Annotated in this window: 93 protein-coding genes, 1 tRNA gene and 1 pseudogene (1 of these 95 running past the window's edge); 53 read left to right on the forward strand and 42 right to left on the reverse strand. The window is 35.4% G+C overall.

What is annotated here, in order from left to right:
- Nucleotides 1-254 precede the first annotated feature (254 nt).
- The 19 genes from DLK05_RS00005 (at nucleotide 255) to DLK05_RS00095 (ending at nucleotide 19,419) form a co-directional block, all read left to right on the forward strand.
- A complete protein-coding gene (locus DLK05_RS00005; protein WP_209319621.1) occupies nucleotides 255-623 on the forward strand; it encodes a hypothetical protein in 369 nt (122 codons plus the stop codon).
- Nucleotides 624-671: 48 nt separating this feature from the next.
- The gene (locus tag DLK05_RS00010) at nucleotides 672-1,394 is read left to right on the forward strand and encodes a M48 family metallopeptidase (RefSeq protein WP_127341917.1); all 723 of its coding nucleotides are present in this window, start codon (nucleotides 672-674) and stop codon (nucleotides 1,392-1,394) included.
- Entirely contained in the window at nucleotides 1,395-1,763 is a 369-nt protein-coding gene (locus DLK05_RS00015; protein WP_127341918.1) for a hypothetical protein, read from the forward strand.
- A gap of 1,012 nt (nucleotides 1,764-2,775) precedes the next feature.
- The gene (locus DLK05_RS00020) at nucleotides 2,776-3,207 is read left to right on the forward strand and encodes a helix-turn-helix transcriptional regulator (protein WP_127341919.1); all 432 of its coding nucleotides are present in this window, start codon (nucleotides 2,776-2,778) and stop codon (nucleotides 3,205-3,207) included.
- Nucleotides 3,208-3,266: 59 nt separating this feature from the next.
- Nucleotides 3,267-4,031, forward strand: coding sequence for a dihydroorotate dehydrogenase electron transfer subunit (locus tag DLK05_RS00025; protein ID WP_127341920.1), 765 nt, complete (start codon nucleotides 3,267-3,269; stop codon nucleotides 4,029-4,031).
- Nucleotides 4,025-4,939 carry a dihydroorotate dehydrogenase gene (locus DLK05_RS00030; protein ID WP_127341921.1) on the forward strand — a complete coding sequence of 305 codons (915 nt, stop codon included), beginning with the start codon at nucleotides 4,025-4,027 and terminating at the stop codon, nucleotides 4,937-4,939. The genes DLK05_RS00025 and DLK05_RS00030 overlap by 7 nt, the downstream gene beginning before the upstream one ends.
- Nucleotides 4,940-5,088: 149 nt before the next feature.
- On the forward strand, nucleotides 5,089-6,114 hold the full coding sequence (locus DLK05_RS00035; RefSeq protein ID WP_127341922.1) for a pyridoxal phosphate-dependent aminotransferase: 1,026 nt from the start codon (nucleotides 5,089-5,091) through the stop codon (nucleotides 6,112-6,114).
- Entirely contained in the window at nucleotides 6,096-7,046 is a 951-nt protein-coding gene (cbiB, locus tag DLK05_RS00040) for an adenosylcobinamide-phosphate synthase CbiB (protein ID WP_127341923.1), read from the forward strand. Before DLK05_RS00035 ends, cbiB begins: the two co-directional genes overlap by 19 nt.
- A 91-nt stretch (nucleotides 7,047-7,137) precedes the next feature.
- A complete protein-coding gene (locus DLK05_RS00045) occupies nucleotides 7,138-7,650 on the forward strand; it encodes a bifunctional adenosylcobinamide kinase/adenosylcobinamide-phosphate guanylyltransferase (protein ID WP_127341924.1) in 513 nt (170 codons plus the stop codon).
- A 21-nt stretch (nucleotides 7,651-7,671) separates the two neighbouring features.
- The gene (locus DLK05_RS00050) at nucleotides 7,672-8,832 is read left to right on the forward strand and encodes a biofilm PGA synthesis protein PgaB (protein WP_127341925.1); all 1,161 of its coding nucleotides are present in this window, start codon (nucleotides 7,672-7,674) and stop codon (nucleotides 8,830-8,832) included.
- 2 nt (nucleotides 8,833-8,834) lie between these two features.
- On the forward strand, nucleotides 8,835-9,887 hold the full coding sequence (gene cobT, locus DLK05_RS00055; protein WP_127341926.1) for a nicotinate-nucleotide--dimethylbenzimidazole phosphoribosyltransferase: 1,053 nt from the start codon (nucleotides 8,835-8,837) through the stop codon (nucleotides 9,885-9,887).
- Nucleotides 9,888-9,925: 38 nt separating this feature from the next.
- Nucleotides 9,926-10,975: a nicotinate-nucleotide--dimethylbenzimidazole phosphoribosyltransferase gene (gene cobT / locus DLK05_RS00060; protein WP_127341927.1), complete on the forward strand. Its 1,050-nt coding sequence runs from the start codon at nucleotides 9,926-9,928 to the stop codon at nucleotides 10,973-10,975.
- Nucleotides 10,976-10,995: 20 nt separating this feature from the next.
- On the forward strand, nucleotides 10,996-11,766 hold the full coding sequence (gene cobS / locus DLK05_RS00065) for an adenosylcobinamide-GDP ribazoletransferase (RefSeq protein WP_209319622.1): 771 nt from the start codon (nucleotides 10,996-10,998) through the stop codon (nucleotides 11,764-11,766).
- 33 nt (nucleotides 11,767-11,799) lie between these two features.
- Nucleotides 11,800-12,336 (forward strand): alpha-ribazole phosphatase, encoded by a 537-nt coding sequence (cobC, locus tag DLK05_RS00070; protein ID WP_127341928.1) that lies wholly within the window; start codon nucleotides 11,800-11,802, stop codon nucleotides 12,334-12,336.
- Between the two features lie 90 nt (nucleotides 12,337-12,426).
- Nucleotides 12,427-13,269 (forward strand): glucosaminidase domain-containing protein, encoded by an 843-nt coding sequence (locus DLK05_RS00075; protein WP_127341929.1) that lies wholly within the window; start codon nucleotides 12,427-12,429, stop codon nucleotides 13,267-13,269.
- A 132-nt stretch (nucleotides 13,270-13,401) separates the two neighbouring features.
- A complete protein-coding gene (locus DLK05_RS00080; RefSeq protein WP_127341930.1) occupies nucleotides 13,402-14,136 on the forward strand; it encodes a tetratricopeptide repeat protein in 735 nt (244 codons plus the stop codon).
- Between the two features lie 758 nt (nucleotides 14,137-14,894).
- A complete protein-coding gene (locus DLK05_RS18505) occupies nucleotides 14,895-17,156 on the forward strand; it encodes an NADP-dependent malic enzyme (protein WP_127341931.1) in 2,262 nt (753 codons plus the stop codon).
- Between the two features lie 93 nt (nucleotides 17,157-17,249).
- Nucleotides 17,250-17,855 carry a trimeric intracellular cation channel family protein gene (locus DLK05_RS00090; RefSeq protein WP_127341932.1) on the forward strand — a complete coding sequence of 202 codons (606 nt, stop codon included), beginning with the start codon at nucleotides 17,250-17,252 and terminating at the stop codon, nucleotides 17,853-17,855.
- A 76-nt stretch (nucleotides 17,856-17,931) separates the two neighbouring features.
- Nucleotides 17,932-19,419, forward strand: a complete 1,488-nt coding sequence (locus tag DLK05_RS00095; protein ID WP_127341933.1) for a glycoside hydrolase family 130 protein — start codon at nucleotides 17,932-17,934, stop codon at nucleotides 19,417-19,419.
- Here the strand turns inward: DLK05_RS00095 and DLK05_RS00100 are convergent.
- Genes DLK05_RS00100 through DLK05_RS00110 form a run of 3 tightly spaced genes read right to left on the reverse strand, consistent with a single transcriptional unit; the run spans nucleotide 19,416 to nucleotide 22,021 of the window.
- Nucleotides 19,416-20,573 carry a glycosyltransferase gene (locus DLK05_RS00100; RefSeq protein WP_127341934.1) on the reverse strand — a complete coding sequence of 386 codons (1,158 nt, stop codon included), beginning with the start codon at nucleotides 20,571-20,573 and terminating at the stop codon, nucleotides 19,416-19,418. The two genes, DLK05_RS00095 and DLK05_RS00100, sit on opposite strands and share 4 nt — an antisense overlap.
- A gap of 9 nt (nucleotides 20,574-20,582) precedes the next feature.
- Nucleotides 20,583-21,617 carry a glycoside hydrolase family 130 protein gene (locus tag DLK05_RS00105; RefSeq protein WP_127341935.1) on the reverse strand — a complete coding sequence of 345 codons (1,035 nt, stop codon included), beginning with the start codon at nucleotides 21,615-21,617 and terminating at the stop codon, nucleotides 20,583-20,585.
- 2 nt (nucleotides 21,618-21,619) lie between these two features.
- The gene (locus DLK05_RS00110; RefSeq protein WP_127341936.1) at nucleotides 21,620-22,021 is read right to left on the reverse strand and encodes a hypothetical protein; all 402 of its coding nucleotides are present in this window, start codon (nucleotides 22,019-22,021) and stop codon (nucleotides 21,620-21,622) included.
- Between the two features lie 208 nt (nucleotides 22,022-22,229).
- Between DLK05_RS00110 and DLK05_RS18510 the strand changes: the two genes are divergently transcribed.
- From DLK05_RS18510 to DLK05_RS00120, 3 genes are all read left to right on the forward strand, one after another.
- Nucleotides 22,230-22,604 (forward strand): DUF7670 domain-containing protein, encoded by a 375-nt coding sequence (locus tag DLK05_RS18510; RefSeq protein WP_438830175.1) that lies wholly within the window; start codon nucleotides 22,230-22,232, stop codon nucleotides 22,602-22,604.
- A 96-nt stretch (nucleotides 22,605-22,700) separates the two neighbouring features.
- On the forward strand, nucleotides 22,701-23,870 hold the full coding sequence (locus DLK05_RS00115; protein WP_127341937.1) for an adenylate kinase: 1,170 nt from the start codon (nucleotides 22,701-22,703) through the stop codon (nucleotides 23,868-23,870).
- 277 nt (nucleotides 23,871-24,147) lie between these two features.
- Entirely contained in the window at nucleotides 24,148-25,854 is a 1,707-nt protein-coding gene (locus DLK05_RS00120; RefSeq protein ID WP_127341938.1) for a hybrid sensor histidine kinase/response regulator, read from the forward strand.
- A gap of 109 nt (nucleotides 25,855-25,963) precedes the next feature.
- Here DLK05_RS00120 and DLK05_RS00125 read toward each other — a convergent pair whose 3' ends face one another.
- Both DLK05_RS00125 and gyrA read right to left on the reverse strand, forming a co-directional pair.
- The gene (locus DLK05_RS00125; RefSeq protein ID WP_127341939.1) at nucleotides 25,964-27,133 is read right to left on the reverse strand and encodes a tetratricopeptide repeat protein; all 1,170 of its coding nucleotides are present in this window, start codon (nucleotides 27,131-27,133) and stop codon (nucleotides 25,964-25,966) included.
- Between the two features lie 103 nt (nucleotides 27,134-27,236).
- Entirely contained in the window at nucleotides 27,237-29,729 is a 2,493-nt protein-coding gene (gyrA, locus tag DLK05_RS00130) for a DNA gyrase subunit A (RefSeq protein WP_127341940.1), read from the reverse strand.
- Between the two features lie 287 nt (nucleotides 29,730-30,016).
- Between gyrA and DLK05_RS00135 the strand changes: the two genes are divergently transcribed.
- From DLK05_RS00135 to DLK05_RS00145, 3 genes are all read left to right on the forward strand, one after another.
- Nucleotides 30,017-32,518, forward strand: a complete 2,502-nt coding sequence (locus DLK05_RS00135) for an ATP-dependent Clp protease ATP-binding subunit (protein WP_127341941.1) — start codon at nucleotides 30,017-30,019, stop codon at nucleotides 32,516-32,518.
- Between the two features lie 120 nt (nucleotides 32,519-32,638).
- Entirely contained in the window at nucleotides 32,639-33,154 is a 516-nt protein-coding gene (tpx, locus tag DLK05_RS00140; RefSeq protein WP_127341942.1) for a thiol peroxidase, read from the forward strand.
- A 56-nt stretch (nucleotides 33,155-33,210) separates the two neighbouring features.
- Nucleotides 33,211-33,801, forward strand: coding sequence for a 3'-5' exonuclease (locus tag DLK05_RS00145; protein ID WP_127341943.1), 591 nt, complete (start codon nucleotides 33,211-33,213; stop codon nucleotides 33,799-33,801).
- Between the two features lie 175 nt (nucleotides 33,802-33,976).
- Here DLK05_RS00145 and DLK05_RS00150 read toward each other — a convergent pair whose 3' ends face one another.
- Nucleotides 33,977-34,384 (reverse strand): acyl-CoA thioesterase, encoded by a 408-nt coding sequence (locus DLK05_RS00150; protein WP_127341944.1) that lies wholly within the window; start codon nucleotides 34,382-34,384, stop codon nucleotides 33,977-33,979.
- Nucleotides 34,385-34,519: 135 nt separating this feature from the next.
- Between DLK05_RS00150 and DLK05_RS00155 the strand changes: the two genes are divergently transcribed.
- Complete coding sequence (locus tag DLK05_RS00155; RefSeq protein WP_127341945.1) at nucleotides 34,520-35,218, forward strand: DNA-binding domain-containing protein; 699 nt, start codon at nucleotides 34,520-34,522, stop codon at nucleotides 35,216-35,218.
- Nucleotides 35,219-35,423: 205 nt separating this feature from the next.
- On the opposite strand, the gene carB is transcribed toward DLK05_RS00155, so the two are convergent.
- The 9 genes from carB to DLK05_RS00200 are packed head-to-tail and all read right to left on the reverse strand — an operon-like array spanning nucleotide 35,424 to nucleotide 47,045.
- On the reverse strand, nucleotides 35,424-38,660 hold the full coding sequence (carB, locus tag DLK05_RS00160) for a carbamoyl-phosphate synthase (glutamine-hydrolyzing) large subunit (protein WP_127341946.1): 3,237 nt from the start codon (nucleotides 38,658-38,660) through the stop codon (nucleotides 35,424-35,426).
- A 13-nt stretch (nucleotides 38,661-38,673) separates the two neighbouring features.
- On the reverse strand, nucleotides 38,674-39,771 hold the full coding sequence (gene carA / locus DLK05_RS00165; protein ID WP_127341947.1) for a glutamine-hydrolyzing carbamoyl-phosphate synthase small subunit: 1,098 nt from the start codon (nucleotides 39,769-39,771) through the stop codon (nucleotides 38,674-38,676).
- 47 nt (nucleotides 39,772-39,818) lie between these two features.
- Nucleotides 39,819-41,156: an argininosuccinate lyase gene (gene argH / locus DLK05_RS00170; protein ID WP_127341948.1), complete on the reverse strand. Its 1,338-nt coding sequence runs from the start codon at nucleotides 41,154-41,156 to the stop codon at nucleotides 39,819-39,821.
- 41 nt (nucleotides 41,157-41,197) lie between these two features.
- Complete coding sequence (locus DLK05_RS00175; RefSeq protein WP_127341949.1) at nucleotides 41,198-42,274, reverse strand: M20 family metallo-hydrolase; 1,077 nt, start codon at nucleotides 42,272-42,274, stop codon at nucleotides 41,198-41,200.
- 54 nt (nucleotides 42,275-42,328) lie between these two features.
- Nucleotides 42,329-43,108, reverse strand: a complete 780-nt coding sequence (gene argB / locus DLK05_RS00180; RefSeq protein WP_127341950.1) for an acetylglutamate kinase — start codon at nucleotides 43,106-43,108, stop codon at nucleotides 42,329-42,331.
- A complete protein-coding gene (locus tag DLK05_RS00185; RefSeq protein WP_127341951.1) occupies nucleotides 43,101-44,237 on the reverse strand; it encodes an aspartate aminotransferase family protein in 1,137 nt (378 codons plus the stop codon). Before DLK05_RS00185 ends, argB begins: the two co-directional genes overlap by 8 nt.
- A 10-nt stretch (nucleotides 44,238-44,247) precedes the next feature.
- Nucleotides 44,248-45,213, reverse strand: coding sequence for an N-acetyl-gamma-glutamyl-phosphate reductase (argC, locus tag DLK05_RS00190; protein ID WP_127341952.1), 966 nt, complete (start codon nucleotides 45,211-45,213; stop codon nucleotides 44,248-44,250).
- 1 nt (nucleotide 45,214) lies between these two features.
- A complete protein-coding gene (locus DLK05_RS00195; RefSeq protein WP_127341953.1) occupies nucleotides 45,215-46,414 on the reverse strand; it encodes an argininosuccinate synthase in 1,200 nt (399 codons plus the stop codon).
- A gap of 46 nt (nucleotides 46,415-46,460) precedes the next feature.
- Entirely contained in the window at nucleotides 46,461-47,045 is a 585-nt protein-coding gene (locus DLK05_RS00200) for a GNAT family N-acetyltransferase (RefSeq protein WP_235831933.1), read from the reverse strand.
- 951 nt (nucleotides 47,046-47,996) lie between these two features.
- On the opposite strand from DLK05_RS00200, the gene DLK05_RS00205 reads away from it, so the two are divergent.
- The 3 genes from DLK05_RS00205 to DLK05_RS00215 all read left to right on the forward strand — a co-directional run bounded on the left by DLK05_RS00205 (nucleotide 47,997) and on the right by DLK05_RS00215 (nucleotide 54,712).
- Nucleotides 47,997-48,269 (forward strand): hypothetical protein, encoded by a 273-nt coding sequence (locus DLK05_RS00205; protein WP_127341954.1) that lies wholly within the window; start codon nucleotides 47,997-47,999, stop codon nucleotides 48,267-48,269.
- Between the two features lie 413 nt (nucleotides 48,270-48,682).
- Entirely contained in the window at nucleotides 48,683-53,203 is a 4,521-nt protein-coding gene (gltB, locus tag DLK05_RS00210; protein ID WP_127341955.1) for a glutamate synthase large subunit, read from the forward strand.
- Between the two features lie 87 nt (nucleotides 53,204-53,290).
- A complete protein-coding gene (locus DLK05_RS00215; RefSeq protein ID WP_127341956.1) occupies nucleotides 53,291-54,712 on the forward strand; it encodes a glutamate synthase subunit beta in 1,422 nt (473 codons plus the stop codon).
- Nucleotides 54,713-55,128: 416 nt separating this feature from the next.
- Here the strand turns inward: DLK05_RS00215 and DLK05_RS17385 are convergent, their stop codons facing one another.
- Entirely contained in the window at nucleotides 55,129-55,299 is a 171-nt protein-coding gene (locus DLK05_RS17385) for a hypothetical protein (protein ID WP_209319623.1), read from the reverse strand.
- 217 nt (nucleotides 55,300-55,516) lie between these two features.
- Between DLK05_RS17385 and DLK05_RS00220 the strand changes: the two genes are divergently transcribed.
- Nucleotides 55,517-56,020 (forward strand): DUF6155 family protein, encoded by a 504-nt coding sequence (locus DLK05_RS00220; protein ID WP_127341957.1) that lies wholly within the window; start codon nucleotides 55,517-55,519, stop codon nucleotides 56,018-56,020.
- Here the strand turns inward: DLK05_RS00220 and DLK05_RS00225 are convergent.
- From DLK05_RS00225 to DLK05_RS00240, 4 genes are all read right to left on the reverse strand, one after another.
- Complete coding sequence (locus DLK05_RS00225; protein WP_127341958.1) at nucleotides 56,012-56,956, reverse strand: NAD(P)H-dependent flavin oxidoreductase; 945 nt, start codon at nucleotides 56,954-56,956, stop codon at nucleotides 56,012-56,014. The two genes, DLK05_RS00220 and DLK05_RS00225, sit on opposite strands and share 9 nt — an antisense overlap.
- Before the next feature lie 321 nt (nucleotides 56,957-57,277).
- Nucleotides 57,278-59,149, reverse strand: coding sequence for a glycoside hydrolase family 13 protein (locus DLK05_RS00230; RefSeq protein ID WP_127341959.1), 1,872 nt, complete (start codon nucleotides 59,147-59,149; stop codon nucleotides 57,278-57,280).
- Nucleotides 59,150-59,361: 212 nt separating this feature from the next.
- A tRNA-Leu gene (locus DLK05_RS00235) sits at nucleotides 59,362-59,443 on the reverse strand.
- A 164-nt stretch (nucleotides 59,444-59,607) separates the two neighbouring features.
- Nucleotides 59,608-59,961 carry a hypothetical protein gene (locus tag DLK05_RS00240; protein WP_127341960.1) on the reverse strand — a complete coding sequence of 118 codons (354 nt, stop codon included), beginning with the start codon at nucleotides 59,959-59,961 and terminating at the stop codon, nucleotides 59,608-59,610.
- A gap of 207 nt (nucleotides 59,962-60,168) precedes the next feature.
- On the opposite strand from DLK05_RS00240, the gene mnmE reads away from it, so the two are divergent.
- The 4 genes from mnmE to arsB all read left to right on the forward strand — a co-directional run bounded on the left by mnmE (nucleotide 60,169) and on the right by arsB (nucleotide 64,031).
- Nucleotides 60,169-61,566 (forward strand): tRNA uridine-5-carboxymethylaminomethyl(34) synthesis GTPase MnmE, encoded by a 1,398-nt coding sequence (gene mnmE / locus DLK05_RS00245; RefSeq protein ID WP_127341961.1) that lies wholly within the window; start codon nucleotides 60,169-60,171, stop codon nucleotides 61,564-61,566.
- A gap of 600 nt (nucleotides 61,567-62,166) precedes the next feature.
- A complete protein-coding gene (locus DLK05_RS00250) occupies nucleotides 62,167-62,499 on the forward strand; it encodes an ArsR/SmtB family transcription factor (RefSeq protein ID WP_127341962.1) in 333 nt (110 codons plus the stop codon).
- Nucleotides 62,500-62,528: 29 nt separating this feature from the next.
- Nucleotides 62,529-62,948 carry an arsenate reductase ArsC gene (locus DLK05_RS00255; protein WP_127341963.1) on the forward strand — a complete coding sequence of 140 codons (420 nt, stop codon included), beginning with the start codon at nucleotides 62,529-62,531 and terminating at the stop codon, nucleotides 62,946-62,948.
- A 6-nt stretch (nucleotides 62,949-62,954) separates the two neighbouring features.
- Nucleotides 62,955-64,031, forward strand: coding sequence for an ACR3 family arsenite efflux transporter (gene arsB / locus DLK05_RS00260; RefSeq protein WP_148114095.1), 1,077 nt, complete (start codon nucleotides 62,955-62,957; stop codon nucleotides 64,029-64,031).
- A gap of 75 nt (nucleotides 64,032-64,106) precedes the next feature.
- On the opposite strand, the gene DLK05_RS00265 is transcribed toward arsB, so the two are convergent.
- Nucleotides 64,107-64,412: a hypothetical protein gene (locus DLK05_RS00265; RefSeq protein WP_127341965.1), complete on the reverse strand. Its 306-nt coding sequence runs from the start codon at nucleotides 64,410-64,412 to the stop codon at nucleotides 64,107-64,109.
- A gap of 622 nt (nucleotides 64,413-65,034) precedes the next feature.
- Here DLK05_RS00265 and DLK05_RS00270 point away from each other — a divergent pair.
- From DLK05_RS00270 to DLK05_RS00300, 7 genes are all read left to right on the forward strand, one after another.
- Nucleotides 65,035-67,020 carry a proton-conducting transporter transmembrane domain-containing protein gene (locus DLK05_RS00270; protein ID WP_127341966.1) on the forward strand — a complete coding sequence of 662 codons (1,986 nt, stop codon included), beginning with the start codon at nucleotides 65,035-65,037 and terminating at the stop codon, nucleotides 67,018-67,020.
- Nucleotides 67,020-67,940 carry a respiratory chain complex I subunit 1 family protein gene (locus DLK05_RS00275; protein ID WP_209319624.1) on the forward strand — a complete coding sequence of 307 codons (921 nt, stop codon included), beginning with the start codon at nucleotides 67,020-67,022 and terminating at the stop codon, nucleotides 67,938-67,940. Before DLK05_RS00270 ends, DLK05_RS00275 begins: the two co-directional genes overlap by 1 nt.
- A gap of 6 nt (nucleotides 67,941-67,946) precedes the next feature.
- Nucleotides 67,947-68,576 (forward strand): hypothetical protein, encoded by a 630-nt coding sequence (locus DLK05_RS00280; RefSeq protein WP_127341968.1) that lies wholly within the window; start codon nucleotides 67,947-67,949, stop codon nucleotides 68,574-68,576.
- 3 nt (nucleotides 68,577-68,579) lie between these two features.
- On the forward strand, nucleotides 68,580-70,004 hold the full coding sequence (locus DLK05_RS00285; RefSeq protein WP_127341969.1) for a proton-conducting transporter transmembrane domain-containing protein: 1,425 nt from the start codon (nucleotides 68,580-68,582) through the stop codon (nucleotides 70,002-70,004).
- A gap of 6 nt (nucleotides 70,005-70,010) precedes the next feature.
- Nucleotides 70,011-71,522, forward strand: a complete 1,512-nt coding sequence (locus tag DLK05_RS00290) for a hydrogenase large subunit (protein WP_127341970.1) — start codon at nucleotides 70,011-70,013, stop codon at nucleotides 71,520-71,522.
- Between the two features lie 46 nt (nucleotides 71,523-71,568).
- Nucleotides 71,569-72,318 carry an NADH-quinone oxidoreductase subunit B family protein gene (locus tag DLK05_RS00295; RefSeq protein ID WP_127341971.1) on the forward strand — a complete coding sequence of 250 codons (750 nt, stop codon included), beginning with the start codon at nucleotides 71,569-71,571 and terminating at the stop codon, nucleotides 72,316-72,318.
- A gap of 118 nt (nucleotides 72,319-72,436) precedes the next feature.
- Nucleotides 72,437-73,489: a quinone-dependent dihydroorotate dehydrogenase gene (locus tag DLK05_RS00300; protein ID WP_127341972.1), complete on the forward strand. Its 1,053-nt coding sequence runs from the start codon at nucleotides 72,437-72,439 to the stop codon at nucleotides 73,487-73,489.
- Between the two features lie 81 nt (nucleotides 73,490-73,570).
- Here DLK05_RS00300 and DLK05_RS18515 read toward each other — a convergent pair.
- From DLK05_RS18515 to DLK05_RS00335, 7 genes and pseudogenes are all read right to left on the reverse strand, one after another.
- A pseudogene (locus tag DLK05_RS18515) lies at nucleotides 73,571-74,259 on the reverse strand (IS256 family transposase); the annotation flags it as partial.
- A 33-nt stretch (nucleotides 74,260-74,292) separates the two neighbouring features.
- Nucleotides 74,293-75,591: a 30S ribosomal protein S12 methylthiotransferase RimO gene (gene rimO / locus DLK05_RS00310; RefSeq protein ID WP_127341973.1), complete on the reverse strand. Its 1,299-nt coding sequence runs from the start codon at nucleotides 75,589-75,591 to the stop codon at nucleotides 74,293-74,295.
- A gap of 136 nt (nucleotides 75,592-75,727) precedes the next feature.
- Nucleotides 75,728-76,678: a signal recognition particle-docking protein FtsY gene (ftsY, locus tag DLK05_RS00315; RefSeq protein ID WP_127341974.1), complete on the reverse strand. Its 951-nt coding sequence runs from the start codon at nucleotides 76,676-76,678 to the stop codon at nucleotides 75,728-75,730.
- Between the two features lie 155 nt (nucleotides 76,679-76,833).
- Nucleotides 76,834-76,989 carry a DUF4295 domain-containing protein gene (locus tag DLK05_RS00320; RefSeq protein ID WP_127341975.1) on the reverse strand — a complete coding sequence of 52 codons (156 nt, stop codon included), beginning with the start codon at nucleotides 76,987-76,989 and terminating at the stop codon, nucleotides 76,834-76,836.
- A gap of 7 nt (nucleotides 76,990-76,996) precedes the next feature.
- Complete coding sequence (rpmG, locus tag DLK05_RS00325; protein WP_127341976.1) at nucleotides 76,997-77,179, reverse strand: 50S ribosomal protein L33; 183 nt, start codon at nucleotides 77,177-77,179, stop codon at nucleotides 76,997-76,999.
- 13 nt (nucleotides 77,180-77,192) lie between these two features.
- Nucleotides 77,193-77,435, reverse strand: a complete 243-nt coding sequence (gene rpmB / locus DLK05_RS00330; RefSeq protein WP_127341977.1) for a 50S ribosomal protein L28 — start codon at nucleotides 77,433-77,435, stop codon at nucleotides 77,193-77,195.
- A 289-nt stretch (nucleotides 77,436-77,724) separates the two neighbouring features.
- Nucleotides 77,725-78,606 carry a YitT family protein gene (locus DLK05_RS00335; RefSeq protein ID WP_127341978.1) on the reverse strand — a complete coding sequence of 294 codons (882 nt, stop codon included), beginning with the start codon at nucleotides 78,604-78,606 and terminating at the stop codon, nucleotides 77,725-77,727.
- Nucleotides 78,607-79,232: 626 nt separating this feature from the next.
- On the opposite strand from DLK05_RS00335, the gene DLK05_RS00340 reads away from it, so the two are divergent.
- Nucleotides 79,233-79,964 carry a hypothetical protein gene (locus DLK05_RS00340; protein WP_127341979.1) on the forward strand — a complete coding sequence of 244 codons (732 nt, stop codon included), beginning with the start codon at nucleotides 79,233-79,235 and terminating at the stop codon, nucleotides 79,962-79,964.
- Nucleotides 79,965-80,768: 804 nt separating this feature from the next.
- Here the strand turns inward: DLK05_RS00340 and DLK05_RS00345 are convergent.
- Nucleotides 80,769-82,799 carry a M3 family metallopeptidase gene (locus DLK05_RS00345; RefSeq protein ID WP_127341980.1) on the reverse strand — a complete coding sequence of 677 codons (2,031 nt, stop codon included), beginning with the start codon at nucleotides 82,797-82,799 and terminating at the stop codon, nucleotides 80,769-80,771.
- A gap of 649 nt (nucleotides 82,800-83,448) precedes the next feature.
- Here DLK05_RS00345 and proB point away from each other — a divergent pair.
- The 3 genes from proB (at nucleotide 83,449) to DLK05_RS00360 (ending at nucleotide 88,264) form a co-directional block, all read left to right on the forward strand.
- The gene (proB, locus tag DLK05_RS00350) at nucleotides 83,449-84,519 is read left to right on the forward strand and encodes a glutamate 5-kinase (RefSeq protein ID WP_127341981.1); all 1,071 of its coding nucleotides are present in this window, start codon (nucleotides 83,449-83,451) and stop codon (nucleotides 84,517-84,519) included.
- A gap of 59 nt (nucleotides 84,520-84,578) precedes the next feature.
- Nucleotides 84,579-85,832 (forward strand): glutamate-5-semialdehyde dehydrogenase, encoded by a 1,254-nt coding sequence (locus tag DLK05_RS00355; protein ID WP_127341982.1) that lies wholly within the window; start codon nucleotides 84,579-84,581, stop codon nucleotides 85,830-85,832.
- A 599-nt stretch (nucleotides 85,833-86,431) separates the two neighbouring features.
- The gene (locus tag DLK05_RS00360) at nucleotides 86,432-88,264 is read left to right on the forward strand and encodes a MutS-related protein (RefSeq protein ID WP_127341983.1); all 1,833 of its coding nucleotides are present in this window, start codon (nucleotides 86,432-86,434) and stop codon (nucleotides 88,262-88,264) included.
- Nucleotides 88,265-88,329: 65 nt separating this feature from the next.
- Here DLK05_RS00360 and lgt read toward each other — a convergent pair whose 3' ends face one another.
- From lgt to DLK05_RS00380, 4 genes are all read right to left on the reverse strand, one after another.
- On the reverse strand, nucleotides 88,330-89,130 hold the full coding sequence (lgt, locus tag DLK05_RS00365; RefSeq protein ID WP_127341984.1) for a prolipoprotein diacylglyceryl transferase: 801 nt from the start codon (nucleotides 89,128-89,130) through the stop codon (nucleotides 88,330-88,332).
- Nucleotides 89,131-89,223: 93 nt separating this feature from the next.
- The gene (gene secA, locus DLK05_RS00370) at nucleotides 89,224-92,523 is read right to left on the reverse strand and encodes a preprotein translocase subunit SecA (RefSeq protein ID WP_127341985.1); all 3,300 of its coding nucleotides are present in this window, start codon (nucleotides 92,521-92,523) and stop codon (nucleotides 89,224-89,226) included.
- 192 nt (nucleotides 92,524-92,715) lie between these two features.
- Complete coding sequence (locus tag DLK05_RS00375) at nucleotides 92,716-93,102, reverse strand: hypothetical protein (RefSeq protein ID WP_127341986.1); 387 nt, start codon at nucleotides 93,100-93,102, stop codon at nucleotides 92,716-92,718.
- A gap of 181 nt (nucleotides 93,103-93,283) precedes the next feature.
- The gene (locus DLK05_RS00380) at nucleotides 93,284-93,796 is read right to left on the reverse strand and encodes a ferritin (RefSeq protein ID WP_127341987.1); all 513 of its coding nucleotides are present in this window, start codon (nucleotides 93,794-93,796) and stop codon (nucleotides 93,284-93,286) included.
- A gap of 513 nt (nucleotides 93,797-94,309) precedes the next feature.
- Here DLK05_RS00380 and DLK05_RS17375 point away from each other — a divergent pair.
- A complete protein-coding gene (locus tag DLK05_RS17375) occupies nucleotides 94,310-94,495 on the forward strand; it encodes a hypothetical protein (RefSeq protein WP_148114096.1) in 186 nt (61 codons plus the stop codon).
- Between the two features lie 185 nt (nucleotides 94,496-94,680).
- Here the strand turns inward: DLK05_RS17375 and DLK05_RS00385 are convergent, their stop codons facing one another.
- Nucleotides 94,681-96,465, reverse strand: a complete 1,785-nt coding sequence (locus DLK05_RS00385; protein ID WP_127341988.1) for a hypothetical protein — start codon at nucleotides 96,463-96,465, stop codon at nucleotides 94,681-94,683.
- Between the two features lie 338 nt (nucleotides 96,466-96,803).
- On the opposite strand from DLK05_RS00385, the gene DLK05_RS00390 reads away from it, so the two are divergent.
- Nucleotides 96,804-97,394, forward strand: a complete 591-nt coding sequence (locus DLK05_RS00390) for a hypothetical protein (RefSeq protein ID WP_127341989.1) — start codon at nucleotides 96,804-96,806, stop codon at nucleotides 97,392-97,394.
- A 269-nt stretch (nucleotides 97,395-97,663) separates the two neighbouring features.
- Here the strand turns inward: DLK05_RS00390 and DLK05_RS00395 are convergent, their stop codons facing one another.
- On the reverse strand, nucleotides 97,664-98,404 hold the full coding sequence (locus DLK05_RS00395) for an HU family DNA-binding protein (protein WP_127341990.1): 741 nt from the start codon (nucleotides 98,402-98,404) through the stop codon (nucleotides 97,664-97,666).
- 172 nt (nucleotides 98,405-98,576) lie between these two features.
- On the opposite strand from DLK05_RS00395, the gene DLK05_RS00400 reads away from it, so the two are divergent.
- Nucleotides 98,577-99,566 (forward strand): helix-turn-helix domain-containing protein, encoded by a 990-nt coding sequence (locus DLK05_RS00400; RefSeq protein ID WP_127341991.1) that lies wholly within the window; start codon nucleotides 98,577-98,579, stop codon nucleotides 99,564-99,566.
- A gap of 92 nt (nucleotides 99,567-99,658) precedes the next feature.
- Here DLK05_RS00400 and DLK05_RS00405 read toward each other — a convergent pair whose 3' ends face one another.
- From DLK05_RS00405 to DLK05_RS00415, 3 genes are all read right to left on the reverse strand, one after another.
- Complete coding sequence (locus DLK05_RS00405; RefSeq protein ID WP_127341992.1) at nucleotides 99,659-101,884, reverse strand: NADP-dependent isocitrate dehydrogenase; 2,226 nt, start codon at nucleotides 101,882-101,884, stop codon at nucleotides 99,659-99,661.
- Nucleotides 101,885-102,130: 246 nt separating this feature from the next.
- Entirely contained in the window at nucleotides 102,131-103,900 is a 1,770-nt protein-coding gene (locus DLK05_RS00410) for a DNA polymerase III subunit gamma/tau (RefSeq protein ID WP_127341993.1), read from the reverse strand.
- Nucleotides 103,901-104,104: 204 nt separating this feature from the next.
- Nucleotides 104,105-106,300 carry a RelA/SpoT family protein gene (locus DLK05_RS00415; RefSeq protein ID WP_127341994.1) on the reverse strand — a complete coding sequence of 732 codons (2,196 nt, stop codon included), beginning with the start codon at nucleotides 106,298-106,300 and terminating at the stop codon, nucleotides 104,105-104,107.
- 185 nt (nucleotides 106,301-106,485) lie between these two features.
- On the opposite strand from DLK05_RS00415, the gene DLK05_RS00420 reads away from it, so the two are divergent.
- The 5 genes from DLK05_RS00420 (at nucleotide 106,486) to DLK05_RS00440 (ending at nucleotide 111,086) form a co-directional block, all read left to right on the forward strand.
- A complete protein-coding gene (locus tag DLK05_RS00420) occupies nucleotides 106,486-107,313 on the forward strand; it encodes a uroporphyrinogen-III synthase (protein ID WP_127341995.1) in 828 nt (275 codons plus the stop codon).
- A 10-nt stretch (nucleotides 107,314-107,323) separates the two neighbouring features.
- Nucleotides 107,324-108,616 carry a glutamate-1-semialdehyde 2,1-aminomutase gene (gene hemL, locus DLK05_RS00425; protein ID WP_127341996.1) on the forward strand — a complete coding sequence of 431 codons (1,293 nt, stop codon included), beginning with the start codon at nucleotides 107,324-107,326 and terminating at the stop codon, nucleotides 108,614-108,616.
- Between the two features lie 57 nt (nucleotides 108,617-108,673).
- Nucleotides 108,674-109,615: a pyridoxal-phosphate dependent enzyme gene (locus DLK05_RS00430; RefSeq protein ID WP_209319626.1), complete on the forward strand. Its 942-nt coding sequence runs from the start codon at nucleotides 108,674-108,676 to the stop codon at nucleotides 109,613-109,615.
- Nucleotides 109,616-109,641: 26 nt separating this feature from the next.
- Complete coding sequence (locus tag DLK05_RS00435; RefSeq protein WP_127341997.1) at nucleotides 109,642-110,154, forward strand: HEAT-like fold family protein; 513 nt, start codon at nucleotides 109,642-109,644, stop codon at nucleotides 110,152-110,154.
- 119 nt (nucleotides 110,155-110,273) lie between these two features.
- The gene (locus DLK05_RS00440) at nucleotides 110,274-111,086 is read left to right on the forward strand and encodes a hypothetical protein (RefSeq protein WP_127341998.1); all 813 of its coding nucleotides are present in this window, start codon (nucleotides 110,274-110,276) and stop codon (nucleotides 111,084-111,086) included.
- 421 nt (nucleotides 111,087-111,507) lie between these two features.
- On the opposite strand, the gene hemE is transcribed toward DLK05_RS00440, so the two are convergent.
- The 4 genes from hemE to hemA form a co-directional block, all read right to left on the reverse strand.
- Nucleotides 111,508-112,539 carry a uroporphyrinogen decarboxylase gene (hemE, locus tag DLK05_RS00445; RefSeq protein WP_127341999.1) on the reverse strand — a complete coding sequence of 344 codons (1,032 nt, stop codon included), beginning with the start codon at nucleotides 112,537-112,539 and terminating at the stop codon, nucleotides 111,508-111,510.
- Between the two features lie 96 nt (nucleotides 112,540-112,635).
- Nucleotides 112,636-113,628: a porphobilinogen synthase gene (gene hemB / locus DLK05_RS00450; protein ID WP_127342000.1), complete on the reverse strand. Its 993-nt coding sequence runs from the start codon at nucleotides 113,626-113,628 to the stop codon at nucleotides 112,636-112,638.
- A gap of 167 nt (nucleotides 113,629-113,795) precedes the next feature.
- The gene (gene hemC, locus DLK05_RS00455; protein ID WP_127342001.1) at nucleotides 113,796-114,722 is read right to left on the reverse strand and encodes a hydroxymethylbilane synthase; all 927 of its coding nucleotides are present in this window, start codon (nucleotides 114,720-114,722) and stop codon (nucleotides 113,796-113,798) included.
- Nucleotides 114,723-114,881: 159 nt separating this feature from the next.
- Nucleotides 114,882-115,343, reverse strand: partial view of a glutamyl-tRNA reductase gene (gene hemA / locus DLK05_RS00460; protein ID WP_127342002.1) — the 3' end only. Its footprint extends 792 nt past the window's final position; only the last 462 of its 1,254 coding nucleotides appear in the window; its start codon lies off the right edge, out of view — the gene reads right to left on this strand; its stop codon occupies nucleotides 114,882-114,884.

A 115,343-nucleotide genomic window follows, 5' to 3' on the forward strand; every position in this document is an offset into this window, starting at 1 on the left:
ATGGCTCGATGAACCTTTTGATCAACCAAAACCAAAGCCTATAATTGCAATCCAGGGGGTGCTATTTTAGAATATGACTTAAATACCACTGAAATGTGCGATTCTAGTTTGAGATAATGATAGTGGAAAAACGTTTAGGACAGGATTGATTTATTATCTAAATTTTAGGTGATCAATATAGATGAACTCCGGGAATATTTAGTTCTCTAATCAATTCCAGTTTTTCACATTAAAAATATTACACTTTTGTTGATATGAATATTAATAAGGGTTTAGTACCTTTGCTTCACAATAGCAGTATTAATCTGCTTCAATACGTTTCAAAAATTAAAGATATGGCAAGTATAAAGCGCTTAAAAAAGGATATCGATTACCTTAGTTTTGAAGTAATTTCAGATTGTTACAATTACAACTATTTGCATCCAGGAAAGAACGAAAAGGTTTTGGATATTGTTAGAGATACTATCATAGCCAGAAACCAATTGATTGCACGCGTGAATCATCCTGATGGAAAAGACAATCATAAATTGGTGAAGTCTTATTATAAAGCAATTTTCACGGATCTACTCAAAGGTGTTGATAATTCCTTTGAAAGGCTTAGTAATTTAGTGAAGGAAAAATGATATCGAAAAGATATTTCTAATAGCTTTGCATATCGCAAAGCTTTTTTTATGCCCATTGAAAAAATAATCATACTTGAAGATATAGGTGAAGTGAGCCTAAAAAGGAGTCGAAGATTCAAGCGCTTATCTATACGTATGGCTCCCAATAAGGGAATTTGGATTAATCTTCCTTTTGGAATATCTTATAAGGAAGGGATAGAATTTGCCAATAAGAATAAAGCTTGGATTTTAAAAAACAAAATAAAAAAAGAACAAAAGGAAAATAGTTGCACAGTCTTTTCAATCAATTGTGATTTTAAAACTAAATTTCATAGTTTGAAGTTGATGGCAAGGGAGACAAATTTTTTTTCTACTGAGCTTGATAGTGGCTTTCTGAAGGTTTTTTATCCGGAATCACTAGAAGTAGAAAATGATCAGCTCCAAAACTTTATTCGTAATTCGATAATAGAAACACTACGATGCGAGGCAAATTATTATCTCCCAAATAGAATTACATATTTAGCTAAAAAACATGGATTTTCTTATCATTCACTTAAGGTGAAAAATACCCGAAGCCGATGGGGATCTTGTTCTCATGACAATAAAATCAATTTAAGTTTACATCTAATGCGTTTGTCCGAAGAACTTTCAGATATGGTTATTCTGCATGAGCTTTGCCACACAATTGTGAAGAATCATTCTTCAGATTTTTGGAATTTACTATCCAAACATTGCAATAATTTATCAAGTAAAAGGAAACAATTAAAGGATTACTCCACTCAAATTATTTAAATGAATAAAGAATTATACATTTTAATAGGATTCTGCATATTCGCGTTTTTAATTGGACAACAAATCAAAAATAAATTAGCAATTAAAAAACCAATAAAGCCAAAATCTAAATCAAATAGGAAATCAAAAAAAAGAAGATCACCTATAGAATCCGAAAGAAAACAAAAGATAAAGCGAATTCTTACCTGGTTAATGCTAGGACTTATATTCATATTAGTCCTATTTATGATACCAGCATTAAGTAGAGATTTACTAAGTAATGGGAGTGTAAATAATCGGAATCTTATTCTTAGAATTTTAATAGTAGGTTTCGCGATATATATTCTTGTTACAGGATTTCTAAAAATAAATAGCTCAAAAAAAGATTAATAAGATTAGTTAAAACAAAAATTGTCATACAGAAACCATTTAAGAATAAAACAATCAATTTCTACATCACTAAAAAATAAACTTTAATTCTCTAATATAAAGAGAGTATAGAGCTTTTTTCACATCCTAAAGTATCTTAGAATATGGTATTTATAAATGAAGTAGCCATATGTCATCAATTTCTTCTTCAGAGTTGTTTATAGCCAAGCTTTTATGAAATTTTTGTTTACGGATATAAATTTTTGTAATGATATAGAAAACTACAACTATTTACAATCGGAAACACATTTAAAAAGAGTGTGAATTTTACATCACACAACGTTTTGTACAAATGTAATTAAGTCATACCATATAGCAATTAACAGGAATGTTTACAATCCTCATGTCTATAATTAACCTATATCTTATTTACAAAATCACAATACAGGAGTTGTTTAATAATGTCTTTATTCTAATAACCAGTATATTACATGGATCAATTGAAGTATACCTTATATTATTTGATTACGTATGTAATCAATCCTCGTGAAAACAAAGAGTTCTTGTAAATTTATATAAATTATTGATCTTGTTATCAATAGATTGCATCAATTTGGATGTATTTTACTTTAAGTATATTTTAAGCTATTCCTAATATAAGGTATTCACTTGTAAATTAATTGATTAATTACAAGTGTAATATCAATTCACACCACTCAAATCATTAATATAATGGACTTTAGTGACGGTGTTGTTTAAGGATCTATTTAAGATTCTTCTAGATTAAATACACCCAATTGTAGCAGGATAAGTATACTTGACTTACTTTCAGATAACCTGCTAATTTAATGTTTCCGAAAGTAACCTAAATAAGTAATAAGCTACTATACAAATGTAATCGTTGTAATTTCCTTTTGTAATCCACAAATGTAATTTAACCCTCTGTGCTACTTTTGACTTTTGTGAAACTTTAACTATATTTGTAACAAGGATAGAGTTAACATGTGTAAACCTTAAACATCCAATATAAATAATGAAAAATAGAATAGTCCAACTTTTAAATAGTGAAGGATTAACCTCCTCCAAATTTGCAGATACCATTGGAGTACAACGCTCTAGTATATCACATATATTATCTGGTAGAAATAATCCGAGTACAGATTTTATTCAAAAAGTGATGAAAGCCTTTCCTAAAGTGAATGGAGAATGGCTACTATTAGGAATAGGTAGTATGTATAAGACACAAAATGCAAACTCCTTATTTGAAACAGAGCCAAATGAAAAAGAAATACACCTTGAAACTCCTGTTATTCAACCACCTAAAATTAACAGAGAAAATCAACTGCATTCAGAGAACGTTAAAGAACCAATATTAGAGATGAATTCATTTGTTCCAGGTAAGCAAATTGAAAAAGTTGTTGTGTTTTATACAGATAAAACTTTTAAAGAATACAACCCATCTTAAGCGTTTTTTAAATTATCTTTGCCGCGATTTATTCTTAACAGATTAAACTATTAGGCAATATGAAAAAATTAGTACAGGACTTTGAAGTACTGCACAGAGAAGAACTTAATGATGAGCATTTTACGCTGGAAATCAGGGCTTATGAGCCACTTCCTGAAATTAAACCAGGGCAATTTGTTAATGTTTTGGTTGAAAACTCTACTCAAACATTCTTAAGAAGACCATTATCAATCCACTTTGTTGATTACGAGAAAAATTCCATTAAATTATACATCAAACGAATTGGTGAAGGCACAAAAAAACTGGGTACATTAGTTTCAGGAGATAAACTAAATCTGGTTTTCCCATTAGGAAATCAATATTCAATTCCTAGCAGCTCCAAAACTTTATTGATTGGCGGTGGTTGTGGAGTAGCTCCTCTTTTATATCTGGCAAAACACTTGAAAGAAGCAGGAAATGAGGTTACTACTATTCTTGGAGTTCGTTCTGCCATAGACGCCGTTGAAATGGATGCATATAAAGCATACGGACGTATTTTAGTTACCACAGAAGATGGATCTCTTGGAGATAAAGGATATCCAACACAACATTCGATACTTACAAACGAAAACTTTGACTACACTTTCACTTGCGGGCCTGAGCCAATGATGAAAGCTGTAGCCAGATATGCAAAAGAAAAAAATATCCCGTGTGAAGTTTCTCTGGAAAATACCATGGCATGCGGGTTTGGTGCTTGTTTATGCTGTGTTACACCAACTAAAACCGGAAATAAATGTGTTTGTACTGAAGGACCAGTATTCAATATAAATGATCTGACATGGTAAATTTAGAGGTTAATCTTAAAGGCTTGAGCCTGAAAAATCCAGTAATGACAGCATCGGGTACATTCGGTTATGGCGAAGAGTTTGATGATTTTATTGATATAGACCGATTAGGAGGGATTCTGGTGAAAGGTACAACTCGTCATCATCGGGAAGGTAATCCATATCCCAGAATGGCTGAAACTCCTTCAGGAATGCTTAATGCAGTAGGGCTTCAAAATAAAGGAGTAGAAAACTTTTGTAACGATATATATCCGAGAATTAAACATTATAATACCAATATATTGGTAAATGTTTCAGGATCGACCATAGAAGACTATATTGAAACAGCTTCTATGATTAATGAATTAGATCGTATTCCTGCAATAGAGCTTAATATTTCTTGTCCAAATGTAAAAGAAGGTGGCATGGCATTCGGAACAAGCTGCGTGTCTGCAGCCTCGGTGGTTAAAGCAGTACGTAAAGTTTATAATAAGCATTTAATGGTAAAATTGTCTCCTAATGTTACAGATATATCTGAAATTGCGAAAGCCGTTGAAGCAGAAGGAGCTGATTCTGTTTCCTTAATTAATACTTTGCTGGGAATGGCAATAGATGCAGAAAGCAGAAGACCTTTGTTATCTACTATCACAGGAGGTTTGTCTGGTCCATGTGTGAAACCAGTAGCATTGCGAATGGTTTGGCAAGTGTTTCGTGCTATAAATATTCCTATTATTGGTCTTGGAGGTATTATGAATGCTAAAGATGCTATTGAATTTATTCTTGCCGGAGCAAGTGCAATTCAAATTGGTACAGCTAATTTCATAGATCCACAAGTTACTGTAAAAGTAGTTGAAGGTATTAAGGAGTATATGATTCGCCATAAAGTACAAAATATCAGTGATTTAGTAGGTGCTCTGGAGATTCAGTAATTAGACCACTATAATTAAAGAAATAATTCTTTAATGTGGGTTTCTGTAGTTTACAGATGTAATTACATTTGTGAATTGCACCTATATTTAATATTAAATATAGAATTGGTTCAATCTATTCTACTTCTCATTATTAGCTTATTTTCAGTATGATACATGGTCATGGCGATGATGCTTATCTATTTACATCTGCTATTAAAGCAAATTTCAGTACCAATATTTGGTATGGTGCACCTTTGGTTGGATTAAAACAGCACCTGTTTAATTCTTGGGATTTAATTAAAAGCTATCCGGAAGCATCAGCTGAGAGTTTGCGGTTGGAATTATCCATAGATTTAGAAGTTGATGTAGAACAACTAATTATAACGAATGGAGCTACTGAAGCTTTTTACCTTATAGCACAGTCCTTTAAAGGTTCTAAATCTTGTATAGTAATCCCTACTTTTTCAGAATATGAAGATGCTTGTAAGTTAAATGAACATGAAATTTCTTTCATCAATTGGAATGAATTAGAAGAAATCAAGAAGTTTCCAGATGATTTGTTATGGATTTGTAATCCAAATAATCCGACAGGTTGTATACTGCATAAAACTGCTTTGGTCAATTTGTTGAAAATTAATTCAGATACCACTTTTATTTTGGATGAAGCTTATATTGATTTTACTGATGATATTTCTTCATCAATAGATTTAATCAATGATTATAAAAATTTGATAATTGTAAAATCATTAACCAAGAACTTCTCAATTCCGGGCCTGAGATTAGGATATTTGATTACAAACAAGACCTTAGTACAGAAAATTGAATTCTACAAGGCTCCCTGGACGGTAAATTCCTTTGCAATTGAAGCAGGGAAATACTTACTACATCATAAAAATGAATTATTGCCTTCCATAAAGGATTATAAATCAGAAAAAAAGAAATTTACTGAAAAACTAAGTAGAATTTCAGGATTAAAAATTCACAATTCTAAAACTCCTTATTTTTTGGTTGAACTAGAAAAAAGCAGCGCTTTTGAGCTTAAAAAATTTCTAATTTCAGAATTTGGAATTTTAATTCGGGATGCAAGTAACTTTCGAGGCCTGAATTCCTCCTTCATCAGGATTGCAACACAATCTGCTAAAAAAAATGATTTACTAATAAAGGCATTGCACAAATGGAGCAAATTAAATTAATTATTCTACCACTTGTATTTGGTTACATTTTGGATTTGCTTTTGGGTGATCCACGAAAACTCCCTCATCCTATTGTTGGCTTTGGAAATACTATCGCTTTTTTCGATGAAAAATTAAATAAAGGAAAGCATCAATTATTAAGAGGTGCAATTCTTGCAATTAGCTTAGCTGTATTTACATTCTTCCTTTTTCAAATAACCGTTAATGAATTAAGGGAATTTAATGAGATCGTGTATGTATTATTTGTATCCGTTTTCGTGTTTTACGGATTGGCAAATAAAAGTCTATTGCAAGAAGGATTTGAAGTGTTTCATCAATTAGAATTAAATGGATTAGATGCGGGAAGAAAGCGCCTATCTTGGATTGTAGGAAGGGATACTTCCGGGCTGTCTGAGAATGAAATTCGTTTGGCCGTATTTGAAACATTATCAGAAAATCTTTCAGATGGAGTTATTGCTCCTTTATTCTACTATGCCATTGCAGGGATTCCAGGAATGATGTGCTATAAAATGATTAATACTATGGATTCGATGATTGGTTATAAAAATCCAAGATATATTCTATTTGGTAGAATTGCTGCACGAATGGATGATGTGGCTAATTATATTCCATCGCGACTTACCGCAGTATTAATGGTCCTTGTAAGCTTTAGTTATAGAGCATTGCTTTTTGTATTTAAATTTGGTCGGGCACATAATAGTCCGAATGCTGGTTATCCCGAAGCAGCATTAGCAGGAATCTTAAATTGTAGATTTGGAGGCACTCATAATTATGGTGGTAAAAGTGTATATAAGCCTTACATTGGAGCTGTTGACAGGATAATAGAAAACCGTGAAATCTCCCGAGTTGCCTACATAAATCATGCTGTTTGTTTCCTCTTCATACTTATTATTATTGTTATTTTACTTCTCTTTAATGCTGCTCTTAAATAGGATATAATTATTTTATTGCGCTTCTTTAATTCGTAACTTCATCCCAAATTAATCAGAAAATTTTTTACACTTAGCATTAAAGAAATTCGTAATGATTCATTTAATTACTGGAGGTCAGCGATCTGGAAAAAGTCAATTTGCCGAAAATTTAGTTCTTTCTTTAACAAATCATCCTATTTATTTAGCAACTTCAAGAGTTTGGGATGAAGATCACCTAAGAAGAATTGAAAAACACAAACTACGTAGAGGAAATCAATGGGTCACTATTGAGGAGGAAAAATTTCTTAGTAAGCATAACTATTTAGGTAAGGTTATTTTACTAGATTGTATTACTCTGTGGCTGAACAATTTCTTTTTTGATAATGGAGAGGACGATATTAAATCGCTAAACGAAGCACAAAGTGAATTGGAAAATATTTTCAATCAAGAATGTGATTGGATTGTTGTTACCAATGAATTGGGATTAGGAGGACATCCGGAAAATAAAATAGCTATGCGATTTAATGATTTGCAAGGAACAATTAATCAATGGATTGCCCAGAGGGCAGATATAGTAACCCTTATCATTTCCGGTATTCCTGTCGAGATAAAGAACACCCTTTAACTTTACCATATAATTATCAATATGAAACTCTCAAAAAAATCTATTTTGCTCGTTATTTATCTTGTTTTTCTATTTTCGCCAGCTTGTAAACGAGTAGAACTAAAAGAAAATAGCAGACAAATAAAAGTTGGAGTATTTAATATTAATGGTGACAGTCCCTGGTGTATAACAGATGCAATGGAAGCATTAAAAATAGATCCGAATATTGATTGTGAAATTATCAGAGCAAGTCAAATTATGTCTGATGAAATTCTTCAATTTGATGCAATTGTGTTTCCTGGTGGTAGTGGCAGAGCAGAAACAGAGAGTCTTGGATCATTAGGAATAGAAAGAGTAAAATATTTGGTAAAAGAAAAGGGAATTGCTGTTGTTGGAATTTGTGCGGGAGCTTATATCATGACCAATACACCCGATTATCCATGTTTGAAATTAAATGGATTTGAAGCTATTGATATTGAGCATGATCATAGAGGATATGGTCTTACCAAATTTGCCTTAACAAAAAAAGGAATAGATATTTTTCCAGAGCTAAAAAATCGCACCGTATCGTTTTGTCAATATTATGAAGGTCCAATATTAATCCCTGTAAAGGATGATGCTCCAAAAATAGAATTGGCCAGCATGCTTTCTGATATACACACTGTAGAAGGAAGCCCTGCAAACATGACAGTTAACCGACCTTTTATTGTGACTTCATCTTTTGGCAAGGGAAAAGTTGCATCTTTTGTTGGTCATCCCGAAAGTACTCCTGGAATGAGATGGATGCTACCACGAATGATTAGATGGGCAACCAATCAAAAATTAATTTCTTATTCAAGTGAAATTATTCGTCCTGATTTTTATAAACATGAAATAATTTTTGATCAAAAAGTGGAAAAAATACAATCCACATATTACAAGAATCTTTCAGGGAACACAAAAGAAAAATTAGAAGCCATCGATAAAGTCATAGAATTAGCTTGTTGGTCAGCAAAAAAATGGATTCCAGGCATGCTTAGAGATCAAGATTCTAATGTTAGAAGTAAAGCATCAGAAGCTTTGTTATTGCTGGAAAGGACAGATGCAATTCCTGACCTACAAATTGCTATCCAAAATGAAACTAATGATAAAACAAAACAGCAACTGATTGTTAACTTAAATCATTTGAAAGCATTGCTTGGTGCAAATACAAAATCACAATAAATATGATTCAATTTAATATTACTCCTTTATCAACCGAAAAGGATCAAGACTTGTGGAATAAGATTAATAGTAAAACAAAACCAATTGGTTCGTTAGGAGTCTTAGAAGAAATAGCTTTTAAAATCGGAAAGATTCAACAAAATCTTTCGCCTCAGATACAAAATCCTACCGTGGTTGTTTTTGCTGGAGATCATGGAATTGCAGATGATGGTGTCAGTTTTTATCCGAAATCAGTAAGCTACCAAATGTTATATAATTACATGCAGGGTGGTGCAGCCATAAATGTGTTTTCCCGTCAGCATGGAATAGATTTTAAGGTTGTGGATGCAGGAATTGATCATGACTTTGCCCCTAATCTTAATATCATTAATAAGAAAATTGCATATGGCACAAAAAATTACCGGTTTGAATCTGCCATGACGAAAGAGCAGTATTTAAAGTGTATTTCGTCGGGTGCTGAAGTAGTTGAAGAAATACACAAGAATGGTTGCAATTTTATTGCATTTGGAGAAAAGGGAATTGGAAATACTTCCTCCGCATCTTTGATACTTAGTTTGCTTGGAAATATACCCTTGGAAGAATGTGTTGGTAGAGGAACTGGCTTGGATACTAATGGGGTAAAATCCAAATTTGAATTATTAAATGAAGGATTAAGTAAATATAAAGGAAGTAAAAATCCAATGGATGTTCTAAGTTATTTTGGAGGATTTGAGGTAGTCATGACCGTTGGTGCAATCTTAAAAGCAGCAGAGCTTAAAATGTGTATGTTAATTGATGGATTTATCATTACATCAGCTCTGTTGGCTGCATCTAAAATAAATAGCAAGGTGCTTGAATATTGTCTATTTGGTCATAAATCAAATGAAAAAGCACATGTCAAAATGCTTAAGCAACTTGGAGGAAAACCAATATTAGATATAGGTATGTGCTTAGGTGAAGCAACTGGCGCTATGGTTTGTTATCCTATTATAAAAAGTGCCGTTAGCTTTATCAATGATATGGCATCCTTCGAAAATGCAGGTGTAAGCGAATCTAAAGAGTCGCATACAATTTAAAGCTATTAATCGAATTCACGTTCTTAATTAATAAAATCATGAAATTCAACATAGAAAAACCAAATACAGAATTAAAAGAATCTCTAAGGCATAAAATTGATTTTAAGACAAAGCCAATTGGATCATTAGGAATTTTAGAGGATTTAGCCATTCAGATTGGCTGTATACAAAACAGTTTATCACCGGAATTGAAAAATCCAACAATCATGGTTTTTGCCGCTGATCATGGTATTGCTCTGGATGGTGTTAGCCCTTATCCACAAGAAGTTACTTGGCAAATGGTTGCTAATTTTTTAAATGGTGGAGCAGCAATAAATGTTTTTAGCCGCCAGAATGGTATTGACATTAAAATTATAGATGCTGGTGTAAATCATGATTTCGATAAAAACTCAGGAGTAATCAATGCAAAAATAGATTATGGTACAAAGAGTTATTTAAGTCAGGCAGCAATGAGTCAAGATCAGTTTGAACACGCCTTAAAACAAGGTGCTGACTTAATAGAAAAAATTCACCATAATGGTTGTAATATTATTGGTTTTGGGGAAATGGGAATTGGAAACACTTCTTCTGCTGCAATTTTACTTCACTATTTTACCAATCTTGATTTAAGAGAATGCGTTGGTCGTGGCACAGGCTGGAATGACGAAGGATTGAAAAAGAAATTTGAAATTCTATCTAAAGCAATTTCTAATTACAAAACTGAAAATACGGTGGAAAATATCTTAACTCATTTTGGCGGATTCGAGATAGTAATGATTGTTGGAGCAATGCTTAAAGCCGCTGAATTAAAAATGATTATTCTGGTAGATGGTTTCATCATAAGCTCTGCATTACTAGCTGCATCAAAAATAAATTCTACGGTTCTTGATTACTGCATTTACACACATAAATCTAACGAAAGTGGACACAAACATATGTTAGAATGTTTAAATGCTCGTGCTATTCTAGATTTAGAAATGCGTTTAGGGGAAGGAACCGGAGTGGCTGTAGCCTATCCATTAATCGAATCGGCAGTTAACTTCCTAAACCAAATGGCTAGTTTTGAAGATGCCGGAGTTAGTAATAGCGATAAAGTAACTGCAAGTTAGAATTTGTTTAAACATAGCGTATGATTATTATTAAACGGGAGATAAATATTTTCTTTACTGGATTATCTTTTTTCACCAGAATTCCATTTCCTAAATGGCTTAAATTCAAAAAAGAATATCAGTATGAAGCAATTAAATATTTCCCTTTATCTGGATTTATTATAGGAACATTTGCCGGATTAATTTTTTATTTGGCAAATATATTCCTTCCATTTCAGCTATCAGTTATTCTTAGCATGGGACTTACAGTATTATTTACCGGGGGATTACACGAAGATGGATTTATGGATGTTTGTGATGGATTTGGCGGTGGATGGACACGTGAGCGAATTCTGGAAATCATGAAAGATTCTCTAATTGGGGCTTTTGGGGTAACTGGAATTGTATTTCTTATTCTGACAAAGTACTTTTGTCAATATTCCATTTCTGCAAGCCAACTTCCTTTGATTTTAATTGCTGCTCATACATCTACAAGAATGGTGGCAGCAACACTTGTTAACACACACCAATATGCCCGAGTAGAAAATTCAAAAGCCAAGAATTACACACAGAAATTGAGTGTGGGTAATTTCCTTTTTACAATTATCACAGGAATATTTCCAATCCTATTTTTAGGACACATCAAATTTTTATTGATTTTAATTCCTGTTTATCTTAGCAAAATTTTATTGGGAAGATATTTTAACAAATGGATAGGTGGTTTCACTGGAGATTGTATTGGAGCTACTCAACAAGTTTGTGAAATTGTATTCTATCTTTCCTATATAGTAATCTTAAATCATATATATTAATTGAGATTCGACTCATTTACAAAATTTAGAATAATGGAAATTTATTTAGTAAGACATACTAAAGTTAATGTTGAAAAAGGAATTTGTTATGGACAAAAAGATGTGGAATTAATAGATACCTACCCCGAGGAACTGAAAGTATTAAAAGAGAAATTGACAGATATTGAATTTGATGCCTTTTATACAAGTCCTCTTTCCAGATGTAAAATACTAGCACAAGATTTATATCCTGATCTTGCAATTGAAGATACTCGTTTAATGGAACTCAATTTTGGAGATTGGGAAGGTAAAGCATGGGACGAAATTAAAGATCCATTATTACCAATTTGGATGGAAGATTTTGTAAATAAAAAATGTTCTAATGGAGAATCTTTTGTTATGCTGCACGACCGGGTTTTAAATTTTTGGAAAGAATTAAAATCTAAAGATTTTCAACGAGTAATTATCTTTACGCATGGAGGTGTAATTAGAACAATTCAAGCTATCGCAAATAATATCAAGCTAGAAGATTCTTTTAACGAAACGACACCAGGTTTTGGAGATATTGTAATTCTGAATTCTCAGATATAATTGAATGAAAAATTTAGAATTCTATGATTATTTATATAGTTCCAACAGGTAAAATGTTATTTTAGTAGCCGAAAACGTCAAAAATTTAGCATGCGAAGGAATTTAACTCCTCTTATATTCATTTTGATATTCATTATTGGTTGTAATAATACTACTTATAAAGAAGATCTTATTATTCCTCAATACGCTGAAATTAATACACCTCAGGATGTACATTCTTTTGATGGTAAAACTATCATACCTTATATATATACTAAAGTAATTTCATTACACGAACTTCCTGTCAAAGAAAAAAAAGAGAAGTTTATTAATATGCTCTTGCCTTCCATATTGTATGCGCAACACACTCTTAACCAGAAAATAAAACGAATAGAGCACATTGAAAAATATTTAATAAATAAACCAAAAATATATATTAAGGATAGTGTTTTTTTGAATAATTTATATGTTGCATATAAGTGTTCCGACTCGGAAGAATTAAAAAGGAGGTTAAAGCCACATCCTGCAAGTATCGTTTTAGGACAGGCAGCCTTGGAATCTGGTTGGGGATCTTCACGATTCTTCGAAAAAGCTAATAACATTTTTGGAATTTGGTCATATTACTCAGGAGAAGATAGAATTCAAGCCTTAATTGGACGGGATTCTACTAAAATTTACGTCAGAAAATACGCCAATATAGAAGAATCCGTTAATGACTATTTTATGACTATTGCTACTGTTAATGCCTATGAAAAATTTAGAAAGGAAAGATTGGAGTCAAAGAATCCTTTTCTTTTAGTACCATTGCTTAGCTCTTATTCCGAATTAAGAAGTGTTTATACTCGAAAATTAACTTATCTGATTAAAAGCAATGATCTTACAAAGTTTGACAATTATACTTTAGATGAAAAATACATTAAAATAAAGACTGTAAGTTTAACTGAAAACAAATAGAAAACAGGGTATGGATGATCATTCAAGATTATTTTTTTTCAAATTTTATTTGATAATTGGATGAAATGGCTAATTTTAGGCTTGCTTTTAAATAGGAAACAGATTTAATATTTAATCATAAAATAATAAGATATGAAAAGATTAATTTTAATTTTTGCAGTTTGTTTATGTGTAACCAATGTATTTGCTCAGTCAGCTGCACAATTAAAAAACGAAGGTAATGCTGCTTTAAAAAGCAAAGATTACAAAACAGCTTTGATGAATTTCGAAAAATTTATGTCTGCGGAAGACACATTTGAAGATCCAGCATTAATTTTTAATTCAGGTTATTGTGCTATTAAAATAAAAGATTTTGCAAAAGCTGAGGAGTATTTTGGACAAGCTATTGAGAAAGAATATAAACTCTCTAGTGCATATCGTTTTAAGGCTTTAGCTCAAAAGCATCAGAAAAAATCTGATGATATGATAGCTACTTTAGAAGCTGGAATTAAGGCTTGTCCAACCAAAAACTCTAAAATGATTACCATGCTTTCCAAGCATTATTTACTTGAAGGCCAAAAAGCTCAAAAAGCTGATAAATTTGACACTGCTGAAGGGTTATATAAAAAAGCTGGTGAGTTAAAATCAAAAATGCAAGTTGATGCATTTTTGAGCTTAGGAACTTTATACTATAATAAAGGTGCAAAAATAATGCAAGCTGCTACTCCTGTTGCAAATACTCAACCAGAAAAATATAAAGCAGAATCAGTAAAAGCACAGAGTTTTTTCAAAATGGCCTTAACTGAACTTACTAAAGCTAAAACTATTGCTCCTACACGTAAAGATATTGTTTCTACAATTTCAACCATCAAAGGTTTAGTGAAATAATTTTAGAACAGAAATAAACCAAAAGGGATACTTCAAAAGAAGTATCCCTTTTGATTTATATAGAATTCATCTCAACTTTTAAATTTTGCAAATCTTTTTTTAACCAATTCTGAATTCATGTTGTAAATGCATCCAAAGTGTGATTTGGTATAAAATACAGGAAAATGTGTACTGCAAGCCTGCAAAGTACTCTTTTTTAAAATTTAATGAATTCTGCAAGCTTACAAAGCTTGTGAAAAAATAATTCAGCGAACTCTGCAAGTCTGCAGGGATCACAAGAAAATAATCGAACGAACTTTGCAGGCTTACAAAGTTGGCTCTTCCTAAAAAAAAATGAACTCTACAGACGTGCAAAGTTGACTCGATGGAAAAAAAATGAACTTTGCAGGCTTGCAGAGTTAACTTGACAGAAATTTGGAGGTCTTTGCAAGCTTGCAGAGTTCATTAACCGGAAAATTCGGTGCAAAACGGTTGCCAAATATAAAACCAGGTAACATTTTGTATTATTTTATTACGTCAACATTAAGCAACTTCGATTAGAAAATAGGATGTTGATTTTCATATCTCCTATAATCTGGAATTTTTCCTCTATTTGCATTGATTTTTAATTGATAGTAAGTCAATTAAATAACAATTTCATTACTGATTTTCAGTCATTAAGTACAAATTCCCTTAGCTTTTATTGCCATATTTGCAGCCGACAACAAACAATTAGAATCGTAAAGATTCTGTATAACTAATTTAAACCAAAAGCTGTTATGGCAAAAATCACAAAAAAGGAAGCCTTAAAATACCACGAAGAAGGTCGTCCGGGAAAAATCGAGGTAGTTCCAACAAAACCTTATCGCACACAACGAGATTTAGCTTTAGCATATACTCCTGGAGTTGCTGATCCTTGTCTGGATATTGAGAAAAACAATAGCGATGCTTATCGTTATACTGCAAAAGGGAATTTAGTAGCTGTAATTTCTAATGGAACTGCAGTTCTAGGATTAGGTGATATTGGCCCACTTGCTGGAAAACCTGTAATGGAGGGAAAAGCTTTACTTTTTAAAATATTTTCAGACATTGATGTTTTCGATATTGAAGTTGATGCAACGAATGTTGACAAATTTGTAGAAACTGTAAAAGCGATTGCTCCAACATTTGGAGGAATTAATCTGGAAGATATTAAAGCTCCGGAGTGCTTCGAAATTGAAGAACGTTTAAAACGCGAGTTGGATATTCCAGTAATGCATGATGATCAGCATGGTACAGCTATAATATCTTCAGCAGGATTATTAAATGCCCTTGAAATTGGCGAAAAGAAAATAGAGGATGTAAAAGTTGTAGTAAATGGAGCAGGTGCAGCTGCAATTGCTTGTACAAAGCTATACATCTCGCTTGGAGTAAAACCACAAAATGTAGTAATGTGTGACAGTAGGGGAGTTATAAACGATAAAAGAACAAATTTAAATGAGCAGAAAAAGCAATTTATAACCAATCGTAAAATTAACACATTAGAAGAAGCATTAGTTGATGCTGATGTTTTTCTTGGATTGTCAGTTGGAGGTATCCTTAGTAAGGATATGGTTCGTTCTATGGCAAAAAATCCAGTGGTATTTGCATTGGCCAATCCTGTTTCTGAAATATCATATGAAGACGCAATGGATGCGCGTGAAGATATTATTGTAGCAACAGGCAGATCTGATAAACCAAATCAGATTAATAATGTATTAGGATTTCCCTATATTTTTAGAGGTGCTTTGGATGTTAGAGCTACTGCAATTAATGAAGAAATGAAAATTGCATCGGTGTACGCAATAGCAAACCTCGCTAAAGAGTCCGTTCCAGAATCGGTTCACACCGCCTATAACGAGGCAAATATTGTTTTTGGGCGACATTACATTATTCCAAAGGCTTTGGATCCAAGATTGGTTTCGAATGTAGCGGTTGCTGTTGCAAAAGCTGCTGTAGATTCAGGAGTTGCCCAATCAAAAATTGAAGATTGGGATGCTTATTCCGAAGAACTAAAACAACGCTTAGGTACAGAAAATCAACTTCTAAGAACCATTTTCAATAACGCAAAACGGGAGCCAAAGAGAGTCGTATATGCAGAAGCAAATAACTTTAATGTTCTTAAAGCTGCGCAAATAGCCTTGCATGACGGTATTGCCAAACCTATTTTATTAGGAAATCCGGATAATATCAATAAAATTATTGCTGAAAATGAATTAGATCTTGAAGGTGCTGAAATTATTGATATTCGTTGTAAGGAAGAAAAAGAAAGAAGAATTCATTATGCCAATATCTTGTGCGAAAAAAGAGGTCGAAAAGGCTTAACATGTAAAGAAGCTATCGAAAAGATGTTCGATCGTAATTATTTCGGTGCAATGATGGTTGAAAATGGCGATGCTGATGCTTTTATTTCAGGTTATGCTACCAGATATTTCCAAGCCTTAAATATTGCCAGTAAAGTAATAGGTATGGAGGAAGGAATGAAAACATTGGTCGGCATGAATATCATCATGACTAAAAAAGGACCTTTATTCTTTGCAGATACAACGGTAAATGCGGAACCTACAGCTGAATCCCTTGTGGATACTACTTTAACAACAGCAAGAGTTTTACGGAAATTTAATATTGAACCTGTAATGGCAATGGTTTCCTATTCTAATTTTGGATCTGTAAGAAAAGGTAGTCCACTCAAGGTTCGCGATGCTATTGATAAATTGCATGCTGACCATTCTGAACTGATGGTAGATGGGGAAATGCAAATGAATTTTGCCTTAGATAAAAAATTAAGAGACAGTACTTTTTCTTTTAATAAAATTAAAGGGAAAGATGTAAATGCCTTTATTTTCCCAAGCTTGAGTTCCGGTAATATTGCCTATAAACTAATGAAAGATTTAGGTGGTCATGAAAATATTGGCCCTATTCTTCTTGGTACTGCAAAATCTTTTCACATCGTTCCAATGGGATGCTCTGTGCGCGAAATCATCAATATGACGGCAATAGCTGTTGTAGATGCCCAAGGATAAAACAAAGTGATAATTAAGAAATAGAGGATGGAACATATTAAGTTTCATCCTTTATTTTTTATAAATTTAACGCACTTATTATCACACTAAATTATGACGGTACTATACTTTCTTGATCTGTTAGGAACTTTAGTTTTTACAATAAGTGGCACCTTGGCTGCAACGAATAAACAGTTAGATCTTTTTGGTGCTTATTTTACTGGTTTTATTACTGCCATTGGTGGTGGAACTCTTAGAGACGTTATACTTGGAACAACCCCAGTTGGATGGGTTAGTGACACGAATTATATTTTTGTAATTACCTTGGGAGTAATACTCACCTTTTTATTTAAATCTCTCATAATGGGACTCAGAAAAACATTATTCCTTTTTGATACAATTGGGATTGGAGTATTTACAATAATAGGTATAGAAAAATCATTGTCCTTGCATATCCATCCATTACTTGCAATAATTATGGGACTTTTCTCAGCAGTAATGGGAGGCGTGATTAGAGATACCTTATGCAATGATATTCCTCTAATTTTCAGAAAAGAAATCTATGCAACAGCATGTGTTTTTGGGGGAATATTATTTGTGAGTCTAAATCATATTGGTTTATCTCTTGCAATTAATCAATTCCTAACAATTAGTTGTATTATTATTATTCGAATACTTTGTATTCGTTACAAAATATCACTTCCTGTATTAAAACATTAAAGTCTAGATTATTCTTATTTCTTTTCACTTTTGATTTTTGTATATTTAATTGAATGCATTTTGAAAAATCAGAAATATGAATTCTTTCCGAAAAACAATCAAAATACAAAAACAATTACTTCATTTTACTCCCGATGATTCAAGAGTTGTAACCAGATTTTTCACCCCAGGAAATCCCAAACGAATTGAGAATATATTTGAACGGATATTGCTTTTAACTCAAAAACAAGCCGGTGATATTCTACAAAAAACACTTAAAAGTTTTTCGGGTCGTCATCGAAATATTAAAAGAATTTTTAAAGACAATTTCGATCTAATCATTAAGGAAATAAAATTTGAAAACGATTTCTCTTTAGAGCAAAAGCTGCTTATCGGTTCCTATTTTACGATGGAATATTCTATCGAATCAGCTGCACTTTTTAATCCATCTATTGTTGTACATCCATCACAAGCTGATTCTGATTCCAATAGATTAAAAGTGATATTAAGTTTTAGAGCTGTAGGAGAGGGACATATTTCCTCCATTGTTTTTCGTAGAGGTATCATCAAAAGTAATGGTGTTTTAGCTATACAGAAAAATAGTGCTCTAGTAGAGCGTGTTGATCGTATTCCAGATCCATCCTATCATAAAGACGATTTTATTTTAAAATTGAAGGAATTAAAATCCTATGAAAGTGTTGCCAAAATTTTAGATAATTTATTGGATGATTTTACTTTTGATGAACTTAAAGAAGGAATTCGTCATTTCAGAAAAAAGAAGAAAGGGAAACAAAAAAAAGTAAGTCGCAGCTGTGAGGATGGAATAAAAATTTTAATGTGGTTAGCAAATGCCAATTATGAAATAAAATTCTCTGCTGAATTAGATCTTAGCTCACGAGTTATTTTTCCTATTTCAGAAAATGAGATAAAAGGCTTAGAGGATGCTCGCTTTGTCCTCTTTAAAAATGGGAATGGGAATGGGAGAGATGTATATTATGCTACTTATACTGCTTATAACGGATTTACAGCTTTACCTCAATTAATTGAAACAGTAGATTTTTGTCATTTTAAAGTATCTGTTCTATTAGGAGAAGGATCTAAAGGTAAGGGGATGGCTATTTTCCCAAGAAAAATAAACGGCAAATTTGTAACAATATCAAGAAACGATAATGAGAATCTTTATATCATGTTCTCAGACAATATTAAATATTGGGAGAAACCTATATTACTGAAACCTCCTGGTTTTTACTGGGAATTTTTTCAAATCGGCAACTGTGGTTCTCCAATCGAAACGGAAAAGGGATGGTTACTTTTAATTCATGGTGTTGGACCAGTAAGAACTTATAGTATAAGTGCGATTTTATTGGATATCAAAGATCCAACAAAAGTTATAGGACTCTTAAAAGAACCATTTTTAACTCCGGATGAAAGTGATAGAAATGGATATGTTCCTAATGTTATCTATTCCTGCGGGGCTTTGATCCATCAAGGTAAATTAATTTTGCCTTATGCAATGGCTGACTCAAGATCTGGAATTGCTTCACTTGAGTTAAAGGATATATTTGACAATATGGATTATTATTAGAAAATACGTTCCTTATTAATCTGTTTTGGGTTACAATAATAAAATTCTGCATTTGAAATTGGTGGCTTAATCAATTTATTATAGAGTTTCAAATGCTGTTTCCCAATAACCGTCCAGTTTCTTTGTTTATTGCTAATTTTGATATTCTCTTTCAATTGATTTCTTAAATCATCATCTTGAAATAAATTAGTGATATGTCGTATATAGTCTTCATCCGATTCCGCAATTAAACCTCCTTGAACTTCTAAAACCCAATCTTTAAAACTCTTCAATTGTGAAGTCACAACAGGTAAATGAAATGCAGATGCTTGTGCTAATACACCACTTTGTCCACCTTTAATATAAGGTAAAGCCATTATATCTGCTGCACACAAAATATTATCCAGACTTGATTGGGGAAATTTCCCGAATAGTACTTTTATATGATCTGAATAGTATTGATCCTTAAGCTTTTGATATAACTCAAGTTTGTATGGTGAATGTTCATTAATTCTATTTCTAGCTGCCATCAATAAAACCATATTTTTATTCTTCCTAATAAGCTCTGGCAAAATATTGAATATTCTTTCGAAATTCTTAGTTGATCTGATATAACCTGCTAATAAAAGAACATCTCTGCCTTGTAAACCCAGTAGCTCTTTGGCATTTTCATTTCGGCGAACTTCCCGAACCCCGTGTGGAATCACATGTATTGGATTTGATATTTTATAGTTTTTCAACAAAATATCTTTTTGGAAGGATTCATGTACAATAATTGAAGAACTTAAATCTAGTAGATGCTGAACTATTATTTTTTCTTCAAATTTAAGATCCTCAAAAACAGTATGCATGGTTGTTACCACTGGTGTTTCTGATAAATTACAGCGGATTAAAAATTCTACAATTTGAACTCCTCTTTGATCTCCAAACAAACCAAATTCGTGTTCAATATGCACAATATCCGGAGCCAATCTTTCTACATAAAAGAACAATCTACCTGCAATGTCATTCGCTTTAGGTGAATAAACCTCATAAACATCCTTTCCTTGCGCTCCAAGTTGACTGAATATGAATACTTCTTTACCTGCACGTCTAACAGAATCGCTTAGATATTTAGTATAGGTAGCTAATCCACATTCAATAGGAGGATAAGTTGAAACATATGCAATTCTCATAATTTTATATTAATTCAAATAGTTTAACAAATCAGATATACTTGTTATAGCCAGACAGACAGATTCATCACAAGCACCATAATAAATCCATAATTCTCCATTTTCCCTTTCTATCATACCATTAGTAAATACAACATTGGGGAAAAATCCATTCTTTTCATATTCCAATTGAGGAAGGAATACCGGACAATCTGCTTTTTTGATAATTTTTTTAGGATTATTTAGATCTAGAAGTAATAGTTTAAGGGAGTAAATACTATTATCACCTTTAGCATGATAAAGTACCAACCATCCATACTCTGTTTTAATTGGTGAGGATCCAGCACCTATCTTTTGACTTTCACTAGAAGATCCATCTGGACGCAATAAACAGAAATGATCTCCCCAGTATAGTAAATCTGGAGAGCTTGCCAACCAAATTGATGGTAAACCAAATCCTTTATTATCAGGTCGGTGTAACGCAATATATTTACCGTTGATTCTCTCTGGAAAAAGTGCAACATCTTTATTTAAAGGTGGAAATATAACCCCCATCTTTTTAACATTGACAAAATCGGATGTCTTTGCCAAAACAGTTATATAACCATCACTGGAAACAGCAGTATAATTGATATAATATACATCTCCAAATTTAACAATTCTGGCATCTTCCACACCAAAACATTCACAATCAAGAGTAGGGTAGATAAATGGTGCATCTTCAACCGTGAAATGAATACCATCTTTACTTCGTGCCAGACGCAAATGGCTTATAGTTGATAGGTAATCCTTTCCTTTATAAAGATATCCTCTTGTATCCTTATAAATTAAATCTTTGTCATCCTTTTTAATTCGGATAACATCTGCACCTTTCTCATTGTAAAATGGTATTGTAATATTTTCTTTTTCAGGAAGGCAATTTTCAGCAACTCTCATCAATAATAAAACCTCGCCCTGGTAAGTTGTTACACCAGGGTTAAAAACCCCCAAAACCTTGTACGATAGATTGGAGGGATTCACTTGAGTGGGTAGAATCAATGGATTCTGGATATGTCGCTGTAACATCTTTATGACATTTGTATTAAATTGGCAAAATCAAGGTATTTAGAAGCGTGTTCTCCATAAGAATACACATTCTCATGACTTACTTGATAGGTGCATCTTTCACCATAAATACCAGAGAATAAAATTTGATACTCCTGATCTTCTTCATCATGCATTAATATTCTATAAATATTTTCATGAATCTTCTCATGTCTAAGACTTTTCTTGCAACAGGGACAAAAAAAGCTGATTTGCTCATTTTCCTCCATTTCAAAACTGGAATGTTTTAAAATTTCGTAATCTCCTAAATGGATGCTAAATAATAGTACACCATTTCTACCTTTTTCATTTTTTGCAGCAATTACAATTCGATCTGCAACATTTAAATAACTACGGCAATGAGGACAGATATAATTTGCATTCATGATTTTTCGTTTAAAAGAGTTTCTCTAAAAAATATAAGCTTTTATAAGTAAAAAGTCAATATAAATTATTTAATATTCAGGCACATATTACCTATACAATGCAAGGGAAATAGCGATTATTTTCATTTCGGTTTTTAAATAATTATTAATTCGGTTATATTTGAGAGAAGGCGAGTAATGTTCCTTGTCTCTTAATAGAAAATTTAATTTGAAATTATTAATCACAATACTTCGATGGATAGCAAGATGTTTGGGGATATTTTTATTCCTATTTTTCATTTGGTTTACTCTTGAAATTGGAGCACCCGATATAAATCTAATGAGTAATCAGGAAATAAAGCTTTTTATAGCTAACATGTTAATGCTATTAGGTTTAATTGTAGTTTGGAAATTTGAATTTATTGGCAGCATTGTTCTCATTGGATCCTACATTTTTTTCTCTATAGTTAACTATTCATTTTGGATTGGTCCAATTTTCCCAACGTTCTTATTAATTGGATTACTACACTTTATCTGTTGGCTCTCAAGCACTATTATTCTATGCAGAAAAAGGTATTTTAACTTAGAAATGTTACTTCACTAAAATGGTTCAATCAAAAATTATAAGCCATATATATGCTATAACAATTTTTACTATTTTTGATTTTATTACTACAAAATAAATCTTAATATAATCAACATGTTAAATATTGCATTATTTGGTCCCCCAGGGGCTGGTAAAGGTACTCAGTCTAAAATGCTTGTTGAAAAATATAATTTGGCATATATTTCTACTGGTGATATTCTTAGAACTGAAATTGCAGAAGGGACAGATTTAGGACTTCAAGCAATTGATATAATAAAAAAGGGAGGATTAGTTCCAGATGAAATAATTGTTCAGATAATTGAGGAACGGATACAAACCAATACCGAAGTTAATGGTTTTCTTTTTGATGGATTTCCAAGAACTACTGTACAGGCCTATATACTGGAAGGTCTTTTGCTTAAAATGAATACAAAGCTTGATTGTATGTTGAGCCTTGAGGTGCCTACAGAACAACTTCGCAATAGAATGCTGGAACGTGCTCAAAAGGAAAACCGTCCGGATGATACAAAAGAAGTAATTGAGGTTCGCTTAAAAGAATATGAAACGAAAACAGCACCAGTAGCAAACTTCTATAAGGAAAAAGATATATATCATGGAATTGACGGTCTGGGAGGTATAAACGAAATATTCGACAGGCTGACCTCTGTTGTTGATCTTACATTAGAAAAATCGTGGATTAATATCGTTTTATTAGGACCTCCGGGATCAGGAAAAGGTACGCAAGGTCGTAAATTAGCTGAGAAATTCAATTTAGTTTACATTTCCACGGGTCATTTAATGCGTCAGGAAATAAAAAAAGGAACGGAAATGGGTAAAAGTGCCCAAACTTACATAGAGAAAGGAGATATTGTTCCTGATGAAATAGCCATCAAACTAATTGAACGTCAAATTCATAAGCACTCTGATGCTAATGGATTTATTTTTAAAGGATTTCCAAGAACTATTGTTCAAGCTTATATTCTAGATGGATTATTAAGAAAATTAGAGTCAACAGTTACCGCAACTATTAACTTAAATGTTTCCACTCTTGAATCAATAAAGCGACTAACCGCCAGAGGTAAAACATATAGCCGTAGAGCTTATGATGCTGATACGGATATTATAATTCATCGACTCGAACAGCACGATAAAAGAAGTGCAAAGGTAAATGAATACTATGAGAAGCAATTTAAAATAGATTGGGTAGATGGAGTTGGAGAAGAAGATCAGGTTTTTGAACGATTATGTAATGAAGTAAATGAATCTTTCAAAAAGATTAGATAAAAAGAAAAAAATCCAGTTTAATATTAAACTGGATTTTTTTAGTTACTGTTAAAATAAGCTGCTTGACAAGCCCAATATGACCATTAATCAAAACCAAATATTAATCATCTTTTTATTTCACTAAAATTGTAAGATAATCCTTTACTTGAAGAAATAGATTATTGCTATTAATTCAAATAATAGTATTGGTTATAGAGGATTATTTTAAACCCTCAAGTTATTCTTTTAATACTACTTATAGAGTAACAGTTAATTGTTTATTCCTATTACAATTATTATGGATATAAATAATACGATAAAAGATATTTCGATTTTATATAAATTGTCCCTTTCTATAGGACAATCTTTAGACCTAGATGAAAATTGTAATAATTTTCTAAGAACCTTAATGTCACAAAAAAAAATAGATTTTAGTGGCATGTGGATCCAAAATTCATGTCTTCCTTATTGTGATATTACTACTGGATATAAGCTTGTTTATTCATATCCACAAAAAAATGTTAATGATAAATATATTCCAGAATCTTTATTTCTGGAGAACTGTTTTAATGATTCATCTTCTTTCTCTAAAAAACTAACTAGCGATGTTTCCAAGATAATTAATTTCAGTAAAGAGGATGGAGCTATAACTTTTTACCAACTGGCAGATATCGGGTTTTTAGTACTTTATTCTTCTAAAGATGCGATATGGACTCAAAAAGAGCAAACTCAACTTATTAGTGTAATTAAAAAGTTTGCAATTTCTGTTAAAGCATGTTTATTCAATCAAAAATCAATTGAGGATTTAATCATAATTTCTACAACGAAAAATGAACTAGAGAAGGCAAAAAAAGAGGCAAAACAATCTGATAAGCTAAAAAGTGCATTTCTCTCCAACATTAGTCATGAAATTAGAACACCAATAAATGCTATCGTGGGGTTCTCGAACCTATTGAATGATAAGGATATTAATGAAAAAAAACACGAAGAATTTATAAATCTAATAGGAAAGAACAGTAGAAAATTACTAAAGCAAGTAAATAATTTGATTGATGTTTCTAAGATAGATTCCAATCAAATGCCTATTAATAAAGAATGTTTTTATGTAAATTCTGCAATACACGATCTAGATCTAAAATATAGGAAATTTCAAGATTTGAATGACAATATTACTTTGAAAGCTATAATTCCTGATGGTTGTGAGCAATTAAACATTTCTACTGATAGATCTAAACTCCTGCAAATATTTGAAAATCTACTTGATAATGCCTATAAATTTACCAAATCAGGTTGTGTTGAATTTGGTTATTACTTGGAAAACAGTCAAACTCCTGTTTTTTATATAAAGGATACTGGTGTTGGAATTCCTTCCAGTATGAAAGATGAAGTTTTTAATATTTTCAGACAAGGTCAAAATAGTTCAACAAGAAATTTTGAAGGAACAGGTATTGGATTAGCACTTTGTAAAAGATTCATCGATTTATTGGATGGTGAGATTTGGTTTCATTCAAAAGAAGGAACGGGAAGCAATTTTTATTTTAGATTATCGGGATCTGGGCAGACTAGACTAAAATTTCTTGAGAATTCAAAGCCCACAGAAGTTGAAAATGAATCATATTTAAAAGCTGTAAGTTTAAATTATACCTCTAGAAAAATTCTTATTGCAGAAGATGTAAAGTCGAACTTTAATTACTTAAACGCAATAATTGAGATGACAGATGCAGATGTGATATGGGCTAAAAATGGAAGCGAAGCAATTTCGATTTGCCAAAAAGAAGAACAAATTGATTTAATTCTAATGGATATAAGAATGCCTGAAATTGGTGGTTTAGAGGCAATAAAAAGAATTAAACAAATTAATAAAAATACACCTGTAATTGTGCAAACAGCATTCAGTTTTAATAATGAAAAAGAAGAATGTCTTCTTGCAGGAGCAAATGAATTCATCACAAAGCCAATTGATCCTCAAACTCTAATAAAAATTCTTAAAAAATACTTGGATTAAAATATATAAAATTCTTTAAATTAAATCATTCAAAGTCCTATAATTCATATTAAGTTCAATTGCATATATAAAAATATAGAGAGCTTAGATGCCCTCTATATTTTATTTTTTATTCCATTCCATCCAACTTAGCTTTTATCTCGTTGTATTTCTTCAAATAGGACTCGTTCTCATTTCTCAATTTGAAATAAAGTTCTTTCAATGCAATTAACGCACTTTTTTCATCAGGCTTCATTTCCAATACCTTCTCGAAATAAGGAACAACTTTTTCATATTCAGAATATACACCCTTAATTGCTTCGTTGTACTTCTTTGCATCCATAATTTCATTAACCTCTTTATGGTGATCAATTACAGTATTTAATTTTAGCAATCCTAAATTATATTGTGAAGTAAAATCTTTAGGGTTTAATTCTAGGGCTTTTACATACATTTCTTCAGCTTTTGCAAAGTCCTCTGTTTTCTCATACAAAGTTCCCTTAGCTCTGTAAAAAGAACCATTTGTAGGATCAATCTCAATTGCCTTATCCAAGAATTCTGCTGCTTTCTGTGGCTCGCCACCTAACATATAATAGTTAATCAATTCAACCAACATCCAAGAATCATTAGGATATAGTTCAAATCCTTTATGAAGATATGTTAAAGACTCTTCTGCCTTACCAGAATTTTTCAGAACATTTGCTAAATTAGCATATGATTTCGCTCCACCATAATTGTAATCAATTGATTTCTTGTAATATTTTGCAGCTGCTTCAAGGTTATTTGCCTTTTGAGCTGTCATAGCTGCATTAAAAATAACTGCAGTATCAACAACAGGATTATCTTTAAACATATCCAATCCTTCAATTTCCAATACACGTTCAAAAGCAGCTAATGCACCAGTAAAATCTCCCTCATTATAGCGATTAACTGCTTCATTAGTAAAATCTGGAATCATGTTTGTCATTTGTGCTTTAACAGGCTTTTTCATTTTACCTTTTTGATCTAATTCAAGAGCTTTTAAATATGCCTCATAAGCAACATTAAGAGGATTCTTGGCCAAATCTTTATAGGCGGGAAGTGGACTTTCGAATATACCCTGATAAACTCTCCCTTTTACAAGATATGCTTTTGGGTAAGCCACACATTTCTCATTTTGAATTCCTTTATCAATAGCCTCCTTGGCTTTATCTAACTTACCTGAAGTTAAATAATTTTGTGCCCCAGTTACTTTACTTTTTTGTGCGAATACAGCAGAAACACACAAAAGCATAACTAGAATGAATGATAATTTTTTCATAATCAATGTTTAGTTTTTATAACAATCTCGACAAAAATATATTTTTATTTTTGATTTAGAATAAGATTGATCTTTTTATAATTAATCTAAGTTTATTTACGAACTATACCTCTCCTACTACAGGTGTCTCTGTTTCAGACTCATCTTCATCACCTGATGAGTTTACTTTAGCTACAGCAGCTATAGAATCATTTTTCTTACTAAGATTAATAAGTCGAACTCCCTGTGTAGCACGTCCCATTACTCTTAAATCTGAAACAGCCATACGAATTGTAATTCCTGATCGATTAATAATCATTAAATCATCCGCATTACTTACATTCTTAATAGCAATCAAATCACCTGTTTTCTCTGTTACACTAATGGTTTTCACACCTTTACCACCACGTTTTGTAATTCGATAATCATCAATATTAGAACGCTTCCCAAATCCATTCTCTGAAACAACCAGGATGTCCTCAGATCCATTCTCGACACATATCATGCCAATAACTTCATCATTCTCATCCTTCAAGGTAATTCCTCTTACTCCGGAAGCAGTCCTTCCCATTGGACGAACCTGAGCCTCAGCAAATCGAATTGCTTTACCGGAACGAACCGCTATTAAAATTTCATTATTCCCATTTGTTAATTTAGCCTCTAACAAATGGTCATCTTCACGTATTGTGATTGCATTTACACCATTAATTCTAGGGCGTGAATATGCTTCTAAAGGAGTTTTCTTAATTACACCTTTTTTAGTACAAAGGACAATGTAATTATTATTGATATATTCTTCTTCCTTCAAATTCAATACATTAATATACGCCTTCACTTTATCATCAGGCTCAATATTTAGCAGATTTTGAATTGCCCTACCTTTAGATTGCTTTGTTCCTTCAGGAATTTCGTAAACCTTCAACCAAAAACACTTCCCTTTTTCAGTAAAGAACAACATAGTATTATGCATAGTAGCCATAATCATATGCTCTAAGAAATCTTCCTCTCGGGTTATACTTCCTTTAGAACCTACACCTCCCCTATGTTGAGTTTTAAATTCTGCAAGTGGTGTACGTTTAATGTATCCCATATGAGAAATAGTTATTACCATTTCTTCATCTGCATAAAAATCTTCAGGATTAAATTCTTCGGAAGCATAAACAATTTCAGTTCTTCTTTCATCGCCATATTTTGCTTTCACTTCCAAAAGCTCTTCTTTTATGATATCCATTCTCATAGATTCATTTTGCAGAATAGCATTAAGATGATCAATAAGTTTCATCAATTCATTATATTCCGCATGCAATTTGTCGCGTTCCAGACCGGTAAGTTTCTGTAAACGCATATCTAGAATAGCCTTGGCTTGGATTTCATCCAAATCAAAATTACTCATTAATCCGAGTCTTGCTTCTTCCGGTGTTTTAGAGCCGCGAATCAAAGCAATTACCTGATCAATGTTGTCTAATGCAATAATTAAACCCTTAAGGATATGAGCTTTAGCCTCAGCTTGTCTTAATTCAAATTGAGTTCTTCTAACAACAACATCATGACGATGTTCTATAAAATAGTCTATCAATTCTTTTAAGTTAAGAAGCTTTGGACGCCCCTTCACAAGTGCAATATTATTAACACTAAACGAATTTTGCATTTGTGTGTACTTGAATAGTTTATTCAATACAACATTTGCAATCGCATCTCTTTTCAGGTCGAAAACAATTCTCATACCATTACGATCCGATTCATCGTTCACATTCGAAATGCCATCAATTTTTTTGTCGTTAATCAAATCGGCTGTCTTCATAATCAATTCAGCCTTATTGACCATGTATGGTATCTCTGTTACAATAATTTTTTCACGACCATTGTCAGATGTTTCGATATTTGTTTTTGCACGAACGACAACTCGCCCCTTTCCGGTTTCGAATGCTTCCTTTACCCCTTGGTAACCGTAAATAGTTCCTCCTGTTGGAAAATCCGGAGCCTTTACGATACGAATCAATTCATCTATTTCAACCTCTTTATTATTAATCGAGAGAACAATCGCATCGATAACATCAGATAGATTGTGAGGTGGCATATTCGTTGCCATTCCCACAGCAATTCCGGAAGCTCCATTTACTAAAAGGTTAGGAATCCGTGTTGGCAACACAGTTGGTTCTTTTAATGACTCGTCAAAATTGGGAACCATATCCACTGTATCTTTCTCAAGATCTGACAAAGTTTCCTCAGCAATACGATTCATTCTTGCTTCGGTGTAACGCATTGCAGCAGGACTATCACCATCAACGGACCCAAAATTTCCTTGCCCATCGATCAAAGGATAACGCAACGACCAGCTTTGAGCCATACGAACCATTGTCATGTATACAGAACTATCACCATGTGGATGATACTTTCCTAATACCTCACCAACAATTCTTGCAGATTTTTTGTACGGTTTATTAGCAGTAGTTCCCAATTCTCCCATTCCAAATAAAACTCTTCGGTGAACTGGTTTTAAGCCATCTCTAACATCTGGTAGAGCTCTGGAAACGATTACCGACATTGAATAATCAATATAAGCCGATTTCATTTCCTCTTCTATATTAATGCGTATAATTCTCTCTCCCGTGGTCATTTATATTTAATTTAAAATTCTATACTTTTCTAAGATCTACAAAAGTAACAAAATAAGTAGATTTTGCGTAAGAAATAGTGCTATATTTGAAGGGGAATTAAGATAAATATTAAGGGATTAAGCATTATTGCTTGATTACTAGATTAATTCTGTTTTCTATTGTATTCTTCATCGAAAATTGATTGCCATTTTAAGCTTCAATCTAATTTTTTTTCATTATTTTAATGTTACTTTTAACTATACGAATCATATTATTTCAAATTTGATAAATTTTAAAAACCTACCATATGGATTCAAAATTTTCACCTCGCATAAAGGATGTTCTTTCATACAGCAAAGAAGAAGCTGAAAGGCTTGGGAACACAGCCATTGGAACAGAACACCTCTTTTTAGGGATTCTTCGGGAAGGAGAAGGAATTGCGGTTGACATTCTCATTTCACTGGGAGTTGATCTTTACGATATCCGAAAAAGTATTGAGAAACAACTCAAATCTGATTCAATAAGTGAATTAGATCAAGAAAATATACCACTTCAAAGATCTGCAGAAAGAGTTCTTAAATTAATTTATTTGGAGGCAAAAGCCTTAAAGAATAATACAATTGACACCAGCCATCTTTTGCTCGCAATATTAAAAGATGAAAAAAGTATGGTAACTCAAATTCTAGATGATCAGTCAATTGATTATAATAAAGTGAAACAGAACCTTAAAACCCTATTCCCTAAAGCACAAGCAGACTACCCTTCTGACGAACCAGGTGGTAAAAGTGGAATGTCCGGAGGTGATCCTAAACGATCCGGAGTCAGAGGTAAATCGGAGACTCCGGTTCTTGATAATTTTGGTATTGACATTACGAAATCGGCAGAAGAAGGAACTTTAGACCCTATTGTTGGGCGTGAAACCGAAATTGAAAGACTCGCTCAAATACTTAGCCGTAGAAAGAAAAATAATCCTATACTAATAGGAGAACCAGGAGTTGGTAAATCTGCGATAGCAGAAGGTCTTGCCCTCCGAATTATTCAGAAAAAAGTTTCCAGAGTTTTATTCGGGAAACGAGTTGTTACACTTGATTTGGCTTCTATTGTTGCAGGAACAAAATATCGTGGCCAATTTGAAGAGAGGATGAAAGCTATTTTGAATGAATTATCCAAAACAAGCGATATTATTCTCTTCATTGATGAAATACATACGATTGTTGGTGCTGGTGGTGCTACAGGTTCTCTGGATGCTGCGAATATGTTGAAACCAGCTTTAGCCAGAGGCGAAATTCAATGCATTGGAGCCACTACATTGGACGAATACCGTCAAAATATTGAAAAAGATGGAGCATTGGAACGCAGGTTTCAGAAGGTAATGGTAGAACCTACCTCTCCTGAGGAAACTATTGTTATTCTAAACAATATCAAGGAAAGATACGAAGATCACCATAGTGTTTACTATACCGACGAAGCTATAGAGGCTTGTGTAAAACTTACCTCGAGGTACATTAGCGATAGATATCTTCCAGATAAGGCAATTGATGCTTTGGATGAAGCTGGATCAAGAGTTCATATTTCAAACATTCATGTTCCGGTTATTATTGAGGAATTAGAGAAAAAAATAGAGGAAACTCGTCAAAATAAAATTAAAGCTGTTAAGGCTCAGAAATTTGAATTAGCAGCCAGTTTTCGGGATAAAGAAAAAAACTTCACCGATGATCTTGAAAGAGAAAAAGATAAGTGGGAACAAGAGCTTAATCTTAAAAAAGAAAAAGTTTCAGGAGAAGATATCGCAGAAGTAGTGGCGATGATGACTGGCGTTCCGGTAAAAAGAATTGCACAGGCGGAAGGGTCGCGATTATTACAAATGAATACTGAACTTCAAGGCAGAGTTGTTGGACAAAAAGATGCAATTGCAAAAATCGTTAAAGCCATTCAGAGAAATCGTGCTGGTTTAAAGGATCCGAATAAACCAATCGGAACCTTTATTTTTCTTGGACCTACAGGAGTTGGCAAAACTCAATTAGCAAAAGTCTTATCTGAATATTTATTCGACAGTCATGATGCTCTAATTAGAATTGATATGAGTGAATATATGGAGAAATTTGCTGTTTCCAGATTGGTTGGAGCACCTCCGGGATATGTTGGATACGAAGAAGGCGGACAACTTACCGAGAAAGTTAGAAGAAAACCATATTCCGTTGTTTTATTGGACGAGATTGAAAAAGCTCATCCTGATGTATTTAATATTCTATTACAATTACTGGATGACGGTCAACTTACTGATAGCTTAGGTCGAAGAGTCGATTTTAAGAATTGCATTATTATCATGACCTCTAATATTGGTAGTCGGGAACTGAAAGATTTTGGCAAAGGCATAGGTTTCCAGGCAGGTAGTTCTGAATCTAACGATTATACTAGTAGCATAATTCAAAAAGCCCTTAAAAAAGCTTTCGCTCCTGAGTTTTTGAATAGAATAGACGATTTGGTAATGTTTAACTCTCTCACTCAAAAGGATATTCATAAAATAATTGATATCGAACTTGATGGTTTATACAAAAGAGTAAATGACTTAGGCTATAAAATTAAAATATCTTCAGCAGCCAAAGATTTTATTGCCGAAAAAGGTTACGATGTTCAATTTGGAGCCAGGCCACTTAAACGAGCTATTCAAAAATATCTGGAAGATGAAATGGCTGAAGTAATAATTAAAGCCAGCATATCCGAAGGAGATACTATTTCAGTTGGACTGGATAAATCAAAGATGAAAATCACGACAAAGATTTTGAAACATCACAAAGAATTAGAATAAATTTAAAGCCGAAGTTTTCTTCGGCTTTTTTTTTGCTAATACGCTTCGATTTATATTATTTTTATTTAGAATAAATAGAAAACAATTTTTATCTTTGATCATAACACAAAATATATAATTATGAATAAAAACAATAGCAAAGTAACTTTTGCAGGAAATGCAATGACTTTAGTAGGTACAGAAATTGAAATTGGTAGAACTGCAGAAAATTTTACTGCACTAGATCAAGGCCTAACTCCTATTCAACTTTCTGATTTTAATGGTAAAGTAAAGATTCTTTCAGTGTTTCCATCTATTGATACTGGTGTCTGTTCAGCACAAACTCACCGATTTAATAAAGAGGCTGCTTCTCTTAATGAAAACATCCAAATAATAACACTTTCTAATGATCTTCCATTTGCATTGGGACGTTTTTGTGGAGCGGAAGGTATTGATAATCTAATTACACTTTCAGACCATAAAGAATTAGATTTCGGTTTAAAATACGGATTCGTTGTTGAAGAACTTCGCCTTCTTGCCAGAGGTGTTGTAGTACTTGATAAAAACAATACCGTTCAACACATTGAATATGTACCTGAAATGACAAATGAGCCAAACTACGAGGCTGCTTTAAAAGTTGCCAAAAGCTTGGTATAAACCAGAATAAAATAAAAAAATAAAGCTCCTTTGGGAGCTTTTTTAAATTTCGAAATATGTATTTATTTTTTGACACAGAAACAACCGGACTACCTAAAAGATGGAATGCTCCAATTACTGATTTGAATAACTGGCCTAGAATGGTACAACTTGCCTGGTTGCTCTACGACAACAAAAATCAGGAGATTAAGCGAACAAACAGAATCATTATTCCTGAGGGATATATGATTCCTCAGGAAGCCTCTAATATTCATGGAATATCAACAAACAGAGCTATAAATGAAGGAATTGATTTGACTGAAGCCTTAGAGGAATTTGCATGTGTTTTAAATGAGTCCAGCTTTTTGATTGCTCACAATATTAGTTTTGATGAAATGATAGTGGGTGCAGAATTTTTACGAAAGAACATTACAAATCGACTAAGAGAGATACCAAAAATCTGTACCATGAAGACGACAAGCTCAATATGTAAGATTCCTGGAAGAAGTGGCTACAAATGGCCTAATTTAACAGAGTTACACCAAACACTTTTTAACAAAGGATTTGACGGTACTCATGATGCATTGGCTGATGTAGTTGCTTGTGCTGATTGTTTTTTCGAGCTTAAAAAAACCGGAATGTATCAACAGCAAGGAAGCTTATTTTAAAAAATAATGACTATCCCAAAAGTGTGTAAGTAAAGTTATCCTGATTTATTGAAAACACCTAACAGCTCCTAAAAAGATAAAATTAATATAGGAATCGATAACTTAAAGCACACTTATTATGGGATCTAAAGAATTAGAAGAAAGCAAATTTATATATTCAATATATGTGATCCGTTTAATTTTGAAGATGCTCGGCAAATAGCTTATCGAATATTTCTCCTTTTGTAAGTCGTCCATTCACCAGGCAAATGGCATACACTTTCCCCTTAGCACATAGCTTATTATCCGATAAGCGATAAATATCTTCCTTAAAAACCAGCTTCACTCCTTCTCTTTCAATGTTCATGCGTACTTCAAACTCATCACCACTGGTTAGAGAGCTTTTATAATCAATTTCGATTCGCGATACCATGGCATCAATTCCTTGCTCGTGTAAGGTTTTAAAATTATTGCCTATGGATTGTAAAAACTCATGTCGGGCGTGTTCCAGATAATTCTGATAAACGGAGTTATTCACCACTCCTTGCAAATCGCATTCGTAGTCGCGCACCTTTAGGGCTAGTGTGAAAATATAATTTTTCATATCTGTAATTCTCTTGTTATTTAGCTGTTTACTGGTGATTCTTTACTGATTTGAGAGCATAAAACTATACAATTTGTTGGAATATTTTGAATTATGACTAACTTAATATTTCTAAAATCTTAAATACTACATTACATGATTACCTATTACTTAAAAGAAAATCCATTTAAAAAGGGAGAAGATGAATTCTATGGTATCCCCTTTACGATGGGAAAGATGGATCGAAAAGAGCTTATAAAAGAATGTGCCAAAGAAGGAAGTGGTATTACTGTACCTGAAGCCGAAAGTATGCTTTCCCGATTAGAAACAGTGATTGGGGAGTCGTTACAAAAAGGTTTCACCATAAACACTCCACTCTTTAATATTCAGCCAAGTATAAAAGGTGTATTTACCGGATGGCATGATGTTTTTGATCCCCAAAAACATCAAATTCAATTTAGTATATCGGCAGGAGTTCTTTTAAAAAACTATGCTCAGGAAAGTAAACTGCACAAGATTCCTCCTCAAAAATCAGTAGTCAATATTATAAATATTAAAAACCATTCCGAAAATAGTACTGCCCAAAATATTAAGAAAGGAAGTATTCTCGAAGTAAATGGACAAAAACTTAAGTACGACATAACAGATTCGGCACAGGGTATATTTCTGGTGGGTGATGATGGCATAGAAACAAAAATTAGAATTGTGATAAAAAATACTGGTGGTTGCCAAATATTTCAGATTCCTCTTAGTTTAAAAGTGGGAAATTACATCCTGCAAATTAAAACTTTACCAGCTCGCTACAAAACTATTAAGCTAGGAGTATATGATGAAACCTTAAGGATTACTGATTAGAAACAGAGGTGTTGTATTCAAATCAAGACTGTGATTTATTACAAATCATGTACCTGATTAAATTTAAATCAGATATATGATTTAAACTAAATTAAGCATCTGATTTAATTTAAAAGAGGAGCTTGATTGCCACTAAAGATCTATACTATTTATCCAGACCAGACAGGTTTTAAAAACCTGTCTGGTCGAATATATAATTATAAGTTTACCACTCCTGTTTTTCTACGTATTCGTTGTAGCTATGGATTCCCAAGTCTGCTTCTGACTTTTTACAAAAGGAATAAATAAAGGCACTAGCCAATCGGGCATTGGTTACCAATGGTACATTAAAATCGATGGCACTACGGCGAATTTCATAATCGTTATTCAGCTCTGTTTTGCTTAGATTTTTTGGAATATTTATTACCAAATCCACCTTACGATCGCGAATTAAATTCACAGCATTTTTGGGGTCATCTTCATCGGGCCATGCTATACTTTCAATGCTTACACCATTCTCCTTTAAAAATTTTGCAGTACCTCTAGTGCCATACAATTTAAGTCCTCGCTCCTCCAGCATTTTAGCACTTTTCAACAACTCCAATTTAGAGCGAATGGGGCCACTACTAATTAATACAGCATTGTTCGGTATGCGATAACCTACTGATATCATTGATTTTAATATTGCATCGTAATAATCTGCACCAATACAGCCAACTTCCCCTGTTGAAGACATATCAACACCTAAAACAGGGTCTGCTTTTGATAGTCGGGAGAACGAAAATTGGGAAGCTTTTACGCCTATATGTTCCAATTCGAACATGGATGGCAGATTGTTTCCGATATGGATATCCAGCATTGCCTGTGTTGCGGTTTCTACAAAATTAAAGTCCATTACTTTCGATACAAACGGGAAACTACGACTTGCCCGCAGATTACATTCTATCACTTTTATATCGTTGTCTTTTGCCAAAAGCTGCATATTAAACGGACCAGTTATGTCCAGCGATTTTGCAATTTTTCGTGCAATTTTTCGAATACGACGAATGGTTTCGAAGTATAATTTTTGTGGTGGAAAAACCAAAGTAGCATCCCCTGAGTGAACTCCGGCAAACTCCACATGTTCCGAAATGGCATCGATAATAATCTCTCCATTTTTTGCCACTCCATCAAATTCGATCTCTTTGGCTTCCTGTATAAATTCACTAACTACAACGGGATATTGCTTAGAGACCTGAGCAGCCAATTCGAGGAAATGTCCCAATTCTTCCCGATTGGATACCACGTTCATCGCTGCACCCGAAAGCACATAACTAGGGCGAATCAGTACCGGGAAACCCACCACTTCAATAAACTTATGAATAGCCTCGATGCTGGTTAACTCACTCCATCGCGGCTGATCGATCTTTAAATCGTCCAACATAGCTGAAAACATCTGACGATTTTCTGCCCGGTCGATAGATTCCGGGGAAGTACCTAAAACCTTCACATTTGCCTTGTGCAATCGCATGGCCAGGTTATTGGGGATCTGTCCTCCTACTGATACAATAACGCCGCGTGGCGATTCAAAGTCGATAATATCCAGTACTCTTTCAAAAGAAAGTTCGTCGAAATATAAGCGATCGCATACATCGTAATCAGTACTCACCGTTTCCGGATTATAATTGATCATGACAGAACGCAATCCGGCTTTATTAACCGCATTTAAGGCATTTACACTACACCAGTCGAATTCTACAGAAGAACCTATGCGATAAGCTCCCGATCCTAAAACAATTACCGATTTATGATCCCCTTGGTATTCAATATCATTTTCATCTCCACTATAAGTTAGATAGATGTAATTGGTTTGTGCGGGATATTCGGCTGCCAGAGTATCTATTTGCTTCACTACCGGAACAATACCTCTTTCCTTACGGTAATTTCTTACCTCCAGCAATTCCGATTCCATATTCGTGTTTTCCGGCTTTAAAACAAAGCGTGCTATTTGAAAATCAGAAAATCCATAAACTTTAGAAGCCTTAAGTAAGTTATCATGTAAATCCTGTAACTGGTTATATTTCTGAAGATCCCACTTTATCTTGGTGATGTGTTCCAGCTTGCTTAGGAACCATTTATCAATGGCAGTTAACGAATGAACTTTATCGATGCTATATCCTTTTTCAAAAGCCTGTGCAATGGAAAATATCCTCATATCTGTAGGATGCGATAATTCCTGATCAACATTTTCGAATTTGGAATGCACATTGCCCACAAAGCCATGCATGCCCTGTCCGATCATTCGCAGACCTTTTTGAATAGCTTCCTCGAAATTACGACCAATAGCCATCACCTCGCCAACGCTCTTCATGCTCGAACCAATTTCTTTAGTAACGCCTTCGAACTTATTCAAATCCCAACGTGGAATTTTGCAAACAACGTAATCTAATGCTGGTTCAAAGCAAGCAGTTGTAGTTTGAGTTACTGCATTTTTTAATTCATGTAAAGCATAGCCTAAGCCTAATTTGGCCGCTACTGCCGCCAATGGATAACCCGTTGCCTTCGATGCTAACGCCGATGATCTGGAAAGTCTGGCGTTCACCTCAATAACCCGGTAATCCTCGGAATTTGGATCCAGAGCATACTGTACATTACATTCTCCCACCACACCCATATGGCGAATAATTTTAATGGCTAAGGCTCTTAGTTTATGATATTCGGAATTTGTAAGTGTTTGAGATGGTGCAATTACAATACTTTCGCCGGTATGGATTCCTAACGGATCAAAATTCTCCATATTACAAACTGTAATACAGTTATCGTAGGCATCACGAACTACTTCATATTCCACTTCCTTCCAGCCTTTCAGCGATTCTTCTACCAAAATCTGGTTGGAGTAAGACAAAGCATTTTCCGCCAGTTTCTTGAGCTCCTCTTTATTGGAACAAAAACCACTTCCTTGTCCGCCTAAGGTAAATGCCGCACGAATAATAATTGGAAAACCTAGTTTATCCGCTGCTATTAATGCATCATCAATCGATTCTACCGCAAAGCTCCGTGGGGTTTTTACATCAATCTTACGAAGTTCATTGGCAAATATTTCCCGATCTTCTGTTTTAATAATCGTTTCGATAGGTGTTCCCAAGACCTGAAGATTGTATTTCTCCAGAATGCCGGATCGATACAATTCTATTCCACAATTTAATGCTGTTTGTCCACCAAAAGCGAGTAGAATACCATCTGGTTTCTCTTTTAGGATTACTTGCTCCACAAAAAAAGGAGTAACCGGCAAAAAATAGATTTGATCGGCAACTCCTTTAGAGGTCTGCACTGTGGCAATATTGGGATTTATAAGTACCGTAGAGATACCTTCCTCTTTCATAGCTTTTAAAGCCTGCGAACCGGAATAGTCGAATTCTCCAGCTTCTCCAATCTTAAGTGCTCCCGAACCTAATAACAGTACTTTCTTTATATCTTCTTTCATCTTATATCTGGATTTATTTGGCTTGCTTTTGATTTTTAAACTCCTCTATCATTTGAATGAAATCATCGAACAGAAATTCTGTGTCGGTTGGACCGCTAGAAGCTTCGGGGTGAAATTGAGAGGCAAAAAATGGCTTATTCCGGTGTTTGATTCCTTCACAAGTATTATCATTTGCATTCACAAACAAAGTTTCCCATTCTTCGGGCAAGCTTTTCATATCAATTGCATATCCATGATTCTGCGAGGTGATAAAACAGCGTTTACTTCCTGATAAAACAACTGGTTGATTATGACTACGGTGACCGTATTTCAACTTATAGGTATCCGCTCCAGCCGCCAATGCCATCAACTGTGTTCCCAAACAAATTCCCATTATGGGAGTGTCCTTTTCGAAAACCTTCTTCAGATTTTCTATGGCTTTACTATTTTGTTTTGGATCTCCCGGACCATTGGAAATGAACAATCCGTCGTATTCTTCCAGCGTAAAATCGTAATCGTGAGGCACACGAATAACCGTAGTATCGTGTTTCAATAAACAGCGTATGATATTGTTCTTCACACCACAATCCAAAAGAAGTATCTTATGCTTGCCATCTCCATATATCTTTTTTTCTGGAATACTAACCTGAGCTACCAAATTCTCCAGGTTAGGATCTTTCCATTCCGTTTCCTGATCTTCAAACACAATTTTTGCAAGCATACTTCCATTCTCTCGTAATTTTTTGGTTAAGGCTCGTGTATCCAATCCGTATAAACCTGGTATTTTGTTCTGCTTCATCCAATCGCCAAGACTAAGACTTGCGTTCCAGTGGCTAAATTCCTCGGTATAATCAGAAACAATAAAAGCTGATACCTGAATTTTATCCGATTCATAGAAACGAAACAGATCATCCTCTTGAAAATTACCCGGAACCCCGTAATTACCTATTAATGGAAAAGTACTTACCAAAATTTGACCCTTATAGGATGGATCAGTAAGACTTTCGGGATAACCAGTCATTGCGGTATTAAATACCATTTCTCCAGCAATAGATTTCTGATATCCAAATGATGTGCCGACATACTCCGATCCATCTTGCAATATTAATTTAGCTTTTGTCTGTTGTGACATAAAAGTTTTATAAAATGGTTAATTATTAGATTTTATTATTAGTGGTTTTAAATGCGATTTAAAAGATTCATGTATGCTTCTTTCGTTCTGTTGAAGTTAAATTCAATGAAGGTTTCATTCATCTTTTCCACGATTTTATCATTACATAGATTTCCAAGACTACCTTCATGAACGTGTTTCAGCTTTCCGTTGTATTTAAACTCTCCAGCCTCTACAATCTGACCTACCTTTTTATAGGCATCCCGAAAAGGTACACCTTCCAAAACCATTCGATTTACTTCCTCCACTGTAAACAAATATTTGTAACGCTCCTCTTTCAAAACATCCTTATTTATTTTCACTTCGGAAAGCATAATTCTTGTCATTTCCAAGCAGGCAATCATTCGATCGAAAGCAGGCATAAAAAATTCCTTAGTAAGTTGATAATCTCTGTGGTAACCAGAAGGTAGATTCGAAGTTACTGCCTGAATTTGGGCTGGTAACATTTGCAATGCATTTGCATGAGCACGAATTAGCTCGAACACATCAGGGTTCTTTTTGTGTGGCATAATGCTGCTTCCAGTGGTTAATTCATCAGGGAAACTCAAGAAATTGAAATTCTGGCTATTGTACAAGCAAGCATCCATCGCCAATTTAGCAATGGTCATAGCCATGTTGGCTAAAGCTGAAAGAACGGTAAACTCCATTTTACCACGTCCCATTTGTGCATATACTACATTATAGCTCAGATCTCTAAATCCAAGTAATTCGGTAGTCATTTGTCTGTCCAAGGGAAATGAAGATCCATACCCAGCACCCGATCCCAATGGATTTTGATTTACCACTTTATAAGCAGATTGCAATACTAGTAAATCATCGGTTAAACTTTCGGCATAAGCTCCAAACCACAATCCAAATGATGATGGCATGGCAACCTGAAGGTGCGTATATCCTGGAATCAATACATTTTTGTACTGGTTACTTTTTGCAATCAACTCATCAAAAAGCAATCTGCTCTCGCGAACAATTTCTTCCAATTTGTTTCTGGTAAAAAGCTTTAAATCCAGTAATACCTGATCGTTTCTGGATCGGCCACTGTGTATTTTCTTTCCCACATCGCCTAACTCCTTGGTCAGCAAAAACTCAACCTGGGAGTGAACATCTTCAATTCCGTCCTCTATTACAAAAGCATCATTTTTAATAGCAGAATAGATCTTTCTCAATTCCTCCTGAATTAATTTCAGTTCTTTTTTCTCCAATAATCCAATAGATTGAAGCATTTCGGTATGAGCTAAAGATCCCAAAACATCGAATGCCGCTAATTGCAGATCCAGTTCCCGATCCTTACCAACCGTAAATCGTTCTATTTTTTTATCAATTTTTACACCTTTGTCCCAAAGTTTCATGAGTTTTGTTTTTTGTATTTAGTTAGCAGTTGGATTCCTTCCTAACTGTTAATTTTCAAATTTAATCCGTTCAACAAGTTAAAATATTTTTCTATGCCATCCTTAATTTCAGAACTATAGATGAATTCATCGGCAGTATGTGATCTGGCAGAATCTCCAGGCCCCAATTTTAGAGTTGGAAATCCTTTCATTATTGCCTGATCGGATGTGGTTGGTGATCCATAATAAGGCATTCCCAGATTTATTCCATTCTGTACCAAAGGATGTTCTAACGGAATACCTGAAGAATTCATTCTGAATGATCTTGCAACTACATTGCTCTCTAATTTCTCTTGGATGATCGCAAAAGCCTTTTCGTTGGTATAATGCTCATTGGTTCGCACATCCACTACAAATTTACAACTTGCAGGAATCACATTGTGTTGCTTTCCGGCATTTATTTGAGTTACTGTCATCTTAACTGGTCCCAGTAATTCTGACGCTAAAGCATATTGATAGGAATGTATCCATTCAATATCTTTCATGGCGATTTCAATAGCATTAATTCCCTCATTTCTGGCAGCATGGCCGGGAATGCCTTTAGCTTCGCAATCCAAAACCATCAATCCTTTCTCTGCAATGGCCATCTCCATCAAGGTTGGTTCCCCAACTATTCCAACATCGATATTCCCGATCTCCTCCTGAATTAGTTCAAATCCATTTTTACCCGAGATTTCTTCTTCTGCAGATGCCACAAAAACGATATTATAATGCTGATTTATTTCTTCCAATGCCAAAAAAGTGGCAAACAAAGAAACCAGACAGCCACCAGCATCATTACTTCCCAAACCATATAATTTGTTATCAATAATTTCTGGTTGAAAAGGATCTCTCGTCCAGTTTTCATTTGGCTTAACGGTATCCAGATGAGAATTCAAAAGCAATACTGGTTTGCCCTTTTTAAAATCCTTGTTAAATGCCCAAACGTTATTTCCTTTCCGATGTGTAGCATAAGCAAATTGCTTTAGCTTCTGCTCCATTACATCTGCCACTTTAGATTCGTCTTTACTAAAAGATGGAATAGCAATTAACTGCTTTAAGGTCTGAAGTGCTATTTCTGTATATTTTTCAAAATTCATATTGTATCAATAAAAGGTTAAAATGCAGGTTTCTAAATCGATTCCCTAGGCTTACTATACCTGACTAATGTTCGTACCTGCGGAGAATCCATTTTCCATATTCACGAAATTTCCGATTACCACTTCTTCTACACCACTATTTATAGCATGAAAAGCATTTTCTGTTTTTGGTAACATGCCTGTATTAATAGTACCCTTTTCAACAAGCAATGCGCAACCCTCTGCACTTAGTTTGCTGATTAGACTACCATCATCCTCTGCATCTAACAAAACACCAGGTTTTTCAAAACTATAAATCAACTTAACCTTATAAAAACGGCTGAGTGCTATTGCAACTTCTGTGGCAATAGTATCTGCATTGGTGTTGAGTAATTGTCCTTGACCATCGTGCGTTATTGGAGCTACTACCATAACAGCATTACATTCTATTTGTTTGCATAGTGCTAAGGTATTCACCTTGGTTATATCCCCAACATAACCATAATCAGTACTTGGGTGATTTCTTTTTTCTGCAAGTAATAAATTCTGATCAGCACCACATACACCTAAGGCATTCACCCCTCGCGCTTGCAAGGCTGCCACGATATTTTTATTTACCAATCCTGCATAAACCATGGTTACAAGCTTTAGATTTTCCGCATCGGTAATTCTCCTTCCCTTATGCATCTTTGTTTCAATTCCAAGTTTTGCCGCAAGATCAGTTGCCATCTTGCCACCACCATGCACTAATACAATTTTGCCGGGCAGATTAGAAAAAGCATCTAAAAATTCATTTAGCTTGGAGGAATCATCAATAATATTACCTCCAATTTTTACTACAGTTAGTTCAGCCATTTTTTACAGTTTGGGTTATTTGATTAAATGCGCTAATGAACTGATCCGCCTCTTTAATACCAATAGAAAGTGGTGGCAGCAAACGTAATGTTTCGTTTCCTGATGCTCCTGTAAAAATGCCGTATTCCATCAATAATTTTGTTCTGATTTCAGACATATTTTCCAGATCAATACCAATCATTAAACCTTTCCCCCTTATTGCTTTAATTGCCTTATTATCTTTTAATTCAAAAAATAGATAGTCTCCTATTATATTCGCATTATCTATTAATTTTTCTTCTTCTATGGTTTCTATAACTGCTGTGGCTGCAGCACAGGAAAGATGGTTTCCTCCAAATGTTGTTCCCAACATTCCTTTCCATGCTTTTATCTTTGGACTTATTAAAACTCCGGCAATAGGAAAACCATTTCCCATGCCTTTTGCAGTTGTAATGATATCCGGTTGAATACCTGCATACTGATGTGCAAAGAATTTTCCTGTTCTGCCATATCCTGATTGAATCTCATCCAAGATCAGCAAAGCATTATTCTCTGCACAGTATTTTTCAGCTACCTTAAGAAATTTGTTAGATGGTATTACTACTCCTTTTACTCCTTGTATACCTTCTATTATAACCGCACTCACATCACCCTTCTCCAGCTCTTTCTTTAAGGCTAACTCATCATTCATTGCTACAAAAACAACATTGTGCTTTGCATTAAATTCCGAAGATAATTTTGGATTATCGGTGATGGAAAGTGCTCCACTGGTTCTACCATGAAAAGCACCTTTTATGGCAATAACTTTTGCTTTTTGATTATGGAATGAAGCAACTTTCAACGCATTTTCGTTGGCTTCTGCTCCGGAATTACATAGAAATAGATTGTAAGTTTCATATCCACTGATTTTCCCAAGTAAACAGGCAAACTTTTCCTGTAAATCATTCTTGACAGCATTGGAATAAAAGCCTAAACAATGCAATTGGTTCTCCAGACGATACATATAATGCGGATGACTGTGTCCAATGGAAATTACACCATGACCACCATAAAAATCCAGGTATGAATTGCCCTTATCATCGGAAAGGTGAGCACCTTTTCCATTCACAAGGTTGATATTGTAACAAGTATAAACGTCAAATAAATTCATTTTCTTTTCTTTAAAATCCAATTGGCTTTAGACCTAATCCTGTTTTTTCCGGGATTCCGAATTGTAAATTCATATTCTGTACAGCCTGTCCCGATGCACCTTTTAATAGATTGTCGATTACTGATATAATCAATAACTTCCTATCATGCTTTTCCAGATATAAAAAGCATTTGTTGGTATTTACCACTTGCTTCATATCAGGCAAATCTTTGGTTATCGTCACAAATGGATGCGTTAGATAGTACTCTTGGTACTTTTGGTATGCTTCCTCTATTTCCCAATCACAATCCGTATAAATGCTAGCCATGATCCCCCGACTGAAATTTCCACGAACAGGAATAAAGTTGAGCTGTTTGCTATAATTCGGCTGTAACTGTAAAACCGTTTCGGTTATCTCTTTTAAATGCTGATGTGTGAATGCTTTATAAACCACCACATTGTTGTTTTTCCAACTAAAATGTGACGTTGTACTTGGATTTTGACCTGCTCCTGTTGAGCCGGTAATAGCATTTACATGAATATCCTCTTTTAGTTGATTTGCCGCAGCCAAAGGGAGTATCCCCAATTCAATGCAGGTAGCAAAACATCCGGGATTTGCGATATAATTCGCATCCTTAATTTGTTCTTTATTTAATTCCGGCAATCCATAAATAAATCCTTTATCATTAGCCTGTGGCCTGTAATCCATACTTAGATCTATTATTTTGATGTGTTCCGGTAATTTATTTTGCTTCAGAAAAAGCTTGGTTTTTCCATGTCCTGAACAAATGAAAACTACATCAGTACAAGTATAATCTGCTTGGCCAAAGTCTAAATCGGTATCTCCCAGCAAATCTTTATGAACCTTACTTATTGGTTGCCCTGCATGGCTGATGCTTTGAACAAATGTTATTTCCACCTCCGGATGCCAAAGCAATATCCTCAACAATTCACCGGCAGTATATCCAGCACCTCCTATTATCCCTACTTTTATCATCTTATTCTTGATTTACAGTGTGATAAATTTTTAATGAATTGGTGAGAATATTGGTAAATCCTTTTACATCATCAGCAGTCCATCCTTCATTGGTTTCTCCATACTTCCCGAATAAATCGGACATTAAGTCGTTGGGGGATTCAATTCCTTCCACTTCAAAATATTTGGGACTCATTTTAATGGTAACAGAGCCATTTACTTTTTTCTGGGAATCAACAAGAAATGTTTCCATATTTCTCATTACCGGCTCCAAATATTGAGCTTCGTGAAGTAGCATACCATAGAAATTGGAAATTTGATCTTTCCAATACATCTGCCATTTGGTAAGGGTATGTTTTTCTAAAGTCTCGTGGGCTTTAATAATCATTAATGGAGCTGCTGCCTCAAAAGCTACTCTTCCTTTTGTGCCAATTATGGTGTCGCCAATGTGCATATCTCTACCTATTCCAAAGGCAGCACCTGCTTTTTCGATTAATTTAATTGCTTCCAAAGGATGAGCAACTTTTTGCCCATTCACACCAACCAATTCACCTTTCTCAAATTCTATACTTAGCTTCTCCGGATCTGTCTTCTCTACTTGTTTTGGATATGCCTGTTCTGGCAAAGGCAGATTAGAGGATAATGTTTCTTTTCCGCCAATACTAGTTCCCCAAATACCTGCATTAATGGAATATTGCATTTTTTCAAAATTGGCTTGTATTCCATGTTCTTTTAGGTAATTAATCTCTGTTTCTCTGCTTAATTCAAGATCTCTGGTTGGTGTTATAATCTCTGCATTGGGTGCCATAATTTTAAAGATCAGATCGAATCTAATTTGATCATTTCCTGCTCCGGTACTACCATGAGCAATATAATCAGCATCAATGGAATGAGCATATTGAGCAATAGCCATAGCTTGAAAAGCTCTTTCTGAACTTACTGATAATGGATAGGTGTTATTCTTTAGCACATTTCCCATGATCATGTATTTGATACACTTTTCGTAGTATTCTTTCGTGACATCTATGGCGGTATGCTGAATGACACCTAGTTGTTTCGTCTTCTTCTTTATTTCAGCTAATTCTTCATCGCTAAAACCACCTGTATTGCCAAGAACTGTGTAAACATCCATGTTCAACTCCCTGGACAAATAAAGTGCACAATAGGTTGTGTCTAATCCTCCGCTATATGCCAATACTACTTTTTTCTTATTGCTTGTCATCTCGTTTTTAGTTTGTTTAATGATTTATGAAATTGTTTCTATTCCTTTATTCTTCGGATGAATTGGATTTGCCATTCTTACCCGGGTCATATAACATACCTGTGCAAAGGCACATTTTCTTATCTGTTCGATGTAGAATGTCGTAATTCACACAACTACTGCATCCTTTCCAAAAGGACTCATCACGAGTCAGTTCAGAGAATGTAACAGGTCTGTATCCTAATTCTGAATTGATTTTCATTACAGGAAGACTGGTGGTTAATCCGAAGATTTTAGCTGTAGGAAAACGCTTTCTAGATAATTTGAAGGCTTCGGCTTTAATCATTTTAGCCAAGCCAACGGCTCTATAATCCGGATCTACAATTAAACCTGAATTGGCAACATATTTACCGTGTTCCCAGGTTTCGATATAGCAGAATCCAATTACCTTATCATTATCGAAAGCGATAATTGCTTTTCCTTCCTGTATTTTTTGTACGATGTACAAAGGATTTCTTTTGGCAATTCCAGTACCGCGTATCTTAGCGGCACATTCAATCATTTCACAAACTTCCTGAGCATAATCTATATGCCTTAAATCCGCTACAATGACACAAATTTTTTGCTCGATTTCCATTGCTGTCTCTATCATTTTATGAACTTACTAGGTTTCCCAAAAAAGCGCTACACCGGTAAGGCATAACCATTTGTTATTAATCTCAATACAAAAACTATTTCTTAATTTTTTGATTTTCTGATTCCGCAAATAGCATCGTCGAAAGTTTAAGGAGTTGTTTGCTTCCATGGTCTTCTATTTTAAATTTTCACATACAAAAAAAGCCTACCGTTAGAACAGTAAGCTTCATTATTAAATAACCGTATCTCAAAAAGAGACACAGCAAGCTCATCTGCCCCAGGGTAACAGTTACTTCGCAAATGGCGTCGGCTTTCTGTATATATTATTTTATTCATTTTTCGTACTTAATTATCTATTCAAAAAAAAAGGCTTACCGCTAAAACGGTAAGCCTTTAAAATATTGTAATAATCATTGATTACACGACAATAGGACATCAACCGCTTTACCATTTGGTGCGTTCATTCGTCGTCGTCGGATATAATACAATAGATTCATAGGTTTTATCTAAAATTGAGTCAAAAAAAATGCTTTCCGATGTGGAAAGCCTGGAAAATAATCATGCCAAAACTTACCTTATCTTGAGGATAAAGATCTGAACATGCGTCGTCGAATCATTTGTAAATTTTCCATGCTATTTTGTTTTGTTGCTACAAAGATAAACGTAAATAATTTTCAAATCCTAACAAAACTAAAACTTTTTTAACATTCCCTTAATTTAAAACCTTTGCATTCTAAAAAAGTATTTTTCTTCATTAACTACCCCCAATAATTACCATCCCTTTTTTTTAGGTTGAATCCATTGTAACGCAAGTTCACTTTTTAATAATAGTACATGCTTATTGTTTATGTTAATTTGTATATTTAATTAATGATTTTTAACACTTTAAATAACTGTTTTTGAATAACCATTTATAAATTCGCCCGTAGAATTGCTTTGAATGTAAAATTTTAAAACTTTATATCTTATGGCGTTGAAAAGAGTTGTTGGGTTTGTGTTGTTGGGTTTAGCTGTCGTAACTTTCTTTCTTTATCTTTCCTTTCCATTTTTACTTTCCGGAACTGACAAAGTGTTTTTACTTACTGCATCGGTGTATGTACTAAATAAGATTTTTTTCTATTCTTCTATTTATTTATTGGGCAAACAGTTTATTACTAAAGTTGGAAAATATCTTCCAAGGTGGATTGAAAAGCCATTATTAAAGTTTTTAAAAGTACAACCTGTCGTAAAAAACAAATAATATCCTTTACGGGATATTTTTTTTTGCCTAATCTTTATTGTGAACATATAGAAAGAGTAACAGAATACTAAAAATTATCTGTATTTAAATTTTATTTCCCAGTAATATCCTGAATATCACGAAAACCTTTGCGTAAAAAAACATGACATTTTTCATGTTTCTCAAACGTTTCCGATCAATAACTAAACAATAATCTTTGCTATTCTGCTTTTTTTTGGTTTATATTTGTAGCAACGGATTGAACAAGCAGAAAATAAATCACTTCATTTTTTGATAGTTTCTCATCGGGATAGCGGCTTTCGGATACTATACGCCGCTTAGGAAAATATAGGGTTGGGGACTCTAGAATAATTTTCCTTGTCCTGCTTCAAAAGATTAAAATCATGTCCTGGCTTCGCACTTAATTTATGCCTATGCGATACCTTCGACCAAGCCGACAGGGTCTATACGACCCAATGAATGAACATGACAATTGTGGAATTGGCTTTGTAGCCAATATTAAAGGAAAAAAATCCTACGAAATTATTACTCGCGGGCTAGAGGTTCTATGTAATATGGATCACCGAGGCGCTCGTGGTGCTGATAATGTGAGTGGTGATGGTGCAGGTATTTTAATGCAAGTACCACACGGCTTCTATAAGAAATTGGGTATCAATCTTCCATTACCTGGAAAATATGGTACTGGTTTGATCTTTTTACCTCAAGATGAAACTGAAGAGAAATTCTGTATCGAAGTTTTAATCCAAATTCTGGAAGAAGAAGGATTAGAATTTCTGCAATTGCGAGATGTACCTACTGACACTAGTGCAATTGGAGAAATTGCAAGACATTCCGAACCAGTAATCAAACAAGTTTTTGTTGGTGGAAACTACGAGCAGGATGACTTGGAGCGTCGCCTCTACCTTGCCAGAAAACAAGCAGAAAGTTACGTTCGCGCTACCAAAATGAAAGAAAAGGATATGTTCTACATCCCCAGTCTTTCCTCTAAAGTAATTGTGTATAAAGGTATGTTTGCCAGCGATCAGCTGGGAAGATACTATGGCGATTTGCAAGATGCACGCATGGAAAGTGCAATTGCTATGGTGCACTCCCGTTTTAGCACCAATACATTTCCTTCCTGGGATTTGGCTCAGCCATTCCGAATCGTGGCGCACAATGGTGAAATCAACACCATTAAGGGGAACCGACTGTGGATGCAGGCTCGTGAGTCTCTTCTTAAATCGGAAATGTATGGGGATGATATTAGAAAACTATTCCCGGTGGTAGAACCAAATAAGAGCGACTCCGCTTCTTTTGATAACGTATTGGAATTCTTGTTCCTAACCGGTAGAAGTTTACCGCATGCATTAAGTATGATGGTTCCGGAATCCTGGAATGAAAAAAACCCTATACCGGATAGCCTTAAAGCTTTTTATGAATATCATTCTACTTTTATGGAACCTTGGGATGGCCCTGCTTCTCTCGTGTTTTCTGACGGTAGATACATTGGTGGAACATTGGATAGAAATGGGCTTCGTCCATCCCGCTATGTCATTACACAGGATGATATGATTGTGATGGGTTCTGAAGTTGGAATCCAGAAATTTAAACCGGAAGAAATCAAGGAAAAAGGAAGATTGCGACCAGGTAAATTACTACTGGTTGACACTCAATTGGGAATTATTATTCCCGATCAGGAGGTGAAGTCACAGTTAACTTATCGGAATCCTTATCAAAATTGGTTGAAAGAAAACCGATTGGATTTGAAATCAATTCCTGTAGAAAAAAGAGTTCCTTCCGACATTGGAGATCAATTTGAAATATGCAGGGATACTTTTGCCTACTCTAAGGAAGATTTTGAAAGGATAATTCAGCCAATGGCAATCGCTGGACAGGAAGCCACAGCTTCCATGGGTAATGATGCTCCTATTCCGGTATTGTCTCCCAAACCAAATCTCTTGTTCAACTATTTCCGACAGTTATTTGCGCAGGTTACCAACCCTCCTATCGATTCAATTCGAGAGAATTTAGTAATGGATTTAACGAATTACATTGGATCCGTTCAAAAGAATTTATTGGAAGAAACACCACAGCATTGCAAGCTGATTCGTTTCAAGAGTCCTCTGATCACCAATACCGATCTCGGGAAAATCAAGAAAATTCGACATGAGGAGTTTCGTCATGCTAGTCTGGATATGATATTTAAAGCCAGTGAAGTTGGAGAAGGTCTGGAAAAAGCGCTTGATTCTCTCTGTAAACTTGCAGAGAAAGCGGTGGATGAACACAAGAATTACATTATCCTTACCGATAGGAATGTAAGTGAAACAATGGCTCCTATTCCTGTTCTATTGGCTGTTGCAGCAGTGCATCACCATCTTATTAAAAAGAGAAAGAGAATGCAGATAGGGCTTGTTGTGGAAACTGGTGAAGCCCGGGAAGTAAACCATTTTGCTCTTCTAATTGCATATGGTGCCAGTGTTATCAATCCTTACATGAGTTATGCTATTATTGACAAACTGGTGAAGGAAGGCAAAATTAGTCTGGAATATAAAACTGCTCGGAAAAACTATATTAAGGCAGTTAATAAAGGGCTTTTAAAAGTAATGTCGAAGATGGGTATTTCGACTATTGGAAGTTATTTGGGTGCTCAAATTTATGAAGCATTGGGAATCAGTGAAGATGTGATTCAAAAATATTTCACTGGAACGACCTCCCGAATTGGTGGAATCGGACTAAAAGAGATTGCTGAAGAAATACTTTGTCATCATAAAAAGGCTTTTAACGCGAAAGATCCATTTGAAAATCAGGATTTATTAAATTCAAATGGAAGCATTCATTATCGGAAGAATGGAGAGCCACATAGCTGGAATCCTGAAAGTATAGGCTTATTGCAGTGGGCTACCCGAACAAATTCCTATACGAAGTTTAAAGAATATTCAAGCATTGTGAATAAGGAAACCAGAAATCCGAATTTCCTTCGTGGATTTTTTGATTTCAAAACCAATCCAATTGACATCAGCGAAGTGGAGCCGATTGAGAATATTTTAAAGCGCTTTTGTACAGGAGCTATGTCCTACGGTTCTATCTCCAAAGAAGCGCATGAAACTTTGGCGATTGCCATGAACCAGATAGGAGGAAGAAGCAACACAGGTGAAGGTGGAGAGAATTCCAAACGACTTTATTCCAGTGCCCGAAGCTCTATCAAGCAAATTGCTTCGGGAAGATTTGGGGTGAATACCGAATATCTGGTGAATGCAGATGAATTACAAATAAAGGTTGCACAAGGTGCTAAACCAGGTGAAGGTGGTCAGCTACCAGGCTTTAAAGTGGATAAGATCATAGCAAAACTAAGGAATTCCACTCCGGGTATCACACTGATATCTCCACCACCACATCATGATATCTATTCAATTGAGGACTTAGCGCAGCTAATCTACGATTTGAAAAATGTGAACCCAACCGCTTGTATCAGTGTAAAGCTTGTTTCAGAGAATGGTGTGGGAACCATAGCTGCTGGTGTGGCAAAAGCAAATGCGGATTTAATTGTAATTAGTGGTTGCGAAGGCGGCACTGGAGCAAGTCCCTTAAGTTCTATCAAAAATGCAGGATTACCAGTAGAACTAGGTTTGGCTGAGGCACAACAGACCTTAGTGTTAAACGATTTACGTGGCAGAATAAAATTACAGACCGATGGTCAGCTAAAAACCGGTAGAGATATTATTTCCATGGCCTTGTTGGGTGCAGAAGAATTTGGATTTGCAACAAGCGCTTTGGTGGTATTGGGTTGTGTGATGATGCGTAAATGTCATTTGAATACCTGCCCTGTTGGTATTGCTACTCAGAATAAGGAGCTCCGGGAAAAATTTCTTGGCAGATCCGAATGGCTTATAAATTTCTTTCAGTTCTTGGCAGAAGAATGTCGGGAGATCATGGCAGAACTGGGTATCCGAAAATTTGATGATCTCGTGGGCAGATCCGATTTATTGGTGAAGCGAAAAGATATTAAGAGATGGAAGGCCAATACGGTAAAGATTGATAAGCTGCTTCATTTACCGGCCACCAATGGTCACGAAATCTGTGGTGTTAACGCCACGATTAAATCGATAGGTAAAGTCTTAGATCATGAATTGATTCGTCAGGCAGAGAAAGCCTTACACGATGGCGAAAAGGTATGGATTGATCAGAAAATAAATAATACAGATCGAACTACCGGTGCAATGCTCTCAGGTAAGGTTGCGGCATTAAAACCAAAACATATTCTTGAGGATGATACCATTTACTGTAGATTTTTGGGATCTGCAGGACAAAGTTTTGGAGCTTTTCTTGAAAAAGGAATCACCTTTCGTTTGGTTGGCGACTCTAATGATTATTTCGCGAAAGGCCTTTCAGGTGGAAAAATTGTGGTTCATCCACCAGAGAAAAGCAAATTCAAACCCGAAAAGCAGATCATTATCGGAAATACAGCTCTCTATGGAGCTACCAATGGTGAAGTGTATATCCGAGGAATGGCAGGAGAACGTTTTGGTGTAAGAAATTCCGGAGCAAAAGCCGTTGTCGAAGGAGTTGGCGATCATGGATGTGAATATATGACAGGAGGTCGCGTAGTTATTCTCGGTCCTACCGGAAGAAATTTTGCTGCTGGTATGAGCGGTGGTATTGCCTATGTATTGAATAGGGAAGGCCGATTGGATTATTTTTGTAATCAGAGTCTGGTTGCCCTCGAGCCTGTTGATCATTTGCAGGATATTCATGAATTGCAGGAAATGATTCATCAACATTTGTTGCTTACACAAAGTAGGGTTGCTTCTAAGGTATTAACACATTGGGAAGAATATTTACCTCATTTTGTGAAAGTAATTCCTTACGAATATAAGAAGGTATTGGAGGAGAAGAAATTGAGAAGAATTCAACGCAAGTTGAAAAAGGCTCAATCTCAAACCGAGATTCATGAGTAGAATAAGGATCAGTTATCAGTAAATAATTAAGTAGAAACTGATGATTGCGAACTGCTAATTGATGAATGTTAATGAAAAAATTAGATTATGGGAAATCCGAAAGGTTTTTTAGAGATAAAAAGAAAAGAAGCCGGATATCGTCCGGTTCGAGATAGAATAGGTGATTTTGGCGAAGTAGAGCAAACTTTGAATACAGAGGATAGAATTGATCAGGCATCCCGGTGCATGGATTGTGGAATTCCCTTCTGTCATTGGGCTTGTCCTACTTCCAGTAAAATCCCCGAATGGCAAGATGCCATCTACAGGGAAAATTGGCAGGAAGCAAGTAAAATACTGCATTCCACCAATAGCTTTCCGGAATTCACCGGAAGAATATGCCCTGCTCCCTGCGAAAAATCTTGTGTGCTCTCCTTACACAATGCTCCGGTAACCATTCGTGAAAACGAAGCTGCTGTTATTGAGAGAGCATTCGAGTATGGCTACATTAAAGCACAAGTTCCAAAATGCCGAAGCGGCAAAAAGGTTGCTGTTATTGGATCTGGTCCATCTGGTCTTTCCGTTGCCGATCTTTTAAATAAAGCCGGGCATTCGGTTACCGTTTACGAAAAAGACGATGCCATTGGCGGTCTGCTTCGCTATGGAATACCTGATTTTAAGCTCGACAAGCATGTGATCGATCGTCGATTGGAAATATTCGAAGCAGAGGGTATCGAATTTAAGATCAATCAGGATGTGGGAGGAAAAGTATCTTTCAACGAACTGGAATCGAAGTATGATGTTGTCTGCCTTGCTATTGGTGCTATGTCTCCAAGAGACTTACCCATCGAAGGGCGGGATTTAGATGGAATTCATTTTGCAATGGACTTTCTAAAACAACAAAACAAAGTGATTCGTGGAGATGAATTTTCCAAAACGGAAAGAATATCTGCAAAGGAAAAAAATGTAATTGTTATTGGTGGTGGCGATACAGGATCTGATTGTGTGGGAACCTCCATCCGACAGAAAGCCAAATCGGTACTTCAAATTGAATTATTACCCAAGCCTCCCGAGCAAAGAGAACAAAATAATCCCTGGCCCTATTGGCCGACGACCTTACGGACTTCAAGTTCGCATCAGGAAGGCTGTAACAGACGATGGGCAATTAGCTCCAAAAAATTTGAAGGAACAGATGGGAAAGTGGAGAAGGTAGATATTTGCCAGATCGAATGGACCAAAGATGCCAATGGACAATTTAAAATGAACGAAATTCCCAATACGCAGGAAACTATTGAGGCAGATTTGGTCTTGCTTGCCATGGGTTTTGTTCATCCTGTCCATGAGGGATTGGTAAAATCATTGGATTTAGAACTGGATGCCAGAGGCAATATCAAAACCAGTGACACTGGTCAAACCTCAAATCCTAAAATATTCTGCGTTGGTGATGCTACCACGGGTGCTAGTTTGGTGGTTCGTGCCCTAAGTAACGGACGGGATACTGCTCAATCTATTCATCAATTTCTTGAAGTATAAAAATTTACGCAATAAGTCAACACGTAACATAGGCAGTTAAGTGTGGGAACCGATAGTTCATCTCGACAAAGTAAACTATCGGTTCTTTTTATAGCTTGATGAGTGTTCTAGTCCTGTAACACTTTCTTCCCTTGCGAAACAAGAAAATTATCTCCAACAAATCATTATTACTGCAAACCCCCGAACTGATCTATCGCTCCGCTTTGGTATAGTCCCTCCTGCTTCCTATTCCTAATAGCCAAATTGCTATCTGCGACAGCAATTTTTCTGTTTTCGACAGGAATATTGCTATTGCTAAGCTCTAAAGAGATATACTCTTATAGAAATATTGCTATCTGGAAAAGAAAATTTCCTGTCCGCCTTGTCTTTTTTGATATAAAGAACAGGAAAATTCATATTCTCTCACATCAGATTTCCTATGGCGGAATAGAAAAATTAGTATCACCGATAACATTTTGCATTATCTCGATAGCAAGTTTTCTATCAAAAATAGCAGCATCCATATCTGCAATAGCAATTGGGAATACCAGCAGATCAATAAGCTGATCATTAATACCAATTACATAGCTTTTTTGATGAAATTTCATATTCCGGAACGGGATGTTAAAATCACCTACAGCACTTCCCTTGATTGTAACAGAAAGCAACTAATAAGTAAAGAAATTTGGCTAATAGGATACTTTCTATTTCTGATTTATGGATTTCAATCCAAAGCAGAAATAAGACGAGATACCGAACGCTTGATCCTAATTCCATGAAATCAAAATTCCTTACTAACTTTACCTCCCAAATTTACAGGACAAGATGAGCAAACGAGAATTAAAAGAATACATTCATCAGCTTACGAAAACGCAGCTTCAGGAGCAAATAACCGATTTGTATTCCAGATTTAAGGAGGTGAAGGAGTTTTACGATTTCGCCTTCAATCCAAAGGAGAACAAGCTTATGGAGGAATGTAAATTTAAAATTTCGAAGGAATACTTCCCGGTGAATGGACGCAAGCCTAAAATGCGAAGATCGGTGGCTCAGAATTATATTCGTCATTTTAAAAGACTTGGTGTGGATAGTTCGCTTATTGCGGATGTGATGCTGTATCATATTGAAATTGCGCAGACCTATCGTTCGGAACAATATATCCGACAGGAGGCATTTTATAAAAGCTTACTGAAATCTTTTACCGATGCAATTGCCTTTATTCGCGATCATGGAATGGAAGTGGATTTTAGATCTCGCCTTGAACATATTGCGGATAAGGTATCGGAGCAAAACTGGATGAACGCCAGAGGATTTGAGCATGCCTTAAATTAAATCGCGAATCACCTCTTTTACCGATCGGATATTTTTTACCGATTCAATGCCAGGACCCGCACACCAAACATTATTGTAACTCGCCTGAAAGGCTGATTTTCTCACTTTCTGCATACCTTGCCATGCCAACACCATTTTAGCAAACTTTTTAAAGAAGGAACTGTGATTTACCAGCCATTCCCAAAGGTTTGCTTTGGTTCCAATTTCGCGAACATAGGCTGTGTTGATCACTGTTAATGCCGATCCGGTTAGTTTTGTGGTTTTCACAATATCATTCGCACCAAAATGGAGCATGGCTTTTTTGTAAGCATAGGAAACTTTCGATTCGTCGGTGGCTATAAAAATTGTGCCCACCGAAACACCGGCAGCACCCCACTCCATCACTTGTTTAATATCCTCGCTACTGGTGATGCCTCCTGCTGAGATAATGGGCAGATTCGTGTTTTTCTTGAGCTGAGTAATCAATTCTTTGGCCAGTAAATTCCCACAATGTCCGCCAGCCATAGCATTCACAGCAATAATTGCATCAGCACCCAGCTTTTCTACTTTTTTGGCATAGCTAAGATCCACCACATCACAAAAAACCTTAATTCCTTTTAGTTTGCAGGCTTCAATTACTTCCTTAGGATTTCCCAGAGAGGTGATGATATAATCTATATCAAGCTCCAGCAAAGTCTTCAATTGGGATTTGTATTTGGGATTCGATCGATTCACAATCAGGTTTACTCCAAAAGGCTTCGAACTACTTTTCCTGATCTCTGTAATTGCAGCCTTTAGTTCCTTTGTTGTTCGATAATTCAGCGCGGGAAAAGCCGCAGTACAACCGGATTCAAGTGCCGCTATGGTCATTTTTGTGTTGGAAATTAAAAACATCGGTGCCAATAAAATGGGATGCTCTATATTCAATATTTCTGCTAAACTGCTCCGATCTCTCATAGGTTTTAATCTTTGGAAGAAGATACAAAGATTTTTGCTAGCTGTGGAAGCAAAAAAAGTGCAATTCTTTTTATAGAACTGCACTTTTCAATGAATTTATCTCGACTTTTTGTATGATTAGAAAATTGCTGTTTGAAATAGATACATAGAACACGGATTAAACAGATCTTCACAGATTTTTAAAATCCGTGCTTATCCGCTAAAACTGTGTCATCTGCGTGCTATAAATATTGTCCCGCTGCAAACCTGAACTTGTTGTGAAAATCCCTGTAAAGAAATCCTCAGGAGTAATATTAAAATATATCTGCTCATAGCTATTTCCTATTTGTCTATTTCAATTAATAGAGCACTTCTTCCGGCAACTTTTACACTATCTTTTAATATCACCTTTGCCCCACTAAGTACATTCCTTCCTTCGCTGGCATCCCCTATTACTTCAGCACGGAATTTATCTAAAGCAATAGTTTTTGCTTCTGCATTTTTATTCATGATCAGCATTACAATTTGCTTATCCGTGTAACGAAATAATGTATAGATACTATTATTGTAGATGGGAGCAAAATGCTTGAGTTTACCTGTGTGAACAGCTTCGCAGCCCTTTCTCCAATTGAATAATTTTTTCACCAGTTGCTGCGCTTCTTTTTGCTGATTGCTAAGACCTGCTCCGGTAAAAGCATTCACCTGATCGCCTTTCCAACCTCCGGGGAAATCGGATCGGATGATACCATGATCTGTTGTTCCCGGATTTTTCATTAATATTTCTGTACCGTAATAAATCTGCGGAATTCCTCGCGTTACAGCGATATAGGTGATGCCCATTTTGTACAAATCAAAATCTTCATTTATTTGAGTAAAGAAGCGGCTCATATCGTGGTTATCCGGAAAGACAACCAAATTCATGGGATCAGCATACACAAAATCATTGGCCAATGTGCTATACAATTTCACAATTCCGTGACCATATATATTTTCATCTCCATTTAAGGATTCAACCAATGCGTTCTGTAGGGGAAAATCCATCAATCCCGGCAAGTAGGATTTATAACCATTGGGATTTTGCTTACCGCGTTGCCAAAAGGCCACGATAGATGGATTGGTTGACCATTCTTCCCCTACCATATTAAAATGTGGGTATTCGGTCATAATGGCTTTGCTCCAGTTGCTCATGAAATCCTTATCGGGATAAGGATAGGTATCTTGTCTGATACCTCCCAAATGTGCGTATTCAATCCACCAAATGGCATTTTGAATCAGATAGGTAGCCATCAAATCATTTTTCTGATTCAGGTCGGGCATGCTCTTTACAAACCATCCGTCGGAATGCAATTTCTTATCAAAATCAGAAGCATATGGATCTTGAATCGTTTCGCGGTGATGAATCGTTGGGTGATAGTCTCCCTGAAAATTAAACCAGTCATCTGTTGGCAGATCCTTCACCCACCAATGCCCGGAGCCACAGTGATTTTCGATCATATCCATAATTAGTTTGATACCTTTTTTGCTTGCTATCTCAGCCAACTCACGATATTCCTCGTTTGTTCCAAAACGTGCATCAATCTTGTAATAATTGGTAGTAGAATAACCATGGTAGGAAAATACAGGTTGATTGTTTTCCAATAAAGGATTAATCCAAATGGTAGTGAATCCCATTTCTTTAATGTAATCCAGACTATTAATGATTCCCTGTATATCGCCACCATGTCGACCATTTTTATCCATACGATTCGCTTTCTCCAACAACCCTTCTACCGTATCATTCTTTGGATTTCCATTCACAAAACGATCTGGAGTAATTAAATAAATAGCATCACTGGCATTGTATCCTTGTCTGTCTGCAGAACCCTTTTCGCGTTGCAATAGCTTATAAACGTAAGTCAAAACAGTTTTACCGTTCTTCTGGAATTTAATATCGAAGGCTCCTGACTTTGCATCTGCTGCAATTCGAAGATTCATAAACAGATAATTCGGTGATTTTACGCTAATTACGCGCTCTATGCTCACGCCCGGATAATCTACTACCGGTTGATAATCAGAAATATCTTTCCCGTAAATCATCAGTTGTAAATTTGGGTTTTTCATCCCGATCCACCAAAAAGCAGGTTCAACCCGCTCCGGAGCCTTGCTTGCAATTGCACCAAATCCTCCCATGAGGAAAATTACCAATAGACTTAAATATCTCCACTTCAACTTCATTGTTTTGATTGTTTAGTGTTTTCCATAAACTATATTTTCACAAATTATCTGCATGCAATATCGAATACGATTGACTCATCTGCAATTTTATTCCACAAAGTACTTGTTACAATGGGGATACAACGAATTTGCTACTAGGAAAATTATTGGAGGAAAGAGATTCAGTGCTTAGAAATAAAAAAAACCGAAACACTTAAGTTTCGGTTTTTTTGTGCGGATGAAGGGACTCGAACCCCCACGCCCTAAGGCACTAGATCCTAAGTCTAGCGCGGCTACCAATTACGCCACATCCGCGTTTATTTCTGATTGCGATGCAAAGATGGGCAATTTTTCTTTACACTACAAAGCTTTTTTTGAAAAAAAATAACGGAGAACTGCCTATTCATAGGCAATACAGAAATAATCGCCTGATTTATAAGATGTCAACTGAATATTTTTTTCAAATTAATTTTCAGATTTTATGCTTCGATTTTATTCAATACAAAAACGCCAAAACATTCGTGATTATCGTAGCTATGTCCTACAATCTGATTTTGAGAATTTAAGACTCCTTCCCAGGTGTCTAAATAGTAATCGAATTCCTTCTCCACATCTAACAATGCTACAGAAGTTCCGTTAATGATAAAATTAGCTCCATCGAAGCTTCCTTCTATTTCTTGCTGAACACGAAAGGGAGTCTCCCCTTCAATTCTCTCTGTATATACCATTACTCCTGTTAATTTGTCTTCTTCCTGCTTAAATTCTCCAAATCCTTCATCTGTTCCAAATCCAAAATCCTCATTAAAAGTCCATCGACCAGTCAAATTCTTCATAAACACTCCCTGTTATCCTATTTTATTTTGCTGCAAATGTAGTTAAATTGCAATTCATATGGGAACCCTGACAGCGTAGTGAATCTTTACCATATCTCTTCTAGCAATTTTCTATAACTTACCAATATCTACTACTAGTTTCTGTCATTTATTTCCATCATCCCCCCGAAATCTTATATCTTTGCAGCATATTTATAATTAAAATTCATGATCGATCAATCTACTATATGTGCAATCTCTACGGCTCCCGGTAATGGAGCAATTGCAATTGTGCGTCTATCTGGCGCTAATGCTCTGGATATCTCGAATAAAATTTTTCATTCCAGCAAAGCCAAGGATTTAAAGGAACAAAAAGCGAATACAGTTCATTTTGGCACTATTCAGGAGGAAGATACTATTATTGATGAAGTATTGCTCAGCATCTTCAAAGCTCCCCATTCCTATACCGGTGAGGATAGTGTTGAGATTGCCTGCCACGGCGCTCCTTTTATTCAGCAACGTATATTGCAGGTTTTATTAAAGAATGGTGCACGCATGGCCAGACCCGGTGAATATACGCAACGTGCCTTTTTAAATGGCAAAATGGACTTGTCGCAGGCCGAAGCAGTTGCTGATTTGATTGCATCCAGTTCCGCTGCGGCTCACCGAGTAGCGCTTCAGCAAATGCGAGGTGGTTTCTCTAACGAGCTTGCTGCTTTGCGCGAGAGGTTATTAAATTTTATTTCTCTGGTAGAATTAGAGCTTGATTTTGGAGAGGAAGACGTAGAATTTGTCGATCGATCTCAATTAACCAAACTGGTGATTGAAATCAGAAATCTAATTCAAAAACTTGTAGATTCCTTTGAACTGGGTAATGTTATCAAAAATGGCGTTCCTGTGGCTATTGTAGGAAATACCAATGTTGGTAAGTCTACCCTCTTAAATGCTCTTTTGAACGAGGATCGTGCCATTGTTTCGGACATAGCAGGCACTACCCGGGATGTTATAGAGGATACTATTAATCTGGGTGGCATTACCTTTAGGTTTATCGATACAGCGGGTATCAGAACTACGCAGGATAGAATAGAAAGTATGGGTATTGAACGCACCTACAGCAAGATGAAGCAGGCAAAGGTTGTGCTTCTATTAGTAGATACAGATCGCGATATCCTTAGCATAAATGAATCTATCACCAATGTGAATAAAACCATTGATCGCAAAGCACAACATCTGGTTGTTTGCGTGAATAAAATTGATTTGATAGCCAATCCGCAACAAATTGCTAACGAAATTAAAGGTTTAAATCCTGCAGATAAACTGTTATTTATATCTGCCAAACAAAAGCACAATATCGAATCGCTAATTAATGAATTGCTTCGATCGGTAGAGTTGGATAAAGTCAATGAACAGGATGTAATCGTTACCAATATTCGCCACTTCGAGGCGCTTAAAAATGCCTTGGGAAGCATTTCCCGGGTTCAGGATGGTATCGGAAATCAAATTCCCACCGATTTTCTGGCCCAGGATATTCGCGAATGCCTGCACTTTCTGGGTGAGATTACCGGTGACATCAGCACTGATGAGATCTTGGGTAATATCTTCAAGAATTTCTGTATCGGGAAGTAAAAATTCAATCCCCTTCAAAATTAAAACATAAAGAACGTACTGAAACAATGCCATTTGGAAGTAATATGTGGTTATTCCCAGTCTGTGGATATTAAAAATCCTTCTTACAATGAGGATTCAGGGAGGTTTTATGAAGAGAATCTGACAAATCCCATAATAGATAATTGCAAACCTGACAGATTTCAAAAATCTGTCGGGTCTTTTAGAATTCTCATATCTTACAGCTCAACCAGATCCAGTAGGTATATTTATGTCTCGGCTTCTTTTATCTACAAAAATATATTTCGAGCCATACCTCCTCGAGTTTTTCCACTGTTAAATCAACTTCATCACTTATTTCCTGCATTCCAATTTTACCTTTCTAGTTAAAAGCTAAATCTATTCTGTCGATTCATTCTACTTCAATCGAATATTGAGAATAAAATTTGAACAATTTGTAGTCTTTTTCTTTTACGATAGGAATTCCTATAATTTTAGTAGGAAGCCAGAGCCTTCTAGAACAGAAGCTTTCCGGTTATTTAGAAAGAAATTACATTTTTAATGACGTAAATATACGTCATTAAAAATATTTGACGTATATTTGCGTCAAATAAAACAACAATGGCACAAGCAAAATCAGAATTATTTAAAGAGGAACTAAGTGTAACTGCTAGATATTTTAAGGCGTTGGCACATCCAGCACGTGTACAAATCTTGCAATTTTTAGCAAAATCAAAATCGTGCATTACCGGTGATATTTCAGATGAATTGCCACTTGGAAGAACAACCGTTAATCAACATATCAAGGAATTGAAAAAAATAGGTTTGATTACCGGGCATATAGAAGGGGTGAAAACAAAATATTGTTTAGATCCTAAAGGAGTAACTGAACTAAAAAAAGTATTGCAGCTATTTATCGAGGAACTGGATGTAAAAGATTATTGCTGCGATTAAATTATTAAACAAACCATTAAATATTAGTAATGAAAATTTTAGTCTTATGTACCGGTAATAGCTGTCGTAGCCAAATGGCACACGGCTTTTTACAATCTTTTGATAAAAATCTTACAGTTCGCTCAGCTGGCACCGAAGCTTCGGGTAAATTAAATGCCAATGCAGTAAAAGCGATGAATGAAATTGGTATCGATATTAGTAAGCACACCTCCGATTCTGTCGATTTATATCTCGATCAGGAATGGGATTACGTAATTACCGTTTGTGGTGGTGCCAACGAAGCTTGTCCTGCATTTATGGGTAAAGTTAAGAACCGCATTCATATCGGATTTGACGATCCTTCGCATGCTGAAGGTAGCGAAGATTTCATTTGGAGTGAATTTATTCGCGTTCGCAACCAAATCAAAGATGCATTTTATAAATTCTATCAGGATAACATTAAAAAATAAAAGATTATGCCATCAAAAAAACGCTTAAAGTTTCTGGATCGTTATCTCACCATATGGATTTTTTTCGCTATGGCGATAGGTGTATTATCAGGATATTTTTTCCCTGCAATCGCTGACTTTTGGGAAGGCTTAAAATCCTCTCCCGAGAGCACTACCAATCTGCCCATTGCAATAGGCTTAATTCTGATGATGTATCCTCCTTTAGCAAAGGTGAAATATGAAGAATTGGGTGACGTGTTCAGAAATTACAAAGTACTTTCTTTATCCTTAGTGCAAAATTGGGTGATCGGACCAGTATTGATGTTCACTTTAGCAATTGTATTTTTTAAATTATTCCCCGGCGAGAATAATGCCAACCTACCATATATGTATGGTATCATCATGATTGGTTTGGCTCGTTGTATTGCCATGGTAATTGTATGGAATGATTTGGCGAAGGGAGATACGCAGTATGCAGCTGGTTTGGTCGCTTTCAACTCTATTTTTCAGGTTATTTTCTTTTCTATTTATGCCTATGTATTTATTGCAATACTACCTGGCTGGTTTGGTGTTCCTACCAATAATGCAGTGGAAAATATTACCATTAGTGCAATAGCTGAAAGTGTATTCATTTATTTGGGAATTCCTTTTATTGCAGGTTTCCTTACCCGATTTATTTTGATTCGAGTAAAGAGCAAGGAATGGTATCATCGGAAATTTATTCCTAAAATCAGTCCGCTTACGCTTATTGCATTACTTTTCACCATTATCGTGATGTTTTCTCTAAAAGGAGAATATATCATCAAAATCCCGATGGATGTAGTCCTAATTGCTATTCCGTTGTTGGTGTACTTTGTTATCATGTTTGTACTTTCCTTCTTTATGAGTAAGAAGATTGGAGCGAATTACGAGCAATCTACCACCCTATCGTTTACAGCTGCTAGTAATAACTTTGAACTGGCTATTGCGGTTGCTATCGCTATTTTTGGAATGAACTCCGGAGAAGCTTTTGCAGCAGTAATCGGGCCTTTGGTAGAAGTTCCGGTGATGATTGCTTTGGTGAATGTGGCCTTTAAATTCAAAGCAAAATATTTTTGTGCATAAAATTCAAGGCATTCAAAATAAAAAAGAGAATCTTTCGGGATTCTCTTTTTTTATGATTTAGCAATTAAACCAAATTTAATCTTTTAGGTTGCCTATAGATCGTCGAAAAGCATTGGCTCGGTCAAAAAACTCCTTGTCTTCGCCCAATTCAATGAAACGATTTACTTCCTTTCCGCATTTCCTGCATTTCCCCTTTACCAGAATATCATTCAGCCAGTTCAATATATTTTCAGTCACCTCTATCCCATCCTCACATACCTCCTTACAATGGGGACAATAAACGTTATCTTGCAGCAAAAACTTATATTCTTCTTTTTCTTGTTCATTTAAAAGAACATTCAATTGAAAGTCATTCAATTTTATCTCCTTTAACTTTTTCATAGTAGTTTGTCTCTAAAATAAATGTATTAAATCGGCAAAACACACCCTATTAATACACGATGGATACAATAATTAAAATACCTTAATAATTTTTTCGGATAGAAATAAATAGGGTGTAATCTCTCTTCCGAAGAGCATAACAAAATTAACAAAACAATTGAAAGCAAAAAGCTAATTCTTATCTGTAATGAATAGTGTGTTCAAAAAATAGGATTTAAAATTCACGATTCACTTCAGGCATAAATTTGCTCTGCTTATTTTCCTATACCATGAGACCAGGGAGTTACTCAAAGCTTTATGAAATCTAAAACGGGAAAATTCTCTTTTAATTGTAAGGATTTTCTTTATCGACTTGATTAATTAATGAAATTAAAGTACGTGCCATACCTTCTAAACACCACACAATTAGAGTTTTTCAGAAAACATATATATTTTTTAGGCTTTAACAGTTCCCGTATACTATTTTTTCTATCTTTGCAGCTTCAAAATGAGATATAGCACTCACATATTCAAAATAGGCTTTAGCCTAAAGCACACCGACCATGCTCCTCCTGCTATGGTTTAATTCTATTTGCTATTAATCTTCTTACCTTATAGTTATTATTTCATAATTCTTACTGAAATGGATATTCTCCTACTTAAATTTTTGCTGCTGTTTAGTTTAGCACTATTCTTTGTTGGTAAAAAGCATCAACATGCTCTGGCGTTTGGTATTCAAATTGTGCTTATCGCACTAACTAGTTATTGGGCTGTTAACACCTGGCTTTCTGATACTTCGGAACAGACTTTCTCTTTCCTTAGTATTTATGGACATCCCGTAAATCTCAGAATCGACTATTTGGCCTCTTTTTTCATTCTTATTGTGAATTTCACCATGCTTACCGGCATGTTGTACGCTAAAGGATATTTAAAAGCATATAGAGAACGAAAAAACCAAGTGGAATTTGGCTTGCATTACTTTAGTTTTCTCTGGTTACATATTTCCATGATACTAGTATGTTCCATTCACGATGGATATGGTTTTTTAATGACCTGGGAATTAATGTCATTAGCTTCCTTCTTTTTGGTGATATTTGAATCGGAAAATAAAGAAACCATCAAAGCAGGAATTAATTACCTAATACAAATGCATGTTGGTTTTGCTTTTTTATTGGTGGCTTTTTTATATGCTTCAGCAAGTTCAAATACAGGTCTTGGTTTTGATGGACTGGCAGCTTATTTTTCTAACCATGCTCCTTTTCCTTTATTCCTTCTTTTCTTTATCGGATTTGGTATTAAAGCAGGATTTATTCCTTTGCACACCTGGTTACCTCATGCTCACCCGGCAGCTCCTTCTCATGTATCGGGTGTAATGAGTGGCGTGATGATAAAAATCGGAATCTACGGTATTCTTCGGGTTTTAACATACATACATACCGATCTTCTACCTATTGGTGTTTTTATTTTATTCATTTCCCTGAGTTCCGGAATTTTAGGAGTTACAATAGCTATTGCTCAACATGATATTAAACGATTATTAGCCTATCATAGTATTGAAAACATAGGTATTATCGGTATAGGAATTGGTATAGGAACTATCGGATTAGCACTTCACATTCCTGTTTTAGCGGTCTTTGGATTTGCCGGCGGTTTATTACATATCTTAAATCACTCCTTATTTAAGTCGCTTCTTTTCTATGCGGCTGGTAATGTCTACCAACAAACTCATACCCGTAATATTGAGGAGTTAGGTGGATTGATAAAGAAAATGCCGAAGACAGCAATATTATTTCTTTTAGGATCATTAGCAATTTCGGGCTTGCCTCCTTTCAATGGATTTATTTCGGAATTTCTGATTTATTTCGGAATGTTTAAAGGATTATTGCTTGGTGATTTGCAAGCTGACATTTTGATTCTTGCCGGATTTTTAAGTCTGGTACTGATTGGCGGTTTGGCGGTTTTTTGTTTCACAAAAGTATTCAGCATCATTTTCCTGGGTACTCCCCGATCTGAAAAAGCAAAGCATGCCGAGGAAGTCAGTAATAGTATGCTCTTTCCTAAACTATTTATCGCGTTGTTGATCGTAGCAATTGGATTTGTGCCAACGCTTTTTATTCAACCATTAAATGAAGTGGTGAAGTTATTTACCGGTGATTTGGCAATTCCGATCTCGATAAATCCTTTATTCAATAAGATTGCAGTTGTTTATATTCTATTTGTGGGATTGATTATTGGATTATGGCTGCTCCGCAAGTGGCAACAAAATAAAAATAATATTCAGACCGGACCAACATGGGGATGTGCTTACGAAGGTGCAGATCCTGCAATTACTCAATATACGGCAAGTTCTTATGCTGATAATCTGAAAGAATTTTCGAATCTCGCAATGAATATTCATGCCCATAAGGTTGAATTTGAAGAAGCAGAAATATTTCCTTCTGAAAAAGAATTTGCCTCGCATTCATCTGATGTATTCGAGGATAATCTTATTAAAACACCTACCAATAAACTACTGGTGTATTTAGAGAAAGCCGCGATTTTTCAAACTGGGAAACTACAACATTACTTGTTGTATGCGCTTCTGTTTATATTTTTAATCTTTTTACTAACCGTATTTAATGTAATATGATGACCGTAATCGGAATAATCCTGACACTGATACTTAGTGTTTTATTTCCTGGTATTATTGCTATTACAAAAGCAAAAGTATCCGGACGTAAACCTCCTTTTATCTTACAACCACTGTTTGATATTTTGCGTCTTTTCAGAAAGACCACCATCTACAGTACTACAACTAGTTTTATTTTTCAGTTAGCTCCTCTGGTGTATTTTGCATCAGTGGTAATAGCTCTATTATTCATTCCTTTCTTCGGAGACACTGGAGTTTTTTCTTTCGAAGGCGATTTCGTCTTTTTTGCCTATTTATTGGCTTTTGGTAAATTCTTCATGATTATTGGCGCAATGGATACGGGTAGCAGCTTTGAAGGCATGGGTGCCAATCGGGAAGCTTTTTATTCTTTATTGGTTGAACCAGCTTATTTCCTATTAATGGGCTCTCTCGCATTGCTTTCTAATTATATCTCCTTTGCAGGTTTATTTTCAGCACTTCATTTCAATACCGATCTTGCTTACTTAGTGATTCCGGTTTCTGTATATGTTTTCCTATTTATTACAATGATAGAAAACAGTAGAATGCCAGTTGATGATCCTAAAACTCACTTGGAGCTAACAATGGTTCATGAGGTGATGGTTTTAGACAATAGTGCTTTTGATCTTGCACTAATACATATCGCAGGATGGCTAAAATTTGTGATTTACGGAACATTGATTGCTAACTTTCTAATCAATGGTCAGGAATCCACACTTATAAAAAGCCTTGAATTTGTGGGGATAAATATCCTTTTTGCAGTTCTTATAGGCGTAGTTGAATCATTCAGAGCCAGAAATAAATTAGCCAAAAACCCACAATGGATTATCATGTTATCTGCTTTGGCGATAATTGTTTTTATCACAACTCTGATTATCACATCAAAACTAATTCTAAATTAATAGGATATGGATTATTTTTTCATTCTCATTTTGGCCGCAACATTGGTTTTATTTGCACTTTTCGAAAGGGTAAAGAAGTTTATTTTCTTAATCAGCTTTCAAGGCATATTACTATTTGGAATAGCGTTAATCAATCTATTACATATTGATACCTTGGAACTGGTACTTATCCTATTGGAAACAATTGTAGTTAAATCTATCATTATACCGGTATTTTTAAGAAAATTGATGATACAAAACCAATTAAAAAGAGTTCATGAGGTTAATGTACCGGTTTTTTATTCCATCATTTTCACAAGTTTTTTTATACTCGGAAGCTTTTTATTAAGTAGCTTTTTACAGCTCCCAAATATTAATTCCCGAATATTTTCAATTGGTTTCGCTTCCATTATTTTTGGCATTTATTTTATCACCATACACAAGAATATATTTAGCCATTTGATCGGATATCTGATTATTGAAAATGGGATATTCCTCTTTTCAGTAGGTGTTGGTAGCCAAATGCCTTTACTTATCGGACTGGCCATCCTGCTTGATATTTTAATTGGTGTATTGATCATCGGAATCTTTGTAAATAAAGTAAAAGACCGATTTCAAAGTATCGATATAGCCCAACTCTCACAACTTAAAGATTAGAGTATGTTATTGTACTATTTTATATTTTCGCTTTTAATAAGTTTGAGTATTCTCTTTTTCAAAAAGAAAAAACTCAGTAATTCCTTAATCATCGTATTTCTTTTAGGACAAATTGCAATTACTCTTTTTGCATATCAACACATTGATCAAACTGATTCTGCCTTTTTTAAGTTTGATGCCTTGGGTATATTATTTACCATGGTTCTTAGTGTTTTGAGTATAGCATCCTTTTATTATAGTCGATTTTATCTGGATTATAAGGATAGCTCTATTAAAAATGAAAGTTACTATTACAGTCTGCTTACTCTTTTTATTGTTGCAATGACTGCTGCTAACTTCGCACAGAATATGGCTATTTTATGGGTATTTGTAGAAACAACCACTCTATTTGTAGCAGGATTGGTTTATTTTGATCGGTCGAAAATTGCCATTGAAGCTTCCTGGAAATATCTATTCATCGGATCAATAGGAATTGCAATTGCCTTTATCGGAATCTTATTTATTAGCGTGGTGGATATTAAGAATGGAGTAATGGCTCTGAATTTTGATGAGCTGATTCAACATACCAAGCAGCTTAATCCTTTATGGGTAAAAATCTCTTTTCTGTTTATACTTACTGGTTTTAGTGTGAAATTGAGTAGTGTTCCTTTATTTCCTGCATCCATTGATGCGAAGACAGTAGCTCCTGGCCCTGTTAATGCTTTAATGTCAACTGCATTAATCAATGTTGGATTTATTGCTGTTTTTCGATTTTTTGTTGTCTTTTCGCATACCGATTCTTTTCTATGGGTTCGAAATGTAATCTTAATTGCAGCAATATCTTCTTTGATATTCTCAGCAATTCAACTTTTTAAAGTGAAGCGCTATACTCGCTTGTATGCTTTTTCATCTATGGAGCATGTTAGCCTGGTTCTATTGGGACTATACACCGGTGGTATCGCATACTATGCAGCTATTCTGCATCTTGTTTTTCACTCCTTTATTAAAGCAGGTCTCTTTTATCAGATCACAGGAATCAAGCAAACCTATCATTCTGTGTGGTTTAAAGATTCGGGGAATTATTTTAGAATCCGCCCTATTGATGCTCTCGTAGTGCTTTTAGGTTTGATCTTGATTACAGCGATTCCGCCTTCCGGATTATTTTTTACAGAACTTACTATTTTTAAAGGTTTATTTCTCAGTAATAATATTTTCATAGCAATTCTTTCGCTTCTGCTATTAACTGTTATCATCTATATTATTGCAAAGAAGATTATGCATTTGCTTTACGGTGCGCAACCAAAAACTTATAAAGAGACTACAAACACATCAAATAGATATGCTTTCATTCCTGTTTTGATATTGTTTGCCTTAACTATTTTCATTGGAATTCATCCTCCTCATTTTATTTCTGAATTAATTAATTCATCTATTGTACTATTAAAGTAATTGAAAATGACAAGCTCAGAAACTACTTATAAAATCAGAAATAACCAATCCGTTCCATTAGATCGGATTCCCACATACGATTATTCGGAATTTAGAGTTTTGATGATCGACTTACTTAAAAATGGAGAAAATCATTGTGTCAATTATTTCGCATACCAATGTAATAATCGATTACAATTTATTGCTTGCGTCGCCTCGGATAGTAAAGCTATTATTCATTTGCTAGCCCATGAGATGGATTTATCTGCAACAGTAGCCTTACAAAGTCTAACTGCCGATATTCCTGCTTTGCATTTATTCGAAAGAGAAATTCACGAAAATTTTGGTATAGCTTTCACAGCTCATCCATGGTTAAAACCAGTACGATTCGCTCACAATCGTAAAAATAAAACAGCGATCAACGATTATCCTTTCTATTCCATTAAAAGTGAGGAATTGCACGAGGTAGGTGTTGGTCCTATTCATGCAGGGATCATTGAACCCGGACATTTCCGATTCATCTGTAATGGAGAAAATGTTTTGCATCTGGAAATTCAATTGGGTTGGCAACACAGAGGAATTGAGGAATTATTTGTGCAAAAGAAGAAAATTTTGGAACGTTCCACCTTAGCCGAAAATATTGCAGGAGATACTTGCATCGGTCATTCAACGGCTTTTGTAAATCTTTGGGAGGGCTTGTGTAATTATGTCCCCGATGAATCTTTGGAATTCGCCCGAACTATTGCTTCCGAATTAGAAAGAATTGCGATTCATACCGGAGATTTATCGGCTATTTGTGCAGATATAGCTTATCAACTGGGAAATGCTGTTTTTGGACGATTGCGAACTCCTATCGTTAATTTTTTTCAGGAATGGGGAGGAAATCGTTTAGCCAAAGGTTTGATTCGTGCCGGTAAAATAAATTATCCTTTTACCCCGGAATTAGCAACAAGACTTTTAGAGATATTAAAAGTTTATGAGATTGATTTTGATGAAATCTCGGCAAAACTATTCAATTTGCCAAGTGCTCTAAATCGTATGGAAAATATTGGTGAGATTAGCCCAAAAGAAGCATATATCATCGGAACTGTTGGTATGGTTGCTCGAACAAGTGGACTTAATAGAGATATACGCTCCTCACATCCTTACAATTTATATCAGAAAATGGATCACCAACCTATTATCAAGCAAACTGGTGATGTTCATGCAAGAGCCGAACTGAGAGTGGATGAAATCAAGCAATCTATTGCCTACCTTAGGCAATTGCTGAATAAGGTTCCTGCATCGAAGCAGCCCGAAGATCATCAATTTGTAAGTCCTGCAAATTCGTTTGCCATCTCCCTAACAGAAGGATGGCGAGGCGAAATATGCCATTGTGCTATTACGGATGACAAAGGAGAGCTTCTTGCCTATAAGATTAAAGATCCATCCCACCATAACTGGATGGCGCTGGCGCAAGTCGTAAGGAAAAACGAAATTTCCGACTTCCCTATTTGCAATAAGAGTTTTAACCTTTCCTATTGCGGACACGATCTGTAAGGGATAAACGTATCATTATTCAATTGACTATTCAAGGAGAAATACAATGAGCAATAATTTAAAAATACTTTGGCATCAAGGAAAGCAATTTATTCCAGATATTACTACAGCTCAAGTTCCTGGTATCTTCAGAGGAAGACCTGTAATATCTTCTGAAGATGTGGATTTGGCTGCTTTGGAGGATCTCTGTCCTACCCATGCTATTCGCATAAATCCTGTAGGTATTGATATGGGAAAATGTACGTTCTGCGGGGAATGCGCCATGCAATTTCCCAATAAAATCAAATTCACTAAAGATTATAAACTCTCAGCTACGGCAAGGGGAAATTTAATCATCAGGGAAGGAGATGAAAATCCTTTACTAATTAATCCTGATGAAATCCGTAAAGAAATTCATCGCGTATTTGGTAAATCGCTGAAACTTCGACAAGTATCGGCGGGTGGTGATAATAGCTGCGAGATGGAACTAAATGCTGTAAATAATGTGCAGTTCGACATGAGCCGATTTGGAATTGAATTTGTTGCTTCTCCCCGTCATGCGGATGGAATTGTAATTACTGGCCCTATCACTAAAAATATGACAAGACCATTACAGATATGTTACGATGCTATTCCTGATCCAAAACTGATTATTCTTGCTGGAACAGATGCTATCAGTGGTGGTATTTTTGCCGATAGTCCGGCTATAGACAGACGTTTTCTATCGGCGCATTCTATTGATCTGTTTGTGCCGGGAAATCCGATCCATCCTTTAACTTTCATCAATGGGATTCTTGCTTTAACCGGAAGGCTTTAAGATAGATAAAACGTGTAATTATTTTATTACACGTTTTTTTGTGCCTTACCAATAAAAAAGGACCTACTTGTCTTTATCATTCAATATTCCTTTTATCTTTGTATGAAATTTGATAAAGATGAGTTTTTACCACCTGTTTATTCGTCCGGTCTTGATTCAATTTTCACCGGAAACCATTCATAAGTTTACTTTTCGCTGTTTTAAATTTTTACAAAAATTCTCTCTGTCTAGAAACCTCATTTCTTTTCAGTTTCAGGTAAAGGACATCCGCTTGGAAAGAAAACTTTTTGGCTTAAAATTTCCTAATCCCGTTGGATTGGCCGCTGGATTAGACAAAAATGCGGAAGCATTTGATATTTTAGGTTGTATGGGTTTTGGTTTCGTTGAAATAGGAACGGTTACCCCAAAAGCTCAACCTGGAAATCCTCATCCTCGTCTTTTTCGAATTGTGAATGACAAAGCACTCATCAACAGAATGGGATTCAATAATGATGGACTGGATGCTGTGATTCAACGACTGCGTAAAAAAAAGACAAGTATTCTAATCGGTGGTAATATTGGTAAAAATAAGCTTACCTCTAATGAGAATGCCAAAAACGATTATCTTGAATGTTTTGAAGCTTTATATCCACATGTAGATTATTTTGTTGTAAATGTAAGTTCTCCCAACACTCCTAATTTGCGAAAATTGCAGGACAAAGAACCATTAAAGCAGCTATTAAACGAATTGATGCATCTTAATCGAAGTAAGGGAAAAACAAAACCTGTTTTATTAAAAATTGCTCCTGATGTAAGCGATGCACAATTGGATGATATTATCGAAATTGTGAAACAGACTGAAATTGATGGAATTGTTGCAACCAATACTACTATATCAAGGGAAGGATTGTCCTATCCCAAAAGTAAAATAAAGAGAATTGGTGCGGGAGGATTAAGTGGTCAACCATTGCGAAATAGATCAACGGAAGTGATTCGCTATATCCATGAAAAATCTAAAGGAAAAATTCCAATTATTGGGGTTGGTGGTATTCTAAGTAAGGAGGATGCACTTGAAAAACTGGAGGCAGGAGCATCTTTAATTCAAATTTACACCGGTTTTATTTATGAAGGGCCATCCCTAGTGAAAGCAATAAATAAAGAATTGACACTATCCCGCCAAGTGTGCAAATGATATTTTCAGGGTTAGACTTTATCGAAGTCTGACCCTATCTTCAAATATAGTTAAAAACTGATTGAGTAATATCCCCCAGTTTTAGATCGGTCTAGTCCATTTTGTGGTCGCTTCTCTTATAGCCTAATAGGCTGATTTCATTACCGCTTCGTTAGAAGGAAAGGACAAATTATTCTTGGTGTACTTTCTGATTTTCCCATTCAGATTTTCTATTAAATTGGTTGTGTAAATGATTTTTCGGATCTCCAGAGGAAACTCCTTTTTATCCTTCCACACCACATATCTACAGGTATTTCGGATTTGATGAACCATACAGATTTGAGTGGTGGCTTGTGGGAATACGTTGCGTATGGTATCGATAAATCCACTGAGATTATCTATCTGTGGCCGTAATCAGCAGATCTTCAACCCCACAAGCTTTCATATCTGTTAGGATACTCATCCAGTAAGCTGAGGATTCATTTTCACCCAACCATAATCCCAAGACTTACTTGAGTCCATCCCTACGAAATAGCAATGTAAATAGTTTTATTGATTACCTCGAGTTCTCCCTCACCTTAAAAACAATGCCATCCATCCAAACAATCAGATACACTAGTTCTAATAATCGATTTTGTCAGGCAACAATATCCCTTATTACTTTATCAGTAATAAGGGATATAGTGCTTGTGGAGAGTTCAAAACTTATAAACTTCCCAAATTTGCCGTTCGATTTCTCTATTGCTCATCCTTTTGACATAGAGCGATACAATAACATTTTCTATTCCTTTAAATGCTTAACAAGCTTCACAAAAAGATCTGAACTAAATTACAGTCCCAAATAAATCGTAATCTTCAAAATCAGTTATCTTCACTTGATAAAACTCCCCAATTTTTAAATCACAATTTTCTGCTAAGATCAGGACTTCCGGATCCACCTCGTAGGAATCAAATTCGGTTCTTCCATAAAAATAATCTCCCTCCTTTCGATCAATTAGAACCTTTAATTCCTGGCCTAATTTTTTTCGATTTACCTCCAAACTAATATCTTGTTGAATGAGCATAATGTCTTCTTTCCTTCTCTCCTTTTCTTCTAAAGAAATATCATCTTGATAATTATTTGCAGCATAAGTATCTTCTTCATTCGAATAAGGGAATACTCCTAATCGTTCAAATTTCATTTCCTGAATAAATTGCTTGAGATCAGATATATCTTCCTCTGTTTCTCCAGGATGACCAACCAACATAGTAGTTCGAAGTGTAATTCCCGGAACTTCTTCCCTAATCTTCCGAATTAATGCTATTGTTTTATCACGATCTATTCCTCTTCGCATCAATTTTAGCATATTATTACTGGAATGCTGAAGTGCGATATCAAGGTAACGACACACTTTTGGATTCTCTCGCATCAGTTTTAATATCCCATATGGAAACTGTGTAGGATAAGCGTAATGAAGTTTTATCCATTCCAGACCATCAATTTCAGATAGTTTCTCAATCAGTTCTGCAAGTTTGGATTCATTATATAAATCATATCCATAATAGGAAAGATCTTGCGCAATAACTAACAGTTCCTTCACACCATCACGAACAAGGTTACGTGCCTCTTCCAAAATATCTTCCATCGAACGAGATATATGCTTTCCTGTAATGATAGGAATTGCACAATAAGAACATTGCCTATTGCATCCTTCTGAAATTTTCAGATATGCAAAATGTTTTGGCGTTGTCACCATTCTCAAATTTTTATAATCAGGTTGATAATCCTTATGCAATTCCGTAATAATGGCTTTCCAATCAAATTTCCCGAAATACTTATCCACCTCTGGAATTTCATTCTGTAATTGATCCCTATATCTTTCCGAAAGACAACCCATTACAAAAAGCTGATCAATCTTTCCAGCTTTTTTGGCTTCTACATATTGCAGAATAGTATCTATCGATTCTTCTTTTGCATCTCCTATAAATCCACAAGTATTGATAATGATAGTTTTGGCATCGCTATTCTCCTCCTCGCAGGTTACCTGGAATTGATTTACACTTAATTGTTTCATCAATACCTCTGTATCCACAAGGTTTTTGGAACATCCTAAACTTATAATATTAATTTTCGTTTGACTCATTTAGCCTTCTCCTTTATCTGATTAAGTTTTGCAAAAGTAGGAGAAAAAAGATCTTTCTCCTATTTGATACAATTTTGGCAATCATAAGAAAAGGCCACCAAATCAGGTAGCCTTATTCTTTCATTTTCTTATTTATCTAATTAAAAAGAGAATCTACAAATTCATTTCTATTAAAAACTTGTAAATCTTCCATTCCTTCACCAATACCAATATATTTTACGGGAACTTTAAACTGATCTGACACTCCAATGACAACGCCACCTTTCGCAGTTCCATCTAATTTTGTTATTGCTAATGCATTAACCTCTGTAGCCAATGTAAATTGTTTTGCTTGCTCAAATGCATTCTGTCCGGTTGATCCATCCAAAATGAGCAATATTTCATTTGGAGCACCAGGGATAACACGATCCATCACTCTTTTAATTTTACTCAATTCATTCATCAGGTTTATCTTATTATGCAATCTACCAGCGGTATCGATAATAACAACATCCATCCCACTTTTCTTAGCCTGAGTCAAGGTTTCAAATGCAACAGAAGCTGGATCAGTACCCATTCCCTGATTCACCACAGGAACTCCAACTCGCTCCGACCAAATAATTAATTGATCTACTGCAGCTGCACGAAATGTATCAGCTGCACCTAACATTACTTTTTTTCCTGCATTTTTAAATTGATGAGCCAACTTACCTATAGTTGTTGTTTTGCCAACCCCATTTACGCCAACAACCATTATCACATAAGGATTATCTGATTTTGGCAATTCAAATGCTTCGTAATCTCCTTTATGGTTTTCCTCGAGAAGGCCAGCTATTTCCTCTTTTAATATGCGGTTTAATTCTGATGCTCCTAAGAATTTATCCTCAGCAACTCTTTTTTCTATTCGCTCAATAATTTTAATTGTAGTATCCACCCCCACATCAGAAGAAATCAACACCTCTTCCAACTCATCCAGCACATCATCATCCACGGCAGATTTACCAACAACAACACGAGTAAGTTTCTTAAAAACACTCTCCTTTGTTTTGGCAAGTCCTTTATTAAGATTTTCTTTTTTCGACTTCGAAAAACTTCCAAATAATCCCATCTTTAAATTTATTTTAGCCTGCTAAAGTACAAAAAAATGGTTAGCCAAACAATTAACAATAATTGATTTAGATCTAAATAATACAAGCTTTAATTTAAGCTATAAAAAAAGCTTCTCAATATATTGAGAAGCTTTAAAATTCAGTATAAATATCCTTACTTCTTAGCAAAGAAATCTTTAACATTTTCGTTCGGAACGATCTCTTCTTTAAAAGAGTATGAACCGTTTTTAGATGATTTCACCATTTTGATTACTTTAGCGTAACCACGGCCTTCACCTTTTTGTAGGGATGCTACTACTTTCTTAGCCATATCTCAATTATTTTATTTCTCTATGAACGGTTACTTTCTTCAAAATAGGATTGTACTTCTTCAACTCCATACGATCTGGAGTATTCTTCTTATTCTTAGTAGTGATGTATCTTGAAGTTCCAGGCATACCACTTTCTTTATGCTCGGTACACTCAAGAATTACTTGCACTCTATTACCTTTTTTAGCCATTTTCTATGCCTTTTTAATAATTTTTAATAAATCCTTTTTCTTGAGCTTTAGTTAGTGCACCTTTCAATCCTAATTTATTAATTAGGCGAACTCCGGCAGCTGAAATTCTCAACTCAATCCAGCGATCTTCCTCAGGAAGATAGAACTTCTTATCGAAAAGATTTGGATAAAATCTTCTCTTAGTTCTTCTTTTAGAGTGAGAAACATTATTCCCCACCATTACGCTCTTTCCAGTAATTTGACAAACTCTTGACATAGTCCAGATTATTTTTTTCCTTAAACGCTTTTCAAACAGGTCGCAAAATACGTAATAATTTTCTAAAAAATCAAATTATATTACAACTTTTTACAGATATTTTTCAGAATTATATTATTTGCTCAATCCACTACAAAACCAATGAATTTATACGTTATCTCATTGGTTTGTTGCAAACAATAAAATCGAATTTGCAAAAGAAATTAATTACTGAATCTCTTACTAATACAAAAGTAAAAAAATCCCTCCGAATATTTGGAAGGATTTACCTAAAAAAAGGAATTAAAAACTAGTCATTTAAGGATTTAAAACCTTCCCCGAGAATTTCATTACTATCCACAACATTAACAAATGCTTTGGTGTCTATTTTAGCAATAAAGTTTTTCAAAATCGCCATTTCCCTTCTGGTGACAACAGTGTAAATCATATTTTTCTCTTTTCCCTGATACATTCCAATACCTGAAAAAATAGTTCCGCCACGTTTGATATCTGAAATGATTTTCTCACGTATTTCGTCACATTTATCGGATATTATATACATCGTTTTATTAAGATTTGGACCTTCCACTACCATGTCAATTACTTTTCCTTCGATAAAAATAATAATCCATGAATACATGGGAAGTTTCCAATCATCAAAAGCAGCAACAGTTGTTAAGGTGATTATGCTATCCACAATAATCACCAATTGCCCTAGAGATATTTTAGTGTATTTATTTAAAATCATAGCAATGATATCGGATCCTCCGGATGTTGCTCTTGATTTAAAAATCATACCAATCCCTACACCATATACAATACCACCAAATACAGAAGAAAGCAATGCATCGTTTTCAACCAATGGAGCATAACCATGACAATAGTGCAATAATCTCATGAAGGCAGGAATAGCGAACGTGCAAATTACCGTTTTAATTCCAAATCTAGGTCCCAAAAAATAAATTCCGATGAACAACAAGGGAATATCCATAGACAATGCCGAATATTCCGTTTCCCAACCAAACAGGTGGTGAAAAACAATACCTAATCCATATGTTCCACCTGGAGCAAAACGATAAGGTTCTGCAAATAATACTGCCCCTAAGGCAAAAATAAAACAACCTCCAATTAGGTAAGAATAGGTTGTAAAGAACTCTTTTGAGAACAATTTTTCTCTGGTTACAAATGCCATTTTAATTCCGTTAGTTTAAGTGTTTAAAATTCGCCGACAAAAATAGAATCACTCCTTCGAATAACAATATTTTTTATAAATTTTTAATAACACCTAACCTCCCGATTTTCAGGCATAAACATTAATCCGGGATGTTTTTTTAAACATCTTTTCTAAAATCATCCGTAAAAGACGTCAATTATTCACTTATGAAAACAGAATCCCCATTTGTTTTACTGGTTTTTACCAATCTATATCGAAAAACATTCTTTGCTTTATCATTCACCTATGTAAAGAATTTTAGCAAAGATGCTATTAATTACATATCTGGCTGTAGCCAAAAACAAACGAGTAATCTTATATTAGGGAGTCTATGTTGTCAACAACATCTTCAATTTGCAGATTTTCCATTCGTACCATTTTACTTACTTCTATGCTCAAAAAACCATATTCATCGAAATGTCCACAACACTATCTCACGCATCGCGCCCGATTGACGGCGACCACTCAAAAATCAATTTCAAAAAAAAACACATACAAAGCCACCGATTTTTTTTGTGGCTTTATGGCATTTATGATCTTAAACATATTATTCCTTAAAAGATTCTGTTATATTTAGTCTGCTCAAAAAAAGAACTGGAAACACTATGAATATAACAAGTCTAAACATCCCTGCCGGCATTCTTAATGGCATTAAAGCAATTGAAACCAAAAAAATTATCGAACCTACTATCCCCATTGGGATTTATCTGCAGGAAGCAGAAAACCTGGTACTTTGGAGCACCGACGATTTAAATGAACTCGCAAAAGTCGGCATTACATTACAGCACATTAGTGAGCTGCGAACCCGAATTGATATCTGCCGCAAGGTGCAAACCCAATGGATTCATTACAAAGAGACTCAATCGGAGATCGAGAAGCGGTATAAGTCCAAATTGGAGCAGGCAAAACATGTAAGAAGAGAGATTCATCATGCTTTCACTTTTGCCTTTAGAAATGATTCTCAGTTGCAAGCATTGTTAAAAAAATCAAAACAGAGCAATTCCCTCGCACATATCGTTCAGGATCTGTCTGATTTGCATGCCATAGGGGAACACAACAAAGATCTTCTCGAAAAAATATCATTTAATTTTGATTTACTGAATAAGACAAAAAACCTATCGGGTAAATTGGGTTCATTGGCCGCAGATTACCACGGAAGCATCAACCAGCGAAAAGAAAACAAAGGCTTCCGCGATAAAACCTATACCTATCTTAAACACTTGGTAGATGAAATAAGAGATGCAGGTAAATTTGTATTCAAGAAGGATAAAAATCGCCTTCCGGGATATTTAATTGGTTATTATTCGAAGAAAAAAGCCATTCTGCACAAAATTTAAAGCTTCATAACCAATATTGTCCTAATTAAATTGGCGCTTCGCCCAAACCCGACTTCATTTTTTGGCTTGATCCAAAAAACAGAAGCAAAAAAGATCAAGGCTGCTTTTTAAATACCTTTCTTATTTGCCTCAAGCTTAAGTGCGGCCGGGGGATTTTCGAACAAAGTTCTCAACTTCCCGGTCTTACTAAAGCTTTCGTAAAACGAAAGATATTTAAAGAAGATGCCACTGTTCGAGCTGCTTAAAAACAAGCCCTTTATAGTATGTATTAGCCACAAACATCTTATTTGCAATAAAAAATACAAATAAACCGAAACGTTTAGGACGATATTGCTTCATAACCCCTTTTACCTGATTCCTGCACAAAAATTGCTTATTTATAGATTGTTTACTTTTTCCTTTCTGTATTTAATTTAGCCTTGCTGTATTTTTCAGTACCTTTTCGTTATTTTTATTGTCTTTCCTTTTTTCACATAGTCTTTCCAGTTATTTTGTCTCCTTTCCGGGAAAGACTTTAATATTTTCGGAAAGGTAACTTTATTTTGAGAAAGACTGCTTATTTATAAGAAATGCAACAGCAAATACAGAAAGGTGCTAAACTATAGCACAAGCCATAGTTAATCAACAAAGATTACCTTCGTACTTGCAACGAAGATATTTATATTAGCTAAACACCACATAATTTTACGAATGAAGAGCAAGATACTGCGTAAAACAGGCTTACTATCCCGTAAGGAAAATGAAAAACAGAAAAAGAGCCGCTATTTTCACAATAACGGCTCTTATTTTTTGTAATGAACAAGTTTATTTCAATCCGCTTCGTACCAAAAGTGGATCAATAGAAGGTTCTTTACCTCTAAACTTTAAATATAAAGTCATAGGATGTTCACTACCGCCTTTTTCAAGAATATTGATACGAAATGCATCTGCAGTTGCTTTATTATATATTCCATTTATTTTAAAGGCCTCAAAAGCGTCAGCGTCAAGAACCTCAGCCCATTTGTAGCCGTAATAACCGGCTGCGTAACCTCCGGCAAATATATGAGAGAATGCAGTGCTCATACAGCTAGTTTCAACTCTATTAAATAATTCTGTGGCATTCATAGCGCTACTCTCAAAGGACTCAACAGAATCCATAACAGGCTCTGATACACTATGCCAAGACATATCATTTAAACCAAAACTAATTTGGCGCACAAAGCCATATCCGCTAAGGAAATTGCTGCTGTCTATAATTTTCTGAACCAATTCGGCAGGAATCTTCTCTCCTGTTTTATAATGCTCAGCAACTTCATCTAACCACTCCTTCTGAAAGGCAAAATTTTCCATAAACTGAGATGGCAATTCAACAAAATCTCTATATACGTTAGTTCCTGACAAACTGCTATAAGTACATCGAGACAGCATACCATGCAGAGCATGTCCAAATTCGTGCAGAAATGTGGTAACCTCGTTAAAGGTCAACAAGGAAGGCTTACTTTCTGTTGGTCTTGTAAAATTACAAACAATGGAAATATGAGGGCGATGATCCATCCCGTTTTCACGATACTGATCTACATAAGACGTCATCCAGGCCCCACCTTGCTTAGAACTTCGAGGATGAAAATCAGCATAAAACAAGGCTAGAAATTTATTGTTAGAATCAAACACTTCAAAAGTCTCGACTTCCTCATGATACTTTGAAAGATTTGGATTTGATTTAAATTGAATACCATAAAGTTTAGAAGCCAGACTAAAAACTCCTTTTTTCACTTTTTGTAATTCGAAATATGGTCTGGTAATTTCATCATTAATATCAAACTTTTCAGTTTTTAATTTTTCTGCATAATATGCCCAATCCCATCTTTGTAAATCGAAATCAGCCCCTAATGTTTTAGCATAGTTCTGCAATTCTTTAAATTCTTCTTTTGCTTTTGGCATCGAAGCATCTAATAACTCATTCAAAAAGTTGAGAACATTTTCTGATGACTTTGCCATTCTTTCCTCTAAAACAAAATCCGCATAGGTATTATATCCAAATAAACGGACTTTTTCCAGACGTAGTTCAACGATACGTTTAAGTATGGATTGGTTATCAAATTCATCATTAAAACACCGCGAAGAGTAAGCTTTAAACATTTTCTCCCGCAATTCGCGCTTGTCGGCATACTGCATAAACGGAACATAGCTAGGGAATTGAAGTGTGAACAGCCATCCCTTCTTATCTTTTTCCTTTGCTAGTGTAGCAGCAGCCTCTAAAATGCCTTCCGGAAGACCTGCAATATCACTTTTTTCAGTCAAATGCAGTTCAAAAGCATTCGTTGCAGCCAATACATTTTCTCCAAACTGCAATGTTAGTTGTGAAAGCTCTTTTGATATTTTCCGAATCTTTTCTTTTTCCTCTTTTTCCAGATTGGCTCCTGAACGCACAAAAGCTTTATACCGATCATCCAGCAATTTTTCCTGTTCAGTATTCAGATTTAAAGTTTCCTTTTTTGCATACACTACTTTTACTCTGGCAAATAGTTTCTCATTCATGATAATGTCATTGGAGAATTCCGTTAACATTGGAGATACTTCTCTTGCCAAAGATTGCATTTCATCAGTTGTATTTGCATGATTCAGGTTGAAAAATACGGAAGCAACACGATCTAATCTATAACCCGAATATTCAAGTGCTTCGATTGTATTTTCGAAATCAGGTTCGCTGGTATTTTCAGTAATCTGATCAATTTCTTTTCTTGCTACTTCTATACTTTTCTCGAATGCTGGCATATAATGTTCCAATTTAATTTTCTCAAACGGAACAGATTCATATAGAGTATTAAAATCTTCTAATAAAGGATTTGTATTCATTTCTTTAATAATTTAATATTCAGATTAGAGCAATATGCAAAAGACACATGAATAACACTCTAACCACTTTATAATAATTTGAATTTTCAAACAAAGATATAAATAGACATCTCAAATTCGTTTAAAAAAATTCATCTTATTTGGAAAATTTCTTAATAAGAATCCAGAATGCTACTATCCCTACACAATTATACTATTCATTTACTGTGTTTTAAGATCAATTACAAGACCAGCTCATTAAAAACATTATATTTCCGCAAACCTTTTCAATGTGTCTGCAAAGCACAATGTATCAACACCTAAGAAATGTTAATACGAAAAGATTCTCTATATTTGATAAAGTTTTAGATAAGGGGGAATTGTAATCATCAAGTGTAACCAACATGAGAGAAAAGAACAATCTTATCGAAAAAATAACTAGCAGTAGTTCTATCCCATCTACAAGTAAACAAATTATTGTATCTGGAATATCATCTTACTTCCAATACCTTCATCCCGCTTGGGTACTGTCATTTCTATACACCTAAAGTTGACCTTTAAGGAAACCACTTAATCTGCAATAGCAGAGCCACTACCATCAAAAGAATCGTATAATATGGATTTAATACCCTTTTGAAATCCGTATGAATAACCCCCTTGAATTAAACCAATGAAAAGAATTTGTATTAAAATAGGCTCCAACGTACTCACCAAAGAAAATGGATCACTAAACAAGATCAGAATTAAAAATCTGGTTTATCAGATATTCCAATTAAAACAAATGGGAATCCAATGTTTATTGGTATCCTCCGGAGCAGTTGCGGCAGGAAAAAGCCATATAAAAAATCCTTTGAAGACTGATACAATAACATCCAGACAGATTTGGTCGGCAATGGGGCAAGTTGAGCTTTTGAATATCTACTCTTCTTTTTTAAAGGAATTTGATATTGAATGTGCTCAGGTACTTGTCACCAAACAAGATTTCAGAACCAGAGAACATTACTTAAATATGAAAAATTGCCTGACTTCTTTACTTGACAATGGTATATTACCTATTATCAATGAAAATGATGCGATTTCAGTAACCGCCTTAATGTTTACCGATAATGATGAGTTATCAGGATTAATTGCCTCGATGATGAATGTTACAGGCTTGTACCTGCTTAGTAATATCAATGGAATTTATAATGGAAACCCTACTGATAGGAACACTACTCTATTACAAACCATTAATGGTGATATAAACAGGCTAAAACAATATATAACAACACAAAAATCAAACTTTGGAAGAGGAGGAATGCTTACGAAGTGCACCATTGCTGGCAGAGTAGCCAAATTAGGGATTCCTGTTCATATAGCCAATGGTTCGTTGGATAACATCCTGCTTAAATTGCTACAAACACCTGAGAAGATTGAACATACAGAGTTTATTGCAAACAAAAAAAGTTCTCCTGTAAAACAATGGCTTTCCGGATCGGAAGGATTTGAAAAAGCAATGGTGGTGATTAATCAAGGTGCAGAAGATGCTTTATGCTCTGACAATGCAACCAGCCTTCTACCCATTGGTATCAGTGAAATACGAGGAAGTTTCGAAAAAGGCGATATCATTAAAATAGTAAATACCAAAGGAAAAGTAATTGGTCTGGGAAAAACCCAATACAACAGATCAAAAGCCGATGCTTGTTTGGGAAAAACAGGAGCAAAACCGTTAGTGCATTACGATTACCTGTTTTTACATTAATACAATGTAAAAGACAGAAACAAAAACAGATACGGATATTATCTAAATAACTACATCAAATGAAAAAGCAATATAAAGACCAATTAAATAAGGTAAAAGAAGCAGCCAGAAACCTGTCTTCAATCCATCAGGATACTATTAATAATACATTGATGGCTCTCGCAGGAGTAGTGAGATCTTCAAGCAGGGAAATACTAACAGCCAATAAAAAAGATTTGGATAAGATGTCGATCTATGATCCAAAATATGATCGATTGTTATTGAGTGAGGAAAGAATTGAAGGAATTGCCTCAGATATTGAAAATGTGGTACAATTACCATCCCCACTGGGTAAAATACTAAGCGAAAAATCGCTTGATAATGGTTTAGGGATTAAAAAATTAAGTGTGCCTCTGGGAACCATTGGTATTATTTACGAAGCTCGTCCGAATGTTACGCTGGATGTATTTGCGCTATGTTTCAAATCGGGAAATGCCTGTGTTTTAAAAGGAGGAAGTGATGCTGATAATTCCAATCGATTTTTAGTTTCTATCATTCAAGAAACTTTAAAACAAAATGCTATTAATCCTGACATTATACAACTATTACCTGCCGAACGGGAAGCCGCTACAGCATTAATGAATGCGCAAGGATTTGTTGATGTTCTAATTCCGAGAGGTTCACAAAATCTCATCAAAACAGTTCGCGAAAATTCCAGTATTCCTGTAATCGAAACTGGTGCTGGCATTGTTCATACCTACTTCGATAAATATGCAGATTTAGAGAAAGGAAAAAGGATTGTATACAACGCAAAAACGCGTAGGGTAAGTGTATGTAATGCCTTGGATTGCCTGATCATTCATCAGGACAGAATAAATGATTTAGCAGAAATTGTGCGTCGATTACAGGATAAAAAAGTGGAAATATATGCCGACCAGCCAGCTTTCGATGCTATTCAGGGCAAATATCCACAGCCCTTGCTTCATCGAGCCACGGAAGAATCATATGGCACAGAATTTTTAAGTCACAAACTTGCAATTAAAACAGCAGATCATTTTCAGGATGCTTTGAATCATATCTACCAATACAGCTCGAAGCATAGCGAAGCAATTATCAGTGAAAACAAGAACAGAGTAAACCGTTTTTGCACCCAAGTTGATGCTGCAGCCGTTTATGCCAATACCTCTACTGCTTTTACAGATGGTGCTCAATTTGGCTTAGGTGCAGAAATTGGAATAAGCACTCAAAAACTGCATGCACGAGGACCGATGGCTCTGGAAGCCCTCACTTCCTATAAATGGGTTATCCGCAGCGAGGGCAAAATTCGGGATTAACTTCTCTGGACATACTACTTTTGTTGTTTTTGCCTTGATGTAATTAATTTCTTACTAGTCCTCAAGCCGGACTGGCTTTTCCTTTTTTATTCATCAAATTATTTTCACGGGCATTCATGAGCTCACTCCGTTCGGTTCTTAGATAAAAAAGGAAACAAAAAATCAAGCCAATCGAATGCTGTTTGGCATTTCATAGCAGCGGTATCTTCCGCATCGCGCCCGCATTTAGAGAGTAGCTTAATTCCGTTTTTTAAGACATGTAGTTGTTTTGAGCAAGAATTTTCCCTGAGGAGGGAGAAATGCTGGTGTTAGGTTGGCATTCGGTGAGCCTGAAAGGCTCTAATTCCCCAACTAGGGGCATCGCCCCTGGTATTTATGTGTCACGGTTAATTCAGGCTGAAGGCCTGATATATTTCAGACTTTCAGACTGATGATTTACAGCTTATACTAGGGGGCAGCTGCCCTTGGTTCTGGTATATAAGCCCTTCAGGCTTTAGGACGATATTGATTGGGTATAATAATATTATCAATATTCCTCTACCAGTAGAGTCTTGCCATGCTATTTTTCCATATTTTTACTTTCTAAATCGAAGCGAAATATGAATAAAAAAATATCTTTCTACACCGAGTGTGTTGAACAATTTAAAAGTCAAGTTGCACTATTAAATAAAACCAATAGAAAGTTGTCTGTATTAAGACTTTTTAGTGCCATTGGAGCATTTGTTTTATTCTATGTAATCCTTTCCTACTCCATTATAATTGCCAGTTCTGTATTTACTCTATTAATAGGAGCTCTCCTCTACTTTGTATATACTTACAACCGAAACGATAAGAATATCAAAAGACTAAATACACTTGTCAAGATCAATGAAAATGAAGTTGATTGCCTGAAAACCAGACACAGTAATTTATTTTACGACGGCAAAGAATATTATCAAGCCAATCATGCTTATGCATCCGATTTGGATATTTACGGAACTCACTCTTTATTCCAGCTAATCAACCGAAGTGTAAGTAAAATAGGAAACAACACACTGTCAAGATGGCTCTCTGCTCCTTCTTCAAATAAGGAGATTAAAAAAAGACAAGCATCAGTTAAAGAATTAGCAGAACAGATTGATTGGAGGCAAAATATCATTCAATATGGATTACAACATCAACTCAAGAGTGATGATCCAAATTTTGTGGCGGATTGGGGCAAAACACCCTCCACTTTTCACGGCAGAAAAATGCTGTATGCAGCCATATTTATCCTGCCAATTTTATCATTGATAGCACTTATTTATTCGTTCATCGGATCGCAAGCTCCTTTGGTTATTCTGGTATTAATTAGCCTTCCCATCCACTATTTCAATTTCAAAAAAATAAATATAGCTCACGACGAAACTGCTAAACGAAGTAGCATGCTTAAAACTTATTCCTATATCATTCAGCAATTTGAAGAACAAGATTGGGAATCGGAAAAATTACAAACATTAAAAACTCAATTGGCAGGTAAAGATCTGCCAACTTCAAAAAAAATACGAAGGCTTTCACAATTAATGGAATTACTTGATCAACGATTTAATCCAGTAGTGCAATTCTTATTCAATCTTTTGTTTTTTTATGAGCTACACATCCTTTTCAGGATAGACAAGTGGAAAATGAAATATGGTAGTGATATAGAGAAGTGGTTCAATATTATTGGAGAAATTGAAGCCCTTTCAAGTTTTGCAAATCTTAGTTTTAATCATGAAGATTGGTCGTTCCCGAATCTATCATCAAATCATTTCGAATTGGAAATGGAAGAAGCAGGACATCCAATGATTAATAAAACCGATAGAATTTGTAATGATTATCAACTTATCGGACCTGGAACGATACACATTATAACAGGATCGAATATGGCTGGAAAAAGTACGTTCTTGAGAACCATTGGGGTAAATGTAGTATTAGCCTTGTCTGGTGCTCCGGTTTGTGCCAAAAGGATGAACGTTTCCAATGTAGAAGTAAATACCTCAATGCGAATTAAAGATTCCATCGAAGAAAATGAATCTTCCTTTTATGCAGAACTGAAAAGAATTCAGCAGGTATTGGAAAAGGTAAATCAAAAAGAAAACACGCTCCTGCTTTTGGATGAGATTTTAAGAGGAACCAACTCAAAAGACAAGCATATCGGTTCTAAAGCACTAATCAAACAACTGGTAAAATACAATGCGGTTGGTTTGGTTGCTACACATGATTTGGAATTATCTATTCTGGAAGAAGAATTACCGGGACAAGTTGAAAATCGTTTTTTTGATATCACGATTGATGGCGATCAGCTCTATTTTGATTATAAAATACAAAAGGGCGTGTGCAAAACCTTTAACGCTCCAATTCTGATGCAAAAAATGGGAATTGATCTGGAGATATTAAAGGAGGGCGTAGAAGTTAAGGATGAATTATCTTAGAGAGATGAAATCATAAAAAAATCCGAGTCAACAGACTCGGATTTTTTATATCGTAGTAAAAGCGATTAAGCTTTCTTCGATTTTAAATTTTTTATAACGAAATAAGCTCCTAACAGAACAAAAGGAATGCTTAGCAATTGTCCCATATTTAAAGCCATGCCTTGTTCAAAAGCTTCCTGATTCTCCTTGATAAATTCAATAAAGAATCTGGCAGTAAAAATCATTACCATAAAAGCTCCGAATATCATTCCCGGACGAGTTTTCGCATCGGTTTTCCAATACATATACATTAACACTCCGAACGAAATGAGATAGCAAACAGATTCGTATAATTGTGCCGGATGCCGAGGTGCTAATGGTTCATAAATAGAGGCTCTAACAAACTGAAAACCCCATGATGAATGAGTTTCCACACCAATAATTTCAGAATTCATCAAATTACCCAAACGAATAAAACTACCTGCTAAAGCAACCGGAATAACCGCATAATCCATTATCCAAAGAATAGATTTCTTACTCACTTTCTTAGAATAAATCCACAAGGCAAAAATAATTCCAATTGCAGCACCATGTGATGCCAAACCACCATGCCACACTTTAATAATTTCAGATGGATGTTGAGAATAAAATTCCCATCCGTAAAAGAAAACATGCCCCAGGCGAGCGCCTACAACGGTAGCAATCATGGTGTACATGAATAATTTATCGAGCCATTCAAGACTAACACCATCTCGTTTAAACATGCGCTCTACAATATAATAACCCAAAAGAAATCCAAGAGCGAACAGTAGTCCATACCAACGAACAGCAATAGGGCCTAATCTAAAAATTTCAGGATCAACATCCCAAAGAATTGATAATAACATATTGGTAGTTTTTATCTTAATAATAAATCAGGTGACGATACATTTTAATAATTTCGTCACCTGAAAATAACAGGAATATTTTAATTTCAAAAATTAAGCCTTAATGGTTTTGCCATGACATTGCTTATATTTTTTACCACTTCCACAAGGACATGGTTCATTTCTCCCCACTTTTTGAGCTACACGAACTGGTTCTAATTTCTTAGGAGCTTGTCTTTCTCTTCCATCACTTCCTAATTCTTCTTTTGATGTTCTTAGCTTACTCATATCCATACGTTTTCGCTCTTCTGCTTGTCGAACTTCATCCGGATCGGATAAAGGAATATGACCTTTCATTAAACTGGAAACAACATTTTTATTCACATTCTCCACCATCGATTTAAATAAGTTGAATGACTCAAACTTATAAATCAATAGAGGATCTTTCTGTTCGTAAGAAGCATTCTGAACAGACTGCTTCAAATCATCCATCTCCCGCAAATGTTCTTTCCAGGCTTCATCAATGGTAGCCAGAATAGAAACCTTCTCGAATGATCTTACCAAATCTTCCGCCTGTGTATCGTATGCCTTCTTTAAATTCGTAACTACCTGATACATTTTATTACCATCGGAAAAAGGAACTACAATATTCTCATAAAGATCAGCTTTCGACTCATAAACATTCTTGATTACTGGATAAGCTTGTTTTCCAATTGATTCAGTTTTTCTATGATATGCGTCCAATACTACATCGTAAAGTCTTGGCATAATTTCTTCCGGATTTTCTTTCTTGAATTCCTCATCGCTTACAGGCGATTGAATAGAAAATGCACGAATCAATTCCATTTTAAATTCTTCATAATCAATTCCATGATTTTCATTCACGATAGCTTCCGCAACATCATACATCATATTCGCGATATCTACCTGAATACGCTCTCCAAATAAGGCATGACGACGACGTTTGTATATAACCTCACGTTGCGAGTTCATCACATCGTCATATTCCAATAATCTTTTACGAATACCAAAGTTGTTCTCTTCCACTTTTCTCTGAGCTCTCTCAATAGACTTAGTAATCATACTATGCTGAATTACCTCACCGTCTTTCACTCCCATTCTGTCCATCAACTTCACAATTCTATCGGAACTGAACAAACGCATCAAATTATCTTCTAAGGATACAAAGAATTGAGAAGAACCAACGTCTCCCTGACGACCTGCACGACCTCTAAGCTGACGGTCAACACGACGGGAATCGTGACGTTCCGTACCAACAATAGCTAAACCACCAGCGGCTTTTACTTCATCAGAAAGTTTAATATCAGTACCACGACCAGCCATATTTGTTGCAATCGTAACGGTACCCTTCTGTCCTGCTTCAGCAACAATATCTGCTTCACGCTGATGCAATTTAGCATTCAGCACATTGTGTTTGATACCACGAATCTTCAACATTCGACTTAACAACTCCGATATCTCTACAGAAGTTGTTCCCACCAAAACAGCACGTCCGTTATTTACCAAATCAACAATTTCTTCGATTACGGCATTATACTTTTCTCTTTTGGTTTTATAAACCAAGTCATCACGGTCAGCGCGAGCAATTGGGCGATTGGTTGGAATTACCACCACTTCAAGTTTATAAATATCCCATAACTCACCAGCCTCTGTTTCAGCTGTACCAGTCATCCCCGAAAGTTTATGATACATCCTAAAATAATTCTGCAAAGTAATGGTAGCAAAAGTCTGTGTTGCCGCTTCAATCTTCACGCTTTCCTTAGCTTCAATTGCCTGGTGTAAACCATCGGAATAACGACGACCTTCCATGATACGTCCGGTTTGCTCATCAACGATTTTCACTTTACCATCGATTAAGACATATTCTATATCTTTTTCGAATAAGGTGTAAGCTTTCAAAAGCTGGTTAATGGTATGTACACGTTCTGATTTCACCGAGTAACTTTGAATCAGTTCATCCTTTTTAGCCAATTTATCTTCATCCGAAGAATCTGATTTTTCAATGGCGGCTATTTCCGATCCAATATCTGGTAAGATGAAGAAGTTGGTATCACCACTATCCTCACTTAACAAATCGATTCCCATATCACTCAACTCAATAGAGTTGTTTTTTTCATCAATAACAAAATACAATTCATCGGTAATGATGTGCATATTCTTGTTATTTTCCTGCATATAGAAATTCTCTGTCTTCAAGAGTGTAGTCTTATTTCCCTGCTCACTCAGATACTTAATCAAAGGTTTCATCTTAGGTAAACCCTTAAATGTTCTAAGTAATAACTTAGCTCCTTCCTCCTTCTCCTTTTTATTTTCACTATTCAAAAGCCTTTTTGCATCGGTAAATATTTTCATTACCAATTCATTCTGGGCTTTCACCAATTTCTCAACCTTTGGCTTTAATTCATCAAACTGCTGATGTTCCCCTCTTGGAATCGGACCTGAAATAATTAAAGGAGTACGTGCATCATCAATTAACACAGAGTCAACCTCGTCGACAATGGAATAGTTGTGACGACGCTGTACCAAATCTTTAGGATTGGTGGCCATATTATCACGAAGATAATCGAAACCAAATTCGTTATTGGTACCAAAAGTAATATCGCAAGCATAAGCTGCTCTACGCTCATCAGAGTTCGGAGAATGTTTATCGATACAATCAACAGACAAACCATGGAATTGATAAAGTGGTCCCATCCATTCCGAGTCACGTTTGGCAAGATAATCGTTCACGGTAACCAAATGAACACCACGTCCGGTAAGCGCATTCAAAAACACAGGTAATGTTGCTACCAGGGTTTTACCCTCACCAGTTGCCATCTCTGCAATCTGTCCGTGGTGTAACACAGTACCACCAATCAACTGCACATCGTAATGAATCATGTTCCAGGTAATTTCGGTACCACCCGCCAACCAGGAATTAAAATAGACAGCTTTATCACCATCAATTTGAACATTATCCATTCGTGCCGCCAAATCGCGATCAAATTGAGTAGCAGTAACTTCAATTTCCTCATTTTCGGTAAATCGACGAGCTGTATCCTTAACGATTGAAAAAGCAATAGGAAGAATTTCATCTAAAACTTCTTCGATTTTATCATCAATTTTAGTCTCTATTTTGTCAATCTCGTCATAGATTTCCTCTTTCTCATTCACAGAGAGACTACCTTCCTCAATTTTCGCTTTCAGGCTTTTTACTTCATCCTTTTCCGCTTGAATAAAATCCTGAATTCTCTGTCTTAACTTATCCGATTCATTACGAAGCTCGTCATTACTTAAAACCGTAATTCTGTCGTACTCTGCCTTTATCTTTCCCAAGTAAGGACTTAACTCTTTCAAGTCTCTGTCTGATTTATTACCAAACAACTTGCTTAATGTATTATCTATAAAACCCATTTTGATTTTTTGATTTCAATATAAAACGAAGCATCAAATCCAAACTTAATCGGAAACATGCTAATATCTTTAAATTAATTGTGGAAAATGATTTCTTTAACAGATTATTTTTGCAATGTTGATAGGATGTTATTATTAATTTATAGCAACACGAATCTTTACATTAAGTAGAACAAGAAAGTCATTTTGGAATTAACAGAAAAAGCCTGGTGCTCTTATCTGACAGTCGCTATCCGGAATCTGTTTATAGCTATGACAAGCATAATCTGGCACAGTAGCTAAACATCGTGCTAATGGAGTATAACAGATAGAATTATTAGAAATATTTGCAGGAAATTCTGGTAATTTCTTTAAAACAGAAAAACCTTTTAGCTTGTAGATACAATCACTAGTGATTTGCTCCTTTTCTACCGGCACTAATATTGGAGAGGAATAATTCTCCTCCAAATTTTGAACATGACCCGCAAACCATTCGGCAAGTAGCAGTTGATCTACAGAAATAGCTTCGGCATTTGCAACAGGAACCGCAGCAGCGCAGCCTGTTAGCACACAAAAAACTACTATGAGGTATCTATTCATATCCATCGAGACCAAAAGTAAAAAATTTTATTTGTTTCCGAATACGATTTATGAAAAATCTGACGAATACTTCTCAAAAGAAAAGCAAGCTATATCACTATATCTCCTGCTTTTAATTTCCGATAGTAAATACAAAAAGCCCCACAAAAGTGAGGCTTATAATTTAATTCATTTTTTTGTGCTATGCTTGAGTGGCATCTACAAAAACACGCGTTTTAAACTCCTTATCCATCATATATAGTCCGTGTCCTTCACCTTTAAACATTTTAAGCTGATCGATTATCTCAGAAACAGTAGCTTCTTCTTCTACCTGCTCGTCAACGAACCATTGTAAAAAATTAACAGTTGCATGATCTCTCGCTTCTAAAGCTACTTCAGTACACTCGTTAATCATGTTAGTTACTTTTTCCTCATGCTTTAAAGTATCTTCAAAAATATCTAAAACACCATTCCATTCGGTAGCCACTTCGGCAATAGGCTCTAATAAAACACGTCCGTTTCTGTCATTCAAATAATTAACCATTTTAAGTCCATGGGTTGTTTCTTCCTGAAACTGAACTTTCATCCAATTGGCAAAACCAGGCATTCCATTTGCTGTTAAATAATTAGACATAGACAAGTAGAAATAAGCAGACCAAAACTCTGCATTAATTTGCTTATTCAATATCTCTTCAACTTTCTTACTGATAGCCATAATATATAATCTTTTTAAGTGTTTCTATTTTATCCCAAAAATAGGAAGAATTACACGAACCATGCAAAAATGCTAATGTAGATTGATTCTATTTTGCATATTTCCCCTCCCCTGACTAAAGTCAAGGGCAATTCAAGTCAGGGGCAATCCTCTAATTGTGATTTGTGTGCAGTAACATGTTTCATGATACCTTAATTGTTAGAATTATAAATCATGCATGAACTACATGCTTAGCATATCCAGTATTCAAAGCCTGTTTGGATTAAATGCTTAACATCTCCAGGATGCTTAGCATATCCAGCATATTGAGATTCTGTTTAAATTACATGCTTAGCATCTTCGAGATGCCTAGCATATCCACTATTCAAAGCCTGTTTGAATTACATGCTTAGCATCTTTGAGATGCTTAGCATATCCAGTATCGAAATCCTGTCTGAATTAAATGCTTAGCATCTTCGAGATGCTTAGCATATCCAGTATCCAAAGCCGGTTTGGGCTAAATGCTTAGCATCTTTGAGATGCTTAGCATATCCAATATCGAAAGCCTGTTTGGATTACATGCTTAGCATCTTTAAGATGCTTAGTATATCCATTTTCAAATCCTGTTTGAATTACATGCTTAGCATCTTTGAGATGCTTAGTATATCCAATATCGAAAGCCTGTTTGAATTAAATGCTTATCATCTTCGGGATGCTTAGCATATCCAGTATCCAAAGCCGGTTTGGGCTAAATGCTTAGCATCTTTGAGATGCTTAGCATATCCAGTATTCAAAGCCTGTCGGAATTACATGCTTAGCATCTTTGAGATGCTTAGCATATCCAGTAATTAAAAAACCACTAGCCTTTCTATATTAAGGAATTAGCTAGTGGTTTTAATATTAACTTATCTTACTGGCTTTTGAAGAGATTTGATTTGATCATTCTTACTTATATATGTCAATGTGCCATCAGCATGTGTTGTATAGGACAGAATTCTTCTAAGTCCCATATAGCTAATTATTCCAGAATCTGTGTCTTCATAATATTTATCATATTTTTCTATTTTAATTGTTATATCTGCTTTCATAAATAAGGAGCCTGGGGTCACTACCTGCATTGTCGCACCGTCTATAAAATGAAGGCTTTTTTCGGGGTTGTGTTCTAAATCATCTCCAACAACAAATCCAATAATTGAATGAGGACCTCCATATTCCCCTGCCACATATGTTACAACAATAAACACAGGTAGATTGAACAATCCATTGTGCTTGTCTGTGAATTGAGGATCTAAATTTTGAGTAAGTGCAAGAATCAAGTGATCATAATATTCAGAGCCTGCAATATTAATTAGGTGTTGATAGGAATACTCATTACAAGACCAACCTGGCATTTCTTTTCTTAAGAATAAAGATCCACTTAAGGCTACTGTTCTATTTATGAAATCGCGCCTTTGCTCGACTGTTAGTTCTGGGCTTTGAAAATCGTGTGCTAGTTTATACCACACACTGTTTTTTCCTTTGGCGATTTCGGCGTCATCTTCTGAGTTATATACCCCGTCTCTATTTACATCTCTATAAATTTCTATTGGATCTAGCGATAAATCCCCTGAGCCGTAAAAATCATTTCTTGATTTTCCTAAGTTCTCGTGGACATACCACTGAGTGAACAATCCGTATGGGTCGTTTGATGTAGGAGTTACTCGCTCATCAATTACAACTTCCATTGATTGTGTGTTCAAGTTACCATCTGAATCTAAAACATCAACAACAACATCATAAGTTCCGTAAGTCTCAAACGAATAATCAAAGATTGCTTCTTTTTCTGAAGCTAAACCTTCTTTCTCTATTTTTACTTCTCCGTTTATTTTTATTGTTGCTTTGAAAATTTTGTCCTCAAATGTTTTTGAGTTTAATTTAAATTTGTAATTGTAGGCTGTTGCGATATCGTTTTTAATCGTTACACCTGTAGCCTCACTTTCCCAAGTTTGTATTGATGGAGTTCTGTCTTCAACTGCTAAAGTTAGAGCTCTTGTTCCGACATTTCCCTTGTCATCCGTTGCTGTTAGTGTCAATGATTTTTGGCCTGGAGTTGAATAAGTTATAAATTCTGAATATTCTACTCCTGATTCAAAATTGTAGCTGGGTTCTTTTACTTCCCCCTCACCGTTGTCAATTTTTAATGTGGACACACCATTCTTTGAATTCACTGTTATTTTCAGTGAAATTGTTTGGGTGTTTATGACTATTCCAGCATCTATTGACGCTTGAGTTGAGGCATATTGTAATGAAGCACTTATCCCCGGAGTTTTATCATCAACCACCACTGACTGTATTGTGGATATGGTTCCACCTTTCAAGTCAGTTAATTTCATTACTAATTCAAATTCACCTAATTCTGAATAGGTGATTTCTTTTTTGTAATTGATGTTTGGTTGCAGTGATTTGAAAGTAAATGTTTGCCCTGCTCCGTTTTCTATAATCATTGTATAGGCTGCGTTTGCAGTTGCTGACCATTCCACTTCGTAATTAAAAACTTCGCCTTCTGTCTTAGTATAAGTTACACCTTTTAATGTTATTTTTGGTGTAATTATTGGGTCCGGTTTTGGGTCTATTACTGGAGTATCCTTTGAACAGGATACAAAAGATAATGCTACTAAAAGCATTGCGAATAATAATGTTGATTTTTTCATTTTGGGACTTTTAATGATTTTATTTAGTGGTTCTATCATTGGTATTTTTGCTTTTATTCTTTGGAGTTCTTTTTGTTAAAAAAAATTCGGTAATTGATGAAAAGCCATAAATAAATAAGCTATCACAAAGAGGATTTGGAATATGGATGGTACATTTAACTTTAGAGTAATCATAATAGCTAGCTGTTATTGTGGGGACAATTACTATAAACAATATGTAAATATAAGTAAAAATTTAAAGTGTTAAAATATTATTTTCAGAAAGCTAAAAAGATAAAGTACAACACAATTAGTATTTTAACACCAATGATAATAAATAATTTAGCTATCTTCATCTCATGCTTTTCGAAGAAGAAAAAACATATCATATTTACAATAGGAGCAACGAAGTCGTATTTTACAATAGAAGCAACTATATCTATTTTCTTAAAAAAGTAAATCGTCTTATTCGACCTTACGCAGATATACTGGCATGGTGTTTAATGCCCAATCATTTTCACTTTCTAATTGTAGTTAATGCTAAAGGTAGCCAACGAATATCTGAATTGCACAGACCGCAGGTTCAGCAATTATCCAAAAATCTGGGATCACTTCTAAGTTCATATACCCGTGCCATTAACAAAGAACAGCAACGTAGAGGTAAACTTTTTGCTCACAACACTAAGGCAAAGTGTTTAAATGATATTACACAAAATGATAATATCCTTGATAATTGCTTTCATTATATCCATCAAAATCCTGTAAGATCAGGATTATGTGAAAATCTGCTTGATTGGGAATTTTGTTCTGTTCTTGATTATGCGGATAAAAGAAACGGGAAATTAGTGAATAAACAATTAGCCTACGAAACCATTCATATTGATACAGATAATTTCCTTACCCAATCTAATATCCTATTGGACGAGAGACTTTTAAAAGATATATTTTAACAATTAATTGTTAGGAATACATGCTTTGCATTTCCAATATCCAAAGCCTAGCTGAGCGAAATGCTTAGCATCTTCAGGATGCTTAGCATATTCAGCATATCCAAATCCTGTTTGGGGTAGCCTAATACCGCGGACCAGGGTATTACAATACCGCAGACTGCCGCAGCCTAATACCTCGGTGCGCGGTATGGTAATACCGCAATACTATTTTAAACAAAAACAAAGCCTTTCTGCATAGAAAGGCTTTGTTTATAATCAATTAGAAGTAATTAGGCATCTACTACTAACAGATATTCAAAGATGTAGGTTCGTGGTTTCTTTAAAAATACTTTGGAAGAACTGTGCTGGGTACTAATTACCAATCGGTAATCACCAGCAACTAATCCTGTAGGAACAATAAAACTTAGTTTAGAAGGAGAGTTAGTGAGCATTGAGGTAGTTGGTACCAATATTTCTTCTTTTGTGGTTTCGTTCACCAATTTGATACCTATACCAGCCTGGTCTCCTTCTATTTTTATTCTAGTACCGATAATATTAACACCACCACCAGGAGTCAACTTACTGTTCACCTCACCTGATGTTACGTCGGTAACTGAATTAACAGCCATTGGTGAGGCAGCCATTCCGCGAACATCAACCTTGCACGATTTTACAGCATTACGCAATTCTACTGTGGGAGTAACATGAACCGAAAGGCTGTGTTTTGCATTATCCCATTTTTCATTGTCGCCAATAAATACACCATTTACATTCAAATGAAAATATCCCAAGCCGAAATGAACCGATGCCCCATTGGCAAGTTGTTCTAAGGCAATATTTTTAAGTATTTCGTGAGCCGATTTCAATGTTGTAGCACTCAAATCGGTTCTCCGCGATACCGCAATATTTACCAAATCGTCTACAGACAGACTTTTTGTTGTTACTACTCTACCAAATCGATCATCTTTTTGTTCGGTGATGGTTAAATCATGTAATTCTACAATCACACTGTTCTTTTCTTTAACTTCCATAATACAATAAATTTATTTATTCAGAAATAAGATGCTGTCTAAAACAATAAAAATGTAAAATACTTTTCCTGTTTTTCAGTATCTTTGATAATAAAATAACAAGTATGAAGTTAGATTAGTCTGACAAATAACTGTTTAATAATCCGGACTATTAATTTAACATTCCGAACCTATGCAAAATCTCGCACTACACACCAATATAAATGAGTACTCCACCAAAGAAGAATGGCAAGATCTTATTGGTGAGTTTTACAACAACAAGGAAATTACTCATACAAATCGAAAATATACAGATGCTATATTAAAATTGCGGCGAAACAAGTTGCCTGGTTTATCGCTAATAAGTCTGGAAAGTTTTGCGCCTTTCGATATTCCCTGCTTTAGGCAAAACAAGGAAACTTTATTTGCCATGCATTTTATGCTATGTGGCTCGATGCATTATTCTGTAAGACAGCACAGTTCGAAATTTGAAAACGGACAGAATAATATTTTGATAATCCCCGAAAAATCACTGAGTTCCTTATTTTTTAACCGAAATACATTTTATTCCTACCGCAGCATTATTTTTCAAGATGATTATCTGGAACAGTTGATGATGCGATATCCGGAAGCACTAGAGAGCCTGTTTCAAAAATACACTAAAGGAGAAACTTATTGTTTTGAACATCCCAATTTGATCAACACTCGTGAGATGAATACTATTCTTTCACAAATAGATCACGCATCGGATTTGGGTAATATGGCACCACTATACGCCGAAGGCAAGATATTAGAACTATTATGCTTGCAAATTAAAGCCACAGATTGCACACAAAATACTCCACAAATTCGATTAAAAGCCGTGGATATTAAAAAAATAAAAGAAGTAAGTTATTTACTGACAAAGAATATAAGTTCTCCTCTTACAATTCAGCGACTTTCGCGTATGGTTGGATTAAACGAAAAAAAGTTGAAATATGGATTTAAACAAGTTTTTCATCAAACGATATTTCAATTTCACTTTAATCACAGAATGGCTCTGGCTCTTAAATTGCTTTGCGACAGCGATCTTACCATTCTTGAAATCGGCATTAAATGCGGATATGAATACCCTTCGCATTTTAGCACAGCCTTTAAAAACAAATATGGCGTGTCTCCCCTGCAATTCAGATCGAAACAATAAGCTTGTTTTACTTACTAATTCAAAACTTATGGCAAAAAAAAAGACCTCCCGTTAGGAGGCCTTTCAAATATTTATTCAATTGGTATATTCAATTAAATTGCGTCGATAATTGCATTTAATGTTGCACTCGGACGCATTGCTTTAGCTGCTAATTCTTCGTTAGGAAGATAATATCCACCAATATTAACAGGCTCGCCTTGAGCGTCATTTAACTCCTGAATAATAGTGGTTTCTTTTGCTTCCATTTCCTTTGCAACATTAGCAAAAGTAGCTTGTAATTCGGCATCAATATTTTGAGCGGCCAATGCTTGTGCCCAATACATAGCCAAATAAAAATGACTACCTCTGTTATCCAGTTCCTTCACCTTACGGGATGGAGATTTTTTATTCTCCAGAAACTTGCTAACCGCATGATCTAATGTATTTGCAAACAAAGCTGCTTTCTCATTTTTATATGCATTGGCAAGATGTTCCAAGGAAACACCTAATGCCAGGTATTCTCCTAAAGAATCCCATCTAAGATGACCTTCTGCCAGAAATTGTTGCACATGCTTTGGAGCAGAACCACCAGCACCAGTTTCGAACAATCCACCACCACACATCAATGGTACAATAGAAAGCATCTTAGCACTAGTACCTAATTCGATGATAGGAAACAAGTCGGTTAGGAAATCACGCAATACGTTTCCTGTTACCGAAATGGTATCTTCTCCATTACGGATTCTTTCCAAAGAAACTCGCATTGCCTCTACTGGGGTAAGAATTCTAATATCTAATCCTTCTTTATTAAATTCAGGCAGATAAACTTTCACTTTTTTAATGATCTGAGCATCGTGAGCTCTGTTTTCATCCAACCAGAAAATGGCAGGTGCTCCTGTTGCTCTTGCCCTGTTAACTGCAAGTTTCACCCAATCCTTAATTGGAGCATCTTTTGCCTGGCAAGCTCTATAAATATCTCCGGTTTCTACTTTTTGATCTAACAAGCAATTTCCAGCTTCATCAACGATTTTAATTGTTCCGTTAGCAGGAGCAATAAAAGTTTTATCATGAGAACCGTACTCTTCTGCCTTTTGAGCCATTAATCCAACATTAGGAACACATCCTAAGGTTGCAGGATTGAAAGCACCATGTTTTTTACAATCCTCAATCACCTCCTGATAGATGGTTGCATAGGCTCTGTCTGGAATTAATGCCTTTGTATCCTGAAGTTTTCCAGCGGGATTCCACATTTTACCTGAGTCGCGAATAACAACCGGCATCGAAGCATCAATAATCACACTATTTGGCACATGCAAATTAGTGATTCCCTTATCAGAATCTACCATTGCCAAATCAGCTTGCTTCTCATATACTACTTTAATATCAGCTTCAATCTCTGCTTTCTTATCAGCAGGAAGGTTTTGGATCTTAGCATAAAGATCACCCAGACCATTATTAACATTTACACCCAATTCTTTTATCAAAGCCGCATGCTTTTCGAAAACATCCCGATAAAAGACTTCAACTGCATGACCAAACATTACTGGATCTGATACCTTCATCATCGTTGCTTTCAAGTGCAAAGAAAGTAGGATATCTTTGGCCTTTGCATCTTCAATTTGTTCTGCATAGAACTTTCGAAGTGCTTTTACATTCATAACCGAAGCATCAATAACTTCTCCCTTTAAAAGAGCAGTTTTTTCTTTTAAAACTTTAGTTTGACCTGCTTCATCAGCAAATTCAATGGTGACATTGGTAGCATTATCCAGGCATATGGATTTTTCGCTACCATAAAAATCTCCACCTTGCATGTAGGCAACATGGGATTTTGAATCGCTGGTCCATGCACCCATTCGATGTGGATTATTTTTAGCATACTGCTTTACAGAAGCTGCTGACCTACGGTCTGAATTTCCTTCTCTTAACACAGGATTAACAGCACTACCCAGCACTTTTGCAAATCGTTTTTGCAATTCTTTTTCAGTATCTGTATTAGCTTCTTCCGGATAATTTGGTATGTCGTAACCTTTTTCCTGCAATTCTTTGATCGCAGCTTCTAACTGAGGAATTGAGGCACTAATGTTCGGCAACTTGATAATATTTGCCTCTGGTTGTTGAGTTAATGCTCCCAACTCAGCCAAGTTATCCGGAATTTTCTGATCAGCCTTCAAGTTATCCGGAAAATTTGCAATAATTCTTGCAGGTAATGAAATATCTTTTGTTTCGATATTAATACCAGATGTTTTTGTGAAAGCCTTAATTATTGGCAACAAAGAATAGGATGCCAAAGCCGGAGCTTCATCAATCTTGGTATAAACAATTTTTGGTGTCTTTGTCATGTTGGTTACACTTTTGGGTGGTTAAATAATCTTTTAAAATTTGTTTTAAATTATATTCTTGTTTGAATTTATCCCCCATCAAACTGGGCATAAACATATGTAATTTTTTTATTTTACAATTTAAAAATGATCACTTTTTAACGATTTTTTTCTTTAATTACAACTACCTAAAAATAAGGCTTCTGTATTAATACAGAAGCCTTATTTTAGCCAATTCTAATATGCTATACATCATGTTTTTTGTTTTTATTCAAAGTCAAGGGAAAATTTTTGTTTCAGGACTCCTAAAGCAGGGTTTTTTTCACACAAATAATTAAATCTATCGGTATCGGTGAATACTCTTTTTTTGCTTGTTGTCTTCAACATTTCGGTCGTCAACTCTATCTTAACATTATTCAATTCTCTTCTTAAATAATTTTGAACCTCCCCTTTCACCGAATTCACATCATCTTCTTGCAATGGGTTGCTCACTTGAATCACTACTTTAAAATCCTCCAATACTTTTGGTGAATTAACTGTTAGTGCAAGACGAATTCTTTCACTCTTATTCTTTGCTTTCACAAAATCCTTTAGCTTGAAAAGTACTTGTTTCGAGTTAAAAGACTCCTTCCCGATAACTTCCGTGTTATAGGATGATTCTTTCTGCGATTCCTTATTCTCAGCTACCTGTTTCTTTATCCCACTTTGCATTGCTTGCTTGATAGAAACAGTAGTTGTATATCCAATCTTTGATTTAGGTGAAGTAGTTTCCTTCGAAACAACTTGTTTATCGCCATAAATCTTCTTGCTATCTGACATAACCGTTTCGCTATTTGCCTGATACGAAACGTTACCCGAAGATTTTTGAGAATTATCATCGACAGAAACATTTATCTTCTGTAGTTTCTTAGAATTCTCAATTTCCGCTATTCCTTTTTTTTTTAACTCAATTATTTGAGATAATTGAATCAGGCTAAGCTCTATTAATAAGCGTGGATTCTGACTTGTCTTATAGTTGATACCACACTGATTTAATATTTTGAGTGCTTCGTAAAGGAAATCAAGCGGGCATTTTTTTGCCTGGTCTACATATTTTTGCTTCACGCTATCACTAACCTCAAGTAATTGTATCGTTGCAGCATCCTTACCAACCAATACATCGCGAATATGAGCACTTAAACCAGAAATAAAATGCTGTCCTTCGAATCCCTTCTCTAAGATTTCATTTAGAAGAATTAGCACTTCCGCAACTTTCCCTTCCAAAAAGGCATCAACCATTTTAAAATAATAATCATAGTCCAAAACATTTAAATTCTGAATTACATGATCAAATGAAATTTCCTTTCCGGAAAAACTCACAATCTGGTCGAAGATAGACAAGGCATCGCGCATAGCTCCATCCGCTTTTTGAGCAATCACATTTAATGCTTCCTCTTCAACATGCACCGCTTCTTTTTCGGCAATATACTTTAAATGCAATACGGCATCAGCAACCTTAATTCGACTAAAATCGAATATCTGACAACGGGATAGAATCGTTGGTAATATTTTGTGTTTCTCGGTAGTTGCTAAAACAAAAATAGCGTGTGCAGGAGGTTCTTCTAAGGTTTTAAGAAATGCATTAAAAGCATTTGCCGATAACATATGAACCTCGTCAATAATATAGATGCTATAATTTCCAATTTGAGGCGGAATACGAACCTGATCGATAAGCGTACGGATATCATCCACCGAATTATTCGAGGCTGCATCCAACTCATGAATATTATAGGAACGATTTTCATTAAAAGCCTTACAGGATTCACATTCATTACATGCCTCAAACTCTGAGGTGATTTGAGAGCAATTTATTGTTTTAGCAAATATTCTTGCACAAGATGTTTTGCCAACACCACGCGGACCACAAAAAAGGTACGCATGTGCCAAATGACTATTTTTAATAGCATTTTTAAGGGTAAGCGTTATTGATTCTTGTCCAACTACACTTGAAAAGGCAGAAGGACGATATTTTCGAGCTGAAACTATAAAATTCTCCATATAATAGTAAGAACAAAAGCGGATCTACTTTCTTTTGTAAGAAGATCAAATATACTGAAACGATAATAATAATAAGTCAATTAATGACTAAGATTTTTTCACACTTAATTAAAACAATAAGCTACAATAGCTTACAAGGATATTTCTAATGTCGAATTATCTCTTTATACTAAAAAAGGAAATCCATAAAAATAAAAAATCTTTTTATTCAAGTAAATTATATCTGGATACACGAACAACTCCTTTGATTCTTTTTAATTTCACGATTAAAGTATCCAGATGTTCTGTATTAGAAACCACCACAGTTAATTTCCCATCAAAACTACCGTCATTAGTATCTACAGAAATAGATCTCATTTGTACCCGAAGATCTTTAGAGATAACATCTGAAATATTACTAACAATTCCTAACTCATCATTACCGGTGACATGGATTACTGCCTGATAGGATGCAGAGCCTTTCTCCGACCAATTCGCTTTTACCACACGATAAGGATATCGGGTTTGCATTTCTTTCGCATTTGAGCATCCAACCCGATGAATACGAATTCCCTTACCTATCGTAAGAAAACCAAAAATATCATCTCCAAATATAGGATTACAGCATTTTGCCAGTGAGTAATCCACATTGGATATATTTTGATCTACAATTAGTACATCGTCCCCTTCCTTTACAATTTTCCGTGGAGAATAAGCTGGGACTTCTGTTGCTACAAGTTTTTCCTCTTCCTCTTGTTTCGTCAGAATATCTTTAATTTCAGACAAATCATGTAAGTCTGTAGCAATACCAAAATACAGATCCATTGCCAACTTGTATTTGTAATGGCTCATCAGCTTTCGGACATTCTCATCACAAAATTCAATCTTCCAATTCTTCATTCTGCGTTTCAGCGTTTCTTTTCCAAGATCTGCCTCCTTCATCATATTCTCCTTCATGGAGAGTCGAATTTTGTTCTTAGCCTTTGTAGTTTTAACAAAACTCAACCAATCGGATTTTGGTTTTTGGGAATTAGAAGTGGTGATAGCAACCTGGTCTCCGTTTTTTAGTTCCTGACGAATGGAAACATTGCGTTGGTTTATTGTACCACCAATACATTTATCTCCTAAATCGGAGTGTATAGAATAAGCAAAATCAAGTAAAGTAGCTCCTGCCGGCAATTGTTTTAAATCCCCTTTAGGCGTAAAAACATAGATTTCCTTATTATATAAATCAGCTTTAAATTCATCAATTAAATCAATAGAATTTCCTTGTTGACTCTCTAAAACTTCACGAATATCCTGCAACCAATTATCCAGTCCTCCTTCCTCTTTTTGTCCCTTATATTTCCAGTGAGCAGCGAATCCCTGTTCTGCAATTTTATTCATCCTTTTGGTACGGATTTGCACTTCTACCCATCTGTTTTGCGGACCTAATACAGTGGTATGTAAAGATTCATAACCATTCGATTTCGGAATAGTAATCCAATCTCTTAGTCTTTCCGGATTTGGTCTGTACAAATCACTTACAGCAGAATATACTTTCCAGCAATCTGATTTTTCTTTTCGGGGTGACGATTTTAAGATAATACGAATGGCAAAAATATCATATACTTCCTCAAATTCCACCTGTTTTTTTTCCATCTTATTCAGGATGGAAGCAATTGTCTTGGTACGCGCTTTAATCTTGTATTTTAGATGATGCTGATCTAATTCCTTTTTTATGGGAGTAACGAAATCTTCGATAAAACTCAATCGCTGTTCTTCCGTGTCCTTCAGTTTTTGAAGAATTTCAAAATAAATATCAGGTTTAAGGTAACGCAAAGCCAAATCTTCCATATCCGATTTGACATTATACATGCCCAATCGGTGTGCAAGAGGAATATACAGAAACTCAATTTCTGTTGCCAGTGCTTTTTGTTCCTGTACTGACTTATTACCAACATTTCTCAGATGAAACAAACGATCTGCGAGTATGATCAATACCACCCGAACATCATCAGCAAAACTTAGTAATAGTTTTCTGAAATTATCGGAATGTTGGCTTGTATTTTGTTTGTAAATGTCCGTTACCTTAACCAAACCACTAATAATCTGGGCTACTTTGGAGCCAAATAAACGTTTAATCTCCGAGATGCTTATACGATCTTTTTGAACAATATCGTAAAGCAAGGAACAGATAACTGAAGTTCTCCCCAATCCCAGTTCTTCCACCACAATTTGAGATATTGAAAGTGTTCTGTAAATCGCCGGCTCCCCATTACTACGCCGCTTCCCATCCTGGTCTTGTAAAGATAAATCGAATGCTCTTCTTACCAGTTTAATATCGGCTCTGGTAACAATATTCTTGCAGGTTTCCAGTAAATGTTTATATCTAAATAAGATCTGCCTTCTTTCTTCTGCTGCTTGCAATAGTTCTGTCATAATTACTTACTTAGCTAATATTCACTTGTACTCAAGTTGTTTATTACCTGATAATTCAGGCACCTTCCTATTTATAGAATCAACCCTTTGTTTTGAGCACAATAAAAGTATAAAAGCAATTAAAGACTGGCAAGCGGATTCCGACTTTTTAACGATTCATCTAAAAATAAAACAGGAATCATTTTGTGCAGAAGAACATAGAGATTCTAAATTTCCACAGCATTTTATTTTATTGTATTTCACCTGCCAATAAATCGTCGGATTTACTAAATTTGTTAGCTCAGCAATTAAATGATGAAAATCCGAGCATGGCAGATATTAATTTCAAAAATATTCTTTTTACAAGATCCATTTCGGAGGAACAACGTCAATTTGGTAAAAATATGGGGCTTTTAATTAGCGATTTTCCTTTTATCGAAATTGAATTACAAAGTATTTCCCAAACACAAATCGAATGGATTAATTCTCATAAGGAAGCTGCGTGGATATTTACTAGTCAGAATGCAGTAAGAAGTATTTCCAGAATTCTTCCACAACTCAACGAAAGCTCAAAAAAGCAATCTTATGCAGTTGGGAAGAAGACCGCTCTGGAATTGGAAAAATTGGGGATTCAACCTTTGATTCCCGATCAGCACAATGCGATTGCTTTAGTAGAAATCTTAAAACAAAGTCCAACAAAATCATACATTTATTTTACAGGGAATTTAAGACGAAACACGATTATCAACTACTTTACGGATAATGAAATTGCATATCAGGAAATCCCCTGCTATCAAACCAAATTGATTCAGCCGGAAATAGAAATTAAATCCTACGATGCCATCTGTTTTTGCAGTCCGAGTGCAGTAATCAGCTTTTTTAAAAAGTACCGTCCTGATAATAATATTCCCTGTATTGCCATTGGAAATACTACAGCAATAAAGTTGTTAGAATATACCGAATCTGTTGTGCTTGCCGGGCAAACAAACATACCTGCCATGTTAGAAATATGTCACAACTATTTAAAATTATAAAATCAACACTATGTATCAATACAAAAGAAGCTCTGAATTATTTGATGAAGCCAAAAAATACATTCCCGGAGGAGTAAACTCGCCTGTTCGTGCTTATAAATCGGTTGGTGGAACTCCTATTTTTATCGAGAAAGCAAAAGGAAGTATCCTTACTGATGTAGATGGAAATGAATATATCGATTATATTTCCTCCTGGGGGCCAATGATTCTGGGACATGCCTACCCGAAAGTAATTAAAGCTATTAAGGAAAAAGTAGAAGATTCCACCTCTTTTGGCGCACCCACCGAATTGGAAGTTGATATTGCCAAATTAATTGTGAATATGGTTCCTAATATCGACATGGTGAGAATGGTAAACTCAGGTACCGAAGCATGTATGAGTGCCATACGTGTTGCGCGAGGGTATACCGGCAAAAACAAATTCATCAAATTTGAAGGATGCTATCACGGACATGCCGATTCATTCCTTATTAAAGCTGGAAGTGGTGCAAGTACCTTCGGAGAACCTAATTCTCCGGGAGTAACTCCAGGAACAGCAAACGACACACTTACTGCAAAATACAATGATATTGAAAGCGTAAAAGAAGTAGTTGCCGAAAATAAAGGCGAAATCGCAGCAATTATAGTGGAAGCTATTGCCGGTAATATGGGTTGTGTTCTTCCTAAAAAAGGATTCCTCGAAGACTTAAGAGAACTTTGTACTAAGGAAGGTATTTTACTGATATTTGACGAGGTAATGTCAGGTTTTAGATTAGCAAAAGGTGGTGCTCAGGAATATTTTGGTATTAAAGCTGATTTGGTAACTTTTGGTAAGGTGATAGGTGGCGGAATGCCAGTTGGTGCATATGCCGGTTCGAGTGAGATCATGAATATCGTATCGCCCGTAGGTCCCGTGTATCAGGCAGGAACCTTGTCGGGTAATCCCATAGCTATGATTGCAGGATACACCCTTTTAAAAGAACTGAATGCCAACCCACAGCTATTTACCGAATTGGCAGACAAAACCGAATACCTTCACAAGGGATTGGATAAAGTATTACAAGCTTCCGGATTCGATTACCGAATCAACCGTTGTGGTTCTATGCTTAGCATTTTCTTTACGGATACGGATGTGGTGGATTTCGATAGCGCAGCTACTGCCAATAACGCGAAATTCCCAAAATTCTTTCATGAAATGTTGAAACGGGGAATTTACTTGCCTCCCTCCTCTTTCGAAAGTTATTTCCTATCCAATTCATTGACTTACGAGATGCTGGATAAAACCATTCAGGCAGCAAAAGAATCGCTGGAAGCAATGAAATAGTAATAAACCCGGCAGGATTTAAATTCCTGCCGGGACACAACCCCAAAATCCCAAAATATGATGATCTCCAAAGAAAATTTACTGGAAACACAACAAAGAATACAGGCCTTCATTCATCGAACTCCTGTCCTTAGCTCCCAACTCATTAATGAAATGATTGGTGCTGACATCTATTTTAAATGTGAGAATTTTCAGAAGATGGGAGCATTTAAAATGCGAGGTGCTACCAATGCAATCCTTCAGTTATCGGAAATAGAAAAAGGCTTTGGTGTGGCAACCCACTCCTCGGGAAATTTTGCTCAGGCTCTGGCTCTGGCTGCCAAACTGCAAGGAATGAAAGCCTATATTGTAATGCCGTCGAATGCGCCACAAGTAAAAAAGAATGCTGTAAAAGGCTATGGCGGTGAAATAATCGAGTGCACTCCTACTCTGGAAGCCCGCGAAACCACGCTTACTGAAGTAGTTAACAAAACAGGAGCAGTATTCTTACATCCGTACAACGATTATCATGTAATAGAAGGACAAGCAACTGCGGCTATGGAATTAATCGAGGATCATAACGATCTGGAAGTTATTTTTGCACCAGTTGGTGGCGGAGGATTACTTTCCGGAACTGCTTTGGCTGCTCATTATTTTTCTCCAGATACAAAAGTTATTGCAGGAGAACCTATGGGAGCTGATGATGCCTGGCAATCTTTTCAAAAGGGTGAAATTGTTCTACAAACTAATCCTCAAACCATTGCAGACGGTCTGCTTACCTCCTTGGGCGATAAAACTTTTCCAATAATTAAAGATCACGTAAGTGATATTATTCGCGTAGAGGAAGAGGAGATTATTGCTGCGATGCGTTTAATTTGGGAGCGAATGAAAATTGTTGTCGAACCATCGAGTGCTGTGGCCTTAGCGGCCTTAATCAAAGAAAAATCCAAATATAAAGGCAAAAAAATTGGAATTATTCTTTCTGGCGGGAATGTAGAATTGACAAAACTTCCTTTTTAATTATTCGCCTACAATTCTGTAGCTAAATGGATTTTGAGAAATTATTAGAACCCTTTCCGGTAAAAAAAGAGGCCGAATTAATTGCACAGAGCATTGCCAATGATCCCAAAAACATGAACAAGCTTTGGGAATTTGCCATTGGCAATGCTAAAAATTCCTGGCGGGCATCCTGGCTAATGGATAAAGTGTATGACATTGCACCTGAATTGATACGCCCCTACCTGAATGACATGATTGCTTTACTACCTGATTTAACAAACGAAAGCAAAAAGCGACAGTTTTTAAAGATTATCAGTTTAGAGCCACTTCCCGAAAATATATCAGGAAAATTCATCAATCATTGCTTCGACTTATTAATGACTGGCACAACAGCAGTTGCTGTCCAGGTATATGCCATGCAAATTCTATATAATTTTTCTATCCGTGAACCGGATATCCAAAACGAATTGGCATTAATCCTCACCGAACAAATGGAAAATGGAACAGCTGGATTTTGTTCCCGTGCCAGAAAGATATTAAAGGCAATCTCCAATAGCTGACGTGTTTAAAAAAACAATTGAGCATTCTATTACCATTTCAATAAAAAATTACCCTTGGCTGTATTATTTATCAGTAAAAACTAGTAATTTGCATACTGTACAATTTAATTACAAACCTTATGCAAAAAGAAAACATTGAATTAAAGACAATAGAAGAAAAGCTGCAATCGCTTACAGAAAATTTTCCCAACTCCTCTCTAATAAATAGTAATGTATCTCCTCAGCATATTACTGATATTCTTGAAAGTATTCCTACCAAAAAAATTATCAAAACATGTATTCCCATTGGCATTTATCTACAAGAAGCAGAAAATCTGGCACAATGGTGTCTTACAGATATTGTTCCGCTTAGCAAACTTGGAGTTGACAGGGAGAAATTGGAAGACCTGCAATTACGAACCAAGATATTAAGGCAAACTCAAACCCAATGGGTTCAGGATAAGAATTCCATCCCTGAGGATAAAAAGCCATGGGAGACAATCGAGAAACAGCTATGGACTTTACAAGATGAACTGCTGTTTGCCTTTCGATTTGCTTTTCGCGATCATCCCGAACTAAGAGATAAAGTAAAATGGAATCCCAAAAGAAAAAATCAAAGATTTATCATACAAGACCTGCGTGATCTGGCTGAAATAGGCAATGAAAATTTGGGACTTCTAAGCGCAATCAACTTTAAGCCAGAGCTATTAGAAGAAGCCATCCTATTGTCTCAAAAATCAGCCGTAATGCTGGCAAACTACCATATGTCTCATAAGAAAAGTACCGATTCAAAACTTTTGCGTGATAAGGCCTATACTTATTTAAAAAATTTAGTAGACGAAATTCGGAATGCAGGTAAATATCTGTTTCGTGATAATCCGGAACGCCTTAAGGGATATAAAAGCGAGTTCTGGCAAGGCCAAAATAGGAATCGCAGAAATAAAAAGATTTAAATTCTGGTTCTGATCTTATACTTGCAGTCCTTACAGCTAAAAATTCTGTTCTTCATTAAAGTCAGAATCTTGTAATACCTTAAAACACTACAAACTAGCAGTCTTTTCACTCTAAACATTAATATTTTCATCAAATTATTATCCTTTTCATTCTTTTGATCCCTCTTTTCATTCTAAACACCCTTCTTGTCACACTTTTTATCTGTCTTTTCAGAAAAGCTGTGCTTTTAGACTAACAAGAACTCAATTTAGCTAACAAGAGAATCATTTAGCGTGACAATTAATTGATATAGTATAACAAGACTAATTTTTTGATGACAAGAATAGCTTTTAGAAAATAATTTATGCTACTGGATAGAATCAAAAAAAAGAGATACCAAATCTGGCATCTCTTTATAAATTATATCCCGAAAGGGAAATGCTATCTTCCCCAATCTGCTTCTTTTACTTTATTCACGAGGTATTTCACATTCTCAACCGGAATTGAAGGCAATAAACCATGTCCTAAATTGAAAATCCATTTAGGATCTTTTCTACCATAGTTTAGATAGTATTCGAATTCCTGATCGATTACTTTCGGACTTGCATTTAATATCCGTGGATCGAAATTTCCCTGAATAATCATCTCTTCGCCAACCATGCCACGTACTTCGTGCAATGGAGTTTGCCAATCTACACTCACACAATCGCATAAATCATAGTTCACCATATTTAAGCCTGTGCCAATACCCTTAGGTAGGTAAATGGTTTTTACACCTTTTGCCCGAACAGCACCTAAAATAGCTTTAACTGCCGGAAGAAATACCTCCTTATACAGTTCAACAGGAATTAATCCTGCATGCGTTTCGAATAGTTGAAAAGCTTTAATGCCGTGTTCTACTTGCTTTAATGCGTAATGAATACTCATTTCGGTGATTTTCGCAACCACTTTCTTCATCATTGCTTTATCGCGATAAATTGCAGGAACAAAATCAGGAAAATTCAAATTCTGACTAAAGCCTTGGTACATGTAACAAAGCGTAGTTAACGGTCCACCACAAAAACCAATCAAAGGAATCTCCTGTGGTTTGGTTTCCAATATCCTGTCAATAGCCTTATATATATGCTCCAATTTTTCTGGTTTATCCTGAAGGAAAGTCAATGGATTCTCCACATCCTTTAATGCGGTAGCAAAGCTTGGGCCTTTTCCTTCGAAGCTCAACTCCATCCCTAATGCCTCGGGAATCACCAGAATATCAGAAAATAAAATAGCTGCATCAACACCCAAATCATAAACCGGCATAAGGGTTACCTGCGAAGCAAGTTCTGGAATTTCCATCATTTCTTTAAAACCGTGCTTTTCGCGCAATTTCATATACGAAGGAAGCACTCTCCCCGCCTGACGCATAAACCACACTGGCGGTCTCTCCCTTCTAAGTCCGTTAATGGTATCTAAAAAAATGGATTCGCTCATATTATTTCAAATATTTTGTAAGCAATGCTTATAATTTCTGCAAATGTTATAAAAAAAGGGGATTCTCACTTGACGAGAGAATCCCGGTATATAATGCTACTTTTTACCATTTAAAATTTCGGCTACATCTTTGGCATGATAGGTGATAATAATATCAGCACCAGCTCTTTTAATCGAAGTCATTACTTCCATCATCACACGATTGCCATCAATCCAGTCGTTGGCAGCCGCAGCTTTTATCATCGAAAATTCACCGCTTACATTATAGGCAGCCACAGGCACATTAAATTCATGTTTTACTCTGTAAATCACATCCAGGTAGCTCAATGCAGGTTTCACCATCACAATATCAGCACCTTCGGCAATGTCCATTTCCACTTCGCGTAAAGCTTCATCGCTATTGCGAATATCCATTTGATAAGTAGATCTGTCCCCAAACTGTGGAGCACTCTCGGCAGCATCACGGAATGGACCGTAAAAACCGGAAGCATATTTTGCAGAATAAGCCATCAATGGAATTTTCTCATAACCATTTTCATCTAAAGCTTTTCTCATATGTCCCACACGACCATCCATCATATCACTTGGGGCAACCATATCAACACCTGCCTTAGCTAAGGATACCGCTTGCGCTGATAAAGTAACCAATGTTTGATCATTATCAACATCTCCGTCAACGATAGTTCCACAATGACCGTGAGTTGTATATTCACAATTACAAATATCAGCAATGATAAACATCTTTGGATATTTGGCTTTAATAGCGCGAACTGCTACCTGCACAATACTATGATCGTGAGTTGCAACACTTCCGTCTTCATCCTTCGATTCCGGAATTCCGAATAATAAAACGGAACGAACACCTGCCTCCAGTAACTCACCACACTTCTCTACCAAAAGATCAACAGATAACTGATCGTTACCAGGCATACTTTTAATAGGATTCTGAACTTTTTCACCAGGACAAACAAAAAGAGGCATGATTAAATCATCAGCAGAAAGCGATGTTTCTGCAACCATATCGCGAACAACTTTACTGTAACGCAATCTTCTCATTCTGGTTTCCGGAAATAATGGTCGTAAACTCATAGTGTATGTTTTTTTGTGTATAATTAGATATAAGTAAGGTAAGTTCCAGTCTGCTATGCATTAGCAAAAGAACCTCTCCTTCCTGTTTTCAAAATAGATCTTGTTCTGATTATTAAGGTGAAATAGTATAAAGTATCTACTAAATTTCATATTTCACCTATGGGACACTAAATATAGAAATTAATTCCCTTTTGCTTACAAGTATCCTTCATTTGATCTGCCAATTCCTTAGCCTTTTCAACAGATTCGGCTACAGCAACCTCCATATTCTCAATTATAAATTCTCCGGTCTTTAGATCTCCAACGATAGCAATCATCGTTAGAATATCATCAGTTACCACGGCATGAGCCGCTAAAGGAAACTTACAGCCACCTTCTATTTGAGACATAAAAGCTCTTTCCGACAAAACAGCTTCCTGAGTAGCTTGATGATTAATCTTTTTAATGATTTTCGCAGTTCTGCTATCCTCCTCACGACATTCTATTGCAATGGCTCCTTGTCCAATAGCAGGAATACATTGATCTACATCTAAAAGAAGATTTTCGTCATATTCTTTTCCAAGACGATTCATTCCTGCGGCTGCCAGAATAATTGCATCGTACTCACCATCCATTAATTTTTGTATGCGGGTATCAATATTCCCTCTGATCTCTTTAAATTTAATATCGGGTCTTACGTGAGCCAATTGAACTCTTCTTCTTGGGCTACCTGTTCCCAATACAAAGCCTTCAGGCATATCATCAATTCCCTTTCCGCTTCTACTCAAAAAAACATCTCTGGTGTCTTGTCTTTCGGGAAATGATTGCAAGCTTAATCCTTTTGGGTGAAAGCTGGGCACGTCCTTCAAGCTATGAATTGCAATATCCGCTTCCTTTTCGAGCAATGCATGTTCCAGTTCTTTCACAAAAAGACCAGTACCACCAAATTCCGTCAAGGAGCGATTTAAAACCCTATCTCCTTTGGTACTATACTTTATGACTTCGAATTCCACATCAGGATTTGCTTCTTGTAAAAGAGCAACCGTTTGCATGGTTTGCGTATAGGCAAGCAAACTTGGACGAGTGGCGACAACAACTTTATTTTTATCAGTCATTATATTTTATTTTCGGAATGTTAATACTAAGAAATATACATTTCAGCGAGCTAATAAATGTACAAGATATTCTTATTCGGAGATCAGGAAGGACTTAAAGAATAAAAAAGCCATATAAAACAAGGTTTATACAGCTTTTTTATCGAAAGCTTTTCAGCTTTACGAATCCATATCTTTAAAGATCATATCTAATGTTTCCATTGGGCTGGATTGTTGCTTGTGATGATCTTTCAAGTGATTGATACAAGCCCGGGCAATCTTATTCACAATATTATTCGTGATGTGTTCCACCTTTTTCAATTCATCTTCAGATAATTTCTTTTTGTGGTATTCTAATTCTTTTTGCTGCACCTTGTGAAGATTCTCTTTTAAAGCAACGATCACGGGTGATAGATATTTAATCTCTAACCAGCCATAGAACTCTTTAATTGAATCTTCAATTATTTGCTCGGCATGAGGAATGCAAGCTTTCCGGTGCTCTATTGCTTCGGAAATATGCTTGGAAAGTTCATCAACGGTAATCACCAATACATTTTCCAATTCATCAATTGCAGGATCTACATTTCGAGGAACCGATAAATCTAATATCAACTTACAATCCTTTACATCCTTAAAATGATC

This window comes from Ancylomarina longa (assembly GCF_003996985.1).
Taxonomy (GTDB): domain Bacteria; phylum Bacteroidota; class Bacteroidia; order Bacteroidales; family Marinifilaceae; genus Ancylomarina_A; species Ancylomarina_A longa.

Bases quoted from the DNA above. Each gene is read 5' to 3' on its own strand.
- DLK05_RS00005 (WP_209319621.1), top strand. From the start codon at position 255: ATGAATATTAATAAGGGTTTAGTACCTTTGCTTCACAATAGCAGTATT.
- DLK05_RS00010 (WP_127341917.1), top strand. From the start codon at position 672: ATGCCCATTGAAAAAATAATCATACTTGAAGATATAGGTGAAGTGAGC.
- DLK05_RS00015 (WP_127341918.1), top strand. From the start codon at position 1,395: ATGAATAAAGAATTATACATTTTAATAGGATTCTGCATATTCGCGTTT.
- DLK05_RS00020 (WP_127341919.1), top strand. From the start codon at position 2,776: ATGAAAAATAGAATAGTCCAACTTTTAAATAGTGAAGGATTAACCTCC.
- DLK05_RS00025 (WP_127341920.1), top strand. From the start codon at position 3,267: ATGAAAAAATTAGTACAGGACTTTGAAGTACTGCACAGAGAAGAACTT.
- DLK05_RS00030 (WP_127341921.1), top strand. From the start codon at position 4,025: ATGGTAAATTTAGAGGTTAATCTTAAAGGCTTGAGCCTGAAAAATCCA.
- DLK05_RS00035 (WP_127341922.1), top strand. From the start codon at position 5,089: ATGATACATGGTCATGGCGATGATGCTTATCTATTTACATCTGCTATT.
- cbiB (WP_127341923.1), top strand. From the start codon at position 6,096: ATGGAGCAAATTAAATTAATTATTCTACCACTTGTATTTGGTTACATT.
- DLK05_RS00045 (WP_127341924.1), top strand. From the start codon at position 7,138: ATGATTCATTTAATTACTGGAGGTCAGCGATCTGGAAAAAGTCAATTT.
- DLK05_RS00050 (WP_127341925.1), top strand. From the start codon at position 7,672: ATGAAACTCTCAAAAAAATCTATTTTGCTCGTTATTTATCTTGTTTTT.
- cobT (WP_127341926.1), top strand. From the start codon at position 8,835: ATGATTCAATTTAATATTACTCCTTTATCAACCGAAAAGGATCAAGAC.
- cobT (WP_127341927.1), top strand. From the start codon at position 9,926: ATGAAATTCAACATAGAAAAACCAAATACAGAATTAAAAGAATCTCTA.
- cobS (WP_209319622.1), top strand. From the start codon at position 10,996: ATGATTATTATTAAACGGGAGATAAATATTTTCTTTACTGGATTATCT.
- cobC (WP_127341928.1), top strand. From the start codon at position 11,800: ATGGAAATTTATTTAGTAAGACATACTAAAGTTAATGTTGAAAAAGGA.
- DLK05_RS00075 (WP_127341929.1), top strand. From the start codon at position 12,427: ATGCGAAGGAATTTAACTCCTCTTATATTCATTTTGATATTCATTATT.
- DLK05_RS00080 (WP_127341930.1), top strand. From the start codon at position 13,402: ATGAAAAGATTAATTTTAATTTTTGCAGTTTGTTTATGTGTAACCAAT.
- DLK05_RS18505 (WP_127341931.1), top strand. From the start codon at position 14,895: ATGGCAAAAATCACAAAAAAGGAAGCCTTAAAATACCACGAAGAAGGT.
- DLK05_RS00090 (WP_127341932.1), top strand. From the start codon at position 17,250: ATGACGGTACTATACTTTCTTGATCTGTTAGGAACTTTAGTTTTTACA.
- DLK05_RS00095 (WP_127341933.1), top strand. From the start codon at position 17,932: ATGAATTCTTTCCGAAAAACAATCAAAATACAAAAACAATTACTTCAT.
- DLK05_RS00100 (WP_127341934.1), bottom strand. From the start codon at position 20,573: ATGAGAATTGCATATGTTTCAACTTATCCTCCTATTGAATGTGGATTA.
- DLK05_RS00105 (WP_127341935.1), bottom strand. From the start codon at position 21,617: ATGTTACAGCGACATATCCAGAATCCATTGATTCTACCCACTCAAGTG.
- DLK05_RS00110 (WP_127341936.1), bottom strand. From the start codon at position 22,021: ATGAATGCAAATTATATCTGTCCTCATTGCCGTAGTTATTTAAATGTT.
- DLK05_RS00115 (WP_127341937.1), top strand. From the start codon at position 22,701: ATGTTAAATATTGCATTATTTGGTCCCCCAGGGGCTGGTAAAGGTACT.
- DLK05_RS00120 (WP_127341938.1), top strand. From the start codon at position 24,148: ATGGATATAAATAATACGATAAAAGATATTTCGATTTTATATAAATTG.
- DLK05_RS00125 (WP_127341939.1), bottom strand. From the start codon at position 27,133: ATGAAAAAATTATCATTCATTCTAGTTATGCTTTTGTGTGTTTCTGCT.
- gyrA (WP_127341940.1), bottom strand. From the start codon at position 29,729: ATGACCACGGGAGAGAGAATTATACGCATTAATATAGAAGAGGAAATG.
- DLK05_RS00135 (WP_127341941.1), top strand. From the start codon at position 30,017: ATGGATTCAAAATTTTCACCTCGCATAAAGGATGTTCTTTCATACAGC.
- tpx (WP_127341942.1), top strand. From the start codon at position 32,639: ATGAATAAAAACAATAGCAAAGTAACTTTTGCAGGAAATGCAATGACT.
- DLK05_RS00145 (WP_127341943.1), top strand. From the start codon at position 33,211: ATGTATTTATTTTTTGACACAGAAACAACCGGACTACCTAAAAGATGG.
- DLK05_RS00150 (WP_127341944.1), bottom strand. From the start codon at position 34,384: ATGAAAAATTATATTTTCACACTAGCCCTAAAGGTGCGCGACTACGAA.
- DLK05_RS00155 (WP_127341945.1), top strand. From the start codon at position 34,520: ATGATTACCTATTACTTAAAAGAAAATCCATTTAAAAAGGGAGAAGAT.
- carB (WP_127341946.1), bottom strand. From the start codon at position 38,660: ATGAAAGAAGATATAAAGAAAGTACTGTTATTAGGTTCGGGAGCACTT.
- carA (WP_127341947.1), bottom strand. From the start codon at position 39,771: ATGTCACAACAGACAAAAGCTAAATTAATATTGCAAGATGGATCGGAG.
- argH (WP_127341948.1), bottom strand. From the start codon at position 41,156: ATGAAACTTTGGGACAAAGGTGTAAAAATTGATAAAAAAATAGAACGA.
- DLK05_RS00175 (WP_127341949.1), bottom strand. From the start codon at position 42,274: ATGAATTTTGAAAAATATACAGAAATAGCACTTCAGACCTTAAAGCAG.
- argB (WP_127341950.1), bottom strand. From the start codon at position 43,108: ATGGCTGAACTAACTGTAGTAAAAATTGGAGGTAATATTATTGATGAT.
- DLK05_RS00185 (WP_127341951.1), bottom strand. From the start codon at position 44,237: ATGAATTTATTTGACGTTTATACTTGTTACAATATCAACCTTGTGAAT.
- argC (WP_127341952.1), bottom strand. From the start codon at position 45,213: ATGATAAAAGTAGGGATAATAGGAGGTGCTGGATATACTGCCGGTGAA.
- DLK05_RS00195 (WP_127341953.1), bottom strand. From the start codon at position 46,414: ATGACAAGCAATAAGAAAAAAGTAGTATTGGCATATAGCGGAGGATTA.
- DLK05_RS00200 (WP_235831933.1), bottom strand. From the start codon at position 47,045: ATGATAGAGACAGCAATGGAAATCGAGCAAAAAATTTGTGTCATTGTA.
- DLK05_RS00205 (WP_127341954.1), top strand. From the start codon at position 47,997: ATGGCGTTGAAAAGAGTTGTTGGGTTTGTGTTGTTGGGTTTAGCTGTC.
- gltB (WP_127341955.1), top strand. From the start codon at position 48,683: ATGCGATACCTTCGACCAAGCCGACAGGGTCTATACGACCCAATGAAT.
- DLK05_RS00215 (WP_127341956.1), top strand. From the start codon at position 53,291: ATGGGAAATCCGAAAGGTTTTTTAGAGATAAAAAGAAAAGAAGCCGGA.
- DLK05_RS17385 (WP_209319623.1), bottom strand. From the start codon at position 55,299: ATGAAATTTCATCAAAAAAGCTATGTAATTGGTATTAATGATCAGCTT.
- DLK05_RS00220 (WP_127341957.1), top strand. From the start codon at position 55,517: ATGAGCAAACGAGAATTAAAAGAATACATTCATCAGCTTACGAAAACG.
- DLK05_RS00225 (WP_127341958.1), bottom strand. From the start codon at position 56,956: ATGAGAGATCGGAGCAGTTTAGCAGAAATATTGAATATAGAGCATCCC.
- DLK05_RS00230 (WP_127341959.1), bottom strand. From the start codon at position 59,149: ATGAAGTTGAAGTGGAGATATTTAAGTCTATTGGTAATTTTCCTCATG.
- DLK05_RS00240 (WP_127341960.1), bottom strand. From the start codon at position 59,961: ATGAAGAATTTGACTGGTCGATGGACTTTTAATGAGGATTTTGGATTT.
- mnmE (WP_127341961.1), top strand. From the start codon at position 60,169: ATGATCGATCAATCTACTATATGTGCAATCTCTACGGCTCCCGGTAAT.
- DLK05_RS00250 (WP_127341962.1), top strand. From the start codon at position 62,167: ATGGCACAAGCAAAATCAGAATTATTTAAAGAGGAACTAAGTGTAACT.
- DLK05_RS00255 (WP_127341963.1), top strand. From the start codon at position 62,529: ATGAAAATTTTAGTCTTATGTACCGGTAATAGCTGTCGTAGCCAAATG.
- arsB (WP_148114095.1), top strand. From the start codon at position 62,955: ATGCCATCAAAAAAACGCTTAAAGTTTCTGGATCGTTATCTCACCATA.
- DLK05_RS00265 (WP_127341965.1), bottom strand. From the start codon at position 64,412: ATGAAAAAGTTAAAGGAGATAAAATTGAATGACTTTCAATTGAATGTT.
- DLK05_RS00270 (WP_127341966.1), top strand. From the start codon at position 65,035: ATGGATATTCTCCTACTTAAATTTTTGCTGCTGTTTAGTTTAGCACTA.
- DLK05_RS00275 (WP_209319624.1), top strand. From the start codon at position 67,020: ATGACCGTAATCGGAATAATCCTGACACTGATACTTAGTGTTTTATTT.
- DLK05_RS00280 (WP_127341968.1), top strand. From the start codon at position 67,947: ATGGATTATTTTTTCATTCTCATTTTGGCCGCAACATTGGTTTTATTT.
- DLK05_RS00285 (WP_127341969.1), top strand. From the start codon at position 68,580: ATGTTATTGTACTATTTTATATTTTCGCTTTTAATAAGTTTGAGTATT.
- DLK05_RS00290 (WP_127341970.1), top strand. From the start codon at position 70,011: ATGACAAGCTCAGAAACTACTTATAAAATCAGAAATAACCAATCCGTT.
- DLK05_RS00295 (WP_127341971.1), top strand. From the start codon at position 71,569: ATGAGCAATAATTTAAAAATACTTTGGCATCAAGGAAAGCAATTTATT.
- DLK05_RS00300 (WP_127341972.1), top strand. From the start codon at position 72,437: ATGAGTTTTTACCACCTGTTTATTCGTCCGGTCTTGATTCAATTTTCA.
- rimO (WP_127341973.1), bottom strand. From the start codon at position 75,591: ATGAGTCAAACGAAAATTAATATTATAAGTTTAGGATGTTCCAAAAAC.
- ftsY (WP_127341974.1), bottom strand. From the start codon at position 76,678: ATGGGATTATTTGGAAGTTTTTCGAAGTCGAAAAAAGAAAATCTTAAT.
- DLK05_RS00320 (WP_127341975.1), bottom strand. From the start codon at position 76,989: ATGGCTAAGAAAGTAGTAGCATCCCTACAAAAAGGTGAAGGCCGTGGT.
- rpmG (WP_127341976.1), bottom strand. From the start codon at position 77,179: ATGGCTAAAAAAGGTAATAGAGTGCAAGTAATTCTTGAGTGTACCGAG.
- rpmB (WP_127341977.1), bottom strand. From the start codon at position 77,435: ATGTCAAGAGTTTGTCAAATTACTGGAAAGAGCGTAATGGTGGGGAAT.
- DLK05_RS00335 (WP_127341978.1), bottom strand. From the start codon at position 78,606: ATGGCATTTGTAACCAGAGAAAAATTGTTCTCAAAAGAGTTCTTTACA.
- DLK05_RS00340 (WP_127341979.1), top strand. From the start codon at position 79,233: ATGAATATAACAAGTCTAAACATCCCTGCCGGCATTCTTAATGGCATT.
- DLK05_RS00345 (WP_127341980.1), bottom strand. From the start codon at position 82,799: ATGAATACAAATCCTTTATTAGAAGATTTTAATACTCTATATGAATCT.
- proB (WP_127341981.1), top strand. From the start codon at position 83,449: ATGAAAAGAATTTGTATTAAAATAGGCTCCAACGTACTCACCAAAGAA.
- DLK05_RS00355 (WP_127341982.1), top strand. From the start codon at position 84,579: ATGAAAAAGCAATATAAAGACCAATTAAATAAGGTAAAAGAAGCAGCC.
- DLK05_RS00360 (WP_127341983.1), top strand. From the start codon at position 86,432: ATGAATAAAAAAATATCTTTCTACACCGAGTGTGTTGAACAATTTAAA.
- lgt (WP_127341984.1), bottom strand. From the start codon at position 89,130: ATGTTATTATCAATTCTTTGGGATGTTGATCCTGAAATTTTTAGATTA.
- secA (WP_127341985.1), bottom strand. From the start codon at position 92,523: ATGGGTTTTATAGATAATACATTAAGCAAGTTGTTTGGTAATAAATCA.
- DLK05_RS00375 (WP_127341986.1), bottom strand. From the start codon at position 93,102: ATGAATAGATACCTCATAGTAGTTTTTTGTGTGCTAACAGGCTGCGCT.
- DLK05_RS00380 (WP_127341987.1), bottom strand. From the start codon at position 93,796: ATGGCTATCAGTAAGAAAGTTGAAGAGATATTGAATAAGCAAATTAAT.
- DLK05_RS00385 (WP_127341988.1), bottom strand. From the start codon at position 96,465: ATGAAAAAATCAACATTATTATTCGCAATGCTTTTAGTAGCATTATCT.
- DLK05_RS00390 (WP_127341989.1), top strand. From the start codon at position 96,804: ATGCTTTTCGAAGAAGAAAAAACATATCATATTTACAATAGGAGCAAC.
- DLK05_RS00395 (WP_127341990.1), bottom strand. From the start codon at position 98,404: ATGGAAGTTAAAGAAAAGAACAGTGTGATTGTAGAATTACATGATTTA.
- DLK05_RS00400 (WP_127341991.1), top strand. From the start codon at position 98,577: ATGCAAAATCTCGCACTACACACCAATATAAATGAGTACTCCACCAAA.
- DLK05_RS00405 (WP_127341992.1), bottom strand. From the start codon at position 101,884: ATGACAAAGACACCAAAAATTGTTTATACCAAGATTGATGAAGCTCCG.
- DLK05_RS00410 (WP_127341993.1), bottom strand. From the start codon at position 103,900: ATGGAGAATTTTATAGTTTCAGCTCGAAAATATCGTCCTTCTGCCTTT.
- DLK05_RS00415 (WP_127341994.1), bottom strand. From the start codon at position 106,300: ATGACAGAACTATTGCAAGCAGCAGAAGAAAGAAGGCAGATCTTATTT.
- hemL (WP_127341996.1), top strand. From the start codon at position 107,324: ATGTATCAATACAAAAGAAGCTCTGAATTATTTGATGAAGCCAAAAAA.
- DLK05_RS00430 (WP_209319626.1), top strand. From the start codon at position 108,674: ATGATGATCTCCAAAGAAAATTTACTGGAAACACAACAAAGAATACAG.
- DLK05_RS00435 (WP_127341997.1), top strand. From the start codon at position 109,642: ATGGATTTTGAGAAATTATTAGAACCCTTTCCGGTAAAAAAAGAGGCC.
- DLK05_RS00440 (WP_127341998.1), top strand. From the start codon at position 110,274: ATGCAAAAAGAAAACATTGAATTAAAGACAATAGAAGAAAAGCTGCAA.
- hemE (WP_127341999.1), bottom strand. From the start codon at position 112,539: ATGAGCGAATCCATTTTTTTAGATACCATTAACGGACTTAGAAGGGAG.
- hemB (WP_127342000.1), bottom strand. From the start codon at position 113,628: ATGAGTTTACGACCATTATTTCCGGAAACCAGAATGAGAAGATTGCGT.
- hemC (WP_127342001.1), bottom strand. From the start codon at position 114,722: ATGACTGATAAAAATAAAGTTGTTGTCGCCACTCGTCCAAGTTTGCTT.